The 108,931-nt window shown below is 69.7% G+C and carries 104 protein-coding genes, 2 tRNA genes and 2 pseudogenes (1 of these 108 running past the window's edge); 64 read left to right on the top strand and 44 right to left on the bottom strand.

From position 1 onward, the window contains the following. The 3 genes from ACYVF6_RS32260 to ACYVF6_RS32250 all read right to left on the bottom strand — a co-directional run. Positions 1-372: helix-turn-helix domain-containing protein (locus ACYVF6_RS32260; protein ID WP_460526566.1), on the bottom strand; the 372-nt coding region annotated here is incomplete at its 3' end. A 143-nt stretch (positions 373-515) separates the two neighbouring features. Continuing rightward, a complete protein-coding gene (locus tag ACYVF6_RS32255; protein ID WP_460526564.1) occupies positions 516-899 on the bottom strand; it encodes a VOC family protein in 384 nt (127 codons plus the stop codon). Next, on the bottom strand, positions 896-1,051 hold the full coding sequence (locus tag ACYVF6_RS32250) for a ribbon-helix-helix protein, CopG family (RefSeq protein ID WP_460526562.1): 156 nt from the start codon (positions 1,049-1,051) through the stop codon (positions 896-898). Before ACYVF6_RS32250 ends, ACYVF6_RS32255 begins: the two co-directional genes overlap by 4 nt. Before the next feature lie 154 nt (positions 1,052-1,205). On the opposite strand from ACYVF6_RS32250, the gene ACYVF6_RS32245 reads away from it, so the two are divergent. Then, positions 1,206-2,969 carry a proline--tRNA ligase gene (locus tag ACYVF6_RS32245; protein WP_460526560.1) on the top strand — a complete coding sequence of 588 codons (1,764 nt, stop codon included), beginning with the start codon at positions 1,206-1,208 and terminating at the stop codon, positions 2,967-2,969. 60 nt (positions 2,970-3,029) lie between these two features. On the opposite strand, the gene ACYVF6_RS32240 is transcribed toward ACYVF6_RS32245, so the two are convergent. From ACYVF6_RS32240 to ACYVF6_RS32210, 7 genes are all read right to left on the bottom strand, one after another. After that, on the bottom strand, positions 3,030-3,197 hold the full coding sequence (locus ACYVF6_RS32240; RefSeq protein ID WP_460526558.1) for a hypothetical protein: 168 nt from the start codon (positions 3,195-3,197) through the stop codon (positions 3,030-3,032). A gap of 136 nt (positions 3,198-3,333) precedes the next feature. Beyond that, complete coding sequence (locus ACYVF6_RS32235) at positions 3,334-3,738, bottom strand: VOC family protein (protein ID WP_460526556.1); 405 nt, start codon at positions 3,736-3,738, stop codon at positions 3,334-3,336. A 47-nt stretch (positions 3,739-3,785) separates the two neighbouring features. Further along, the gene (locus tag ACYVF6_RS32230) at positions 3,786-4,622 is read right to left on the bottom strand and encodes a helix-turn-helix domain-containing protein (RefSeq protein WP_460526554.1); all 837 of its coding nucleotides are present in this window, start codon (positions 4,620-4,622) and stop codon (positions 3,786-3,788) included. A gap of 18 nt (positions 4,623-4,640) precedes the next feature. After that, positions 4,641-5,510: a 3-methyladenine DNA glycosylase gene (locus ACYVF6_RS32225; protein WP_460526552.1), complete on the bottom strand. Its 870-nt coding sequence runs from the start codon at positions 5,508-5,510 to the stop codon at positions 4,641-4,643. Between the two features lie 5 nt (positions 5,511-5,515). Next, entirely contained in the window at positions 5,516-6,169 is a 654-nt protein-coding gene (locus ACYVF6_RS32220) for a LysE family transporter (protein ID WP_460526550.1), read from the bottom strand. A 40-nt stretch (positions 6,170-6,209) separates the two neighbouring features. Then, complete coding sequence (locus ACYVF6_RS32215) at positions 6,210-7,751, bottom strand: hypothetical protein (RefSeq protein ID WP_460526548.1); 1,542 nt, start codon at positions 7,749-7,751, stop codon at positions 6,210-6,212. A gap of 590 nt (positions 7,752-8,341) precedes the next feature. After that, the gene (locus ACYVF6_RS32210) at positions 8,342-9,295 is read right to left on the bottom strand and encodes a hypothetical protein (protein WP_460526546.1); all 954 of its coding nucleotides are present in this window, start codon (positions 9,293-9,295) and stop codon (positions 8,342-8,344) included. A gap of 196 nt (positions 9,296-9,491) precedes the next feature. On the opposite strand from ACYVF6_RS32210, the gene ACYVF6_RS32205 reads away from it, so the two are divergent. From ACYVF6_RS32205 to ACYVF6_RS32185, 5 genes are all read left to right on the top strand, one after another. Continuing rightward, the gene (locus ACYVF6_RS32205) at positions 9,492-10,271 is read left to right on the top strand and encodes a fumarylacetoacetate hydrolase family protein (RefSeq protein ID WP_460526544.1); all 780 of its coding nucleotides are present in this window, start codon (positions 9,492-9,494) and stop codon (positions 10,269-10,271) included. An 84-nt stretch (positions 10,272-10,355) separates the two neighbouring features. Further along, positions 10,356-10,427 (top strand) — tRNA-Gln (locus ACYVF6_RS32200). A 75-nt stretch (positions 10,428-10,502) separates the two neighbouring features. Beyond that, positions 10,503-10,575, top strand: a tRNA-Glu gene (locus ACYVF6_RS32195). Positions 10,576-11,044: 469 nt separating this feature from the next. Beyond that, positions 11,045-11,683 (top strand): PadR family transcriptional regulator, encoded by a 639-nt coding sequence (locus ACYVF6_RS32190; protein ID WP_460526542.1) that lies wholly within the window; start codon positions 11,045-11,047, stop codon positions 11,681-11,683. Positions 11,684-11,828: 145 nt separating this feature from the next. Continuing rightward, positions 11,829-12,500: a class I SAM-dependent methyltransferase gene (locus tag ACYVF6_RS32185; RefSeq protein ID WP_460526539.1), complete on the top strand. Its 672-nt coding sequence runs from the start codon at positions 11,829-11,831 to the stop codon at positions 12,498-12,500. A 72-nt stretch (positions 12,501-12,572) separates the two neighbouring features. Here ACYVF6_RS32185 and ACYVF6_RS32180 read toward each other — a convergent pair whose 3' ends face one another. Next, positions 12,573-13,298 (bottom strand): IclR family transcriptional regulator, encoded by a 726-nt coding sequence (locus ACYVF6_RS32180; protein WP_460526537.1) that lies wholly within the window; start codon positions 13,296-13,298, stop codon positions 12,573-12,575. Between the two features lie 54 nt (positions 13,299-13,352). On the opposite strand from ACYVF6_RS32180, the gene leuC reads away from it, so the two are divergent. From leuC to ACYVF6_RS32160, 4 genes are all read left to right on the top strand, one after another. After that, positions 13,353-14,768, top strand: a complete 1,416-nt coding sequence (gene leuC, locus ACYVF6_RS32175; RefSeq protein WP_460526535.1) for a 3-isopropylmalate dehydratase large subunit — start codon at positions 13,353-13,355, stop codon at positions 14,766-14,768. Between the two features lie 21 nt (positions 14,769-14,789). After that, entirely contained in the window at positions 14,790-15,401 is a 612-nt protein-coding gene (leuD, locus tag ACYVF6_RS32170; protein ID WP_460526533.1) for a 3-isopropylmalate dehydratase small subunit, read from the top strand. Between the two features lie 245 nt (positions 15,402-15,646). Continuing rightward, positions 15,647-15,904, top strand: coding sequence for an SCO5555 family protein (locus ACYVF6_RS32165; RefSeq protein WP_460526531.1), 258 nt, complete (start codon positions 15,647-15,649; stop codon positions 15,902-15,904). Between the two features lie 91 nt (positions 15,905-15,995). Next, positions 15,996-16,529, top strand: a complete 534-nt coding sequence (locus tag ACYVF6_RS32160) for an HU family DNA-binding protein (protein ID WP_460526528.1) — start codon at positions 15,996-15,998, stop codon at positions 16,527-16,529. A 75-nt stretch (positions 16,530-16,604) separates the two neighbouring features. Here ACYVF6_RS32160 and ACYVF6_RS32155 read toward each other — a convergent pair whose 3' ends face one another. Then, complete coding sequence (locus ACYVF6_RS32155; RefSeq protein WP_460526527.1) at positions 16,605-16,826, bottom strand: hypothetical protein; 222 nt, start codon at positions 16,824-16,826, stop codon at positions 16,605-16,607. Between the two features lie 292 nt (positions 16,827-17,118). Beyond that, the gene (cofC, locus tag ACYVF6_RS32150) at positions 17,119-17,781 is read right to left on the bottom strand and encodes a CofC family guanylyltransferase (protein WP_460526525.1); all 663 of its coding nucleotides are present in this window, start codon (positions 17,779-17,781) and stop codon (positions 17,119-17,121) included. A gap of 149 nt (positions 17,782-17,930) precedes the next feature. Between cofC and ACYVF6_RS32145 the strand changes: the two genes are divergently transcribed. Genes ACYVF6_RS32145 through ACYVF6_RS32135 form a run of 3 tightly spaced genes read left to right on the top strand, consistent with a single transcriptional unit; the run spans position 17,931 to position 20,870 of the window. Further along, the gene (locus ACYVF6_RS32145) at positions 17,931-18,680 is read left to right on the top strand and encodes a lysophospholipid acyltransferase family protein (protein WP_460526522.1); all 750 of its coding nucleotides are present in this window, start codon (positions 17,931-17,933) and stop codon (positions 18,678-18,680) included. Next, the gene (locus ACYVF6_RS32140) at positions 18,677-19,684 is read left to right on the top strand and encodes an NAD(P)H-dependent glycerol-3-phosphate dehydrogenase (protein ID WP_460526520.1); all 1,008 of its coding nucleotides are present in this window, start codon (positions 18,677-18,679) and stop codon (positions 19,682-19,684) included. Before ACYVF6_RS32145 ends, ACYVF6_RS32140 begins: the two co-directional genes overlap by 4 nt. A gap of 46 nt (positions 19,685-19,730) precedes the next feature. Then, positions 19,731-20,870: a D-alanine--D-alanine ligase family protein gene (locus ACYVF6_RS32135; RefSeq protein WP_460526518.1), complete on the top strand. Its 1,140-nt coding sequence runs from the start codon at positions 19,731-19,733 to the stop codon at positions 20,868-20,870. An 11-nt stretch (positions 20,871-20,881) separates the two neighbouring features. On the opposite strand, the gene ACYVF6_RS32130 is transcribed toward ACYVF6_RS32135, so the two are convergent. Further along, the gene (locus tag ACYVF6_RS32130) at positions 20,882-21,118 is read right to left on the bottom strand and encodes an Lrp/AsnC family transcriptional regulator (RefSeq protein ID WP_460526516.1); all 237 of its coding nucleotides are present in this window, start codon (positions 21,116-21,118) and stop codon (positions 20,882-20,884) included. A 156-nt stretch (positions 21,119-21,274) separates the two neighbouring features. Between ACYVF6_RS32130 and ACYVF6_RS32125 the strand changes: the two genes are divergently transcribed. After that, a complete protein-coding gene (locus tag ACYVF6_RS32125; protein WP_460526514.1) occupies positions 21,275-22,255 on the top strand; it encodes a thiamine-phosphate kinase in 981 nt (326 codons plus the stop codon). Positions 22,256-22,489: 234 nt separating this feature from the next. Then, the gene (locus ACYVF6_RS32120; protein ID WP_460526512.1) at positions 22,490-22,753 is read left to right on the top strand and encodes a hypothetical protein; all 264 of its coding nucleotides are present in this window, start codon (positions 22,490-22,492) and stop codon (positions 22,751-22,753) included. Between the two features lie 4 nt (positions 22,754-22,757). Here the strand turns inward: ACYVF6_RS32120 and ACYVF6_RS32115 are convergent, their stop codons facing one another. After that, positions 22,758-23,318: a hypothetical protein gene (locus ACYVF6_RS32115; RefSeq protein ID WP_460526510.1), complete on the bottom strand. Its 561-nt coding sequence runs from the start codon at positions 23,316-23,318 to the stop codon at positions 22,758-22,760. A gap of 297 nt (positions 23,319-23,615) precedes the next feature. After that, a complete protein-coding gene (gene rpmB / locus ACYVF6_RS32110) occupies positions 23,616-23,828 on the bottom strand; it encodes a large ribosomal subunit protein bL28 (protein ID WP_460526508.1) in 213 nt (70 codons plus the stop codon). A gap of 145 nt (positions 23,829-23,973) precedes the next feature. Between rpmB and ACYVF6_RS32105 the strand changes: the two genes are divergently transcribed. The 14 genes from ACYVF6_RS32105 (at position 23,974) to smc (ending at position 39,751) form a co-directional block, all read left to right on the top strand. Beyond that, positions 23,974-25,548 (top strand): DAK2 domain-containing protein, encoded by a 1,575-nt coding sequence (locus tag ACYVF6_RS32105; RefSeq protein ID WP_460526506.1) that lies wholly within the window; start codon positions 23,974-23,976, stop codon positions 25,546-25,548. Further along, complete coding sequence (recG, locus tag ACYVF6_RS32100) at positions 25,549-27,720, top strand: ATP-dependent DNA helicase RecG (RefSeq protein WP_460526504.1); 2,172 nt, start codon at positions 25,549-25,551, stop codon at positions 27,718-27,720. It begins immediately after the preceding gene. A 178-nt stretch (positions 27,721-27,898) separates the two neighbouring features. Continuing rightward, on the top strand, positions 27,899-28,600 hold the full coding sequence (locus ACYVF6_RS32095; protein WP_460526502.1) for an HAD family hydrolase: 702 nt from the start codon (positions 27,899-27,901) through the stop codon (positions 28,598-28,600). A 9-nt stretch (positions 28,601-28,609) separates the two neighbouring features. Further along, on the top strand, positions 28,610-29,725 hold the full coding sequence (locus ACYVF6_RS32090; RefSeq protein ID WP_460526500.1) for a helix-turn-helix domain-containing protein: 1,116 nt from the start codon (positions 28,610-28,612) through the stop codon (positions 29,723-29,725). Next, on the top strand, positions 29,722-30,237 hold the full coding sequence (locus tag ACYVF6_RS32085) for a hypothetical protein (RefSeq protein WP_460526498.1): 516 nt from the start codon (positions 29,722-29,724) through the stop codon (positions 30,235-30,237). Before ACYVF6_RS32090 ends, ACYVF6_RS32085 begins: the two co-directional genes overlap by 4 nt. Before the next feature lie 62 nt (positions 30,238-30,299). Beyond that, on the top strand, positions 30,300-30,884 hold the full coding sequence (rsmD, locus tag ACYVF6_RS32080) for an RsmD family RNA methyltransferase (protein ID WP_460526496.1): 585 nt from the start codon (positions 30,300-30,302) through the stop codon (positions 30,882-30,884). Further along, positions 30,874-31,377: a pantetheine-phosphate adenylyltransferase gene (coaD, locus tag ACYVF6_RS32075; protein ID WP_460526494.1), complete on the top strand. Its 504-nt coding sequence runs from the start codon at positions 30,874-30,876 to the stop codon at positions 31,375-31,377. The genes rsmD and coaD overlap by 11 nt, the downstream gene beginning before the upstream one ends. A gap of 260 nt (positions 31,378-31,637) precedes the next feature. Further along, positions 31,638-32,309 (top strand): ATP synthase subunit B family protein, encoded by a 672-nt coding sequence (locus tag ACYVF6_RS32070; protein ID WP_460526492.1) that lies wholly within the window; start codon positions 31,638-31,640, stop codon positions 32,307-32,309. Between the two features lie 231 nt (positions 32,310-32,540). Continuing rightward, positions 32,541-33,038, top strand: coding sequence for a YceD family protein (locus tag ACYVF6_RS32065; RefSeq protein WP_460526490.1), 498 nt, complete (start codon positions 32,541-32,543; stop codon positions 33,036-33,038). Between the two features lie 5 nt (positions 33,039-33,043). Continuing rightward, positions 33,044-33,235: a large ribosomal subunit protein bL32 gene (gene rpmF, locus ACYVF6_RS32060; protein WP_460526488.1), complete on the top strand. Its 192-nt coding sequence runs from the start codon at positions 33,044-33,046 to the stop codon at positions 33,233-33,235. A gap of 8 nt (positions 33,236-33,243) precedes the next feature. Further along, a complete protein-coding gene (rnc, locus tag ACYVF6_RS32055) occupies positions 33,244-34,005 on the top strand; it encodes a ribonuclease III family protein (protein WP_460526486.1) in 762 nt (253 codons plus the stop codon). Positions 34,006-34,182: 177 nt separating this feature from the next. Next, the gene (mutM, locus tag ACYVF6_RS32050; protein WP_460526484.1) at positions 34,183-35,052 is read left to right on the top strand and encodes a bifunctional DNA-formamidopyrimidine glycosylase/DNA-(apurinic or apyrimidinic site) lyase; all 870 of its coding nucleotides are present in this window, start codon (positions 34,183-34,185) and stop codon (positions 35,050-35,052) included. Positions 35,053-35,633: 581 nt separating this feature from the next. After that, positions 35,634-35,831 carry a hypothetical protein gene (locus tag ACYVF6_RS32045; protein ID WP_460526482.1) on the top strand — a complete coding sequence of 66 codons (198 nt, stop codon included), beginning with the start codon at positions 35,634-35,636 and terminating at the stop codon, positions 35,829-35,831. Between the two features lie 344 nt (positions 35,832-36,175). Continuing rightward, on the top strand, positions 36,176-39,751 hold the full coding sequence (smc, locus tag ACYVF6_RS32040; protein ID WP_460526480.1) for a chromosome segregation protein SMC: 3,576 nt from the start codon (positions 36,176-36,178) through the stop codon (positions 39,749-39,751). On the opposite strand, the gene ACYVF6_RS32035 is transcribed toward smc, so the two are convergent. Continuing rightward, the gene (locus ACYVF6_RS32035) at positions 39,743-40,336 is read right to left on the bottom strand and encodes a TetR/AcrR family transcriptional regulator (RefSeq protein WP_460526478.1); all 594 of its coding nucleotides are present in this window, start codon (positions 40,334-40,336) and stop codon (positions 39,743-39,745) included. The genes smc and ACYVF6_RS32035 overlap by 9 nt on opposite strands. A gap of 81 nt (positions 40,337-40,417) precedes the next feature. Between ACYVF6_RS32035 and ACYVF6_RS32030 the strand changes: the two genes are divergently transcribed. The 3 genes from ACYVF6_RS32030 to ACYVF6_RS32020 are packed head-to-tail and all read left to right on the top strand — an operon-like array spanning position 40,418 to position 42,304. Then, entirely contained in the window at positions 40,418-41,437 is a 1,020-nt protein-coding gene (locus tag ACYVF6_RS32030; protein WP_460526476.1) for a hypothetical protein, read from the top strand. 54 nt (positions 41,438-41,491) lie between these two features. Further along, entirely contained in the window at positions 41,492-42,145 is a 654-nt protein-coding gene (locus ACYVF6_RS32025; RefSeq protein ID WP_460526474.1) for a hypothetical protein, read from the top strand. A 27-nt stretch (positions 42,146-42,172) separates the two neighbouring features. Continuing rightward, the gene (locus tag ACYVF6_RS32020) at positions 42,173-42,304 is read left to right on the top strand and encodes a hypothetical protein (RefSeq protein WP_460526472.1); all 132 of its coding nucleotides are present in this window, start codon (positions 42,173-42,175) and stop codon (positions 42,302-42,304) included. A 40-nt stretch (positions 42,305-42,344) separates the two neighbouring features. Here the strand turns inward: ACYVF6_RS32020 and ACYVF6_RS32015 are convergent, their stop codons facing one another. Together ACYVF6_RS32015 and ACYVF6_RS32010 are read right to left on the bottom strand one after the other, a co-directional pair. Then, complete coding sequence (locus tag ACYVF6_RS32015) at positions 42,345-43,229, bottom strand: M56 family metallopeptidase (RefSeq protein WP_460526470.1); 885 nt, start codon at positions 43,227-43,229, stop codon at positions 42,345-42,347. 6 nt (positions 43,230-43,235) lie between these two features. Next, on the bottom strand, positions 43,236-43,649 hold the full coding sequence (locus ACYVF6_RS32010; protein ID WP_460526468.1) for a BlaI/MecI/CopY family transcriptional regulator: 414 nt from the start codon (positions 43,647-43,649) through the stop codon (positions 43,236-43,238). Positions 43,650-43,737: 88 nt separating this feature from the next. On the opposite strand from ACYVF6_RS32010, the gene ACYVF6_RS32005 reads away from it, so the two are divergent. Together ACYVF6_RS32005 and ACYVF6_RS32000 are read left to right on the top strand one after the other, a co-directional pair. Beyond that, entirely contained in the window at positions 43,738-44,802 is a 1,065-nt protein-coding gene (locus ACYVF6_RS32005; RefSeq protein WP_460526466.1) for an acyltransferase family protein, read from the top strand. A 16-nt stretch (positions 44,803-44,818) separates the two neighbouring features. Further along, entirely contained in the window at positions 44,819-46,063 is a 1,245-nt protein-coding gene (locus tag ACYVF6_RS32000) for an aldehyde dehydrogenase family protein (protein WP_460526464.1), read from the top strand. On the opposite strand, the gene ACYVF6_RS31995 is transcribed toward ACYVF6_RS32000, so the two are convergent. Further along, complete coding sequence (locus tag ACYVF6_RS31995) at positions 46,060-46,410, bottom strand: cation transporting ATPase C-terminal domain-containing protein (RefSeq protein ID WP_460526461.1); 351 nt, start codon at positions 46,408-46,410, stop codon at positions 46,060-46,062. The genes ACYVF6_RS32000 and ACYVF6_RS31995 overlap by 4 nt on opposite strands. 53 nt (positions 46,411-46,463) lie before the next feature. On the opposite strand from ACYVF6_RS31995, the gene ACYVF6_RS31990 reads away from it, so the two are divergent. From ACYVF6_RS31990 to tmk, 5 genes and pseudogenes are all read left to right on the top strand, one after another. Beyond that, a complete protein-coding gene (locus tag ACYVF6_RS31990) occupies positions 46,464-47,876 on the top strand; it encodes a cytochrome ubiquinol oxidase subunit I (protein WP_460526459.1) in 1,413 nt (470 codons plus the stop codon). Positions 47,877-47,891: 15 nt separating this feature from the next. Beyond that, entirely contained in the window at positions 47,892-48,623 is a 732-nt protein-coding gene (gene cydB, locus ACYVF6_RS31985; RefSeq protein WP_460526457.1) for a cytochrome d ubiquinol oxidase subunit II, read from the top strand. Then, positions 48,620-50,167: an ABC transporter ATP-binding protein/permease gene (gene cydD, locus ACYVF6_RS31980; protein ID WP_460526455.1), complete on the top strand. Its 1,548-nt coding sequence runs from the start codon at positions 48,620-48,622 to the stop codon at positions 50,165-50,167. Before cydB ends, cydD begins: the two co-directional genes overlap by 4 nt. Continuing rightward, complete coding sequence (gene cydC / locus ACYVF6_RS31975; protein WP_460526453.1) at positions 50,152-51,843, top strand: amino acid ABC transporter ATP-binding/permease protein; 1,692 nt, start codon at positions 50,152-50,154, stop codon at positions 51,841-51,843. The genes cydD and cydC overlap by 16 nt, the downstream gene beginning before the upstream one ends. Next, positions 51,798-52,355, top strand: a pseudogene (gene tmk, locus ACYVF6_RS31970) (dTMP kinase); the annotation flags it as partial. The gene cydC and the pseudogene tmk, both read left to right, overlap by 46 nt. On the opposite strand, the gene ACYVF6_RS31965 reads toward tmk, so the two are convergent. The 4 genes from ACYVF6_RS31965 to ACYVF6_RS31950 form a co-directional block, all read right to left on the bottom strand. Then, a complete protein-coding gene (locus ACYVF6_RS31965) occupies positions 52,352-52,648 on the bottom strand; it encodes a putative quinol monooxygenase (protein ID WP_460526451.1) in 297 nt (98 codons plus the stop codon). The pseudogene tmk and the gene ACYVF6_RS31965 sit on opposite strands and share 4 nt — an antisense overlap. A gap of 57 nt (positions 52,649-52,705) precedes the next feature. Next, positions 52,706-53,986: an ArsB/NhaD family transporter gene (locus ACYVF6_RS31960; protein ID WP_460526449.1), complete on the bottom strand. Its 1,281-nt coding sequence runs from the start codon at positions 53,984-53,986 to the stop codon at positions 52,706-52,708. Between the two features lie 123 nt (positions 53,987-54,109). After that, positions 54,110-54,526 (bottom strand): DUF3618 domain-containing protein, encoded by a 417-nt coding sequence (locus ACYVF6_RS31955; RefSeq protein ID WP_460526447.1) that lies wholly within the window; start codon positions 54,524-54,526, stop codon positions 54,110-54,112. Continuing rightward, positions 54,502-54,915, bottom strand: a complete 414-nt coding sequence (locus tag ACYVF6_RS31950) for a phage holin family protein (protein WP_460526445.1) — start codon at positions 54,913-54,915, stop codon at positions 54,502-54,504. The genes ACYVF6_RS31955 and ACYVF6_RS31950 overlap by 25 nt, the downstream gene beginning before the upstream one ends. A 231-nt stretch (positions 54,916-55,146) precedes the next feature. Between ACYVF6_RS31950 and ACYVF6_RS31945 the strand changes: the two genes are divergently transcribed. From ACYVF6_RS31945 to ACYVF6_RS31935, 3 genes are all read left to right on the top strand, one after another. Continuing rightward, a complete protein-coding gene (locus ACYVF6_RS31945; RefSeq protein ID WP_460526443.1) occupies positions 55,147-56,064 on the top strand; it encodes an LLM class F420-dependent oxidoreductase in 918 nt (305 codons plus the stop codon). Positions 56,065-56,099: 35 nt separating this feature from the next. Further along, the gene (locus ACYVF6_RS31940; RefSeq protein ID WP_460526441.1) at positions 56,100-57,065 is read left to right on the top strand and encodes an LLM class F420-dependent oxidoreductase; all 966 of its coding nucleotides are present in this window, start codon (positions 56,100-56,102) and stop codon (positions 57,063-57,065) included. Positions 57,066-57,181: 116 nt separating this feature from the next. Then, on the top strand, positions 57,182-57,841 hold the full coding sequence (locus ACYVF6_RS31935) for an SAF domain-containing protein (protein WP_460526439.1): 660 nt from the start codon (positions 57,182-57,184) through the stop codon (positions 57,839-57,841). Between the two features lie 10 nt (positions 57,842-57,851). On the opposite strand, the gene ACYVF6_RS31930 is transcribed toward ACYVF6_RS31935, so the two are convergent. From ACYVF6_RS31930 to ACYVF6_RS31915, 4 genes are all read right to left on the bottom strand, one after another. Beyond that, a complete protein-coding gene (locus tag ACYVF6_RS31930; RefSeq protein WP_460526437.1) occupies positions 57,852-58,784 on the bottom strand; it encodes a hypothetical protein in 933 nt (310 codons plus the stop codon). 14 nt (positions 58,785-58,798) lie between these two features. Then, positions 58,799-58,963: a DUF7130 family rubredoxin-like protein gene (locus tag ACYVF6_RS31925; protein WP_460526435.1), complete on the bottom strand. Its 165-nt coding sequence runs from the start codon at positions 58,961-58,963 to the stop codon at positions 58,799-58,801. A 110-nt stretch (positions 58,964-59,073) separates the two neighbouring features. Continuing rightward, positions 59,074-63,480 carry a HAMP domain-containing protein gene (locus ACYVF6_RS31920; protein ID WP_460526433.1) on the bottom strand — a complete coding sequence of 1,469 codons (4,407 nt, stop codon included), beginning with the start codon at positions 63,478-63,480 and terminating at the stop codon, positions 59,074-59,076. 24 nt (positions 63,481-63,504) lie between these two features. Next, a complete protein-coding gene (locus ACYVF6_RS31915) occupies positions 63,505-63,927 on the bottom strand; it encodes a response regulator (RefSeq protein WP_460526431.1) in 423 nt (140 codons plus the stop codon). A 208-nt stretch (positions 63,928-64,135) separates the two neighbouring features. On the opposite strand from ACYVF6_RS31915, the gene ACYVF6_RS31910 reads away from it, so the two are divergent. After that, positions 64,136-64,993 carry a DUF6745 domain-containing protein gene (locus ACYVF6_RS31910; protein ID WP_460526429.1) on the top strand — a complete coding sequence of 286 codons (858 nt, stop codon included), beginning with the start codon at positions 64,136-64,138 and terminating at the stop codon, positions 64,991-64,993. A gap of 205 nt (positions 64,994-65,198) precedes the next feature. Here the strand turns inward: ACYVF6_RS31910 and ACYVF6_RS31905 are convergent, their stop codons facing one another. Beyond that, positions 65,199-66,482 carry a cytochrome P450 family protein gene (locus ACYVF6_RS31905; RefSeq protein ID WP_460526427.1) on the bottom strand — a complete coding sequence of 428 codons (1,284 nt, stop codon included), beginning with the start codon at positions 66,480-66,482 and terminating at the stop codon, positions 65,199-65,201. A gap of 153 nt (positions 66,483-66,635) precedes the next feature. Between ACYVF6_RS31905 and ACYVF6_RS31900 the strand changes: the two genes are divergently transcribed. Continuing rightward, entirely contained in the window at positions 66,636-69,296 is a 2,661-nt protein-coding gene (locus ACYVF6_RS31900; protein WP_460526426.1) for an FtsK/SpoIIIE family DNA translocase, read from the top strand. Between the two features lie 216 nt (positions 69,297-69,512). After that, positions 69,513-71,126, top strand: coding sequence for a glucuronyl esterase domain-containing protein (locus tag ACYVF6_RS31895; RefSeq protein WP_460526424.1), 1,614 nt, complete (start codon positions 69,513-69,515; stop codon positions 71,124-71,126). On the opposite strand, the gene ACYVF6_RS31890 is transcribed toward ACYVF6_RS31895, so the two are convergent. The 6 genes from ACYVF6_RS31890 to ACYVF6_RS31865 are packed head-to-tail and all read right to left on the bottom strand — an operon-like array spanning position 71,123 to position 78,797. Further along, positions 71,123-72,361: a cytochrome P450 family protein gene (locus ACYVF6_RS31890; RefSeq protein ID WP_460526422.1), complete on the bottom strand. Its 1,239-nt coding sequence runs from the start codon at positions 72,359-72,361 to the stop codon at positions 71,123-71,125. The genes ACYVF6_RS31895 and ACYVF6_RS31890 overlap by 4 nt on opposite strands. A gap of 24 nt (positions 72,362-72,385) precedes the next feature. Continuing rightward, complete coding sequence (locus ACYVF6_RS31885) at positions 72,386-74,107, bottom strand: hypothetical protein (protein WP_460526420.1); 1,722 nt, start codon at positions 74,105-74,107, stop codon at positions 72,386-72,388. Then, entirely contained in the window at positions 74,104-75,222 is a 1,119-nt protein-coding gene (locus ACYVF6_RS31880) for a vWA domain-containing protein (RefSeq protein ID WP_460526418.1), read from the bottom strand. The genes ACYVF6_RS31885 and ACYVF6_RS31880 overlap by 4 nt, the downstream gene beginning before the upstream one ends. Then, positions 75,219-77,456 carry a DUF5682 family protein gene (locus tag ACYVF6_RS31875; RefSeq protein ID WP_460526416.1) on the bottom strand — a complete coding sequence of 746 codons (2,238 nt, stop codon included), beginning with the start codon at positions 77,454-77,456 and terminating at the stop codon, positions 75,219-75,221. The genes ACYVF6_RS31880 and ACYVF6_RS31875 overlap by 4 nt, the downstream gene beginning before the upstream one ends. Continuing rightward, positions 77,449-78,570, bottom strand: a complete 1,122-nt coding sequence (locus tag ACYVF6_RS31870) for an ATP-binding protein (RefSeq protein WP_460526414.1) — start codon at positions 78,568-78,570, stop codon at positions 77,449-77,451. Before ACYVF6_RS31870 ends, ACYVF6_RS31875 begins: the two co-directional genes overlap by 8 nt. Further along, positions 78,567-78,797, bottom strand: coding sequence for a hypothetical protein (locus tag ACYVF6_RS31865; RefSeq protein WP_460526412.1), 231 nt, complete (start codon positions 78,795-78,797; stop codon positions 78,567-78,569). Before ACYVF6_RS31865 ends, ACYVF6_RS31870 begins: the two co-directional genes overlap by 4 nt. A 330-nt stretch (positions 78,798-79,127) precedes the next feature. Here ACYVF6_RS31865 and rimO point away from each other — a divergent pair, with 330 nt between their 5' ends. The 4 genes and pseudogenes from rimO to ACYVF6_RS31845 all read left to right on the top strand — a co-directional run. Next, complete coding sequence (gene rimO / locus ACYVF6_RS31860; RefSeq protein ID WP_460526410.1) at positions 79,128-80,576, top strand: MiaB/RimO family radical SAM methylthiotransferase; 1,449 nt, start codon at positions 79,128-79,130, stop codon at positions 80,574-80,576. After that, complete coding sequence (gene pgsA / locus ACYVF6_RS31855; RefSeq protein ID WP_460526408.1) at positions 80,576-81,175, top strand: CDP-alcohol phosphatidyltransferase family protein; 600 nt, start codon at positions 80,576-80,578, stop codon at positions 81,173-81,175. Before rimO ends, pgsA begins: the two co-directional genes overlap by 1 nt. Beyond that, complete coding sequence (locus ACYVF6_RS31850) at positions 81,172-81,672, top strand: CinA family protein (protein ID WP_460526406.1); 501 nt, start codon at positions 81,172-81,174, stop codon at positions 81,670-81,672. The genes pgsA and ACYVF6_RS31850 overlap by 4 nt, the downstream gene beginning before the upstream one ends. An 89-nt stretch (positions 81,673-81,761) precedes the next feature. Next, positions 81,762-81,995, top strand: a pseudogene (locus tag ACYVF6_RS31845) (helix-turn-helix domain-containing protein); the annotation flags it as partial. Positions 81,996-82,456: 461 nt separating this feature from the next. Here ACYVF6_RS31845 and ACYVF6_RS31840 read toward each other — a convergent pair. Further along, on the bottom strand, positions 82,457-82,774 hold the full coding sequence (locus ACYVF6_RS31840) for a DUF1905 domain-containing protein (RefSeq protein WP_460526404.1): 318 nt from the start codon (positions 82,772-82,774) through the stop codon (positions 82,457-82,459). Continuing rightward, entirely contained in the window at positions 82,771-83,328 is a 558-nt protein-coding gene (locus ACYVF6_RS31835; RefSeq protein ID WP_460526402.1) for a mycothiol transferase, read from the bottom strand. Before ACYVF6_RS31835 ends, ACYVF6_RS31840 begins: the two co-directional genes overlap by 4 nt. Positions 83,329-83,388: 60 nt before the next feature. On the opposite strand from ACYVF6_RS31835, the gene ACYVF6_RS31830 reads away from it, so the two are divergent. Next, positions 83,389-84,378: a helix-turn-helix transcriptional regulator gene (locus tag ACYVF6_RS31830; RefSeq protein ID WP_460526400.1), complete on the top strand. Its 990-nt coding sequence runs from the start codon at positions 83,389-83,391 to the stop codon at positions 84,376-84,378. A 14-nt stretch (positions 84,379-84,392) separates the two neighbouring features. Here the strand turns inward: ACYVF6_RS31830 and pdxR are convergent, their stop codons facing one another. The 3 genes from pdxR to ACYVF6_RS31815 form a co-directional block, all read right to left on the bottom strand. Then, entirely contained in the window at positions 84,393-85,826 is a 1,434-nt protein-coding gene (gene pdxR, locus ACYVF6_RS31825; protein ID WP_460526398.1) for a MocR-like pyridoxine biosynthesis transcription factor PdxR, read from the bottom strand. A 75-nt stretch (positions 85,827-85,901) separates the two neighbouring features. Further along, a complete protein-coding gene (locus ACYVF6_RS31820; RefSeq protein ID WP_460526396.1) occupies positions 85,902-86,708 on the bottom strand; it encodes an MFS transporter in 807 nt (268 codons plus the stop codon). Further along, a complete protein-coding gene (locus tag ACYVF6_RS31815; RefSeq protein WP_460526394.1) occupies positions 86,681-86,977 on the bottom strand; it encodes a hypothetical protein in 297 nt (98 codons plus the stop codon). Before ACYVF6_RS31815 ends, ACYVF6_RS31820 begins: the two co-directional genes overlap by 28 nt. 203 nt (positions 86,978-87,180) lie before the next feature. On the opposite strand from ACYVF6_RS31815, the gene ACYVF6_RS31810 reads away from it, so the two are divergent. Next, on the top strand, positions 87,181-87,753 hold the full coding sequence (locus ACYVF6_RS31810) for a dihydrofolate reductase family protein (protein ID WP_460526392.1): 573 nt from the start codon (positions 87,181-87,183) through the stop codon (positions 87,751-87,753). Here ACYVF6_RS31810 and ACYVF6_RS31805 read toward each other — a convergent pair. Beyond that, a complete protein-coding gene (locus ACYVF6_RS31805) occupies positions 87,729-88,535 on the bottom strand; it encodes an Fpg/Nei family DNA glycosylase (RefSeq protein WP_460526390.1) in 807 nt (268 codons plus the stop codon). The two genes, ACYVF6_RS31810 and ACYVF6_RS31805, sit on opposite strands and share 25 nt — an antisense overlap. 65 nt (positions 88,536-88,600) lie before the next feature. On the opposite strand from ACYVF6_RS31805, the gene ACYVF6_RS31800 reads away from it, so the two are divergent. From ACYVF6_RS31800 to ACYVF6_RS31790, 3 genes are read left to right on the top strand one after another with little or no spacing between them, the layout of a single operon-like run. Beyond that, on the top strand, positions 88,601-89,341 hold the full coding sequence (locus ACYVF6_RS31800; RefSeq protein WP_460526388.1) for an SDR family NAD(P)-dependent oxidoreductase: 741 nt from the start codon (positions 88,601-88,603) through the stop codon (positions 89,339-89,341). A gap of 26 nt (positions 89,342-89,367) precedes the next feature. Then, positions 89,368-89,754: a MerR family transcriptional regulator gene (locus ACYVF6_RS31795; protein ID WP_460526386.1), complete on the top strand. Its 387-nt coding sequence runs from the start codon at positions 89,368-89,370 to the stop codon at positions 89,752-89,754. Between the two features lie 23 nt (positions 89,755-89,777). Beyond that, entirely contained in the window at positions 89,778-90,389 is a 612-nt protein-coding gene (locus ACYVF6_RS31790; protein WP_460526384.1) for a nitroreductase family protein, read from the top strand. On the opposite strand, the gene ACYVF6_RS31785 is transcribed toward ACYVF6_RS31790, so the two are convergent. After that, a complete protein-coding gene (locus tag ACYVF6_RS31785; RefSeq protein ID WP_460526382.1) occupies positions 90,386-91,180 on the bottom strand; it encodes a hypothetical protein in 795 nt (264 codons plus the stop codon). The two genes, ACYVF6_RS31790 and ACYVF6_RS31785, sit on opposite strands and share 4 nt — an antisense overlap. Before the next feature lie 67 nt (positions 91,181-91,247). Between ACYVF6_RS31785 and ACYVF6_RS31780 the strand changes: the two genes are divergently transcribed. From ACYVF6_RS31780 to ACYVF6_RS31770, 3 genes are all read left to right on the top strand, one after another. Further along, positions 91,248-91,742 (top strand): MarR family winged helix-turn-helix transcriptional regulator, encoded by a 495-nt coding sequence (locus tag ACYVF6_RS31780; RefSeq protein WP_460526380.1) that lies wholly within the window; start codon positions 91,248-91,250, stop codon positions 91,740-91,742. Positions 91,743-91,817: 75 nt separating this feature from the next. Next, complete coding sequence (locus ACYVF6_RS31775; protein ID WP_460526378.1) at positions 91,818-92,081, top strand: PspC domain-containing protein; 264 nt, start codon at positions 91,818-91,820, stop codon at positions 92,079-92,081. Positions 92,082-92,294: 213 nt separating this feature from the next. Then, on the top strand, positions 92,295-92,630 hold the full coding sequence (locus ACYVF6_RS31770) for a PspC domain-containing protein (RefSeq protein WP_460526376.1): 336 nt from the start codon (positions 92,295-92,297) through the stop codon (positions 92,628-92,630). On the opposite strand, the gene ACYVF6_RS31765 is transcribed toward ACYVF6_RS31770, so the two are convergent. Next, positions 92,617-93,039 (bottom strand): VOC family protein, encoded by a 423-nt coding sequence (locus ACYVF6_RS31765; RefSeq protein ID WP_460526374.1) that lies wholly within the window; start codon positions 93,037-93,039, stop codon positions 92,617-92,619. The genes ACYVF6_RS31770 and ACYVF6_RS31765 overlap by 14 nt on opposite strands. Before the next feature lie 71 nt (positions 93,040-93,110). On the opposite strand from ACYVF6_RS31765, the gene ACYVF6_RS31760 reads away from it, so the two are divergent. The 6 genes from ACYVF6_RS31760 (at position 93,111) to ACYVF6_RS31735 (ending at position 100,447) form a co-directional block, all read left to right on the top strand. Next, complete coding sequence (locus ACYVF6_RS31760; RefSeq protein ID WP_460526372.1) at positions 93,111-93,458, top strand: ArsR/SmtB family transcription factor; 348 nt, start codon at positions 93,111-93,113, stop codon at positions 93,456-93,458. Next, complete coding sequence (locus ACYVF6_RS31755; protein ID WP_460526370.1) at positions 93,455-94,264, top strand: VOC family protein; 810 nt, start codon at positions 93,455-93,457, stop codon at positions 94,262-94,264. The genes ACYVF6_RS31760 and ACYVF6_RS31755 overlap by 4 nt, the downstream gene beginning before the upstream one ends. Before the next feature lie 63 nt (positions 94,265-94,327). Then, complete coding sequence (locus ACYVF6_RS31750) at positions 94,328-95,578, top strand: MFS transporter (protein ID WP_460526368.1); 1,251 nt, start codon at positions 94,328-94,330, stop codon at positions 95,576-95,578. 13 nt (positions 95,579-95,591) lie between these two features. Further along, positions 95,592-96,761 (top strand): signal recognition particle-docking protein FtsY, encoded by a 1,170-nt coding sequence (ftsY, locus tag ACYVF6_RS31745; RefSeq protein WP_460526366.1) that lies wholly within the window; start codon positions 95,592-95,594, stop codon positions 96,759-96,761. A gap of 119 nt (positions 96,762-96,880) precedes the next feature. Beyond that, the gene (locus ACYVF6_RS31740; protein ID WP_460526364.1) at positions 96,881-99,484 is read left to right on the top strand and encodes a sugar-binding protein; all 2,604 of its coding nucleotides are present in this window, start codon (positions 96,881-96,883) and stop codon (positions 99,482-99,484) included. A 15-nt stretch (positions 99,485-99,499) separates the two neighbouring features. Beyond that, positions 99,500-100,447, top strand: a complete 948-nt coding sequence (locus tag ACYVF6_RS31735) for a hypothetical protein (RefSeq protein WP_460526362.1) — start codon at positions 99,500-99,502, stop codon at positions 100,445-100,447. A gap of 6 nt (positions 100,448-100,453) precedes the next feature. Here ACYVF6_RS31735 and ACYVF6_RS31730 read toward each other — a convergent pair whose 3' ends face one another. Next, positions 100,454-106,384 carry a virginiamycin B lyase family protein gene (locus ACYVF6_RS31730; protein WP_460526606.1) on the bottom strand — a complete coding sequence of 1,977 codons (5,931 nt, stop codon included), beginning with the start codon at positions 106,382-106,384 and terminating at the stop codon, positions 100,454-100,456. Between the two features lie 282 nt (positions 106,385-106,666). On the opposite strand from ACYVF6_RS31730, the gene ACYVF6_RS31725 reads away from it, so the two are divergent. Continuing rightward, a protein-coding gene (locus ACYVF6_RS31725) for a tetratricopeptide repeat protein (RefSeq protein WP_460526360.1) crosses the window boundary here: on the top strand, positions 106,667-108,931 show its 5' portion. 1,422 nt of this gene lie beyond the right edge of the window; only the first 2,265 of its 3,687 coding nucleotides appear in the window; the start codon lies at positions 106,667-106,669; its stop codon lies beyond the right edge, outside the window.

The raw sequence follows: 108,931 nt of genomic DNA, 5'->3' as shown, positions 1-108,931 counted from the left end.
TTTGGCGGCCTTGACCCGCGCCACTTGGCCCTTGCCGGCATCGGCCGGTGCCGGCGGGTCAGGGACGCCGGTTACCCGGTCGATCGGCACAGGCGTGCCATCCAAGAACACGAAGTTGTTTTTCGACCACGCCTGCTGCCACAGCGCCTCGAGCAGGCTGGGTGCCTGCTCGGCCAGCAGCCGGACTCCTTCCTGGACGTACCGCCATGCCGTAGCGGTGCCGACCTTGAACGCGTCCGCGACCTGCTCAAACGGCTCGTTCTTGAACAGGTGCACCAACACCAGCAGCGCCTGCCTGCCCGGGCTCAGCCGCCGCCACCGCGACCCGATCGCCTTCTGGTGCCCACCGATCAGCCCAGCAAGGAAGGACACATACTCACCCGGCAACGCCAAACTGGCAGGACAAGACAACACGAGGCCCTCCCGGCACGATGTGACTTCGACAATCACCTCAACTACCGGGAGGGCCTTGCTACGTCACGCACCAGCACACCCCAAGCCACGATGAAAAAGGCTCATTCGGTGGCCGGCGGCGGGACGCGGTGGTAGCCGTACATGTCGTCGGAACGGTGGTTGACGTAGACGACCCGGCCGTCGGGATCGGTGACCTGCAAGGAGTGGCCGTACGACTCGTCGATGATGCGCGCGTCGGCGTATCCCGCGTCCTGCAGGCGTTTGCACAACGTCTCGAGCGGCTCGTCGGTCTCGAACGCGAGCTCGTCGGTGCCGGCCTGGTCGGCGGGCGCCTCGTGCAGCGCGACCAGACCCTGCGCGCTGCTGTTGAAGTCGACCCAGTTCCCCGCGTCCGCGGAGATGCGCGGCTGGAAACCCAGGGTTTCAAGGAATGCCCGCATCTGCGGCATCTTGTCCGTGTAGCGGATCGGGCAGGCGGAGATCATCGAGTCGCCTCCTTTTCGTCGAGATAGTCCTGCAGTACGCGTTCGACCAGGACGCTGAGCGAGAGCTGCTCGTCGATCGCGCGATGCTTGACCCGCGTCACGAGCTCGCGCGGCAGGTAGACGTTGAACTGCACTTTCTGTGGCGCTGCCATGGCTAGAATGCTAGCAACGGGCGCCGTCACGCTACGCGGGTGGCGTGGACAAACCCGTTTCCATTTCTGCGCGAGTGGTAGGTATTCTCAAGCGATTCCTGAAAACCGCGCCGACTCCGGCCGGTTCCCTGCACCGCGCGACGAGGAGTGCGCCGTGATCCTGCGGATGTCGACAATGTTCCTGCGAACCCTGCGCGAGGATCCTGCCGACGCCGAAGTGCCAAGCCACCGCCTGCTCGTCCGCGCCGGCTACGTCCGGCGGACCGCTCCCGGCATCTACTCCTGGCTGCCGCTCGGCTGGCGCGCCTACCGCAACGTCGAGCGCGTCGTACGCGAGGAGATGGACGCCGCCGGCTTCCAGGAGATCCACCTGCCGGCGTTGCTGCCGCGCGAACCGTACGAAAAGACGAATCGCTGGACGGAGTACGGCGACGACATCTTCCGGATCAAGGACCGCAGGGGCAACGACATGTTGCTCGGCCCGACCCACGAGGAGATCTTCGCCCTGCTGGTGAAGGACCTCTACACCTCCTATCGCGACCTGCCGCTGTCGATCTACCAGATCCAGTGGAAGTTCCGCGACGAGGCGCGGCCGCGGGCAGGCATCCTGCGCGGGCGGGAGTTCGCGATGAAGGACTCCTACTCCTTCGACGTCGACGACGACGGGCTGGTCGAGTCGTACGGCAAGCACCGGGTGGCGTACCAGAAGACGTTCGACCGGCTCGGCGTCGAGTACGTCATCGTGCGCGCGATCTCCGGCGCGATGGGCGGCTCGCTGAGTGAGGAGTTCCTGGCGCCCGCCGACGTGGGCGAGGACACCTACGTTCGCTGCACCGACTGCGACTACGCCAGTAACACGGAGGCGGTCGAGGTGCCGATCCCGGATCCGACGCCGTTGGACGGGCTGCCCGACGCGCATGTCGAGGACACGCCGAACACGCCGACGATCCAGACACTGGTCGACCTGCTCAACTCGCGCCCGGCGCTGAAGCGGGCGGACCGCCCCTGGCAGGCGTCCGACACGTTGAAGAACGTCGCGGTGAAGGTCCTGTCGCCGACCGGCGAGACGTCGGTGCTCGTGATCGGCGTACCCGGCGACCGGGAGGTCGACGGCAAGCGCCTGGACGCACAGCTCTATCCCGCGACGCATCAGCCGCTGACCGATGACGACTTCGCGGCGCTGCCGGAGCTCGTCCGCGGCTACATCGGGCCGCAGGCGCTGGGTGAGGCGAAGGGCATCCGGTACCTCGTCGACCCGCGGATCGTTCGCGGCAGTCGCTGGGTCACCGGCGCCAACGAGCCCGGCAAGCACGTCGTCGACCTGACCGCCGAGCGCGACTTCGAGCCGGACGGCACGATCCTCGCGGCGGAGATCCGGGAGGGCGACCCGTGTCCGCGCTGCAAGGCGCCGTTGACGATGGCCCGCGGCATCGAGATCGGGCACATCTTCGCGCTCGGGCGCAAGTACGCCGAGACGTTCGACCTCAAGGTGCTCGACGAGAACGGCGAGCAGGTTGTGGTGACGATGGGCTCGTACGGCATCGGCATCAGCCGGCTGCTCGGCGTCATCGCCGAGAACAACCACGACGGCAAGGGACTGGTCTGGCCGCGCGAGGTCAGCCCGGCCGACATCCACATCGTCGCTACCGGCAAGAGCGGTGAACCGTTCGAGGCCGCGGAGCGGCTGGCTGAGGAGCTGTCCGCCCGCGGGGTCGTTGTACTGCTCGACGATCGGCGTGGTGCGAGTGCGGGCGAGAAGTTCAACGACGCCGACCTGATCGGCGTACCCACGATCGTGGTGTGCGGCCGGCGGATCGTCGACGGCAAGGTCGAGATCAAGGACCGGCGCACCTCCGAGCGGATCGACGTCGATCTCGACCAGGCCGTCGAGCAGTTGCTGGAGGCGATCCGCGGCTAGGGAGCGTGTGCCGTGGGCGCTCCCTGGCCACGGCACGGCCTACTTCGGTTGCGCTGCCAGCTATCCCCTGATCGCACCGTTGTCGGCGTACTCGACGTTGTGGACGCGCAGATGGAACGCCTGCGGCTCGTTCGAAATCGTCTTCCAGAGCTCCTTGAACGACAGGAAGCCGGTGTAGGTGGCCAGACAGCTGCCGGCCCGCGGTGGCGGTCCCGGTGATACCGACAACCGCGGCCCCCACCGCCAGGCTCGACACCAGCATCCGGCGCCCAAAGCGCATGACGTTCATGCTCGTTCCCTCCCTGTCAACCGAGCTGCGACACAGCAACACACGGAGGGGCTTCTCCGGAGGTTCGACTGCGAGTCAGGCCTGACCTGAACCGGACGGCGCCTCGGAGATCATCCAGATGTGGCCGAACGGGTCTCGCAGCCGCCCGCCGCGACCGCCCTCCTCGTTGTCGGCGATGGGGTAGACCACGGTGGCGCCGGCCTGCGTCATGCGCTCGGCTACGGCATCGACGTCGTCGATGTGGAGATAGAGGAGCACCGGCGAGCCGCCGATCGTGAGCGGCGACTTGTCGCCGTTCTCGTCCTTGAGGTTGAAGTGCGCGTCGCCGATCGCGAGCTCGGCGTGGGCGATCTTGCCCTGGTTGTCGGCGTACCTCGAGATCTCCTTGGCGCCGAACACGTGCCGGTAGAACTCGATCGCCTGGCTCGCGCCGCGGATCACCAGGCGGGGTTGCAGTGCGGCCTTCGTTGAGTCGGTCATGCTCTCATCTTGGGCCGGTGGGGGTGTTGCGGGCTTGGAGAAAATGGTCAGCCGGTGAGCGGCACGTGGTTGTGCTCACCGGGCCCGCGGGGGACGTACGCGGTGGGAGTGAGGCCGGTGAGCGACTTGAAGTCGTTGACGAAGTGGGCCTGGTCGAAGAATCCGTGCTCGCAGGCGACGCGAGCCCAGTCCGGGTCCTGGACGCCCTCGATCGAGGTGAGGACGCGCTGCAGCCTGCGGACCCGGGCGAACCGCTTCGGCGGCAGGCCGAGCTGCTCGGTGAAGTCCCGGACGAACCGTTTCGGCGTCCATCCGAGGTCGTCGACGACGGTTCTGACGGCCGAGCCGTGCTCGAGCGCCTTGACGGCGTAGCCGATCGCGGGGTCGGGCTCCCACTCGCGCCCGGCCGTGGAGTTGAGGAGCCGGTCGGCCAGTAACGCCTCGGCCAGGTCGAGCCGGCTGTCGGGCGTCGGGCTTTCCAGCAGGCGTTCGCGGAACTCGTGGGCAGCTCGTCCCCAGAGAGCACCGGCATCGACGAGGCGGCCGGCGGTCTCGGCGGCCTGTGCGCCGAAGAAGGGGTACGCCCCGCCGAAGGTGAAGTTGATGCTGAGGATCGTGCGCATGTCGCCGGTGTCGGCGACCGTGGGCTGGTGGCTGGCGCCGCCGAATCCGATACCGGAGATCTCGCTTCCGATGGGGACGCCGTGCGCGTTCGTCTTCTCGTACGCCCAGAAGCGGTCGTCGTAGAGGTTGATCATCAGGTCCTGACCGCCGCCGGGCAAGATCATCTCGTGCCGGTGGGGTACGGCGTCCTCGCTGTAGCCCAGCCGGCGGACGAACGGGATCAGCGCCGGTGTTCGCGGTGGGCGGGCGAGGGATCGCATCTGACCAGGGTAGACCGGTTACAGGGCCTCGAGCAGCTGGTCGCAGTGGGTCAGCAGGCGCTGCCTCAGCTCGCGGGCGCGGTCGGCGAAGGCGCGCTGCTGCCTGGCGTAGATCGCCTTGCCATCGGCTGTTTCGATCCGGACGGGCGGGTAGCCGAGCGCGCTGAGGTCGTACGGCGAGGCGCGCATGTCGAGCGTACGGATCTGCCTGGCGAGCTCGAAGCTGTCGGCGACGAGTTCGGAGGGTACGAGCGGGGCGAGTTTGTACGCCCACTTGTAGATGTCCATGTTGGCGTGCAGGCAGCCGCCCTGCTCGAGGTCGGCCTGGGTGCCGCGGCGTGGCTGCAGGGTGTTGCGCGGGCGGGCGTCATCGGTGAAGAAGCGGAACGCGTCGAAGTGGGAGCAGCGGATGCGGTGCTGTTCGACCGTTCGGTCGGTTTCGGCTGGACCGAGGCGGAGCGGCCAGGCGTTGTGGCGTACCTCTTCTGCCTGCTGGCGGTAGACCATCGCCCACTCGTGCAGACCGAAGCAGCCGAAGTGGGCCGGGCGGGAGAGGGTTGCTTCGAGCAGGCGGTGGGTCCAGCGGATGCTGTCCTTACGTTCGACGGCGTAGGCGTGGTCGAGGGTGACGCCTCGTGGAGTCTCGACGTAGCCCTTGCGGGCCGTGAACTCGCGGGCTGTCTCGCCCTGGAGTGTCGTGCCCCAGCCTGGGTGCCAGCGGCGGAGCCTCGCCGGGCGGTGGGAGTAGTAGGTGAACAGGAAGTCCTCGACGGGATGCGCCTCGCCGCGCCGGGCGCGCTCGAGGTGCGGCCCGATCCAGGCGTCGACCCGCCGCTCGTGCGCCGCGCGGCGGGCGTGCCAGGCGGACTCGTCGAGGATGGCGTTCACGCATTTCACGGTACGGCGGGACTGCCAGCGGGCTCTGCCGGGGCGGGGATGGCGGCGTGAACCGTGCGTACTCCGAGCAACCCGGCGAACGCGATCATGCCGAGCCCGGCCAGCACGTCCGCGATCCGGATGATCCGCGGCCCGGCCGCCCGCCGCGTGACCGCGACAATGCCGGCGAGAACGCTCATCCAGGCGAGACTGCCGATCCCGACACCGGTCACCATCGGCACGGGGCTCGCGTTCGCCCCGGTCTGCGCCGCGGCGAACACAGCGGCCCACGACGCGATGGTGAGCGGGTTCGACGCGGTGCCGGCGACCGAGGTGAGGAACGCCCGGCGGGGGCTCGCCACCTCAGCAGCCGTCTCGAGCCCGGCGCGTACGCGGAACGCACTGTGCAACGTTCTGATCCCGATCGCGAGCAACACCACCGCACCCGCGATGCCCAGGCCGATCCGCAGCGCATCGATGGTGAGCAGGGGAGCAGCGCCGGCCGCCCCGAGCGCGGCGTAGGCGGCATCGATGCACGCCACGCCCGCGCCGATCGCAAGGCCGACCTGAACGCCGGAACGCAACGTGGATCGAATCAGGAACAGGGACATGGGGCCAAGTTGCAGGGCCACGAAGAACCCCAAGCTGATGCCGATCGCTACGTCACGCATCGCCCAAGCGTCGCCGGGCCCGGCGGGACAAGGCAACTGGTTAAGCCGATCCGACCCGCCTGAACCATTGCGGCACCCGTGCCGTCTCGCCGGTGAGGGGAATGGCGATCCGGGTTGTCTCGCCGTCGCGGCTCACACCGATGTCGAGTACGTCGCCGGCGTTCAGGCGAACGATCTCGGGGTACCTCGGCAGGTCGATGGTCTCGCCCTCGCGGAGGCCGGCGCGGTCGGCGGCTCCACCAGGGACCAGCCCTCGGACCCGGCGCGTCAGGAACGTGGACGGGTCGAATCCCACGTCGAGTACCGGCACCTGGACCTCCTTGCTTTCGAACCGTGGTCCGAAGCAGTCCTTCCCGGCTACCTCTCCGCCGGTGAGAACCAGGGCGTCGAGGATCGGCATCTCGGCGCCGGGCAACACGTCCTCGACGCTGGCGCACCACTCCTGGACACCGACGCGTTCGCCGGTCCGCCGGCGTCGTACGACTGCACGGACGATGTCGTCGACGGACTGGCGGTCGGAGGTCGCCCGCCGGAGGCGTTCGTCCAGATCTGCCAGGTAGAACATGCCGCGTGCGTAGGGAAGCCTGTGCGCGAGGAAGTCCGAGAAGAACTGCTGCTGTGCCTCCCGGATCGTGAGGTCGCGACGGGGATTCGCGTAGCACTCCCGGGCCTCGAGGTTGACCGCACCCAGGAACGCTTCCTCCTCGAGCATGCCTTCGCGGAACGGAAGAACGAGCGAGTAGTAGTCGGCCGCCCCTTCGACGAACCAGGTCACGTCTTCGGCCGGGCCGTCCAGGCGTAGCCATTCGTGGACGAGCTCGTGGGCGATCGTTTCGTACAGCGACGCCTCGTCGGGCGGATTGGCGGGGTTCATCGCCATCACGAAGGACGCCGGGTGGGCGGAGGCGTTGACGCCTCGGTGCGGGTGCGTGCGCAGGAAGACGCGGTAAGGATGCGCCGGTGCGCCGAACGCCTCGGACATCACCTGGTATGTCCGTCCCAGCCGCGTGGCGAAGGCCTCGACGTCGATACCTGGAGCGGTCAGCCACCAGGTCGACAGCTCACCATCGCGGTGATGGTGGCCTGTCAGGTCGCCGCACATGACGTATGTGTCGCCCAGGAGCTCCAGCCCTGTGCCTGTCAGCCCGCTGTCGCTCTCACCCAGGCTGGAGACGGCCATCCAGCTGCCGGGGACGCCGTCTCGCCCGGCGGGTCTGTCCCAGCGCAACTCGAACGTGAGGTCCTCCGGTGCGGGCGGAAGTACCAGGAAGCACTTCAGAGCCCCCGAGAGTCCGACACCTTCCCCGCGAAGCTCGAGCGGCGGGGTCGCGGGTCGTGGCTCCGCGATGACGGGCTCCGCCAGATACGACACCTCGACTGGTCCGACGGTCGAGCGCTCGACACACCAACAGCGTTGGGGCTCGCCACCCTCGCCGTCGATCGTCTGTGCGGCGAGCGGGACAGGCCCACCCTCGTCCGTCGCCGACACGGCACCATCCTCGAGTTGGAGCGTGGGCGCTCCGGCGATGGAGAGGGGCAGCTGTCCGAGCGGCTCGCCGGCGTTGACTACGGCATCGTCCAACCGCCATCGCACCAAGACTCCGCGCGGATCCACCGCCAGAGTCACCACCAGATGTGCCATCACCCTCCTCGGTTCGGGCGGGCCGACCCACCCGCTGGCTCCCATCCAACCTCTCCGACCGCGCAGACTCTGCCCGATCCCTGACGCAGGCCCGCGATGGCAGATGGTGCCGCCGAGCGGCCGTGGCGGATGCGCTTGTCCGGTTGGACAGCGGCGTGCGGTCGTAGCCGGCACCGCTCGCTTCGCGCTCGGATGAGCGCCGGCGCCGCCGCCTGCGCGGGTGGAGGTCCGGCAGGTCAACGGCCGGCGGTACTGCGGCCGCGATGGTGTGTGGCCGCGATGGTGCGGCCGCTGGCGGTGCCCCGCAGTCACGGCTCTGGTGGTGCGCGGAGGGCGGCCGCCATGGCAGTGGCGGATGGCGCTTGTCCCGTTGAGGAGCGAGGTGCGTTCGTCGATGGCAGTGCTGCTTTGCGCTCGGATGAGCGCCGGGTGCCGTCGCTCGCGTGGTGCAGCTACGCGGGCACGGTGGTCTGGCCAGCGGTGCGGCTTTGCTTGTGCGCGGCCGGCGGGCGGCGGCTAGCTGTGGTTGCTCATGCGCACTCCTTTCTCTGTTCGGGTCTGCGTTCGTGCCAGGCGGTGGTGGCCACCGGGGTGAGGACGGCAGTGGAGACGGTGGTGAGTACGGCGGCGGGGCGGCAGCTCAACTCCTCCGGCACCACGCGGACGACCGTGAGGCCGGCTTGGCTCGACAGGCGGTGGGTTTCGGCGCGTACGGCGAGGGCGGAGTCCGCGGTCAGGGACCAGCCGGAGGTGTCGAGGGCTACGGCCACGCCGCGGTCGGGCCACCAGGCCACTGGACGGCCGGGGAGGTCGGGCTCGAACACGGCCGGCGGTAGGCGGGCGCGTTCGAGCATGGAGCGGAGGTTGCCACGTGCGGTCAGGCGGGCGCCCTCGCAGAACTCGCCGAAGACGTGGCGGGGGAGGCGGAGACCGCGGCCGTCTGCGAGGCGGAGTTCGTTGGCGAGTTCGCCCACTGTGCACCGTGGGTGCGCGCTGGCCTGCTTCAGCAGCGCATGGATCACGTCCGCTCCTTTCAGCCGGCGTACGGCGTCGACTACCGCACGGGCCGGGAGCGTGCACGGGAGGCCGTCCTTCCAACGGTGGGCCGGCATCCGGCGGCTGGAGCGCTGGACGACGACGTAGGCGGTGGATGTCCTTCTTCGGCGAGGTGGTGTGAGCAGGTGGACCTCCCATTCGACGGGCAGGCGTCGCATGCCGTGCAGGCGCAGGGCGGTGAGACCGGTCAGCAACGCGCCCGCTCCGGCGTATCGGAGGGCCGCGCGCCTGCGGTCTCGTACGGTCGGGGTGCGTTCGGCGGTGAACACGACACCGGGCAGGAGCTTGCGCCAGACCGGCGGCCAGTCGGACTCGGCGCTGCCCGCGCCGCAGCGCACCAGTTCGGCGACACGGACGACGCCGCCGGAGCGACGGATCAGGGCGTCGAGCCGGTCGGGTGGCTGGTGGTGCGATGCGTGCGAGGGCATGCGGGAAGAGTGGACGATTCCGGCCAAGATCGCGAGTGGGGCGTCGAAAGCTGTGGAAATCGCCAACCTGTGGAGGGGAATCGGCCACGGGCGGCCACCGGATCGCCTTGCCTGCTTGGGTGCGAAGGCTGGAGCACCGCGGCGGTGAGGGTAAGCTGCCGAACGCTCGTAGACGGTTCGAAGAAGGCAGGACGACTTGCGCATCGCACGGTTCAGCGTTGGCGACGATATCCACTTCGGCGTGGTCGAAGGCGAGCCCGAGCCGGCCGTGATCTCGGTCGTCGAGGGCGATCCGCTCTATCGCGAAGTGCAGCCGACCGGCGAGAAGTTCCCGCTCGCCGACGTACGGCTGCTGGCGCCGGTCATCCCGCGCAGCAAAGTGATCGGCGTCGGCCGCAACTACGCCGAGCACGCCGCGGAGCTCGGCAACGAAGTCCCGCAGAGCCCGCTGATCTTCCTCAAGCCGAACACCTCGGTCGTCGGGCCGCTGGACGGCATCGTCTATCCCGACCAGACGCAGAACCTCCACTACGAAGGCGAGCTCGCCGTCGTCATCGGCCGCATCTGCCGCGACGTACCCGCCGAGCGCGTCAACGAAGTCATCTACGGCTACACCTGCGCCAACGACGTGACCGCGCGCGACCTGCAGAAGCCGGACGGCCAGTGGTGGCGCGCCAAGGGCTTCGACACGTTCTGCCCGCTCGGCCCGTGGATCGTCACGGAACTGGACGCCGAGGACATCGCGCTGACCACCACGCTCAACGGCGAGACCCGGCAGTCGGGACGCACGTCGCAGCTGATCTTCGACATTCCGTACCTCATCGAGTACGTCAGCTCCGTCATGACCCTGCTGCCCGGCGATGTGATCCTGACTGGAACGCCCGCCGGCGTCGGCCCCATGCAGGTCGGCGACGAGGTGTCGGTGACGGTCGAGGGAGTGGGCACGCTGACCAACCGGGTGACAGGTCAGGGCTGAGGTTCGCCGCCAAAGGCAACCCGGTTGGGTTCGCCGGCAGGCCTCGGGTATTCTCTACGAGGCTCGCGCAGCACGGCGAGGCGATGGGGTATGGGGTAATTGGCAGCCCGACTGGTTCTGGCCCAGTTAGTCTAGGTTCGAGTCCTGGTACCCCAGCGCGTTGGACGCTTCCGGTACATCCGGTAGAGTCCAGCAGCGCCGGATAAGGCGTAGAGGTAAGTGCAAGGTCATGGCCCCGTTGTGTAGTGGCCTAGCACGCCGCCCTCTCAAGGCGGTAGCGCGGGTTCGAATCCCGTCGGGGCTACGCGAATAGGCGGAGTGTGCGGATGCACGCTCCGCCTTTTTCGCTTCCGCGTTTATACCGGGGGACGACCCCCGGACCCCCGCGTGGCGCGACGTCTGCCTCGGCTGATGCGGTGCCGTGGCGACGACCCCCGAACCCCGCGCCACATCTGCCTCGGCTTACTCCTGCTGCGCTCGCCGGCCCTTCGATGGGTCGCCCGACAACTCTCCGCCGCCCCCGCCACGTCGGCGTCGCAGGGTGGGTGCCTGGGTGCGTCCAGGGCGTCCGTCTGGGGCTTCTCCGGTGTCGATCGGCCGATGGTCACTCACGTCCCGCCGCATGGCTCACAGGGCGATGCGGTCTGCTCGCTGGCGCTGTTGGCTCCCGCCCTCATGTTGCCCTCGACCCGGTGGGCTTGCGGGGCGTCGCTCGTACCCATATACTCGTGGACGAGTAACCGTGAACGAGGAAAGGGTGGCGTCGACAACACATGGCCAAGCGACGCAAGGTCAGCAATCTGATGGCGCTCGCCATCCTCTCCACGCTCGTCCAGCGCCCCATGCACCCGTACGAGATCGCCTCGATGCTCCGCTCCCACGGCAAGGAGCAGGACATGAAGATCAAGTGGGGCTCGCTGTACACCGTCGTCCAGAATCTCGAGAAGCACGAGTTCATCGCGCAGGTCGAGAGCAGCCGCGAGGGTGCGCGCCCCGAGCGCACGATCTACCGCATCACCGACGCCGGCAAGGAAGAGCTCGAGGACTGGGTACGCGAGCTCGTCTCCACCCCCGAGCCCGAGCTGCCACGCTTCAAGGCAGCCCTGTCGGTCGTCGCCGTGCTCCACCCGGACGAGCTGATTCGCCTGCTGGGTCAGCGCCTCGCCCAGATCGACGAGGAGCTGGCCGCCGAACGCGAAGCGCACGCGAAGTACAACGACGAAATTCCACGCCTGTTTCTCATCGAGGTGGAGTACGACCTCGCCATCCGCCAGGCCGAGGCCGACTGGATCCGTGCCCTGCTTGGCGAGTTGGCCGACGGTACGTTCCCCGGCCTCGACGCCTGGCGCGACTGGCACGAGAAGGGCGAGCTCCCACCCGAGCTCGTCGAGCTGGCCGAGAGGCACAGCTGAAACAGCGAAAGAGAAACAGCCCCAGCGAGGTGCGGCAACACCCCGCCGGGGCCGACCCCGACAACCGAACGCGAAGCCCGGATACGAGGGCCTACTAGGCAGAGGCAAGCGTAACCGGGCGCTCCCAGAAAGCCGGAGAACCCACATGAACACCACACCGACCAAGCGCCCGCGCCGCCGTGAGATGGAGGGCCCGATCGCCCGCGGCTATGCCAAGCTACGGGCCTCGGCCAGCCAGCTCGAGGCCGTACGCAAGTCCGCCGAGCAGCTCGCCGCCGAACTCCCTGCCGGCGCTGACGTTCTGGAGATCGCGCCCGGTCCCGGCTACCACGCCGTCGAGCTGGCCCGTCGCGGCCTGAACGTCGTCGGCCTGGACATCAGCCACACCTTCGTCCAGATCGCCGGCGACTACGCGCGCAAGGAGGCCGTCAGGGTCGACTTCCACCAGGGCAACGCGGCCGATCTTCCGTTCGGAGACGGCTCGTTCGACCTGATCGTCTGCCAGGCGGCGTTCAAGAACTTCACCGAACCCCTGAAGACGCTGAACGAGATGCACCGCGTGCTCCGCCCCGGCGCCACGGCGGTGATCCAGGACATGAGGAAGGAAGCCACGAACGCCGACATCGACGCGGAGGTACGAGGCATGGGTGCCGGCCGCTTGAGCGCCTTCTTCGCCAGGACTGCCCTCACCGGCCTACGGCACCGGGCCTTCTCCCGGGAGAGATTCGAGACGCTCGCCGCCCAGAGCGCCTTCGGTGGTTGCGAGATCCACAGCGAAGGCATCGGCATGGAGATCCGCCTGACCAAGCCCGCCTGAGAAAACAAACGCGCCGGGCTCGGAGAGAAGCTCCGAGGCCCGGCGCGACCTACGCCTGAGGGCTCAACCTCTTCAAGTGTCGGCCGCCGCTCGCCGAAGCGCCTCGGACAACCGCTCGGCCGCCGCCATCACGGCAGGCGCGTGCATCCTGCCCGGCTGGCGCGAAAGCCGTTCGATCGGCCCGGACACCGACACGGCCGCGACGACTTTTCCCGAAGGGGAACGGATCGCCGCCGACACCGACGCGACGCCGGCCTCCCGCTCGCCGACGCTCTGCGCCCACCCACGCCGGCGTACGGCGGCAAGCGTCGCCGCGGAGAACTTCGCGCCCTGCAAGCCGCGGTGCAGCCGCTCGGGTTCCTCCCACGCCAGCAGTATCTGCGCCGCCGACCCGGCATGCATGGTCAGTTGAGTGCCCACCGGAATGGTGTCGCGCAGGCCGGTCGGCCGCTCGGCAGCCGCGACGCACACCCGCATGTCGCCCTGCCGGCGGAAGAGCTGTGCCGATTCCCCTGTGATGTCCCGGAGTCGCGCCAGGATCGGCCCGGCGGCTGCCAGCAAACGATCTTCGCCCGCCGCGGCGGCGAGCTCAGCCAGCCGTGGGCCAAGGACGAAGCGCCCTTGCATATCGCGCGCTACCAGGCGATGGTGTTCCAAAGCGACCGCCAGGCGGTGCGCAGTCGGCCGGGCCAATCCGGTCACCTGTACGAGGCTGGCCAGTGTGGCTGGACCCGCTTCCAGGGCTCCCAGGACCAAGGCCGCCTTGTCAAGTACGCCGACTCCGCTAGAGTTGTCCATGGTTCGATATTGCCGTCTCGGGATGCGAGACGCAAGTCTGGAGGGAAAACAAAATTGGGCACCACCCTCGCGGAGAAGGTCTGGCAGGAGCATGTGGTCCGCCGCAAAGACGGCGAGCCGGACCTCCTCTACATTGACCTTCACCTTATCCATGAGGTGACCAGCCCCCAGGCGTTCGACGGCCTGCGGCTGGCCGGTCGCCGTGTCCGTCGGCCCGATCTGACGATTGCGACCGAGGACCACAACGTTCCGACCATCGACGTCGACAAGCCGATCGCCGATCTGGTCTCCCGTACCCAGGTAGAGACCCTTCGCCGCAACTGCGAAGAGTTCGGCGTCCGGCTACACCCGCTGGGTGACAACGACCAAGGCATCGTCCACGTGGTCGGTCCGCAACTCGGCCTCACCCAGCCGGGCATGACCATCGTGTGCGGCGACTCGCACACCTCCACCCACGGCGCGTTCGGCGCGCTCGCGTTCGGCATCGGCACCAGCGAAGTCGAGCACGTCCTCGCCACGCAGACCCTGCCGCAGGCGCGCCCCAAGACCATGGCGGTCACCGTCGACGGCATCCTGCCGCCCGGCGTGACGGCGAAGGATCTTGTACTCACGTTGATCGCGACCGTCGGCACGGGCGGCGGACAGGGTTACGTCGTGGAGTACCGCGGCGAGGCCATCCGCTCGCTGTCGATGGAAGGCCGCATGACGGTTTGCAACATGTCGATCGAGTGGGGCGCCAAGGCGGGCATGATCGCGCCCGACGAGACCACGTTCGCGTACATGAAGGACCGTCCGCACGCGCCCAAGGGCAAGGACTGGGACGCGGCAGTGGAGTACTGGCGCGGCCTCATCACCGACCCGGACGCGGAGTTCGACCGCGAGGTCGTCCTCGACGCCAGCACCATGACCCCGTTCGTCACCTGGGGAACCAACCCCGGGCAAGGCGTTCCGCTGGCCGCGAGTGTGCCGAGCCCGTCCGACTTCGAGGAGGACGGCGACAAGGTCTCTGCCGAGCGTGCGCTCGAGTACATGGGCCTCGAAGCCGGTACCCCCATGCGCGAGATCGCCGTCGACACGGTGTTCCTGGGTTCGTGTACCAACGGGCGGATCGAAGATCTACGCGCTGCCGCTGACGTGATCCAGGGGCACAAGGTCGCCGACAACGTGCGCATGTTGGTCGTTCCCGGCTCCGGCCGGGTACGCCTGCAGGCCGAGTCCGAGGGCCTCGACGTGATCTTCAAGGAAGCCGGGGCGGAGTGGCGCGGTGCCGGATGCTCGATGTGCTTGGGGATGAACCCCGACCAGCTCGCACCCGGCGAGCGGAGCGCCTCGACGTCCAACCGCAACTTCGAAGGCCGGCAAGGCAAAGGTGGGCGCACCCACCTGGTCTCGCCGCTCGTGGCCGCCGCGACCGCCGTCGTCGGCCGGCTCGCATCCCCTGCCGACCTGCCGCGCTCCGCCGCGGTCTGAGTTCAACCGGAGCAGCAGAACATGGACAAGTTCACCGTTCACACGGGCAAGGCCCTGCCGCTGCGGCGCGGCAACGTGGACACCGACCAGATCATTCCGGCCGTCTACCTCAAGCGCGTGACGCGGACGGGCTTCGGCGACGGGCTGTTCGCCGCGTGGCGCAAGGACGACAGCTTCGTGCTCAACAAGCCCGAGCACGAGGGTGTGTCGGTCCTGGTCGCCGGGCCCGACTTCGGCACCGGCTCGTCCCGCGAGCACGCGGTCTGGGCCTTGCAGGACTACGGGTTCAAGGTAGTGATCTCGTCCCGATTTGGGGACATCTTCCGCGGAAATGCGGGCAAGGCCGGATTGCTGGCGGCTGTGGTCGACCAGAAGGTCGTCGAACGCCTGTGGGACCTGATCGAGGACAACCCCGACCTCGGGGTCACCGTCGATCTGGAGGCCCGCCAGATCCTTGCGGGCGAGGGCGAGACGGCCGTACGCGACAGCTTCGACATCGACGACTACACCCGTTGGCGGTTGATCGAAGGTCTCGACGACATCGGCATCACGCTTGGGCACGAGCACCTCATCGACACCTACGAGGCTTCGCGATCGGCCCTTCGTCCGACCACGTTGCCGGCCCAGAAGTAGGCAGAGAGGGCCTGAAGGCGGCTTTGAGGGCCTTCAACACGCCGATACTGAACGGAGTGTGACGGACCTCACGTAAGGATTTTCTGAGAACTCAGATCCCTTGCCTCCTAGGGCATCCGAAGGGCCGCCGGAGCCGGGTCGAACCGGCGGTCAGAAGCCCAGGAAGAACTCGCCAGAACGACGGCGGGTGCTTTGCGAGACACCCTCGCGAAGCACCCGCCGTCGTCGTCTGTCATAGTGGCGCTGTGTCCGAGGATCCCAATACACAAAGGGATTTCGTCGATCTCGCCCACATGTTGAAGGCGGCGACGAAACGGCTTCGCGAGGCCGTTGTGAGCCCTGACGAGCGGGCCCGCCTGACCCGCAAGCTGCTCGTAATCGCCAGTGCCAGCAAGCATGATCTGGCCTCCGCGCGACGTCGGTTGCAGGGCCTGCTGGCGGAGCTGAAGAGCGCCGAAGAGGCCCAGAACGACTCCGAAACGCCGCGACACAAGGAACATTGATGTCACGGTGGTTGAGTAATGGCGCTACATTCCCTAACGTGCGCATGAATCGAGCGCAGGCTCGTACCGTAGTCGTTCACGGAGGAAAGCAGTGAACAAGTCCCAACTCATCGACGCTCTTGCAGGGCGATTCGAAGACAGCAAGAAAGACGCGCAGCACGCGCTCGAGTCGGTGCTCGACACGATCACGCGGGCTGTGGCGTCGGGCGAGAAGGTAGCCATTACTGGCTTTGGTGCCTTCGAGAAGATCGACCGGCCGGCGCGGATGGTGCGTAACCCTCGCACCGGCGAGCGCAAGCGAGCCAAGAAGACGTCGGTTCCGAAGTTCCGCGCAGGAGCGGAACTCAAGGCCGTTGTCTCCGGTGCCAAGAAGCTGCCGAAGCTGACGGCCGCCAAGAAGGCGACCGCGGCGAAGACCACGGCGACCAAGACGGCAGCGGCCAAGAAGACCACGACGGCTGCCAAGAAGACGTCGACGGCCACGGCCAAGAAGGCTCCGGCGAAGAAGGCTCCGGCCAAGCGGACCGCCACCAAGGCCACCGCTACCAAGACGGCCGCCAAGAAGACGACTGCCAAGAAGACCACGGCGAAGCGGGCTCCTGCCAAGCGCGCTCCGCGCCGTTGAGTTTTACGGCAAGGCGAAAGGGCTGAACCCCCGACCGGGGTTCGGCCCTTCGTCATATCGGGCGGACCCGCCCGCTCACGCGGGCGGTTCGTTCGGGATCGTGTAGATGTGGAGGGCGCTGACCTTGGTGTCGGCGCCCTCTCCACTTGTCTGGACGGTCACCCGCTGCCCGATCCGCAGGTGGCGGATCGTCGTGTGGGCTAGGGATCCGGCTTCGTACGGGAGTTCGATCCCATCGTCGAGAAGGACCGTTCCCGCACGTGTATCGGGGTCGAAGGTCCGTACGGTCGCCTGCATGACCGGCATTCTAGTTGGCTTCGGAGCCGTCGGCAGGCTAGGCCGTGTCCTGCAAATATCGCCTGACTCGCCACGCGGCGGAGCCGCAAAATGAGCACCGTCGTCGGACGCGCTCTGTTGAAGTTGTGCCTCCGGCGCGTGGCCCGCATCCACGCTGACGGCACCGTGAGCCTCGCCCGTATGCCCGACACGATCTTCGGCCCGCGGCACCGCCAGCGCGGCGCGGCTGTGTTGATAGGCGGCTACGCTGCCGGGGCCGCGAGCTTAACCGGCCCTGTTTGCAGGACACGGCCTAGGCGCTCTTGCTGAGCAGGCGATCCAGTACGAGCCGCGAACGCGGCCCGAGACCGAGCGCCGCGGCGGCGTGCAGGTCGGCTTCGGTGTCGACGTCCTGGCGTACGGAGTCGATGCCCGGCAGGCGTATCTCGGCCGCCCCACTCTCCAGATGTGCGCGCCGCGACTCCCCGCCGAAACGTGGCTGGAACGCAACTCCGGCGTTGGCGGTGTACAAGGCGGTGCCGATGCCCGCCGCGTCGGAGACGAACGCCGTCGCGAGGCCCGCCGCAGCGCGCAGCGCGCGCTCCAACTCGTGGGGCCGCAGGGCCGGAAGGTCGGCCTGCAACGCGGCCACGGCGGCATCGGGCCTACGCAGCCGGGCAGCCGCGGCGCCGTGTGACAGCGCCGCGTTGAGGCCGTCGCGCGGCTCGTCGGGAATCGCCAACGCACCAAGCGACTCGAACGCCCGTGCGGACTCGGCGTCGTCGGTGACCGCGATCAGCCCTTCGACGAGCGCGCAGCGCAGCGCGGCGTCGACAGTGTCCAACGCCATCGCCCGGGCCAGCTCTGACCGAAGGTCCCTGGCATAGGGCGCCAGCCGGGACTTGCCGATCGCGGCGCTCTTGGTCGTGATCACCAGCGTCCACCGGCGATCAGCGGCCTGCTTCATCTGCGGCATCGGGACCGATCCTTCCAGATGAGTGCAACATTTCGGGAGTCGCCAACGTTGGAGTAATCGTCATCGGCGACCTGTGACATCCGTGGGAGACTGGGCTTATTCCATGCCGCAAGGCCTCGTCACCAGGCATGGCCCCAGAAGGAGGACTGGTGTCGAACCCGCCCAAGGGCGCTGCCTATCGTTTCGCCGAGATCGTGGCGCTGCCATTGCTCACCCTCATCACCAGACGCGACTGGCGGGGGCAGGAACACATTCCGGCGTCGGGTGGTGTCGTCATCGTCACCAACCACCTGTCCCACATCGATCCGTTCGTCATCGGGCACTTCATCAACAACCAGGGACGGCCCGCACGATTCCTCGCCAAGGCGAGTTTGTTCACCGTCCCGGTGGTCGGCCCGTTCCTCCGTTCGGCCGGCCAGATCCCCGTCCACCGCGAACGCCGGGCCGCGGGCGACGCGCTCGTCGAAGCGGTTCAGGCGATCGACGACGGTGAAGCGGTCCTGGTTTATCCCGAAGGCACGATTACGCGCGATCCCGACCAGTGGCCGATGATCGGCAAGTCCGGTGCGGTGCGCATCGCCTTGCGGACGGGCGCGCCGCTGGTCCCGGTGGCGCAGTGGGGCGCGCAGGAGCTGCTTCGCCCGTACGCCAAGCTGCCGAGGATTCTTCCGCGCAAGAAGATGCAGGTGCTCGCCGGACCACCGGTCGACCTGTCGGCCTACCACGACCAGGAGATCACGCCGGCGCTGGTGAAGAAGGCCACCACACAGGTGATGCACACCCTCTCCGCGCTCGTGGGACAGCTGCGGGGCGGCCAGGCGCCCGCCGAACCGTTCGATCCGGTCAAGTACGGATTGCCGGCGACGGGCAATCCGTACAAGAAGCGGAAGGCGCGATGACCAAAGCAGCCGTTCTGGGTGCCGGTTCCTGGGGCACCGCCTTCTCGATCGTGCTGGCCGACGCCGGTGCCGACGTCGCGTTGTGGGCCAGGCGATCCGAGCTCGCCGATGCGATCGCCGAACACGGGGAGAACCCCGACTACCTCGGCGGAGTGCCGCTCCCGGGCGGCATCCGCCCCACCTCCGACGCGGCCGAGGCGCTCGACGGCGCCGACTTCTGTGTGCTGGCGATTCCTTCGCAGCAGCTGCGTACGAACCTGACCGAGTGGGTCGGCCACCTGTCGACCACGGTCGTCATGGTGAGCCTGGCCAAGGGCATCGAGCTCAACACCGGCAAGCGGATGACCGAGGTCATCACCGACGTCACGGGCTTCGAAGCCGATCGGGTCGCCGTCGTGAGCGGTCCCAACCTCGCGCGTGAGGTCGCCGAGCGCCAGCCCGCCGCGTCCGTCGTCGCCTGCAAGGACCACGGCGTGGCCGAACGCCTGCAGAAGTCCTGCCACTCGCCGGCGTTCCGTCCGTATACGAACGCCGACGTGGTCGGCTGTGAGCTCGGCGGCGCCACCAAGAACGTCATCGCGCTCGCGGTCGGCATCGCTGTGGGGCTCGGCTTCGGCGACAACGCACGCGCGTCGGTGATCACCCGCGGGCTGGCCGAAAGCACACGGCTCGGAGTCGCCCTCGGCGCCGACCCTTACACGTTCGCCGGTCTCGCCGGCCTGGGCGACCTGGTGGCTACCTGTTCTTCCCCGCTGTCGCGCAACCGAACGTTCGGCGAACAACTCGGCAAGGGGCGTACGGTCGCCGAAGTGGCCGCGTCCACGCGGCAGGTGGCTGAGGGCGTGAAGTCCTGCCTGCCGATTCGCGAGCTCGCCAAGGCCAGCGGCGTCGAGATGCCGATCACCGAGCACGTCGCGGCTGTGGTGCAGGGCGAGTTGACGCCGGAAGACATGGTGAGGAGCCTGCTGGGCCGCAGCGCGAAACCCGAACGCCACGGTTGGTAACGCACGTGTCGTCCATACATTCTGTGAGGAGAGTATGGTCTGGGCGGTGAGCGAGCCGACCCAGCACTCCCCGACGTTCCGGAAACCGCGCGTCGCCCTCGTCTTCGGTGGACGCAGTTCCGAGCACGCCATCTCCTGCGTCACCGCCGGCAGTGTGCTGCGCGCGATCGACCGCGACAAGTACGACGTGGTGCCCATCGGTATCACGGTCGACGGTCGCTGGGTGCTCGAACGCGACGAGCCCGAACACCTCGCGATCGAAGGCACCCGCCTGCCCGAGGTCGATGAGAAGGGCACCGCGGTCGTGCTCGCCAACGACCCCGCCAACCACGAACTGGTCGCCCTGGAGCCGCTGGATGTCCCTGAGGCGATCGGCGAGGTCGATGTCGTCTTCCCGCTCCTGCACGGTCCGTACGGCGAGGACGGCACGCTCCAGGGCCTGCTGGAGATGGCTGGAGTCCGTTACGTCGGGGCCGGTGTGCTCGCCAGTGCCGTCGGCATGGACAAGCACTACGCCAAGATCGTTTTCGCGGCGCACGGCTTCGACCAGGTTCCGTACCTCGTGATCAAGCAGCGCGACTGGGAGACCGACCGCGCCGGCTGCGAGGCGCGGGTCGCGGCGCTCGGCTGGCCGGTGTTCGTCAAACCGTCGCGCGGCGGGTCGAGCCTCGGCATCTCCAAGGTGAGCGATCCGGCGGAGTTGGCAGCGGCCGTGGAGGTCGCCCAGCAGCACGACCCGAAGGTGATCGTCGAGGCGGGCGTCCCGAACGTACGCGAGATCGAGTGCGGTGTGCTCGAGGGCTTCGCCGGCGAACGTCCGCAGGCGAGCGTCGTCGCCGAGATCGAGTACGACGACTCGGTGGAGTTCTACGACTTCGAGGCGAAGTACCTCGAAGAGGAGCACGTGAAGCTGAACGTGCCGGCCGATCTGCCGCCGGAGTTGGCGGAGCAGGTGCGTGAGCTGTCGGTCCAGGCCTTCGAGGCGATCGGGGCCGAAGGCCTGGCCCGGGTCGACTTCTTCCTGCGTGAGGATGGCACCGTCGCGCTCAACGAGATCAACACGATGCCTGGCTTCACGCCGTCGTCGATGTTTCCGCGGATCTGGGCTGCGAGCGGACTGGACTACCCCGCGCTGATCGATCGCCTGATCCAGCTCGCCTTACAACGTCCTACCGGCCTGAGGTGACCTCAAGCCGGCTAGATATGGACCACGGGACAGGTGAGTGTGCGCGTGATGCCTGACACCCCTTGCACTTTCGCTACCACGAGCCGGCCAAGGTCGTCTACGTTGTCGGCCTCCGCGCGCACAATCACGTCGTAGGGACCGGTCACGTCTTCGGCCAATGTGACGCCCTTGATCTGTGCGATCTGCTGGGCCACATCGGCTGCCTTGCCGACCTCCGTTTGGATCAAGATGTACGCCTGGACTACCACGGTCGTCCTCCCGGACTCTTGGGCGTTGCGGCTTCGCGGGTAGCGTCGACGCGGATCGCACCAGATCGGGTGATGTTGGCGATCAACGGTATCGCGGACACAGATGTTTCATCAGTGTTACCCGCGTGACGTACTTGAGGAACAGTGAGGAACCGGGTGAACGAGACGTTGGCCGAGCGTGGCGAGTTCGCGCTGATCGACGCTTTACGGGCGCGGTTGCCGGTCGGCCGGGACATCGAGCTCGGCCCCGGTGACGACGCCGCCGTCATCGCCGCGCCGGACGGGCGTGTCGTCGCCACGACCGACGTACTGGTGGAGGGACTGCACTTCCGGCGCGACTGGTCGTCGGCGTACGACGTGGGGCGGAAGGCGGCCGCCCAGAACCTCGCGGACGTGTCGGCGATGGGCGCTCGCGGGCAGGCGTTGCTGGTGGGCTTCGCGGCGCCTGCCGACCTCCCGGTGGAGTGGGCGCTGTCGTTCGCCGACGGGCTCGCCGACGAGTGCGCGGCCGCCGATGGCGTGTCGGTGGCCGGCGGGGACGTGGTGGCGGCGCCGCAGCTGGTGCTGTCGATCACCGCTCTCGGGTCGCTGGAGGGACGTCCGCCGGTGCTGCGGACCGGAGCGCGGGTAGGCGACGTGGTGGCGGTCTGCGGACGGCTGGGCTGGTCCGCGGCGGGCTGGGCGGTGTTCCGGAGGGGGTTTCGGTCGCCGCGGGCTGTCGTCGAGGCGCACCGGCAGCCGACCCCGCCGTACTCCGCCGGGCCGGAGGCGGCCGTCCTCGGCGCGACGGCGATGGTCGACGTGAGCGACGGGCTGCTTGCCGACCTCGGGCACGTGGCGCGTGGGAGTGGGGTGTCGATCGAGCTCGACTCCGCTTCGTTCGAGGTCGCCGAGCCGCTGCTGGCCGTCGCGGCGGCGACGGGGGAGGACGCGCTGGCCTACGTCCTCACCGGCGGCGAGGACCACGCGCTGGCAGCGACGTTCCCGTCCGGGGTCGCGCTGCCCGAGCGCTGGCGGGTCGTCGGGCGGGTGACCGCCGGCGAGCCGGCGGTGCTGGTCGACGGCGAGACGTACGCCGGAGAGGCCGGGCATGTGCATTTTGGTATCGATCCAGAACAGTCAAGGGACAAGACTTGACAAATCGGACATGACGCCAGAGGATTCCGATTGCAGGTTGTAAGGTCTCGAATGCAAGGCGTGACAAACGGGTGAAGTCGCGAACCGGCATCCGCGCAGGGAGTACGCAGGCGTACCAAGACCGAAGCCTCCACCCATGGGCGGGGCATCTGGAGCGACGGGGGCTTCGGATGCCTCGCCGCCCTTTTGCGGCCTACAATTCCGCCATCGACGGTCACAAAGGGGAGGACGCCGATGGATGCGGAACAGTCTCAGCCGACAGCCCAGTCACGTCCTGACGGCGCGGAGGCGTTCGTTGAGGGGCTGACGGCCGCTGGATACGGCACGGTGGTCGTCGGAGTGCTGCTGGGCGTCGCCGGGGCGATCTATTCCGGCCCGCAGTATCTCGTCATCGGCGCGCTGATCGTGATCGCGGGGCTGCTGGTGCTGGTGCTCAAGGCACTCCGGGACATCCAGCGAACCCTCTCCGGCCGAACGACCACCTCGCCTCCGGCGTAGGTCGCTACGGCCGGCGCTTCGGCGTCCAGAACTCGCGGGCCCAGATGTCGCGGTCGCCGAGCCAGTCGAGGAACTCCGCGTGGGTGCGGACGCCCTCGTTGATCACCGCGCGGTAGAGCCAGTGGCCGTAGGCGCGCTCGCCGCGTTCGACGGCGGCCTCCTTGATCGCCAGAATCGCGTCACGCGTCTCAGGAGTCAGGGCGGCCCGGATCGGCTCGACCGTGGCCGAGGCCAGCGGGCCGGGGTGGTCGCGGCGGAACATCCAGAGGTCGAGCGTCCAGGCCTCGGTGGGCGTGAGCTCGTAGAAGATCTTCCAGTAGAGACCCTGCTCCGGCTTGTCGCGCGCGTCGTTGAAGCGGATCGAGCGCACCTTGGGCAACTCCGCGCAGGCCGCGATCACCGCGAACCCTTCGCGGATCGAGAGCTCGTCGACCATGAACTCGACGTCGATGTCCGGACGTACGACCAGGTCCAGCGCTGCCGAGCCGACGATGACCGGCTCGCTGAACGGCTCCCAGCGGGCCAGCAGGTCGAGCTTGTCGAGCACCTGCTGGGCGGCGCGCATCCGCTCGGCGGCCCTGGCGCGGAGGGCGGAGCGTTCGTCGTCGTTCAGCGGAGCCCTCCTATCCGACCTTGCCGCGGGGGTTTGGGGTCGTCCCCCTATAGACACAACGAGGCGGACCCGGCTCGCGCTTTTTGCGAGCGGAGTCCGCCTATCCGACCTTGCCGCGGGGGTTTGGGGGTCGTCCCCCAATAGACACAACGAGGCGGACCCGGCTCGCGCTTTTTGCGAGCGGAGTCCGCCTATCCGACGAGCGGCCGATCGTCGATGTCGACGACCGGCCGTGTGGAACGGAGCGGGTTAGCGGCTGACCTTGCCGGCCTTCAGGCAGGAGGTGCAGACGTTGAGCCGCTTCGAGGTGCCGTTCACCTTGGCGTGGACGGTCTGGATGTTCGGGTCGAACCGCCGGGGCGCACGCTTCTTGACGAGGCGACGCTGCGCGTTCTTACCCAGACGCGACACGCTGTTGCCGAAGTTCGGCCCCTTGCTACAGACGTCGCAGACGGCAGCCACCGGTAACTCCCAAAGCTTTGGATGGACACGAAAGATGCTGCTCCAACCAGGAGCAACCGGTTGAGGATATCCGATGACACGAGGTGGACGCCAATCGGGCCCAAGGTGCCTGGCAACGGGGGCGCTCGCCGCTAGCCTTCCATCCATGAACGCGTGCGTAGCGGTTCTGGCCGACTGGTGCCGGCTCGCGCTCGCCGACCTCGCCGCCGAACGGGCTGGGATCGACGCGATCAACGTCTATCCCGTTCCCGACTCCGACACCGGGACCAACCTGGTGCTCACCGTACAGGCGATGGGGGAGGCCGAGCTCGGTGACGCGCCCGATGCCGGGGCCGTGCTCAGTGCTCTCGCCCGGTCGGCGCTCTACGGCGCCCGGGGCAACTCCGGCGTGATCCTGGCGCAGCTGCTCCACGGTGCCGCCGGTGCGCTCACCGGTGTGGCCGCGCCTACCGGCGACGACCTCGCCCACGCTCTCGACGCCGCCTGCAAGGCCGGCTACGCCGCCGTCGAGACGCCGGTCGAGGGCACCATGCTCACGGTGATCCGGGCGGCGGCCGAGGCGGCCACCGGCCACCACTCGGCCGAGGCGGCCGTACGCCACGCGGCCCAGGCCGCGGCGGTCGCGCTGGCCGACACCCCCAACCAGCTCGAGCCGCTACGCCAGGCCGGCGTCGTCGATGCCGGCGGACGCGGCCTGGTCGTCCTGCTCGACGCGCTCCACGCCGTGCTGTCCGGCGAGCGCCGCCCGGCACCGGAGGCAGCGGCGGCCGTCCAGGAGTGGGCGCACCAGCCGGAGCACACGCCGGGCCGTAAGCCGGGAGCCACCGGCCCGGCCTTCGAAGTGCTCTACCTCCTCGACGCCGAGGAGGCCGCGATCCCGGCTCTGCGCCGCGCCCTCTCGCCGCTCGGCGACTCGCTGGTCGTCGTCGGTGGCGAAGGGCTGTGGAACGTCCACATCCACGTCGACGACGCCGGTGCGGCGATCGAGGCCGGCATGGCCGCCGGCCGCCCGCACCGGATCCGGGTCACCTACCTCACCACCGCTGCTCACGGCTGCTCGCCCGGACGCGCGCTGGTCGCCGTCGCCGCCGGCACCGGGCTGGCCGGGTTGTTCGCCTCGGCCGGCGCGACCGTCGTCACGCAGACCCCCTCCCGTCCGACGACGGTCGAGGAGGTCCTCGACGCGATCACCGCCACCGGGGCCGCCGATGTCGTCGTCCTGCCCAACGACCCCGACGGTGTGGCACTCGCCGAGCAGGCCGCCGCGAGGGCCCGGGCGGGCGGCCAGCGGGTCGCCGTGCTGCCCACCCGCACCCAGGTGCAGGGTCTGGCGGCCTGCGCGGTCCACAACCCCGGCGCCTCGTTCGACGACGACGTGGTGGCGATGACCATTGCTGCCGGGCACACCAAGCACGGCGGCGTCACCGTCGCCCGCACCGACGCGCTCACCAGCGCCGGGCCGTGCCGCCAGGGCGACGTGCTCGGCGTGGTCGAGGGCGACTTCGCGCTGGTCGGCACCGACATCGCCGAGGTCGGCGAGGAGGTCGTACGCCGGCTGCTGGCCGGCGGCGGCGAGCTGGTCACGGTGGTGGCCGGCGTCGATGCCGGCGCAGATGTCGTCGAGCGCGTTCTGGCCGACGCCCGTTCCCGTCCCGAGGTCGACACCGTGGTCTACGAAGGCGGCCAGTCCGGATACCCCCTGCTGATCGGAGTCGAGTAGATGGCTCTGGCGCTCGACTCCAACGTGAAGGCCGTCGTCACGGCTGCGGTCCATGCGAAGGCGCTGCGCGAGGCCTACGACATCCACACCATCGGCGACCTGCTGCGGCACTATCCCCGGCGCTACGTCGAGGTCGGCGAGCTCACGCCGATCGACGAGCTCCGGATCGACGAGGACGCCATCCTCGTGGCGGAGGTCGTCTCGGTGAAGGGCCGCGACATGCGCCAGCGCCGGGGTCACATCATCGATCTCGTTGTGACTGACGGCAACGCGCTCCTGTCGCTGGCTTTCTTCAACCAGAAGTGGCGGATGAAGAGCTTCCACGAAGGCCAGCGCTGCCTCTTCTGGGGCAAGGTCAACGTCTACAACGGCAAGCTGCAGCTGGCCCATCCCGAGGTGCTGCTGCTCACCGACGAGCCGATCGAGGACGCCGACATCGAGTCCTACGCCGGCCCGTTGATCCCGGTCTATCCCGCGACCGCGAAGGTCAACAGCGGCAAGATCATGGGCTACGTCCGGCAGGCGCTCGACCAGCTCGGCCCGCCCGACGACCCGCTCCCGCTCGACGTACGCGAACGCCGCCGGCTCCCCGCCCTGCGCGGCGCGTTCGAGGGCATCCACCGGCCGAGCAGCCGCGAAGACCAGCGGGCCGCCGAGCGGCGGTTCAAGTTCGAGGAGGCGTTCGTCCTGCAGACCGAGCTGGCCAAGCGCCGCTCGGAAGCCAGGGCGTTGCCGGCCACGCCCCGGCCGGAGACCTCCGGCGGCCTGCTCGCGGCGTTCGACGCGCAGCTCCCGTTCCAGCTGACCGCGGGGCAGGCCGAGGTCAGCGCCGCGATCGCCGAAGACCTCGCGAGGCCACACCCGATGCAGCGCCTGCTGCAGGGCGAGGTCGGATCCGGCAAGACGGTCGTGGCGATCCGGGCGATGCTCACGGTCGTCGACGCCGGCGGGCAGGCCGCCCTGCTGGCGCCGACCGAGGTCCTCGCCCAGCAGCACCACCGCACGATCAGCGCGCTGCTCGGCCCGCTGGCCGAACGCGGCATGCTCGGCGGCTCCGACCAGGGCACCCGCGTCGCGCTGCTCACCGGCTCGCTCGGCACCGCGGCCAGGCGCAACACCTTGCTCGAGATCGCCTCGGGCGAGGCCGGCATCGTGATCGGCACCCACGCGCTGCTCGAGGACAAGGTGATGTTCGCCGACCTCGGCCTCGTGGTCGTCGACGAGCAGCACCGGTTCGGCGTCGAGCAGCGGGCCGCGCTCACCACCAAGAACGGCAGCACACCGCCGCACGTCCTCGTGATGACCGCGACGCCGATCCCGCGTACGGTCGCGATGACGGTGTTCGGCGACCTCGAGATCTCCACGCTCACCGAGCTGCCCAAGGGCCGGGCGCCGATCCAGACCAACGTCGTGCCGCTGGCGGACCAGCCAAGCTGGATCGACCGCGTCTGGGCGCGCGTCCGCGAGGAGGTCGACAAGGGCCGCCAGGTCTACGTCGTCTGCCCGCGGATCGGCGACGACGCCGACGAAGGTGGCGGCGCCTCCGCGAGTGAGCTCCGGCCGGCGCAGGCCCTGGTCGAGCTGGCCGACGACCTCGAAAACGACCAGCTCCAAGGGCTGCGGCTCGGCGTCCTGCACGGACGGCTGCCGTCCGACGCCAAGGACGAGGTGATGCGCTCGTTCGCCGCCGGCCAGATCGACGTCCTGGTCGCGACGACCGTGATCGAGGTCGGCGTCGACGTGCCCAACGCCTCGGTGATGGTCGTGATGGACGCCGACTGGTTCGGCGTCTCGCAGCTGCACCAGCTGCGCGGCCGGATCGGCCGTGGCGAGCTGCCCGGCCTGTGCCTGCTGGTGACCAAGGCCGAGACGGGCACGCCGGCGCGCGAACGGCTGGCCGCCGTGGCGTCGACCACCGACGGCTTCCAGCTCTCGCAGCTCGACCTCGAGCAGCGGCGGGAGGGCGACGTCCTGGGCTCCGACCAGTCCGGCCGCCGGTCCAGCCTGCGCATGCTGAAGGTCATCCGCGACCGGCAGGTGATCGAGGAGGCCCGCACCGAGGCCGCCGAGGTTGTCGACGGCGACCCGAAGCTCGCCGAGCATCCGGAGCTGGCCAGTGCCGTCCGCGCGCTCTACGACACCGACCGAGCCGACTTCCTGGAGAAGACCTGAGCATGACGTTGCGAGCAGTTGTCTTCGCCATGCGGCGGAGCCGCAAAATGGACAGAGCTTCGGCACCCTGACCCTGGAGAAGACCTGAGCATGGCGTTGCGAGCAGTTGTCTTCGCCATGCGGCGGAGCCGCAAAATGGATAGAGCTTCGGCACCTTGACCCTGGAGAAGACCTGAGCATGGCGTTGCGAGCAGTTGTCTTCGATTTCTTCGGTACCTTGACCATCAGCACCCAGAGCAACGCCCGCAACACCGACCATGCCGAGGTGGCCGACGCGCTCGGTGTGTCGGCCGACGCGTACATGAAGGCGCTCAACCAGTCCTGGCCCGACCGCGCCCGCGGCCGGCTCGGCGGCGTCGAGGACGTGCTGCGCTGGATCGCCCGTACGTCCGGCGTCGAGCCCACCGACGAGGCCGTGCGGCTCGCCACCGACGCCCGCCGGCGTACCCAGCGCGGCTACATCACGATCCGGCCGGAGGCCGTTCCCACGCTGCGCGAGCTCAAGGCGCGAGGCCTGGCGATCGGCCTGGTCAGCGACTGCACCCAGGAGCTGGTCGAGCGGTGGCCACAGCTCGACGTCGCGCCGTACGTCGACGTCCCGGTCTTCTCCGTTGTCGAGGGCGTGAAGAAGCCCGACCCGGTGATCTTCCGTACGGTCTGCGAGCGGCTCCAGGTGGAGCCGGGCGACTGCGTCTACGTCGGCGACGGCGACAGCAAGGAGCTGCCGGGCGCCGAGGCGGCGGGGATGCACCCAATCCGGCTGCACGCGCCCGACCATGACGGCGCCCACCACTTCGATCCGGTCGTCTGGGAGGGCTCGACGATCACGTCGCTGGCCGATCTCCCGAGCGAGTTGCGATTTTCGCAATCCCCGAGCTAGCCTCGAGTCATGAGCACTCAGGTCGCAGCCGAACGCGTACGTGCCCTGATCCAGGACAGCGGTCTGACCCAGGCCGAGTTCGCGGTCAAGGCGGGCCTCGACGCGCCCAAGCTGTCGAAGTCACTGTCGGGCGTCCGCCGCTTCACCTCGCTCGACCTCGCCAACATCGCCGAGCTCGGCGGCGTGACGGTCGACTGGCTGCTCGGTGCCGACACGCCCACGCCGGCGCTGGCCGCCAGGTCGCAGGAGCGGAGCGGGCAGTCGGTCGAGTGGGCGATCGAGCAGGCCACGGTGCTGTCCGATGCACGCGCCGGCCTGACCTACCTCGGCAACAAGCACGAGCTGCCGTTCCTGCCGGACCAGCCGACGGCAGGCCGCTGGGTCGAGCAGGGGGAGGCACTGGCCGAGGCGGCGCTCGCCCACCTCGCGGGCCACGGCACCGATCCCACCGCCGGCTGGCTCCCCGACCTCGTAGAGGACCAGTTCGGTGCCGACGTAGCCGTGCTCGACATCCCACCGGGCTGTGACGGGCTGTCCTGGCGCGACGAGCACGCCTGGCTGATCGTCGCGGCCACCAGCCAGACGCCCACCCGGCAGCGCTTCACGATCGCTCACGAGCTCGGACACCTGCTGGCCCGCGACGATCAGAAGCTGCACGTGGACGAGGACGTGTCAGACTCCGCCGGCCGCGAGACCGAGGTGCGAGCCAACGCGTTCGCGGCCGCGTTCCTGATGCCCCGCCGGCTGCTCCAACGAGCCGCCGAGGCCGGCGAGCTGTCCGAGCAGGCCTTCGCCGAGCTGGTGATGCGGCTGGCCGTGTCGCCCAGCGCGCTGTGGTACCGCCTGGGCGACGCCCTCGGCCTGCGATTGCCCGAGACCTGGCGCCGGCTGACCACTGCCGAGTGTGCGCAGCTCGCCGGCCGGTCCGGACAGTTCGCCGAGTGGCTCACCGCGGCCGCCCGACCTCGGCTGCCCAGAGCTCTCGTACGCGACACCTACAACGCCTACGTCGCCGGCCAGATGACGCTCCGCCCGCTCGCGAACCTCCTCGGCACTCCCGTCGACGCGCTTCGCGACTCCCTGGAGGCGACACCTCGCAAGGAAGGACCCGACTTCCTGCCGTGACCACCTACTGGTTCCCTGACAACACGGTGCTGTGCAACTTCGCGGCGGTCGATCGGCTCGACCTGCTGCGCGCGATCCTGGCCGAGCGCGGGCGCTGGGTCGAGGCGATCGCTCACGAGGCGAGGCGGTCGAGCCGCATCCACGCCGGCCTGGCGACCATCGCCCGGGAGGGCTGGCTGGGCAAGCCGATCAGCATCGGGGCTGACTTCGAGTTGGCCGAGATCGAGAACCTCCGCGTCCACGTGTTCGGCGGGCGCTCCACCCAGCCGCTGAAGCACCTCGGCGAGGCACAGACGTGCTACATCCTCAAGCACTGGCCGGAGTTCGAGGACTCCCGCTGGATCACCGACGACCGGGAGGCGCTGCGTTACGCCCGTCGCCAGGGCATCGTCGCGCTCGACACCTGCGACCTGATCGACGAGGGGATCGTGGCGAGGCACCTCACCAGCGACGAGGGCCGCGCCCTGCTACGCAAGATGGCCGACAACGACCGGCACGTCCGCACGCGTTGAGCGCCGGCCGTTCGGCTCCTGCCGCTGCCTCAGCTGTGAGGCGTACGGCAGGATGAACGGCGATGAGCCGTATCGTCGCGGGTGAAGCAGGCGGGCGCCGCCTGGTCATGCCGTCCGGATCGGGTACCCGCCCGACCTCCGACCGGGTACGCGAGGCGCTGTTCGCCTCGCTGCTTTCCGAGGTCGGTGAGCTCGACGGCCTCGCGTTCCTCGATCTCTACGCCGGCAGCGGTGCGGTCGGCTGCGAGGCGCTGTCCCGCGGCGCCGAGAGGGCACTGTTCGTCGAGTCCGACAAGGCCGCGGCCGCGGTGGTCCGGCGCAACCTCCGCGACCTCGGGCTCGGCTCCGGTGGCCGCGGTGAGCTGGCCGTCAAGCCGGTCGAGAAGCTCGCGGCGACCGTAGCCAGCGCTCCGCACGACATCGTGTTCGCCGACCCGCCGTACGCCCTCGGCACCGAGCGGCTGGCAAGCGTGCTGTCCGCACTGCGCGCCAACGGCTGGCTGGTTCCGGACGCCATCGTCGTCGTCGAACGTGCGACCAGGAGCGACGCGTTCGCCTGGCCCGAAGGGTTCAGCGCGGACCGCTCAAGGCGGTACGGCGATACGACACTTTGGTACGGTCACGCCGAGATCAGCCATGAGCCGTGAGGAGAACGCTCCCGTGCACCGTGCGGTTTGCCCTGGCTCGTTCGACCCGATGACCAACGGTCACCTCGGCGTCGTGCGCCGCGCATCGGCGCTGTTCGACGAGCTCGTCGTCGCGGTCGGGGTCAACCCGCGCAAGGCGGGCCTGTTCAGCGTCGACGAGCGCAAGGAGATCCTGGTCGAGGAGCTCGCCGACCTGCCGAACGTGCGGGTCGACACGTTCGAGGGGCTGCTGGTGGACTTTTGCCGCGAGAACGACATTCAGGCAATCGTGAAAGGTGTCCGGGCGGTAGGCGACTTCGACTACGAGCTGGCCATGGCCCAGATGAACCTGCGTCTTACTGGGGTCGAGACCCTCTTCATACCGAGCAACCCTGAGTACTCTTATCTCTCGTCGAGTCTGGTGAAGGAAGTCGCGACGTACGGTGGAGACGTTTCGGGCCTCGTGCCCGACAGGGTGCTGCACCGGCTGACCGAGCGACTGCATCGCTCTTGAGCTTCTTTGGAGGACTGGTCGTGGAGGTGCGGGACAGTGCAGTCCCAGGGAGAAGGATCCCTGGATCGTTCGACGACGCGTATCTGGGCGAAAACCACTCAGGTGCCTTCACGGGCGGAATGCAACAGCAGTACTCGCAGTATCAGCAATACCCGCAGCACGGCCAATATCAGCAAAATGAGCATTACGGACAAATTGGACAGTACGGGCCGGGGGGATATGAGACGCACATGCCACAGATGAGTGCATATGGTGGCGCCGTGGCTCCGCCATCGCCGGCAGGTGAACCAAAGACACCGGACAAACTGGACGAGATCCGCAAAACCGTGGAGAACGCCCGGTCCATGCCGATGTCCGCTTCCTGCGTCATCAACCGCAACGAGTTGCTCTCGGACCTCTCCGAGCTCGCGCACCTGCTCCCGGTCGAGTTGGCCGAGGCACAGCGTGTGCTCGCCGACCGCGACAACCTGATCGAACAGGGCCGCGCGGAGGCCAACCGGCTGATCGAAGAGGGCCGGCGGCAGCGTGACCTGGCGGTTTCGCAGACCGACATCTACCACGCGGCCCAGCAGGCCGCCGAAGAGATGCGCGCACAGGTCGAGTCGGAGGCAGCAGCGCTGCGCCGCGAGACCGACGACTACGTAGACCACAAGCTCGCCGGGTTCGAGATCGCCCTGCAGAAGACGCTGGCCACGATCGGCCGCGGCCGCGACCGGCTGCGCAGCCGGGTCAGCCACTGGGACGAGAGCGACGAGGTCGCCGTCCAGCGGCGCGAGACCGACGAGTACGTCGACCACAAGCTGACCCGCTTCGAGCACTCCCTGCAGCGCACGCTCGACGCGGTCTCCCGGGGTCGTGAGCGGCTGCGCAGCCGCAGCGAGCTCGACACCTACGCCACCGGCGACGAGGAGCAGCCGCTCCACGGCGAATGAGCCACGGATACACTTTCGCGGCTTGTGAGTCCATCGACGGCTGGTCCGTACGCTGGAGGCGGAGTTTGAGCGAGGGCACGTCCTCATGTACCCTCGTGAGCCGGTCTCGTTCGAGATCTGTACCAGTCATGAGGCGATGAAGGCAGGAGCACTCTGAGCAGCGCAGGTTCGCAAAAGCCGCTCGTGCTCGAGACGCGTGAACTTGGGCGCCGCCCGGGAGCACAGCGCAAGGTGCAGCTGTCCGTCGCCGCTCCGGCTGGTTTGGGGCTTGATGTTCTCGGTGTTCCCGAGGGCGCCGACCTGGAGCTGGCAGTCCGGCTCGAGTCGGTGGTCGAGGGCGTGCTCGCATCCGGTACGGCGCGAGCGCGAGTCGAGGGTGAGTGTGTGCGGTGTCTGGAGCCGATCGAGCGTGAGCTCGAGGTGGAGTTCCAGGAGTTGTTCGCCTATCCCGACCGCGAGATCGAGGACGACGAGGTAGGCAGGCTCGAGGACGATCAGATCGACCTGGAGCCGTTGATCCGGGACGCGGTGGTGCTCGCACTGCCGTACCAACCGGTATGCCGGGACGACTGCCCGGGACTCTGCCCACGTTGCGGAGCCTCCCTGGCGGCTGACCCCGGTCACCGGCACGAGGATGCGCCCGACCCGAGGTGGGCGGCACTTTCTCAGTTTCAGGTCGGCGCAGACCGCGCCGATCCACGCAGCATGAATGATGGCGAGAAGGAGTAAGGGTCGTGGCCGTTCCAAAGCGGAGGATGTCGCGAAGCAACACCCGCAGCAGGCGGGCGAACTGGAAGGCTTCGGCGGCCCAGCTCGTGACCTGCGCCAACCCCGCATGCCGGGCCAAGCACCTTCCACACCGCGCCTGCCCTGAGTGCGGGCAGTACGGCGCTCGCGGTGAGCGGCGTCAGGTCCTAGACGTCTGAGACTCGTCGTGGGCCGCGCCGGACCGGAGATCGCGTACGAAGAGCTGGCCACCAAACTCGGGCTCAATCTCGACAGTGCGCTGCTCGAGCGTGCCCTCACACATCGGTCGTACGCCTACGAAAACGGCGGGCTGCCGACCAACGAACGCCTGGAGTTCCTTGGAGACTCGGTACTCGGGCTCGTCATCACCGACACGCTGTTCCGCACCCATCCTGAGCTGACCGAGGGCCAGCTGGCGAAGCTGCGCGCCGCCGTGGTCAACATGCGCGCGCTCGCCGACGTTGCTCGCGAGCTCGACCTCGGCCAATACCTCCGGCTCGGCCGGGGTGAGGAAGCCACAGGTGGACGCAACAAGTCGTCGATCCTCGGCGATGCCGTCGAGGCCGTGATCGGGGCGGTTTACCTCGCCTCGGGCTTCGCGATCGCCGCTGATCTGATCCATCGGTTGTTCGACCCGCTGCTGGAGCGCTCCGCGCGCCTTGGTGCCGGGCTCGACTGGAAGACCTCGCTGCAGGAACTGACTGCCAGGGCCTCGCTCGGTGTGCCGGAGTACATCGTCGAGGAGTCCGGGCCCGACCACGAGAAGACGTTCACCGCAGGCGTGGTGGTCAAGGGCAAGTCCTACGGCGTCGGCACCGGCCGGAGCAAGAAGGAAGCCGAGCAGCAGGCGGCCGAGGCCGCGTGGACCGCGATCCGGGCCATGCTCGACGACGCCGAGGACGCCTCCGACGCGGCCTTGGTCGACGACGAGGAGTCCGGCGGCAACTGAGCGGCTACCGTTCGCCCGGTCACCCGCTCTACCACTCTGCAATGACCACGGTTGCTCGGTCATGTGCGATTTGCCAGGTGAATTTGCCACGGGTAGATCGCGATGACCGAGCAACCGTGGTCATTTGCGGTTCGCGGGGGCAGGTGCTCTGGGGGTGGGCTGCTGTAGTTTCAGGCTGTGCCAGAGCTGCCTGAGGTCGAGGTGGTCCGCCGCGGGCTCGAGAAGTTCGTGGTGGGCCGCGAGATCGGCTACGTCGAGGTCCTGCATCCGCGTCCGCTCCGCCGCCACGTCGCCGGGCCGCGCGACTTCGCGAGCCGGCTGACCGGGCGCACCGTGGTGGAGGCCTGCCGGCGCGGGAAGTTCCTCTGGCTGCCGCTCGACTCCGGCGAGGCGCTGCTCGGCCACCTCGGCATGAGCGGGCAGTTCGTCGTCCAGCCGCCCGAGGCGCCGGCCGAGCGCAACCTGCGCGTCCGGTTCGAGCTCGACTCCGACCGCGAGCTGCGGTTCGTCGACCAGCGGATGTTCGGCGGTGTCTGGCTGTCGGCGCTGACCGGGGCCGATGGTGCTGCCGGCGACATTCCCGAGGAGTTCGCGCACATCGCACGCGATCCGATCGACCCGTTGTTCGACGACGAGGCTTTCGTCAAGGCGATCCGGGCCAAGCAGACCAACGTCAAACGCGCGCTGCTCGACCAGACACTGATCTCAGGGGTGGGCAACATCTACGCCGACGAGGCGCTGTGGCGAGCCCGCCTGCACTACGCCAGGCCGACCGCCACACTGCGACGCCCGGACGCCATGCGACTGCTCACCGAGGTGCGCGTCGTCATGGGGGAGGCGCTGCTGGCCGGCGGCACCTCGTTCGACGCGCTCTATGTCAACGTCAACGGCGAGAGCGGCTACTTCGAACGCTCGCTCGCGGTTTACGGCAGGGAGGGGAAACCCTGCCTCGAGTGCGGCCGCCCGATTCGCCGCGACCCGTTCATGAACCGCTCCTCGTTCTCGTGTCCGGGCTGCCAGCCCAGGCCGCGACGCCCCCACTGGTAGCTCGGTGACGAGGGGCCCTGGAACGGCCATCTCCGACGGCTCTCGACCGTATGCGGAGAGTCACAATCGCGAGAACGAGCGATCCGGCCATTTTCCGGCAAGGTAACCGCCAGTAGCCATAACGCGCCATACCCGGAAGGTCTGTCCCTTCGCGGTCCAGGCGGTCGCTGCCGCGATCGCCGCAGCCATGGCGTAGGGTCCGGCATCGCGAAGCCAAGGGGTGGCCCCCGAGCGGCGGCTCGAATTGGGCAGTCGTACCCTGGATATGGTCGTCAAACGCGAGTTTTTCGACCTTGTGCCGTATTCCTCCCGCATGCGGATGCTGCCACCAGCAGAACGCCGACCGGTTGTCCTGGTTGGCAATCTCTGACCAGGCAACACTGTCCCGGACAGGTTGAGGCATAATGGATAACGGCACCGCGACCAAGTAACCACGGTTTGTAAGCGGACGGTTACCTTGACGGGCACGTACGTTCAGTGAGACCCTGAATGGACCATCCGCTCGGCTACAAGGTCGAGTGCAGGAAGTACCCGGAACCCAGACAACCAATTTCTGGTCTCTCACCGTGGAGGACCCTCTTATGGCGAAGGCGCTCCTCGGCCACGTCGGTGGCCCCGACCCCCGACTGGTCTCCGAGGTGCGACGTCTGCAGAAGCGAGTTTCGGATTTGGAGGCGCACGTGATGCGTCTCCAAGCGGAAAACGACTCCCTCAGCGCCGCTGTCAGCGAAGGACAACTGCTCACTATCGAACACGAGCACGAGCCGGCGCTTACCTGAGCCGATCGCAAAGCCGAGCCAGGACGCGGGCTCGGTTGATCCGGCTCGCTTGAGTGGAGATCCCGGGCTCACCCGCGGACCAACCAAATACGCACCTAGCACAACGCGACGGGACGCCGTGAGGCGTCCCGTTTGGCGTATCCGAGGGCCGTTCAGCCGCTGGACCTGCATGAAGCTGCCGAAGGCGTGTCTGAGCGCAGCCCCCATTCGATCAACCGGTATGGTCGGACGAGGCCCTTCCCCGGGTGATCTGCCCCGCCGCCATATGTTCATAAAACGCCTCGGTCACGGACATTTTGCCCGTGAGGCGGCCGGACGCATCTGTGTACAAGGAGAGTCGCGCGTTGTATCTCAAAAGCTTGACGCTCCGCGGATTCAAATCGTTCGCCTCGTCGACGACGTTGCATCTGGAGCCCGGAATCACCTGCGTGGTCGGGCCCAACGGTTCGGGGAAGTCGAACGTCGTCGACGCCATCGCCTGGGTGATGGGCGAGCAGGGCGCGAAGAGTCTGCGCGGCGGCAAGATGGAGGACGTGATCTTCGCCGGTACGACCGGGCGGGCGCCGCTCGGCCGGGCCGAGGTCGTGCTCACGATCGACAACGCCGACGGCGCCCTGCCGGTCGACTTCGCCGAGGTCTCGATCAGCCGGATCATGTTCCGCAACGGCGGCTCCGAGTACGCCATCAACGGCCAGACCTGCCGGCTGCTCGACGTCCAGGAGCTGCTGTCCGACTCCGGTATCGGCCGCGAGATGCACGTGATCGTCGGCCAGGGGCAGCTCGACGGAATCCTGCACGCCACCCCCGAAGACCGCCGTGGCTACATCGAGGAGGCCGCTGGCGTCCTCAAGCACCGCAAGCGCAAGGAGAAGGCGCTCCGCAAGCTCGCCGCCGCCGAGGGCAACGTCACCCGGTTGCAGGACCTGCTCACCGAGATCAGGCGCCAGCTCAAGCCGCTCGGCAAGCAGGCCGAGGCCGCCCGCAGGGCCGCCGTGATCCAGGCCGACGTCCGCGACGCCCGGCTGCGCCTGCTGGCCGACGACCTCGTCAAGCTGCAGTCGGAGCTGGCGCAGGAGCTCGCCGACGAGACCGCGCTGAAGGAACGCCGCGCCCTGCTCGAGGAGCAGCTGGCGGCTGTCCGCGAACACGAGGCCGGACTCGACGAGGCGCTGCGCGAGGACGCGCCGAAGGTCGCCCGGGCCCAGGAGACGTGGTACCGCCTCTCCAGCCTGAAGGAGCGCCTGCGCGGCACCGCGAGCCTCGCCGCCGAACGTTCCCGCCACCTCGTCGAGACCGGCGAGGAGCAGAGCAGCGGGCGCGACCCTGACCAGCTGGAGGCCGAGGCCGCGGCGATCCGCGAGACCGAGGCGCAGATCGACGCCGAGGTCGAGGGCTACTCCGCGGCGCTGGAGGCCGCGCTGGAGGAACGCCAGGCCGCCGAGGACGCCAACGCCGCCGAGGAACGCCGGGTCGCCGCCGCACTGCGCGCCGCCGCCGACCGGCGCGAAGGGCTGGCGCGGCTGGCCGGCCAGGTCGCCTCGGCGCGTACCCGTCTGGAGACTCGCGCCGGCGAGGTCGACCGGCTCACCAAGGAACGCGCCGACGCGACCCAGCGAGCCGACGCCGCCGAACGCGAGTACACCTCGATCGAGACCCAGATCGCCGGGCTGGACGCCGGCGAAAGCGGGCTCGACGAGCAGTACGAAGTAGCCCGCGATGCGCTGCAGGAGATCGAGCAGCGGCTGTCCGAGCTGCGTGAGCAGGAGCAGTCGGCCGACAGGGAGCGGGCCGCGCTGGCCGCTCGTAAGGAGGCGCTCGAGCTCGGCCTCACTCGTAAGGACGGCGCCGCGGCTCTGCTGGCCGCGAGTGACGGCCTGGGCGGGCTGGTCGGTGCCGTCGCCGGCCTGCTGACCGTCGAGCCGGGGTTCGAAGCGGCGATCGCCGGAGCGCTCGGCGAGGCGGCCGACGCCGTGGCCGTGTCGTCCGCCGACGCCGCCGTCGACGCCCTGCAGCACCTGCACGAGCACGACCTCGGCCGGGCTTCGATCCTGGTCAGCGCGTCGCCGAACGGCTCAGGCCGGCAGAGCTGGCCCGCGCTGGCGTACGGCACGCGCTATGCGATCGACGTCGTCACCTGCTCGCCCGAGCTGCGGCCGGCGCTCGAGCGTGTGCTGGCGAAGGTCGCCGTCGTCGACGACCTGGCCGCCGCCCGGCAGCTGGTCGCGAGCACACCTGAGGTCACGGCCGTCACGCGCGGCGGCGACCTGCTGGGCGCCCACCTCGCCTACGGCGGTTCGGCGTCGCAGCCCAGCCTGCTCGAGGTGCAGGCCGCGGTCGACGACGCCGGGGAACGGCTGCAGGTGGCCGCGGCTCGTGCCGAGCAGTTGCGGTCCGAACGCTCGCAGGTCGAGGCCGAGCGCACCGCCGCCGCCGAGCACGTCGAGAGCACGCTGTCGCGCCTGCACGAGTCCGACGCCAGGCTCGCGGCAGTCGCCGAGCAGCTCGGTCAGCTCGGCTCGACGGCCAAGTCCGCGCGGGCCGAGGCCGAGCGGCTGGGACGTTCGATCGAGCAGGCCCGCGAAGCCGACGCCAAGGACGAGTCCGCGCTGGAGGAGCTCGAGGGCCGGCTGGAGGCCGCCGAGGAGCACCCCGACGGCGACGAACCCGCGACCGACGAGCGCGACCGGCTGGCCGAGCAGGCCAAGCAGGCGCGGGCCCGGGAGATGGAGGCGCGGCTCGCGTTGCGTACCGCCGAGGAGCGCGGCCGGGGGATCGCCGGCCGGGCCGAGGCGCTGGAGAAGGCCGCCCGCGAGGAACGGCTCGCTCGCGAGCGCGCCCGCGAGCGACGGGAACGCCGCGTCCGCGAGGCTCGCGTGGCCGCGTCGGTGCTGCAGGGCGTGGAGCGGGTCCTGTCGCGGCTCGAACGCTCGCTGGTCGACGCGAAGCAGGAACGAGAGGCCGCCGAGCAGGCGCGGTCGGCGCACGAGGGCCAGGTCCAGGAGGTCCGCAAGCAGGTCCGCGCACTGGCGTCTGAGCTCGACGAGCTCACCGACGTCGTACACAAGGACGAGATGGCCCGGGCCCAGCAGCGGCTGCGGATCGAGGGCATGGAGCAGCGCGCGCTCGACGAGCTCGGCATGGACCCCGAGTCGCTGGTCGCGGAGTACGGACCGGACCAGCTGATCCCCCCACCGCCCCCGGCGCCGGGTGAGTCCGAAGAGGACCAGGAGTCCATGCCCGCGGAGGCGAAGCCGTTCGTCCGGGCCGAGCAGGAGAAGCGGCTGAAGTCGGCCGAACGGCAGCTGACCCTGCTCGGCAAGGTCAACCCGCTGGCGCTGGAGGAGTTCGCGGCGCTGGAGGAGCGGCACAAGTTCCTCACCGAGCAGCTCGAAGACCTGAAGAAGACCCGGCGTGACCTGCTGGAGATCGTCAAGGAGGTCGACGAGCGGGTGGAGCAGGTCTTCACCGAGGCCTACCGCGACGTGGAGCGGGAGTTCGAGGACGTCTTCGCCCGGCTCTTCCCCGGCGGCGACGGACGGCTGGTGCTGACCGACCCGTCCGACATGCTGTCGACCGGCGTCGAGGTCGAGGCGCGGCCGCCGGGCAAGAAGGTCAAGCGGCTGTCGCTGCTCTCGGGTGGCGAGCGATCGCTGGTGGCGGTGGCGTTCCTGGTGTCGCTGTTCAAGGCGCGGCCCAGCCCGTTCTACCTGCTGGATGAGGTGGAGGCGGCGCTCGACGACACCAACCTCGGCCGGCTGCTGGAGATCTATGAGGAGCTGCGGGAGAACAGCCAGCTGCTCGTCGTAACCCACCAGAAGCGCACGATGGAGGTCGCCGACGCGTTGTACGGCATCTCCATGCGCGGCGACGGTGTGTCGGCCGTGATCAGCCAGCGGATCCGTGAGGCCGAGTCAGCCTGAGCCGCGGGCGCGGATCAACGGCAGGTAGATCTCGTCGACGATCTCGACCAGGAGGCTGTCGGGCACGGTCGCGAGGCCTCGGGTGATGTACTCGTTGCGCAGCAGGACGATCGCCACCGTCGCGACGCGCGGGTGGAGCGCCTCGGGTGGAGCCTCCTTGCGGGCGACCGCCCTGCCGAGGACGGTGAGCCAGACCGCGCTGCCGCCGTCGGACATCTGCTCGTGCAGCTCGGCCAGCAGCTCCGGCTCCTCCTGCATGCTGGCCAGCAGGCCGCGCAGGATGTCGCCCCTTGGCGTGCCCAGCCGGCAGTTCGTCGCGCGCAGGAGCTCCAGCACGTCGGCGCGCAGCTCTCCGGTGTCGGGGATCTTGGTGCTCGCGGCGACGACCTGCTTGTAGGCGGCGATGCCGAGAGCCGCGCGGCCCGGCCAGCGGCGGTAGATCGCGTTCTTGTTGGTGCCGGCCCGCTGGGCCACGCGGTCCATCGTGAGGCCGGCGTAGCCCGACTCGAGCAGCTCGTCGGCCGCGGCCTGCAGGATCGCGGTCTCCAGCTCGGCGCCGCGTCGCCTGGTCCGCTTGCCGTCCATGGTACGAAGCGTACCCTGTTCGCCGAGAGCGAAGCAGGCTGGTCTGGCGCCTCTAAGGTACTTGAAGTACCTTATTGCTCTATGAGAGCCAAGGGCATCAGCTACGACACGGGGTTCATTCACGGCGGGATCTCGCGGGAGTCGTTCGACCTGGACGTCGTGCGGCGCGAGCTGGCGATCATCCGCGACGACCTGCACTGCAACGCCGTACGCGTCATGGGCGGTTCGCCGGATCGGCTGGAGGCGGCGGCCACGATCGCGGGCGAGTTGGGGCTGGAGGTCTGGTTCTCGCCGTTCGTCTGTGACCTGACGGAGGCCGAGATGCTCGACCTGCTCCACGACTGCGCCTCGCGGGCGGAGCGGGTGCGCCTGCGGGCCGGCGCCGAGGTCGTCTTCGTGGCCGGGGGCGAGCTCACGCTGACCAACCACGGCTTCCTGCCGGGCGACACGATCGAGCAGCGGCTCGCGCTGCTGAACGACCCGGCGACGCTGCGGTCGGCGATGCGAGAGGCACGCAAGCGGCTCGATGCGTTCCTGCGTCGGGCTGTGGCGGCGGTGCGCGAACGGTTCGGCGGCAAGGTGACCTACGCGGCGATCCATCCGCTGGAGGGCATCGACTGGGAGCCGTTCGACTTCGTTTCGATCGACCTCTATCGCACGGCCGAGGTGGCCGACCGGATCGAGCTGGGCGTACGGCACCTGGTCTCGCGGGGCAAGCCGGTGGCGATCACGGAGTTCGGCTGCGCGACGTACAAGGGCGCGGCCGATCTGGGTGCTCGGGCCGGCGAGATCGTCGAATGGTCCGAGGGCGGCGTGCCGATCCGGCTGGACGGCGAGTACGTGCGCGACGAGGCGGCGCAGGCCGCCTGCGTGCGTGAGCTGCTGGAGATCTTCGACGCTGCCGGGGTCGACTCGACGTTCGTGTTCACGTTCGCCGCGCACGCCCTGCCGCACCGCGACGGAGACCCGCGCGACGACCTCGACCTGGCGTCGTACGGCATCGTCAGGGTGCTCGAAGGTCGTGACGGCGAGACCTACCCGGGGCTGGAGTGGGAGCCGAAGGCCGCGTTCGCCGCGGTGGCCGGCTGCTATCGCGGGTGAGCTTTCCCCACCCCGGGCGACATGCTTGCGCCGGCTTGGTTAGGCTGCCCTAACATGTCTCGCGAGCAACTGATCGACACGTGGGTGTGCGCTGCCGCCCTGGCTGACTCTCGGCGTGGGGAGCTGGCCAGGTTGGTGGACGCCTCGCGAGCGACCTGGGGTGGCGCGCCGGCGGTCGCCGCCGCTCTGTTGTGGAAGCAGTACGCCTGGTATCTCGTTGACACCGCCTTGTGTGGTTGGTTTTCCGGCTCGGTGCCGGACCTCGCCCTGGATGTCGTCGAGGTCCGGTTCCGGGGCGTCGCGCCGCACGTGGAGGTGCGTGCGCCGGGAGTGCTCGAGGTGCCGGCGCGTTCGGACGTGGAGTTCGCCCGCTGGTTCGGCGCCGAGGTCGTCAAGGGGCATTTGACGCCGGTCCTGGAGTCGCTGCACGACCTGACCCGGGCCGGCAGCCGGCTGCTGTGGGGTTCGGTGGCGCATGCGCTCGCGGAGCCGCTGGCGGAACGCATGCCCGAGCCGGCCCGGACCGTACCGGCGCTGCTGTCGCGGCTGGGGCCACCGCTGGACGGGCTGATCGAGGTTGGCACCGGCGGTGCCGCGGTGGTGCGGCGGACCTGCTGCCTGGCGTTCCGCTGTGATGATCCGGTGATCTGCGGCTACTGCCCGATCCGCCGGGCGGACTGCGCACCGCTCGCACGCCAAGTGTTTTGAGGTCGTCTGGCGGGAACGTAGAGGACTATGACCGCAATCATCATCGTGATGCTGACGATTGTGACGATCGCCGCCGCTGTCATCGCCTTCGTGTCGTTCCCCGAGAACGCGCCGATCCACGGCCCGCTCGTACGAGACCGGGAGTGGTGGGAGGACTAGACGACGCGCTCTGCAGGGCGCTTGCTCGTCCAGGAGAGCTTCAGAACGAGCGGCTCATCGACACCAGCCACGGGATCGCCACCGTGACCGTCGGCAGGACGAGCACGGTCGCCGCGGCCAGATAAGTCAAGGCTGCCAGCAGGTGGTGTGACTCCGCCGGTTCGCGCAGGCGATGCAGCCGCGCCAGCGTTCCCGTACCCGAGGCCGCCAAGCCCCCGCACCCCGCCGGCGCGCCCGCCAGTGTCACCAAGGCCCGGGCGAGCGGCACCGCGCCGACTCGGCGGCGGGCGGCGTCGTCGGCGAGCATCTCGACGAGGAGGCTGCTGTGCTCCAACGGTGTACGACCGCGGGCGAAGCCGGGGAACGCCTCGCGCAGTGCCGTGAACGCCTCCAGCACCAAGTCGTGACGGGCTCGCAGGTGTGCACGTTCGTGCGCAAGCACTGCCACCAGTTCGTGCGTCGACAGCTTCTCCAGCGCGCCCGACGACAACACCACACGGGCGTCGCGCAGGCCGGGGACGCAGTAGGCGAACGGCGTCTGCTCGGCCAGCACGCGCAGCTCAGGATCCTGGACGTCCGGGCTCGCCACCAGGTCGACGAGCTCGCGGTGCCGGCGCCGCCTGGCTCGCGTCCGCACCGCGACCTTCACCGCCGACCACGCCAGGCGGGCGGCGATCACGCACGTCAGCGCGGTGATCAGGCTGTGCAGGACGACCTCGCCGATCCCGTACCTCGGTGAGAGCAGGGCCTCCATGCCGAGCGCGAGCCCCGCGCCCAGCGCCGCGAGCACGGCGGCCAGCGCGAGTGCCTGCCACAGCACGATCGACGCGCGAGGGACGTGCCTGGTCCACCTGGCCCGCGCCAGCAACGCGGGTACGGGGCCGGCGAGCAGCAGGGCGAGCACACCCAGGATCGCTGCCGTCATGGGCGTCTACCGTTTGCCTTTGGTGGGTTTGACCGCCGGCCCGTCGAGGTCGGGCTTCGACTCCAGCGCGGCCAGCGCCTCCCGCAGTGCCTTCGCCTCGTCGGCGCTCGCCTGGTCGACGAACCGGACGAGGGCGGCTTCGCGGCTGGCGCGGTTGCCGGCGGCATCGAGCGCCTCGCGCATCAGGTCGGCGACCAGCTGGTCCTTGCCGGAGGCCGCTTGGTAGCGGTACGCACGGCCGTCGCGTACCCGGTGGACGACGCCCTTCTTGGCAAGCCGGTCGAGCACGGTCATGACCGTGGTGTAGGCCAGATCACGTTCGACGGCCAGCGCCTCGTGCACGTCCCGTACGGTGACCGGGCCGGAGGCGGCCCAGATCTGGTCCATAACGTCGCGTTCGAGATTCCCCAGCCTTGCCATGGAGATCATCCTACGTGCGGTAGTAGAGAACTGCTCGGCGGTGACCGAATTCGGCGCGGCCGAGGTCGACCGGGTATGGTCTGTCGCGATGTCGACTACAGCAATGCAGCCGACGGCGACCGTGAGTGGCGAAACTACGGTCGAGCCCGGTGTATCCGATGCTCCTGCACGCAAAAAGACCCGCGATCCCTTCTTCGACAACGCGAAGTTCCTGGCCATTGTGCTCGTCGTGGCCGGGCACGCGATCGAACCCCTGCGTGACGTGCCGGCCGCGCACGCGCTCTACCTGTTCCTGTACATGTTCCACATGCCGGTCTTCATCCTCATCGCCGGCTACTTCTCCAAGGGTTTCCCGTCGTCCAGCGACAAGGTACGCAAGCTGGTCACCGGGCTGCTCGTCCCGTTCGTGATCTTCCAGCTGGCGTACGTTCTGTACGCCCGGCTGGCCGGACGTGACGCGGATCTCACCCTGCTCGATCCGTACTACCTCGCCTGGTTCCTGCTGGCGCTGTTCGCCTGGCGCGCCTCGACCCCGCTGTGGAAGCGGGTGCGCTGGCCGGTGGCGATCGCCGTCGCGATCTCGGTGCTCGCCGGTACGCAGGAGCTCGTCGACTCGCTCAGCCTCGGCCGGATCCTCAGCCTGCTTCCGTTTTTCGTGGTCGGCCTCTGCCTGAAGCCCGAGCACTTCCAGCTGCTGCGGCGCCGGGCGGTCCGGATCGCGGCCGTGCCGGTGTTCGCAGGCGGGGTCGCCATGGCGTTCTGGGCGCACACCAGGATGAGCCTGGACTGGATCTTCTGGCGCAACGACAACGACTACCTCGCGGTCGACGACCTGATCGGCAGCGCGATGCGGATCGGCATGCTGGCCTGCGCGGGGCTGCTGGTTGCTGCGTTCCTCGCGCTCGTACCCGCGAAGCACTACTGGTTCAGCAAGCTCGGCTCGCGCACGCTGTACGTCTATCTGCTGCACGGTTTCGTCGTGAAGGGCGCGATCTACCTCGGCCTGCTCGATTCCCGGTGGCTGCACAGCCTGTGGGGGATCGCGCTGGTGGCCACGAGTGGTGCCGTGCTGGCGTTGCTGCTGTCGGCCAACATCGTCCGGCGGCTCACGCGGTGGGCGGTCGAACCCTCGATGCGCTGGGTCTTCCGGTAAGCGGCACACTGTCGGCATGAACGCAGACGGTACGCACGCCGACGAACTCGTTGTCGCTTGTGGCGCTGCCGCCAAGCGGGCTTCCGGCTCGCTGGCCGGCGTGCCGGACCAGACCGTCGACGCCGCGCTGATGGCGATGGCCTCGATGCTGGAGGCTTCTCGTACGACCGTGTTGGCCGCGAACGCCGAGGACGTCGCGGCCGCGGAGGCGTCCGGCATGAGCGGTGCGCTGCTCGACCGGCTCAAGCTGTCCGACGAGCGGATCGCCGACATGGCCGCGCAGCTGCGGATCCTGGCGCAGACGCCGCATCCCCAGCTCAGCAAGGTGGTCGAGGAACGCCCGGACGGCTTGCGGCTGCTCGAGCGCCGGCGGCCGGTCGGCGTGATCGGCGCCAACTTCGAGGCCCGGCCGAACGTCACGCTCGACGTGGCGTCCCAGCTGGTGAAGTCGCGCAACGCCGGCGTCCTGCGGACGGGCTCGGCGGCGCTGCGTTCGGCCCAGGCGCTGGTCGAGCACGTGATCGCGCCGGCTCTCGACTCGACCGGCCTGCCCGCCGCGGCGATCCAGCTGGTGCCGGGCGCCGACCGCGAGACGGCGTTCGCGCTCGTACGGCAGCCGTCGCTGATCCCGCTGGTCATCCTGCGCGGCAGCGGCGAGACCACCCGCGTACTCGGGGAGGAGGGCGCGCGGCACGGCGTCCGCACGCTTGCCCACGCCGACGGTGGCGGTGTGCTCTACGTACACGCCGGCGCCGACCTGGCGAAGGCCCGCGAGCTGGTGACCAGCAGCCTCGACCGGCTCGGGGTCTGCAACCGGCTCAACCTGCTGCTGATCGACAGCGCGTTGTACGACTCGACCGTGACGGACTTCGTGGCGCTGGTGAAGGAACTGGGGATCGAGGCGTCGCTGCCGCCGCACGACCACCCGCGCGGCTACGAATGGGCCCTCGACTCCGACCGAGCAGCGACCGTGACGATCGACCGCGCCGAGGGCCCAGCCGACGCCGCCCGGATCGCCAACGAGGACACCTCCGGCCTCGCCGCGGCGATCGCGACCGAGGACGCGGAGGCGGCCCAGGAGTTCATGGACGCCTACACCGGCACCGGCGTCTTCTGGAACGCGACGACGCGCCTGCTGGACGGCTTCAAGCTGTTGAGGCTGCCGGAGACAGGCATCAACATCGACCGCGTACCGGGACCGCGCGGGCCGGTGACGTTCCAGGACCTCTACCTGCGCCAGTACGTCGTCGTGCCGGCTTAAGGGAGCGCGCACGCGCCCAAGGCGCTGAGCAGCACTGCCTCGTCCCTGCGGCCCGCGAGCAAGGTCTGGGCCAGCTGGGTGCCGACCAGGGCGACCAGGCCCACGGTGCGGGCGCGCCCAGCCGGTCCGGTGAAGCGCGCCGCCGTCCAGCCGGCGCCTGCCCCGAGCGCGGTCACCACGGCTCGGTGCGCGATGTCGCGCGTCAGGGCGGACCCCAACGAGCTCTCCGGACCCTCGTCGATCAGCCGGGCCGCGTCGTCCGACGGGGCACGGACCGCGATCGCAAGGGCGGGGGCGAGGTCGGTGAGCAGGTTGACCAGCAACAGCTGTCGAGCATGGCGCGACACGGCATGACGAACATCACTACGAGCTGTAGTACTACATCTCGTAGTATGACGACATGGATGTGCTGGACCTGGCTCGGTGGCAGTTCGCGGTGACCACCGTCTACCACTTCTTCTTCGTGCCCGTGACCGTCGGCCTGTCCGCCATCGTCGCCGGTTTGCAGACGGCGTGGGTGCTCCGCCGCAAGGAGCGCTACCTGCGCCTCACCAAGTTCTTCGGCAAGCTGCTGATCATCAACTTCGCGATGGGCGTCGTCACCGGGCTGGTCCAGGAGTTCCAGTTCGGCATGAACTGGAGCGCCTACTCGGTCTTCGTCGGTGACGTGTTCGGCGTTCCGCTCGCGATCGAGGGCCTGCTCGCGTTCTTCCTCGAGGCGACGTTCCTCGGCCTCTGGATCTTCGGCTGGGACCGCCTGCCCAGGGCGATCCATCTAGCCTGCATCTGGATCGTCGCGATCGGGACGCAGATCTCCGCGTACGTCATCCTGGCCGTCAACGCGTGGATGCAGCATCCCGTCGGCTACCGGATCAACCCGGAGACGCAGCGGGTCGAGCTCACCGACGCAGGGGAGATGCTCACCAACCCCGCGGCGATCTCGGCCGGCCTGCACACCGCGACCGCGTGCTTCCTCACCGGTGGTGCGCTGGTCGCGGGCGTGGCGCTGTGGCAGTTGGCTCGCAGGCGCACGCCGGACGGCGACCGGCCGGCCTTTCGTACGGCCGCGCTGGTCGGCTGCGGAGTCGTGCTGCTGTCCTCGGTCGGCTTCGCCGTCACCGGCGACCAGCAGATGAAGCTGATGACCCGCGAGCAGCCGATGAAGGTGGCAGCCGCGGAGGCGTTGTTCTCGACCGAGAGCCCGGCCGCGTTCTCGCTGATCACGATCACCACACCCGACGGCCGCCAGGAGGTGTGGAGCGTCAAGGCGTCACACATCCTGTCGTTCCTCGCGACCGGCGCATGGGACGGAGAGGTCCGGGGCATCAACGACCTGCAGGCGCAGTACGCCGAGAAGTACGGCCCCGGCGACTACGTGCCGAACGTACAGGCGACGTACTGGAGCTTCCGGCTGATGATCGGTTCCGGGGCGCTGACGGCCGCGCTCGCACTGCTCGGGCTGTACCTCATGAAGCGCCGCCCACTGTGGCTGCACAACCGCTGGGCCAGGCGCGCCGCGCTCACGTTGCCGTTCCTGCCGCTGCTCGGCAACACCACCGGCTGGATCTTCACCGAGACCGGACGCCAACCCTGGCTGGCGTTCGGCCTCTTCAAGACCGCTGACGGCGTCTCACCCGGCACGAGTCTCGCCGAGGTGGCGCTGTCGCTCGCGGTCTTCACCATCCTCTACGGCGGCCTGGCCGTCATCGAGCTCGGCCTGCTGCGCCGTGCCGCGAACGAACTGCCTCCGGCCGTACCAGCGAAGCAGCCGGACGACGAGGACCCCAAGCCGGCTGTGGCTTTCTCGTACTAGGAAGAGAGGAGAACGATGGAGCTCACGACGCTGTGGTTCGGCCTGATCGCGTTCTTCTGGACCGCCTACTTCGTGCTGGAGGGGTTCGACTTCGGCGTCGGCATGCTGTCGGCGCTGCTCGGCCGCGACGAACGGGAGCGCGGCGCCCTGCTGTCGACGATCGGACCGGTCTGGGACGGCAACGAAGTCTGGCTGGTGGTCGCGGGCGGTGCGATGTTCGCGGCGTTCCCGGGCTGGTACGCCGAGCTCACCAGCTCGAACTACCTCGCGCTGCTGGCGATCCTGGTCGCGCTGATCGTGCGCGGTGTGGCGCTCGAGTACCGCGGCAAACGGGACGAGCCGCACTGGCGGCGCAACTGCGACCTGGCCGTCGCCGTCTCGTCGGCCGTGCCGCCGTTCCTGTGGGGGCTCGTCCTGTCCGGCTCGGTGCTCGTCGGGCTGGTCCTGCTGGCGTTCTGCCTGCTGCACGGGTGGACGTTCCTGCGGCTGCGCACCGGCGGGCCGCTGCGTGAGCGGCTCGGCCGACGCGGCGCGGAAGGGCCGGCGTTCGCCGCCACCACCGTGGCGATCGCGGCGTTCACGGCCGGACTGTTCGCCGTCCTCTACGACCCGGAGTTCGTCGAGCAGTTGGCGTCGCCGGCGTACGGGCTGCGCGTGCTCAGCTGGGCCGCGCTGTTCTGCGTGCCGATGGTGATCGCCTACCAGGGTTGGAGTTACTGGGTCTTCCGCAAGCGGGTGCACGCATGAGACCGCTCGACCCGCGGCTGATCCGCTACGCACGTACGACCGCGATCTACGTCGCCGGCTGCGCCGCGATCGGAGCGGTGACGGGTGCGCTGGTGATCGCGCAGGCGTTCCTGCTGACCGACGCCGTGGTCTCGGTCTCGCTCGCGGGGCTCCCGTTGCTCGCGGCGGTCATCGCCGGACGGGCCTTGCTGGCCTGGCTGCAGGAGGTGCTGGCGCACCGGTCGTCGGCCGCCGTCAAGGCGGCACTGCGCCGGCAGGTGCTGCGGCGGTCGGTCGAGCTCGGCCCGGTCTGGCTGGCCGGCGAGAGGCGGTCGGCTCTGACCACGTTGCTGACCAGCGGGCTGGACGCGCTCGACGACTACTTCGCGAGGTACCTTCCGCAGTTGGTGCTCGCGGTGGTCGTACCCGCGTCGGTCGTCGCCGTCCTGTTCACCACCGACCTGGTGTCGGCGCTCACCGTGGCGCTGACGCTGCCGCTGATCCCGGTGTTCATGGCGCTGGTCGGGCTGGCCACGTCGGCACACACCAGGCGGCGCTGGCGGTCGCTGGAGCTGCTGGCGCACCACTTCGCCGACGTCGTGGCCGGGCTGCCGACGCTGAAGATCTTCGGCCGGGCGAAGGCACAGGCAGCCGCCGTCCGGGCGGTGTCCGACAGCTACCGGCGCGAGTCGCTCGGAACGTTGCGGATCGCGTTCTTGTCATCGCTCGTGCTGGAGCTGCTGGCGACGCTGTCGGTCGCGCTGGTCGCGGTCGGCGTGGGCGTGCGACTGGTCGAGGGCGAGCTCGACCTGCGTACCGCCTTGCTGGCTTTGATCCTGGCGCCGGAGGCCTATCTTCCGCTGCGGCTCGTGGGCACGCACTACCACGCGAGCGCGGACGGGCTCGCCGCGGCGGAGGAGGCGTTCCGGATCCTCGAGACGCCCGCTCCGCAACGGTTTCCGGCCGTCGCTCGCCGCGCGGACACGGCGCTGGTCGTGTCCGGCCTGGAGGTCCGGTACGCCTCACAGAGCGAGCCTGCGGTACGCAACCTGTCGTTCCGCGTGCGTCCGGGCGAGATCGTCGCGCTCACCGGTCCGAGCGGTTCCGGCAAGTCGAGCACGCTGTCGGCGATCCTGGGATTCGTCCAGCCGGCCGGCGGAACCATCGAGTCCGGTCGCGCCGCGTGGGTGCCACAGCGGCCGTACCTCTTCCGGGACACGATCGCCGGCAACGTCAGGCTGGGTTCGCCACAGGCCAGTCCCGCGGAGGTGAGAGCGGCGCTGGTGGCCGCCGGTGCCGGCGACCTCGATCCGGACCGGCCGATCGGCGAACGCGGCGAAGGGTTGTCGGCCGGGCAGGCGAGACGGGTGGCGCTGGCCCGGGCGCTGGTCGGCGGGCCGGACCTGCTGCTGCTCGACGAGCCGACGGCAGGGCTCGACCCGGACACCGAACACGACGTCGCCGGGACGCTCGACGGGCTTCGCCAACAGGGCAAGGCGATTCTGCTGGTCTCGCACCGTCCCGCACTGCTCGAACTGGCGGACGCGACATGCGCGGTCGGCTGAGCCTGGGCGTGGCCGCGGCCGCGGTCGCCGGTGTCGCGGCGGCGGGGTCCGCCGTCGCCCTGCTGGCGACCGCGGCCTGGCTGATCGCCACCGCGGCCGGGCAGCCGCCCGTTCTCACCCTGATGGTGGCGATCGTCGCGGTCCGGGCGTTCGGTCTCGGCCGCGGCGTGCTGCGTTATGCCGAACGACTGCTGGCACACGACGTGGCGTTTCGCAGGCAGGCCGAGCTCCGGGTCACGGCCTACCGGCGGCTGGAACGCCTCGCGCCGGAAGGCCTGTCGGAGTATCGATCCGGCGATCTGCTGTCGCGACTGGTGTCGGACGTCGACGCCGTTCTCGACCGCATCGTGCGGGTGCTGCTGCCGTTCACCGTCGCCGCTGTCGCCGGTGCGGCGACGGCGGCCCTGCTCGCGCTGGTGCTGCCGGTCGCGGGCGCGGCGGCCGCGATCGGGCTCGGATGTGCGCTCGTGGTGGTGCCGTGGCTGGTGTCCCTGGCAGGCCACCGGGCCCAGCAGGCAGTGGCGCCCGAGCGTGGCGCGCTGGCGGCTCAGGTCAAGGGCGTGCTGGACGGTGCGGGGGAGCTGCTGGCCTACGACGGGACGACCCGGGCACTGGCCGAGGTCGAGGCGGCCTCTACGCGACTGCGAGAGGCTGAGGCCGCGCAGAGCTGGCGTACAGGGCTCGGCAACGGCTTGCTGGTTCTCGTGATCGGCGGGATCTCCCTCGCGGGGCTGGGCTTCGGGGTTCCGCTGGTCCGTTCCGGTGCGCTCGGCCAGGTGCTGCTCGCGGTGGTCACGCTGACCCCGCTCGCGCTGGTGGACGTGCTCGGAGGCATCCCGCTCGCCGCGGCGGTCGCCGGCCGGGTCCGGCCCGCGCTGGCCCGGGTCGGTGCCGTCATGATCGCGCCCGACCCCGTCCCCGAGCCTGCCCACCCCGGGCCGCTGCCGGAACCGCCGTACCACCTCAGGGTGGAGGGCGTCGGCGTGCCCGGGCGGCTCGCTCCGCTCGACCTCGACCTGCCGCCGGGTGCGGGCGTCGTCCTGGCCGGTCCGAGCGGCTCGGGCAAGACCACGCTGGCGCAGGTGCTGGTACGGCTCCTGGAACCGGCGAGCGGCCGGGTGCGACTGAACGGCGTGGACGTCCGCGACCTGGCCGGCGACGACGTACGCCGGGTCGTGAAGCTGTGCGAGCAGGAGGCGCACGTCTTCGACACGACGCTGCTGGAGAACGTCCGGCTGGCCCGGCCGGCCGCCACGGACGCGGAGATCCGGGACGCGCTGCGCCGGGCCCGGCTGCTGGACTGGGCGTCGGCGCTGCCGGACGGGCTCGCGACGCGCGTCGGCGAGCACGGCGAACGCCTCTCCGGCGGCGAGCGGCGCCGGCTGGCGCTGGCCCGCTGCCTGCTGGCCGACGCGCCGGTGCTGATCTTCGACGAGCCCACCGAGCACCTCGACGACCGGACGGCGGGGGAGCTCACGGAGGAGCTGCTGGCGCTCGCGCCGGAGCGTACTGTCCTGCTGATCACCCACCGTGCGACTACTAGGCTGAACGGGTGCAACAGGATGGTGAACGTGGCGTTTTCGTCGTTTTCGAAGGACTCGACGGGGCAGGAACGACAACCCAGGTCAACCAGCTCGCCGGCTGGCTCGTGGAGCGCGGCCTCAGCGTCGAGTTGACGCACGAGCCGTCGACCGGTCCGATCGGCGGGCTGATCAGGTCCACGCTCGAGGGCCGGGTCGTGTTCGACGCTTCCTCGCTGGCGTTGCTGTTCGCCGCCGACCGGGTGGACCATCTGTTCAACACCGTCCACGGCGTCACGTCGTTGCTCGCGAAGGGGCGGTCGGTGGTCACCGACCGGTACGTCCTGTCGTCGCTGGCGTACCAGACCTCGCAGGGGCTGCCGATGGAGTGGGTCGCGCAGATCAACGGGCGCGCGATCGCGCCCGACGTCACGGTGTTCCTCGACACCGGCGTGGAGGAGTGCCTGGCGCGGATCGGACGGCGCAGCTCGCGGGAGGATCTGTTCAACCAGCGTGAGGAGCTCCAGGCGATCGACGCCATCTACCGGCAGGTGCTCCCGCGGGAGGAGTTCACCGGCCGGCTGGTCATGATCGACGGGCGGTCCGACGTCGAGACGGTGGCCAAGCAGGTACGCGAGGAGCTCGCGGGCTTCTTTCCGGCGGCCTAGGTTTCGAAGCGTTCGACGGTCGGAGTGGTGCCGGGCTTCCACAGCGCCATGATGGCCTCGAGCGCGGCGGGGTCGCGGGTGCGTTCGGCCTCCATGTGCTTCTCCAGCAGCTCCTGGTTCGCCCAGCGCTCGAGTAGCACGAACCTGTCAGGCGTGTCCACGCTCTGGAGTAGCTCGTACTGCTCACAGCCTTCGTCCCGGATCGCGACCGCCTGGACGGCTTTGAAGGCGGACGCGAAGTCGGCTGCTCTGCCCGGCGCGACATCGATGGTGATGAGATGGCGAATGGCCATGGACTGCCTCCCTGCTCGAGTTGCCAGGTGCATCTTCTCGCGGTGCCGTTCAGCGGTCTAGAGATAGCGCAGCCAGAGGTACGGCAGCGACAGCGACACGGTGACGGCGGCCACGAGCAGGCCGTACTTCGTGAACTCCCAGAAGCTGATCGGGTACCCGCTGCGCTTGGCGATGCCGAGCACGACGACGTTGGCGCTGGCTCCGATCGCGGTCGCGTTGCCGCCGAGGTCGGCGCCGAGCGCGAGCGCCCACCACAGCACGGAGTGGCCGGCGAGCGGCCCGTTCGCCGCGACGAGCTGCGCCACGACCGGGCTCATCGTCGTCACGAACGGGATGTTGTCGATCAGCCCGGACAGTGCCGCGGAGCCGAACAGCAGCAGGGGTACGGCCCGTTCCGGGCTGCCGCCCGTCGCGGTGGCGAGGGCGCCCGCCAAGTGGTCGATGGCGCCGACCTTGACCAGCGCGCCGACCATGATGAACAGGCCGGCGAAGAACAGCAGCGTCTCCCACTCGACGTCCTCGAGGTAGGAGCTCGCCGGCAGCCGGCTGACCAGCACGAGCAGCCCGGCACCCAGCATCGCGACGACGGACGGCTCCATGTGGAGCACGGGGTGCAGGACGAACCCGGCCAGGACGGCGGCCAGCACGACCAGGCTGCGGATCAGGAGGCGCCGGTCGGCGATCGCCTCCCGCTCGTCGAGCTCCATCACGGCCGCGACGCGTTCCGGATCGACGGTGAAGTGCTTGCGGAACATCACCCGCGTCATCGCGACGAACACCACCAGAAGCAGGAGCACCAGCGGCGCCAGGTGGACCAGGAAGTCGTTGAACGTCAGCCCGGCGCGGCTGGCGATGATGATGTTGGGCGGGTCGCCGACCAGTGTCGCGGTGCCACCGATGTTGGAGGCGAGTACTTCGGCGATCAGGAACGGCACCGGGCGCAGGCCGAGCCGGTCGCAGACCAGGATCGTGACCGGCGCGACCAGCAGCACGGTCGTCACGTTGTCGAGCAGCGCGGACGCGAGCGCGGTGAGCACGCAGAACAGCGCCATCACGCGGAACGGGTCGCCCTTGGCGCGCTTGGCGGCCCAGATCGCGAGGAACTCGAACACGCCGGTCTGCCGCAGGACGCCGACGATGATCATCATGCCGAGCAGCAGGAACAGGACGTTCCAGTCGATGCCGGTCTCGTGGGAGTAGAACACGTCGTCGGCACCGACGATCCCGACCGCGACGACCAGCGCCGCTCCGGCGAGCGCCACCAGGACGCGCGACACCCGGTCGCTGACGATCAGCACGTACGCTGCGACGAAGACGACGATCGGGAGCCAAGCCATGGCGGGGAGAGCCTTTCCGGAGCGGTCGACAAACTACGTCGCCGACCAGGCTTCCCGGCACACCAGCACCCCAGCCTAGCGGCCGTTCTTTGCGTTTTCTTTACGTTGTCGGCCTACGTCGGCTCAGGTACGACGTCTGGGGAGCAGTCTCGCGGCGAAGAAGCCCGCGCCGAATCCGGCGACGAGGCAGGTCGCCAGCGGGTTGCTCTCAGCCGTTCGGCGCACCTGCTGCGACACGGACCGTACGGTCTCGGCGGCCTGACCGGCCTTGGTCCCGGTATGGCTCCCGGTATGGCTCTCCGTGCGGGTTCCGGCCCCGGTTTGGCCGGCGCCAGTCACCTCGTGCGCTCGTTGCTGGGCGTGCTTGACCGTCCCCGTCGCCTTGGCCCTGAGGGCCTGCGCGGCGTCGCGCACGCGCTCGGTCTCCTGCCTCAGCTTGCGTTTGGGGCTCGCCTGGTGGGCCAGCCGGTCCACGTCCTCGGCGAGCTTGTCCCTGGTCTGCTCCGCCTCGGCCTTCAGCCTGTCGGGTGTCGTAGCCATGCCGCGTCCTCCTTCAACGACTCGACGGTTCGCTCGGGTTTGACCGAGACCTGCTTCATCCGGCTGCGCCCGATCAGGCCGGCGACGGCGCCGATCACGGCCCACACGCCCGCGACGATCAGCGCGGACCAGCCCAGGCCGAGCAGCGCGCCGAGGCCGAACACGGCGGCGAGTGACAGCAGGACGGCGACCATGTAGCCCGCGAAACCCGCGGTACCGAACATGCCTGCCGCCGTGGCCGCCCGTTTGGCGTCCTGCCGTACTTCTGCCTTGGCCAGTTCGATCTCCTGGCGGAACAACGCCTGGAGATCAGCCGTGACCTCGGCTACCAGCTGTCCGACGCTCGGCTCGGATTGCTGCCGTGGAAGTTGATCTCTGGTGGTTGTCATCGCTTCTCACCTCATCTCACGGCTCGCATAGCCCGTACCCCAGCGTGACCGGCGAAACGTCCCCTTCGGCAGGGCACCCGACGACCGCCGGCGGTCCGGTTCCGGAACTTGGAGTTGGGATGGTTAGGCGGCTATCGGTAGGGTGCGCCTGGGATCACCCTCACGAACAGAAGAAGGGCATCATCCAAGATGAGCACCCGCTTTGGTGTATTCGTACCGCAGGGTTGGCGCATGGATCTCACGGAGATCGCCGACCCGGTCGAGCAGTACGAGGCGATGACTGCCGTCGCCAAGGCCGCCGATGCCGGACCGTGGGACTCGGTCTGGGTCTACGACCACTTCCACACCGTTCCGGAGCCGACGCCGAACACGACGTTCGAGTGCTGGACGATCACCTCGACGCTGGTGCGTGACACCCAGCGGGTGAACGTCGGTCAGATGGTCGGGTGCAACGGGTATCGCAACCCCGCGCTGTACGCCAAGATCGCTTCCACCGTTGACGTCGCGGCGCACGGCCGGCTCTACGCCGGTATCGGCGCCGGGTGGTACGAGCACGAGTGGAAGGCCTACGGCTACGAATGGCCGGAGCTGAAGGATCGGATGGGCGCCTTCCGCGAGGCCGTCGAGATCGTTCACAAGATGTGGACCGAGGACCAGCCGGTCTTCAACGGCAAGTACTACTCGATCGACAAGCCCTACAACGAGCCCAAGGGCGTCCGTAAGCCGCACCCGTCGCTGTGGATCGGTGGTGGTGGCGAGAAGGTCACGCTGAGGCTGGTCGCGAAGTACGGCAACGCGGCCAACATCGGTGGTGGCGACCCGGAGACGCTGAAGCACAAGGCCGCCGTGCTGCGCGAGCACTGCGAAAAGCTCGGGCGCAACTACGACGACATCATCAAGTCGACGAGCATCAACGTCTACCCCGTCGCCAAGGACGCCGACGTCGACAAGGTGACGGAGAAGCTCAGCGGCTCGCTGCGTCCCGAGGCGCTGGACGGCCTCGTGCTCACCAGCGACCAGATCGTCGCCAACGTCGAGAAGCTGGTCGAGGCCGGCGCCGACTACGTGATCGTCTACATCCCGCGGGTGGCCTACGACCACGAACCGATGCAGCGTTTCGCCGAAGAGGTCATTCCGCAGATCAGCTGAAGCAAGGCAGGAAACGGAACCCAGAAAGGAAACCGTTGGGAACTCCCTTCGGAGTATTCGTACCGCAAGGCTGGAAACAAGACCTGGTTGAGCTCGCCGACCCGATCGAGCAGTACGAAGCGATGACGGCGGTGGCCAAGGCCGCCGATGCCGGACCGTGGGACTCGATCTGGGTCTACGACCACTTCCACACCGTCCCGGAGCCGACCGAGAACTCCGTGTTCGAGGCCTGGACCGTCACCTCGACGCTGGTGCGGGACACGTCCCGGATCAACGTCGGCCAGATGGTCGGGTGCAACGGCTACCGCAACCCCGCGCTCTACGCCAAGATCGCCTCGACCGTCGACGTCGCGTCGCACGGACGGCTCTACGCCGGGATCGGCGCGGGCTGGTACGAGCACGAGTGGAAGGCGTACGGCTATCCGTGGACCGAGTTGAAGCACCGGATGGGCGCGTTCCGCGAGGCCGTGGAGATCGTTCACAAGATGTGGACCGAGGACCAGCCGGTCTTCGACGGCAAGTACTACTCGATCGACAAGCCCTACAACGAGCCGAAGGGCGTGCGCAAGCCGCACCCGTCGTTCTGGATCGGCGGCAGCGGTGAACGCGTGACGCTGAAGCTGGTCGCGAAGTACGGCAACGCGGCCAACATCAACGGCGACACCGACAAGATCAAGCAGCGGCTCGGCGTGCTGCGCGCCCACTGCGAGACCGTGGGCCGCGACTACAACGAGATCATCAAGTCGTCGACGATCAACCGGGTCTTCCCGGTCGCCAAGGGCGCCGATCTCGAAGCGGCCACCGCCAGGGCGCGGGGGAGCGTGAGCTTCGACGAGTTCGCCGGGTCGACGCTGATCGGCACGGCCGACGAGATCGCCTCGGAGATCGAGACGAAGCTCGAGGCAGGCATCGACTACCTGCTGGTCTACATCCCCGGCGTGGCCTACGACCACGAGCCGCTGCAGCGGTTCGCCGAAGAGGTCATCCCGCGGTTCGGCTAGCGGTATGGGCATTTGTTGGAGGTATGCTGGTTTTCGGCTGGTGTACCTCCAACAAGTCGCCGCTCCGCGTGGCGTGTCGAGGCAGGCAGGGCAGGCGGCGTCGCTAGCCTCACAGCGTGACCTCCGCGGAAGAGCCGCCGCTGGCGAAGGTCGAACCGGTCCCAACCCGCGATCGACGCCGAGTGCCAGGACTGGTCCCGATGCGAGCCTCGTGTGCGTTCGCTCTGGTGATCTTGTCGCTTGCGGCTATTGGATTCACCTATCTGTCGGTCACATCCGACGAGAAGCAGATATACGTAGCCGCGCGTGACATTCCCCCATACCACCAGCTTACCCAGGCAGACCTCCGGCTTGCTTCGAGGAGCAGGCGAGAGGTGCCGAAGAAGGCGGTTGAGGAAGGCAAGCGGAACGACCTGCTGGGTGCGTACACCTTGAGCGCGCTTGGACAGGATAAGCCCTTCAGCACGTCGATGGTGGGCCCTCATGTGCCAGACGGTTCGCTGGACGGGCGAGTCATGGTGGCACTCGCGGCGTCTCCAGAGACTGCGCTCGGCGGTCGGCTTGGTCGTGGCGATCGGGTCGATGTCCTGCTCTCGAGTGAGGCGCCAACTGACTCGGTGCGTCTGAACGATGTTCTGGTCGTTGATGTCTTGGACACCAAGCGTGGTGATTCGGTGGTCCTAGGCATCAAATCATCCGATGAGGACCACCTGTTAACGGGCTATGCGGGCAGCAAAGTGCTCGTGATCCGTGTAAAGTCGTACGTGCGGCTCTGACGGAGCCGGCTCATTCCTGCGTCGGCTGCCTGCGTTCGTTGTGCTTCTGCTGGCTTTCCGCCCATTGGGTCGGGCCCCTGATCACTACAAAGTCTCGGATGCTTTGGAAAGCAAGATCAGTGTCTTTGACGTCTTCTGGGGTGGCCCAGATTTGCAGCAGCTTGTCTCGGTAGAGATCGAAGGCGCATCGAATCTGCTCGGCGAATTCCTTCGCTCTCGACAAGGAGACCCAGTAGGCGAGATACGACACAGCGAATCCGCCAAGAAAGACTGCAAGGAAGAAGTAGGGGGGCTTGTGGGCGATCACGAGAGCGAGCCCCGAGAGAGTAGCTGACATCGCCGCCAGGAACGAGACGACGAGCGGGAACTCGTGCTCCCTTCTGATCTCGCTAAGATCTCGCTGAAATTGCTCTGGAAGGAGGGGGTAGAGCCGGGTCCAGAAGACTACCGCATCGATGCCATAACGACTCTGTGGGTAGAGCTCACCGCTCAGTAGGATGTTTCCGAGGCGCGTGGACAGAATGAGCTGCTTGTCCTTTATCGTTGGGTAGCGGAAGTACAGTTCCATTTCCTTGTCCGACCGTTTGCTGGCGCGCAACTTCTCGAACTGCTCTCGATGCCATTGCGCTCCGATTTCGGGGAGCCCGTACTGGACGTGTAGGAAGCGGAGGGGGTAACCTTCGTAGAGTCGTACTATTGCGCCCCATTGAGCGGCCACAGCGGCGGCTACGAACCAGGTTGCGGCTATATAGGCGAGGATGACGACGAGCTTCGTAACCAAGTCAAGTGCTGTCCACGAGGCCGACACTCGTGTCATCGTGGTGAATGCCGAAATGGTGAACGCAGCTGTGAGGCTACCGAAAACCAGAGTGGGCAGAAGGGCGTTGAAAAGAAACTGTCGAGGCAAGACGCTGGTGAGCTGCTGAAGGCTTTCCGTCAGCATACGTCCACCTTTCGCTAGTTTTCCTCCTGGTATCGATACAGATCCTCGCGAGGTCCGTCACAGTTGGGACACTTTTCAGGCCACTCGGGCGGCGCTTCGACGATGTAGCCGCAATTGCGGCATCGGAGATCCTTGGAGCCATAGAAACCACCGTGCAGGCCAGTTCCCGCCGGAGTCATGGCGCCTCCTCAGGCACCGGGGCGCAATTGGATACGCCCGTGAGTCATGCGTTCATGGTCCTATGGCAAGGGACGTCGCGCAAGGTGCGGTCGTGAGCTTTCTCGCCAGCTCAGGTAGCGACGGGGAGCCAGCGGCCGATGCAGTCGAGGAGTTGGTCGGGGTCGACGGGTTTGGTGACGTAGTCGCTCGCTCCTGAGGCGAGGCTCTTCTCGCGGTCGCCGGCCATGGCCTTCGCCGTGACCATGATGATCGGGAGGCTGTCGAAGCGGGGGATCTTGCGGATCGCCGCCGTGGTGGCGTATCCGTCCATCTCCGGCATCATGACGTCCATCAGGATGAGGTCGATGTCGGGGTTGGCGCGGAGGGCTTCGATTCCCTTGCGGCCGTTGGGCGCGTGCGTGACCGACAGGCCGTTGAGCTCCAGCATGCCGGCGATCGCCAGGACGTTGCGGGCGTCGTCGTCGATGAGGAGGACCTTGCGGCCGTGCATGCCCGGCGCGTCGGCCGAGGCGGCGCCGACGTCGATCGGGACGAACGGGACGTGCCGGGGCTCGGTCAGCCGGAGCGCGAAACGCTCGCGCAGGTCTTCCAGCGATGCCAGCAGCTCGACCGGTTGCCTGCCGTCGCCGGCGCGCAGGTCCGGGGCGTACGGATAGGCCAGCACGGGTACGTTGATCGGCTCCGAGTCGTCGGCCAGCCGGCGCAGCAACGTGCTCGCTCCGGCGTCGGCCAGCCGGGTGTCGAGCACCACGCACTGGTGCGGCCCGGAGGTCAGGCTCGCGATCGCCTCCTCCGGTGTGCTGACCGACTCGACGTGCACCGGTGTGTTGGCGTCGGTCGCGTCGGCCACCACGCCGCGGACGAGCTGGGACAGCACGCGGCGTTCGGGATCCTCGACGACCAGGACGCGGTAGTCGGTGTGGGCGGGACGCGTCCGAGGCTCGACGGCGAACTCGACCGGCGGGTTCACCGGTAGGTAGAGCGTGAACGTGCTGCCCTCGCCCAGCCGGCTCTCGGCCTGGATCTCGCCGCCCAGCAGGTTGGCGACCTGCCGGCTGATCGACAGGCCGAGCCCGGTGCCGCCGTACCGCCGGCTCGTGGTGCCGTCGGCCTGCTGGAACGCGGAGAAGATCGTCTCGAGGTTCTCCTCGGCGATGCCGATCCCGGTGTCGCTGACGGCGAACGCGACCTGCCCGTCCATCGGATGCACCGACAACTGGATCTTGCCGCGCTCGGTGAACTTGACGGCGTTCGACAGCAGGTTGCGCAGCACCTGCCGCAGCCGCTGTTCGTCGGTGACGAGCGCGGCCGGCAGGTCGGACTCGACCTTGACCTCGAACTGCAGGCCCTTCTCGGCCGTCAGCGGCTGGAACGTGGTGCGGACGTACTCCATCAGCTGCTGCAGCGGCACCGGCTCGGTCTGGATGTCCATCTTGCCGGCCTCGACCTTCGACAGGTCGAGGATGTCGTCGATCAGCTGCTGGAGGTCCTTGCCCGACGACTGGATCATCTTCGCGAACTCGACCTGCTTGGCCGTGAGGTTCTGGTTGGCGTTCTTGGCGAGTACGCCGGCCAGGATCAGCAGGCTGGTGAGCGGTGTGCGCAGCTCGTGCGACATGTTCGCCAGGAACTCCGACTTGTACTTCGATGCCAGCGCCAGCTGCTGGGCGCGTTCCTCCAGCTCCTGCCGGGCCTGCTCGATCTCGAAGTTCTTGATCTCGATGTCGCGGTTCTGGCGGGCCAGCAGCTCGGCCTTCTCCTCCAGCTCGGCGTTGGACGTCTGGAGTTTCGCCTGCTGGGCTTGGAGCTCCTCCGACCGGACCTGCAGCTCGCGGGCCAGCCGCTGCGACTCGTCGAGCAGTGAGTCCGTACGAGCGTTGGCGGTGATGGTGTTGACGTTGACGCCGATGCTCTCCATCAGCTGCTCGAGGAAGTCGCGTTGCACGGCGGTGAACCGGTTGAACGACGCCAGCTCGATCACGGCGAGCACTTGGTCCTCGAACACGATCGGCAGCACGATCAGGTTGGCCGGCAGCGCGGCGCCGAGACTCGAGGAGATCTTGACGTAGTCGGGCGGCGTCCGGTCGACGAGGATCGCCGTCTTGGTCAGCGCGACCTGTCCGATCAGCGACTGGCCGAGCGCGAACGTCGTGCCGTCCTCGGTGTGGCCGTAGCCGGCGATCAGCCGCAGCACACCGGTCTCCTGCTCGGGCTCCATCAGGAAGAACGTGCCGTACTGCGCGCCGACCAGTGGCGCCAGCTCGTTCATGATCAGCTGGGCGACGACACGCAGGTCGCGGTGCCCCTGCAGGCGCCCGGAGATCCTTGCCAGGTTGGTGTTGAGCCACGCCTGTTCCTCGTTGGCGCGCGTGGTCTCGCGCAGCGAGTGGACCATCGCGTTGATGTTGTCCTTGAGCTCGGAGACCTCGCCACTGGCCTCGACCGTGATCGAACGGGTCAGGTCGCCGGTCGCGACGGCGCTGGTGACTTCGGCGATCGCGCGGACCTGACGGGTGAGGTTGCCGGCGAGCTCGTTGACGTTCTCCGTAAGGCGTTTCCAGGTGCCGGACACGCCCTCGACCTCGGCCTGGCCACCCAGCCGGCCCTCGCTGCCCACCTCGCGGGCGACGCGGGTGACCTCGTCGGCGAACGAGGAGAGCTGGTCGACCATGGTGTTGATCGTGGTCTTCAGCTCGAGGATCTCGCCACGAGCCACGACGTCGATCTTCTGCGACAGGTCGCCGCGGGCGACCGCGGTGGTGACCTGCGCGATGGACCGCACCTGGTCGGTGAGGTTGTTGGCCATGAAGTTCACGTTGTCGGTCAGGCTCTTCCAGGTGCCCGCGACGTTCGGCACGCGGGCCTGGCCGCCGAGTACGCCCTCGGTGCCGACCTCACGGGCGACACGGGTCACTTCGTCGGCGAACGCGGAGAGCGTGTCGACCATCGTGTTGATGGTCTGGGCCAGGTCGGCCACCTCGCCCTTGGCCTCGACCGTGATCTTCTGGCCGAGATCGCCGCGGGCGACGGCCGTCGCGACGGAGGCGATCGAACGCACCTGTGCGGTGAGGTTGTCGGCCATGACGTTGACGGACTCGGTGAGGCCCTTCCAGGTGCCGGAGACGCCCTTGACGTCGGCCTGACCGCCGAGGCGGCCTTCGGTGCCGACCTCGCGGGCGACGCGGGTGACCTCGTCGGCGAACGAGGAGAGCTGGTCGACCATCGTGTTGATGGTGTCCTTGAGCTCGAGGATCTCGCCGCGTGCGTCGACCCGGATCTTCTGCGAGAGGTCGCCGCTGGCCACGGCCGTGGTGACCTGGGCGATGGATCGCACCTGGTCGGTGAGGTTGTCGGCCATGACGTTGACGGACTCGGTGAGGCCCTTCCAGGTGCCGGAGACGCCCTTGACGTCGGCCTGACCGCCGAGGCGGCCCTCGGTGCCGACCTCGCGGGCAACCCGGGTCACCTCGTCGGCGAACGACGACAGCGTGTCGACCATGGTGTTGATGGTGTTCTTCAGGGCGAGGATCTCGCCGCGTGCGTCGACGGTGATCTTCTGGGAGAGGTCGCCGCGCGCCACGGCGGTGGCGACCTGGGCGATCGAGCGCACCTGGTCGGTGAGGTTGTCGGCCATGAAGTTGACCGACTCGGTGAGGCCCTTCCAGGTGCCGGCCACGCCGGGCACCGCGGCCTGGCCGCCGAGGATGCCTTCGGTGCCGACCTCGCGGGCGACTCGGGTCACCTCGTCGGCGAACGCCGAGAGGGTGTCGACCATGGTGTTGATGGTGTTCTTCAGCTCGAGGATCTCGCCGCGTGCGTCGACGGTGATCTTCTGGGACAGGTCGCCGCGCGCTACGGCCGTGGTGACCTGGGCGATCGAACGTACCTGGTCGGTGAGGTTGTCGGCCATGACGTTGACGGACTCGGTGAGCCCGCGCCACGTACCGGAGACGCCCTTGACGTCGGCCTGACCGCCGAGGCGGCCCTCGGTGCCGACCTCGCGGGCGACGCGGGTGACCTCGTCGGCGAACGAGGAGAGCTGGTCGACCATGGTGTTGATGGTGTTCTTCAGCTCCAGCAGCTCGCCCTTGACGTCGACCGTGATCTTCTGCGACAGGTCGCCGCGGGCGACAGCGGTCGTGACCTCGGCGATCGAACGCACCTGGTCGGTGAGGTTGTCGGCCATGGCGTTCACCGAGTCGGTGAGGTCCTTCCAAGTGCCGGACACGCCCGGAACCTGGGCCTGACCGCCGAGGATGCCCTCGGTGCCGACCTCACGGGCGACCCGGGTCACCTCGGAGGTGAACAGCGCGAGCTGGTCGACCATGCCGTTGAACTCGGTCGAGATCTCGTCGAGCAACGGATCGCCGACCGGCGAGAGCCGCCTGCGGAAGTCGCCGTTTCGGACGGCCTTGAGCCCGTCGAGCAACGGCTGGAGCCGCTCGTCGTTGCCAACGCGTTCGATGGCCCCCTCTGTGGCCGTGGCTTCCTGCGTCATCGGCACAGCCTCCTTCATCCCGGGCACCCTCCCGGGCCGTGCTTACTGTCTGAGATCGACGTCGAAGTGGTCCTGCCCGGCTGCGACGCGCCGAATCGTGTCGAGCAGGTCGTCGAGAAGGCTCCCCGCCTTCAACACCAGGCCCGCCCCTCCCGCGGCGGCCACCCGGTCGACGATGGCCTGCGTGGCGTAGCCGGTGAACACCAGCACCCGCGTGCCCGGCGAAGCCGCGTGCAACCGCCCGATCGCGTCCACGCCGTCACCGTCGGGCAGCCGGCGGTCGAGCAGGATCACGTCGGGACGGCTGCGGCCGGCAGCTGCGACCGCTTCCTCGATCAGCTTTGCCGTGCCGACCAGTTCGATGTCCGCTTCGATCTCGAAGGCGGACTCCAGCGCCATCGCGACCACAGAATGGTCTTCTGCCAGGAGCAGCCGGATGGGTCGGGGTTCAGGATCGACCGGCACACGAGCAGCTTAGGTCGCGTCAGCCGTGGATACGAGCATTAGCCGGGAGACGCTTTCTTTCGGCCAGAATTGTCGTCGCGTAGAGAAGTCTCATGGCTGCGCTGCGTGGCCGATGTGGACGGCTGTGCGAACGGTTGCGCCGATCGCCGGAGTCAGGGCATCATCGGATCATGATCTCCAACCGAAAGGGCGGCGACGCCCTCGCGCTTTGATCGCGCGCACGCGGCGCTCGGACGCCGCCGGACAGCCTGCCGACTTCTACGGCAAACGCACCACCAATCAATGGCACGAAGCCTGCCGGATCCGGCAGGAGTGGCTCGGCCACGGCCTGTCCACGGACCCGGCCGACCGGCGTACGGCCGAGGACAGCCTGACCCGGATCTACGCACTCATGGCTCGCCCACGACCCCGGTTCGTGTGGGTCGAGTCTCCGCACCAGGCGATCCCACTGGTCGCCGGCCTGCCCACCCTCGACCAGCTCTACGCCCTGGTACGCGACCCGCGGCCGCGAAGGCAGCCGCCCGCGGCCAGCGATCTGGCCATGGTCGTGTCCCAGCTACGCGGGAAGCTCAGCGCGGCCGTCGACCCGGAGCTGTCGCCGGCGCGTAAGGACAAGCACAACAAGCCGTTCCCCGAGCTGCCGCCGCGCGAGTCGTTCGAGGCGGGCGTGCCGTTCGGGATCGTGCTGCACCGGGGCATCCATGACGCGCTGCACCGGAGCCTGGCCGTGGGATTTCGCTACCGCGTCCGCGAAGCGCTCGGCGTCGGCGGGCCGGTGCCGGTGTGCTGGTCCGGGCAGCAGGACGCGGCCTGGGTCGCGTACTACGACGTCCTGCAACGGCTCGGGCTGGCGCGGTACGGACCGGCCGAGGCCGAGCAGCTCGACCACTGGGCGGCGCTGGCGCGCTCCTGCGGCTGGTGGTGGCCCGGCGAGGACGTGTGCGTGGTGGTCGAACGGCCCGAGCTGGCCCGGACCGAACCGTTGCCCGGAGCCTGGCACGACGAGGTGCGGCTCCGACGTAACGGCCTCCGCTACCGAGACGGCTGGCAACCGCTCCTGACCTGACCACCCAACCGCCCCCCGCCCTGCTCCGCGAATGACCACGTTAACCACGCAATTGGCTGGTTGACCACGCCCCGGGCCGTGGCGAAGCACCTTCTAGCGTGGCGAAGCGCGAAGCACGTGGCGAAGCGCGAATGACCACGTTAACCAGCCAAAGCCGTGGTTAACGTGGTCATTCGCGGACCAGCGGTGGTTGCCGGGCGGCGGGCTAGCTGCCGAGGCGGACGGGGAGCGACTGGAGGCCGCGGACGAGGGTGTTGCCGTGCCAGCGCAGCTCGCCGGGCTCGGCGGCGAGGCGGACGCCGGAATACCTCGTGACCAGCCGGCCGATCGCCACCTCGCCGATCAGGCGGGCGAGGTCGGCGCCCGGACAGCGGTGGGCGCCGTGGCCGAACGCGAGGTGCTCGCCGGTCGGCTCGTCACTGGCGTAACGGAACACGTCCAGGCGGTCGGGGTGCTTGAAGCGGCGCGAGTCGCGGTTGGCGGACAGCAACGACACCAGGACGAACTCGCCGGAGGGGATGCGCACCCGCCCGACCCGGATCGGTTCGACGGTGAAGCGGAGCGTCGCGAGGTGGTACGGGCTTTCGTACCGCAGGATCTCATCGATCGCCGACGGCAGCAGGGACGGGCGGGAGCGCAGCAGCGACAACTGGTCGGGGTGCCGCAGCAGGGCGTGGATCCCGTTGCCCATCAGATCAACAGTGTTCACATGTCCAGGGATCAGAGCGGAACAAGCAGTCGCCAGGATCTCGACATCCTCGAACTTCCTCTGATCATCGGGTGCTTCGAGGTTGCAGAGTGCCGTCAGCAGATCGCCCGCCGGCTCGGCTCGCTTGTCGGCCAGCAGCCGCCGCAACAGGTCGAGGAGCTCCGACCAGCCGGCGTCGCCCGAACGTGGTTCGACGGACTCGTTGCCGTCCTCGTTGGCGATCGCCGACACGCTGCGGCGGAACACGCCACGATCGGCGTCGGGGATGCCGAACACGTCGGCCAGCGCCGCGATCGACACCGGTACGGAGTATTCCTGCAGCAGGTCGACGGGCTCTCGCAGGTCGGAGCCGTGGGCCGGCCGCAGCGCGACGTCCAGCAGCCCGTCGGCGACCGGAATCAGGCGTTCCCGCAGCGCAGGCAGCCGGCAGGAGCCCAGCGCCTGGTCGACCAGCGACCGCAACCGCGTGTGCAACGGCGGATCCACGGTCAGCAGCTGCCGGTTGAACGCCTCGGACAGCTCGTCCTCGGCAGGCGGCAGCGGGCTCAGCTCAGGGATGAACTCGGCCGCGAGCCGGAGGTTCTTCCGCAGCCGCGGATCGGCCAGCGCCGCGCGCGCCTCGTCATAGCGCGTGATCACCCAGCCGGTGACGCCATCGGGCAGCTCGAGGCAATGGGCAGGCGCCTGCCGTCGCAACTGCGCGTAGAGCGAGTGCGGATCGCGCAGGAAGGCGTCGAGCAGCTTCCTCGTGGGTTGCTGTCGCCTGCGGCGGAGAAGCATGGTGCTGTCCTCGGGGCTGTCGGGCGAGCCTGAGCACGGTCGACCGCGAATATGTCAACGAGTCGCACTACCCAACCATGTTCGCGGCGATCTGGCTACGGCGGCGGCGCGCCTCCCAGAATTTCGACGTTGAGTGCTTTACGCTCACGCACCATGGCGACCCGTACGTCCTCTGGCCAGAAGGCGAGCACGAAGCGGGCACAGTTACGCGCTGGGACGCCGCCGAACAAGTCCCAGGGCAGGTCGCAGGCCAGGTCCCAGGACCGGACTCGCGCCACGACCACCAACTCCCGTCGCCCGCCTGCCCGCCGCCCCGCGTCCAGTCGTGGCCGCGGCAGCGCGGCCAACACCAGCCTGCTCGGCAAGCTGCTGATGGCGATCGGTCGCCTGCTCATCGGTATCTGGCTCGGGCTCGCTCACCTCCTCGGCGGAATCGTGCGCCGGATCGGCAGCAGCGCCCGGGAGCTCGACCCCGACCTGCGCCGCGACGGCGTCGGCCTGCTGCTGCTCGGCCTCGCGATCGTCGCGGCGGCGGCCCGCTGGTGGGGCATGCCCGGCACGGTCGGTGACGCCGTACGCACGGCGCTGGCCAGCACGGTCGGCGTCGTCGGCTACCTCGTTCCGTTGCTCCTGCTCGGTGTCGCCTGGCGCACGCTGCGCCACCCCGACCGCAACGGCCCGGGCGGGCAGCAGCTGATCGGCTGGACGGCGATCCTCGCCGGCGTGCTCGGCATGGTCCACATCGCTCACGGCGTCCCGCGCCCGAGCGACGGCATGGCCAAGCTGCAGGAGGCCGGCGGTGCGATCGGGTTCGTGATGTCGTCGATCCCGGTCGACCTGCTCACGGCCTACGTCACGGTGCCGTTGCTCGTCCTGCTGGCGCTGTTCGGCTCGCTGGTCGTGTCCGGCACGCCCGTCCACGCGATCCCCGAACGCCTCGGCGACATCTGGGCCCGGCTGCGCGGACGCGAGCCCGTCGGAGCCGACGACGAAGACGCCGAGAACGCCGACGGCGAACCCGAGACCGTACCGCTCAACCGCCGGTCGCGGTCGCGCCGGCGGGTCGGCCAGTCCGCCACCGACGGCGAAGAAGACGGTCAGGAGAAGCCCTACGACTCGCCGGTCCTCGAGGGCCGCGAGATCGCCAAGCGAGGCAAGAAGAAGCAGCCGGCCGAACCGTCGCCCGCCGACGACCCGGCAGCCGCCCCGGCCATGGACACCGATGCCGGTAAGGGCAAGGCCGGCCCGGACAAAGGTGGGGACAAGGGCACCGACAAGGGCTCGATCCCGCCCCCGGCGCACTCGCCGATGCCGCAGCGGGTCGAGCAGCTCGCGCTGTCGGGCGACGTCACCTACGTCCTGCCGGCCGGCGAGGTGCTCTCCCAGGGTTCGGCCCACAAGCCGCGTACGAAGGCCTCCGACGCGATCGTCGACCGTCTCGCCGACGTGCTCGAGCAGTTCGACATCGACGCGCAGGTCACCGGCTACACCCGCGGGCCGACGGTCACGCGCTACGAAGTCGAGCTCGGCGCCGGCACCAAGGTCGAGAAGGTCACCGCGCTCAGCAAGAACATCTCGTACGCCGTCGCCAGCGCCGACGTGCGGATCCTGTCGCCGATCCCCGGCAAGTCCGCGATCGGTATCGAGATCCCCAACACCGACAAGGAAGTCGTCACACTCGGAGACGTGCTGCGCAGCAGTGCCGCCCGGTCCGACCATCACCCGATGGTGATCGGGCTCGGCAAGGACGTCGAGGGCGGTTTCGTGGTCGCCAACCTCGCGAAGATGCCTCACCTGCTGGTCGCGGGCGCGACCGGTGCCGGAAAGTCCGTCTTCATCAACTCGATGATGACGTCGATCCTGATGCGTTCCACGCCCGACGAGGTACGCACGATCATGATCGACCCCAAGCGCGTCGAGCTGACCATCTACGAAGGCATCCCGCACCTGATCACCCCGATCATCACCAACCCGAAGAAGGCGTCCGAGGCGCTGCAGTGGGTGGTGTCGGAGATGGACCGGCGCTACGACGACCTGGCCGCGTTCGGCTTCCGGCACGTCGACGACTTCAACAAGGCCGTACGCACCGGCAAGGTCACGGTGCCGCCCGGCAGCGAGCGGGTGCTGGCGCCGTACCCCTATCTCCTGGTGATCGTCGACGAGCTCGCCGACCTGATGATGGTCGCCCCGCGCGACGTCGAGGACGCGGTCGTGCGCATCACTCAGCTCGCGCGAGCCGCGGGCATCCACCTCGTGCTCGCGACGCAGCGGCCCTCGGTCGACGTCGTGACCGGTCTGATCAAAGCGAACGTGCCGTCGCGGCTGGCGTTCGCCACCTCCTCGATGGCCGACAGCCGGGTGATCCTCGACCAGCCGGGTGCGGAGAAGCTGGTCGGCCAGGGCGACGGGCTGTTCCTGCCGATGGGTGCCAGCAAGGCGATCCGCATCCAGGGCGCGTGGGTCAACGAGGTCGAGATCCGCAAGGTCGTCGAGCACTGCAAGGCGCAGCTGACTCCGACCTACCGCGAGGACGTCACGGCCGCGCCGGCCAAGAAGCAGATCGACGACGACATCGGCGACGACCTCGACCTGGTGATCCAGGCGGCCGAGCAGATCATCACCACACAGTTCGGCTCGACGTCGATGCTGCAGCGCAAGCTGCGGGTCGGCTTCGCCAAGGCCGGCCGGCTGATGGACATCCTGGAGAGCCGTGGCGTGGTGGGGCCGAGCGAGGGCTCCAAGGCGCGCGACGTGCTGATCAAGCCGGATGACATGGAAGAGGCGCTGGCCTCGCTGCGCGGCGAAGAAGAGTAGCCCGAAACTTTCGATTGGATTCCGATCGGATTTTCTGTCCTTACGGCTGTGCTCTCAGGCGTAGTGGGAGGCCGGTGCGGCCACGGACGGTCGGATTCGTTGACCTCTCGTCGTCGTCGCACCTAGACTCTTTCCGGAGAAGTATCGGAATATTTCATTCGCATGCTGCTGAAGCGACCGGCCGGGCACTGGCACCCAAGTGGAGGGAGACCCCCGGTGAGCATCAGTACGGCCCACTCCAGACTTCGTACGTTCATCGTGCTGTTCACGACCCTGGCGCTCGCGATCGCGGGGGCGATCGCCGTGGTCGCGGCCAGCCAGCAGCCGGCGCTGGCGGCTGTCGAGGACGACGGTGCGGACTGCCAGGTCGCGCTGCCTGGCACGCTGCCGTCCAACTCCCGGCTTCCCGATCCGTTCCGGAGACTGAACGGCACCCGGATCACGACCAAGGCCGACTGGCGGTGCAGGCGGGCGGAGATCAAGGCGCTGACGGGCAGGTACGTCTACGGCGACAAGCCCGGCAAGCCGGCGTCCGTCACGGGCACGGTCTCCAGTTCGAGCGTGACCGTGAACGTGTCGCAGAACGGCCGGACCGCGAGCTTCTCGGCCGGCGTCCAGCTGCCGACCACCGGTGGTTCCGGCCCGTTCCCAGCTGTCATCGTCGTCGGAGGGTTCGGTGCCGACACCGCGACGATCCGGGCCAGTGGTGCGGCCGTCATCAGCTACGACCCGCTCGCCGTCGGCCGGGAGGGCACGCCGCGCAACAACAAGCAGGGCGCCTTCTACACGATCTACGGCAACACGAGCAGCACCGGCCTGCTGGCCGCCTGGGCGTGGGGCGCGAGCCGGATCATCGACGTCGTCGAGCAGTCCGGCGGCAACGTTCTCAAAGCCGACGCGATCGGTGTCACAGGCTGCTCGCGGTACGGCAAGGGCGCGTTCGCGGTCGGCGTGCTCGACCAGCGGATCGCGCTGACGATGCCGATCGAGTCCGGCAGTGCGGGCGCGCCGATCTTCCGCGGCATTCCCGGCGAGTCCGGAGCGCAGCCGCTGAGCAGTGCCTACAGCGAGCAGCCCTGGCTGGGCGACGCGTTCAGCCAGTTCACCGGCAACCCGAACACGCTGCCGGTCGACACCCACGAACTGGTCGCGATGGTCGCGCCGCGCGGGCTGTTCATCATGGAGAACCCGCACATCGACTGGCTGGCCGCGAGGTCAGGCAGCGTCGCCGCGCTGGGTGGAGCCGAGGTCTACAAGGCGCTGGGCGCGGGAGACAACATCACGTACTGGTCCGACGTGCAGGACGGAACGCACTGCGCGTCCAGGCCCGAGTGGCGGACGCCGTTGCAGCAGAACATCCAGAAGTTCCTGCTGAAGACCGGCAACGCGGCCGGTACGTTCCGGATCTCGAGCCGCAAGGCCGGCAACCTCGCCGACTGGCGCGACTGGACCACGCCCACGCTCACCGACGGCTCCTCCTCGCCGACGCCGACGGTCACGCCGACCGTGACGCCGACGGACACTCCGACCCCTCAACCCGGCGGCTGCTCGGCCACGGTCACGGTCAACCAGTGGACAGGTGGCTTCGTCGCCACCATTCGGGTGACGGCCGGAGGGTCGCCGATCAACGGCTGGTCGGTCGCGATGACGTTGCCGGCGGGAGCTGCCATCACCAGCGGCTGGAGTGCCAACCGGACTGGTGACTCGGGTGCGGTGACGTTCACCAACGTGACCTACAACGGCGCGCTCGCCGCCGGGCAGACGACGGAGTTCGGGTTCCAGGGCACAGGTACGGGCTCGGGCCTGAGCCCGGCCTGCGGTGCCACCTAGCCAGCGAGCTTGACGGGGAGCTCCTCCAGCCCGTGGATCAGGGTCGAGGCGCGCCAGCGCAGGCCGGCCGGCTGCTCGGATGCCAGGCGGAGGCCGGGGAAGCGTTCGAGCAGCCGCCCGATCGCGATCTCGCCCTCCAGCCTGGCCAGCGGCGCGCCGAGGCAGTAGTGGATGCCGTGGCCGAACGCGACGTGCCCACCCGCGGGCCGGGTGACGTCGAGCTTGGACGGGTCGGCGAAGCGGCCGGGATCGTGGTTGGCGGCCAGCAGCGATACCAGGACGAACTCGCCCATCGGGATCTCGACGTCGCCGAGCCGGACGGGCTCGACGGTCCAGCGGAACGTGGCGAGGTTGATCGGCCCGTCGTAGCGCAGGAACTCCTCGACCGCGCCGGGCAGCAACGCCGGATCGGCTCGCAGCAGCTCCAGCTGGGACGGGTTACGTAGGAGGGCGAGCACGCCGTTGCCGATGAGGTTGACGGTGGTCTCGTGGCCGGCGACCAGCAGCAGGAACACCATCGCGATCAGCTCGTGCTCGCTGAGCTGGTCGTTGTCGTCGCTGGCCTCGAGCAGTGCGTGCAGCAGGTCGTCGCCGCCGGAGGCGCGCTTGCGGGCGATCAGGTCGCGGAGGTAGCCCGCCATCTGGCGCGAGGCCGAAACCTCGTCACCGGTGTCGGACAGAATCAGCGCCGACCACTTGCGGAAGTCCGAGCGATCCTCGATCGGCACGCCGAGCAGCTCGCAGATCACGGTGATCGGCAAGGGGAACGCGAACGACTCCAGCAGGTCGACCTCGTCCTGGCCGGCCATCGCGTCCAGCAACGACTCGGTGATCTCCTCGATCCGCGGTCGCAGCGCCTCCACCCGTCGGGCCGTGAACGCCTTGTTGACCAGCCTGCGCAGCCGGGTGTGGTCGGGCGGGTCGGCGTTGAGCATGTGCGCCGACAACGACTGGTCGAAGGTCTCGGCGACCTCGTCGCTCACGTTGTCGTAGGCCCGCATCCAGAACTCCTGGGCGCGAGACATGTCCTTCGACAGCCGCGGGTCGGAGAGCGCGGCACGCGCGTCGTCGTAGCGGGTGACGACCCAGGCCTCGGTGCCGAACGGCAACCGCACCTTGTGCGCAGGGGCCTGTGCGCGTAACAGGTCGTAGACCTCGTGCGGGTCCTGCAGGAACGACTCGTCGATCTCGTAGGGACCGGATTGCGGCCCAGTGTGCGAGGTGGTCTGCGACATGCCCAGTCCAACGTCCTTCCGCGGCTATTCGTGCCGCGATCTTCCAACGGGCCAACGGGATTTGGCAAGGTGTGTGCGTACTGTGCGGTCATACGTCATCGCGGCCAGCCAGCCGCGGGCGAACCGGTCCGGCGGCACCGGCACCCGCTCGTCGAGTGAGGTGGTCCGGGTCTCGCGGGCGGCGTCGGCGAGCTCCTCGAGCAGGTCGGCGGCGGTGCCGAGCTGGCGGTTTCGCAACGCGCCGGCTTCGCGGGCGAGCGTTCTCGATCCGGCGACGACGGTACGGCCGCCGAGCACGACGCGGTGCAGGATCCGCCGAAGGCCGGCCAGCGGGTCGTGCTCGTCGTCGGCCAGTGGGCTCGGTACCAGCGTCGGGTCGGAGCGGCCGGCCAGCTGGTCGAGTCCGAGGTTGACCCGGCCGGCCCAGCGGGCGGGCATCCTGAGCTGCTCGGTCTGGGCACAGGCCAGCGGTGTGACGTACGGCGGGCGACTGGGATCGGCGCGGCAGACCAGGTGTACCTCCATGCCTGGATGGCCGGCGAGGCGACGGAGGTTGGCGACCCAGCGGGCGTTGTCGACGGGGACGGTGGCCAGCAGCGTGCCGCCGTCGACGCTGAGCGCGAGGCCGTCGTCGCACAGGCCGAGGACGGTCGCGGTGAGGAAGACCAGGGTGGTTTCGTTCATCCGGCTGACGTGGTCGAGCTGGTCGGCGAGCGGGCGGCTCCACAGGCCGGCGAGCGGGTCGAGCGTCCAGTCGGAGGCCGGGCCGCGGAGAGCGGTGGAGCCGCCGCCGAGGCTGAGCCGGCCGTCGGCGCTGGCCGACAGCCCTTGCGCGGCGACGCACAGGCGGCCGAGCTCGTGGTGGCCGACCGCCAGCCCGCCGAGGCCGGCGAGCTCGCGGTAGCCGCCGGGGATCGGGGCGACGTTGGAGACCGACCAGAGCCCGCCGTCGGCGTCGGCCAGGTGGGTGACGACGCCGGCGTAGCCCGACGCGGTGTGCACGGACTCGGTGCAGATGCCGTACAGCCGTCTCGGCGCGATCGGGGCGTACGCGCGGCGGGCCACGCCGATCAGCTCCGGGTCGGCGTGGCCCGCCGCGGTTTCGAGCCGGTGGGAGAGGAGCAGCAGCTCGGCGAGGTCGTCGGCGTACCGGTGCAGGCCGAACCCGGGGTCGTCCGCTGAACGGGCACGCAGCTGGGTCGCGACGCGGGTTGCGGTGATAGCCAGCCGGTGCAGCTTTGCCCGGCGGGCGCCGTGCGCGGCGCGCAGGACCGCCGCCAGCCGGAGCGCGTCACCGCCGTGGGCGCCGGACGCGAGCAGGCCGGCGCCCGCGTGCCATGCTTCCGTGGCTGATCGCCGCTGTCGTGGCGACAACTCGACCGGCTCGACTGCGGTGACCTTCGGGCCGGCGGTTGGCTGGTCGGGCTTCGTGTCCTTCGCATCGGGTTCGGCCGCATCGGGTTCGGCATCGGCCAGCTCGAGTTGGTGGGCGACCGCCAGGAGATGTGCGCACCGTGGTGCGAGCAGGCAGGTGCAGCTGAGCTGGGCGGCCTCGGAGAGCTCGGCGCCGGCCAGCGTGACGGTCTCGGAGCCGGTGTCGACCTGCCAGCCGTCGTCGGCCGCGGTCCACTTCCAGCCGGCGGCCAGCTCGGGCTCGGCCTCGATGCGCCGGCGTACCCGTGCGGGTACCGCCTCCAGCAGGGTGGCGAGCAGGCCCGGTGAGATGGCAGGTGGCTTCGCGTTCACCGGGCTCCTTGGCGTACGCGTTCGCCGATCCAGCCGGCCAGCTCGCCCGGTGAGAGCGCGGCCACCGGCAGGCCGGCGCCGGCCACCCGTTCGGCGACCGCCTTGTTGTAGGCGGGTGCGCCTTCGTCGTCGAGGGCCGCGAGTCCGATGCCGTGGGCGCCGGACTCGGCCAGCAGCCGTACTTCGGCGAGCAGCCGTCCGATCGAGGAGCCTTCGTCGAAGTCGGACACCAGCGCGACGATCGTGCGGGTGGGTACGCGCAGCCGGTCGCGGACGTACCGCAGCCCGGCGCCGATGTCGGTGCCGCCGCCGACCGACACCTCCAGCAGCAGCGACAACGGGTCGGGCACCAGCTCGGACAGGTCGACGACGTCGTCGGAGAACGTCACGAGCCGCACCGACAGCGCCGGTACGCCGTGCAGGATCGACGCCACCAGCGCGCTGTAGACGACCGAGCGTTCCATCGACGCCGACACGTCGACCACGACCCAGACGTCCCAGTCGGCGCTGCGCCGGGCCCGCGTCCGGAAGATCGGGCGCTCCGGCACGACCAGCCAGCGGTCGCCGTCGCGGCGGGCGGTGTGGAGGTTGGCCCGCAGCGTGCGGCCGAGGTCGAGCGGGCCGCGCGGCAGCCGGGTCGGCCGTGGCGTGGCCATCCCGCCCAGCGCGGGTCGCATCCGGTTGGCGAGCTCACGGGTCAGCTGTTCGATGATCCGATCGGCCAGCCTGCGCAGAGCGGCGAGCTTCGCCTCGGGCAGCGAGCCGGCGAGTGACAGGACGGTACGCAGCAGGTCGACCGACGGGCGTACCTGTTCGGGGTCGATCAGCGCGAGTGCCTCCACCTGCCCGGCTTCGGCCGCGCGGGTGAGCAGCTCCTCGCGGACGCGCTTGCCGAACAGCGCCTCGATCTCCTCGGCCCACTCGCGCGTGGTCGGCGCGTGCCGGCCGCCGCCCGCGCCACCACCGGTGCCGTCGGGTGCCAGCGTGAGCGAGCCCTCGCCATGGCCGTCACCGTAGAGAGCGTCGAGCGCCGCGCCATACGGTGCGACGTTGGGCTGCAGCTGATCGCGTTCCTGCCCGAGGACGAGCCGCCACCGGTCGATCGGTGAGATCACGGCAACTCCAACGCGTCGACGGCGGCGCGGCCGGCCAGGTCGGCCGATGCCCACAGGGCCAGGGATTCCGGTGGGTAGGCGAGGGGCGCGGCCTCGCCACCGAAACGCTGGGCGATCTCGGTCAGCAGCCGGGCACGGTCGGCGGTGGCGAGGGCTTCGAAGCCGTGGCGCAGGTCGGGCAGTCTGGTCAGGAAGTCGTCGTCGGGCCAGGCGGTTACGCGGTCGACGAGTGGGTCGATCAGGTCGGACGAGGCCTCGAGCAGCGGCGCCGCCACCGTCAGCGCGCCGGACAGGCGGGCCGCGAGCTTGCTGGGTTCGCCGTCGACCCAGCCGACGAGGCGATCGGACAGCTCTCGCTGGTCGCCGGATCCCAACAGCACAAGGGCGGACGCGGCCGCCGCCTCGGCCAGGGGGCCGCCCGTCGAACGCAGCCGGTCGAGCTCCCAGCGCAGCCGTTCCTCGCCGAGCTTGTCGCGCTGGCGCTGGACGAGCTGGACCAGTGCCAACACCGCCCGGGCGTCACCCGCGTCCTGGGAGCCGGCGATGCCGCCCACAGCGCCGACCGCCGCCGCGGCGAGTGCGGCCAGTGCACCGGCAAGTTCCACTTGTCCGGGCTCGATGCCTGGCACGTTGCCGGCGGCGACTCGTTCGATCAGGTCGTACGCGCCGACCAGCTCGCCGAACCCGGCGACCGCCACGAAATCGCGCCGCAGCCGGTCGCCCAGCTCGGCGGTCAGCTCCACCAGCCCGCACTCGGCGGCCGTCGCCAGCAGGCCGGGAAGCGCGGCGGGCTCGTTCAGCCGTACGGTCTCGCGCAGCGCACCCTCGGCGGCGACCCGCAGCGTCGAGCCGTAGCGGCCGGCCAGCTCCAGCGTCGCGGCGGTCGACGGCGTCCAGGAAAGCCACCAGGCCCTGCCGAGCGAGGGCGCGCCGGCGAGGCCTTCGAGCAGCCGCTCGCGCGCGAACTCCACCCGCGCCGCGCGCAGCCTGGACAGCATGACGTGCCGCCGTCGGTCGAGCGGCGAGGTGAACGGGTCGAGCCGGATCTCGTCGCCGCGCCTGGGCAGTCGCAGCTCGGCCAGCAACGCCTCGACGTGCTGCACCAGCCCGGCGCGCGGCGCGGCTTTCGCCAGCCTGCCTTGGCGATTGCCGACCAGGGCGTACTGCGCGGCCCGCGCCACCGCACGCGACCGGCCGAACTCCTCGCCCTGGCCGAGCGCCGTACGCAGCGCCTCGACCAGCTCCCGCCGCCCGGGCGCGGGCAGCCCGCGCAGCACCGCGAGGTCGGCCGCGATCCGGTAGGCCGCCCGGCTGTCGGGGATGCCCGCGACATGTCCGTCCTTACGAAGGCGGGCACACAGCCGCGTGATCAGGTGCGCCGCCGCGTGGTCGATCGCGCCGGGCTCACCGGACGCCTCGTAGACCGCCTGCTGCCACTCGGGGTCGCGGATGCCCGAGGGATAGCCGGATCGCGAGTCGAGCAGGCCGAAGTCGTAGGGCACCAGCGCGCTCACGACCGGAACGGCCTTGCTGCGTGGAGCTTTGTCCGGCAACTCGAGGTCGACCAGGGCGGGTGCGTGGAAGGCGCCGATCACCGCGGCCGGACGTTCGGCGCCGATCTCCTTGATCCGCTTGCGCATCCAGGCCTCGCGGACCAGCTCCGACCGGCCGACGGTGACATTCCTGGGCCCATGCTCGGCGTCGACCCGCCAGGCCCAGCCGATCGCCAGCGCCGCCCGCCGGATCCGTTCGGGCGCGCTGCCGTACGACCGCGCCTCGACCAGCCGGTCCCAGAGCTCTTCGCTGGTGGCGATTCCGGTGGTACGCAGCAGCGCCGCGCCGATCGTGCCCTGCTCGGACCCGCCGGACTCGGCTTCGTGGTGCCCGGACGGCAGGTCGATCGCGTGCACCGGAACGTCGTGCGCGACCGCCCAGCGGATCGCGGCCAGCTCGGGCGAGAAGTCGGCGAACGGCAGGAACGACAGCAGCGCGCCGGTCTTGTCGGCGACCGAAAGTGCGACAGGAGCGACCGTCTCGGGATGCCCGAGCCACGGCAGCCAGTCGTCGAGGTCGGACGGCAACTCGATGAGTACGGCGTCGGGCCCGAGGTCGTCGAGCAGCCGGGGAACGGCCGACGCCAGCGCGGGAGAGTGGTGGCGTACTCCGATCAGGTACGGCGATCGGGCCGCGCTCAGCGTCTCCAACGCGGCTTCGGGATCAGGCAGCTCATTCATCGCCGAGCAGGTGCCTCAGGTCGTACAGCCGCCGCCAGACCTTGGTGCCGGCCTCGGCCCTCCGGCGCACGGTGGAGTCCCAGTAGGCCAGCAGCCGGCCCTGGTCGGCCGGATCGTCCTTGCGTACGGTGCCGACGAGGTAGCCCGGCAGCAGCGCGAGCGGCTCCGGCACCCGGAGGTAGGCCTGCTGCAGGCCGAGCGACGTGGCCAGGCCGACCGCCTCGGCCGTGCTGAGTACGGAGGCCGGACGCTCGACCGGCCAGCCCTCGGCCGACTGCCCGTTGCGCAGGTCGCGGAACGTCGTGACCAGCGCGTGCAGCACGGCGTCGTCGACGTCCAGCGGCCGGCCGTGGCGTTCGAGCGCGCTCGCCGCCTGCCGCCGGACCAGTGCGACCTCGGCGTCGAGGTCGCCGATCGGCGGCACGGTCTCGAAGTTGAACCGCCGCTTGAGCGCCGCGCTCATCTCCGACACGCCCCGGTCGCGGAGGTTGGCGGTCGCGATCACGTTGAACCCGTCGCGGGCGAAGATCTGACCGGCGGGCTCCGAGACCAGCTCCGGAACGGCGATCCGGCGTTCGGACAGGATCGAGACCAGGGCGTCCTGCACCTCCGGCAGGCAGCGGGTGACCTCCTCGACCCGGACCAGCGCGCCGGTACGCATCGCGGTCAGCACGGGTGACGGGACCAGCGCCTCCTCGCACGGGCCTTTCGCGAGCAGCAGGGCATAGCTCCAGCCGTACCTCAGGTGCTCCTCGGTGGTGCCGGCCGTGCCCTGGACGGTGAGCGCGCTGCCGCCGGAGATGGCCGCGGCGAGGAGCTCCGACAGCATCGACTTGGCGGTGCCGGGCTCGCCGACCAGCAGCAGCCCGCGTTCGCCGGCGAGCGTGACCACGGCCCGCTCGACCAGCGCGCGGTCACCGACGAACTTCGGCGTGATCTCGATGCTGTTTCCTGGGCCACGCAGGTGCTCGCCGCCCATCACGAACCGCACGACCGCGTTCGGCGACAGCCGCCAGCCGCGCGGCCGGGGTTCGTCGTCGCTCTCGGCCAGGGCGGCGAGCTCGTCGGCGTAGCGCACCTCGGCCGGCTCTGCCTGCCGGCGGTCATCGGTCATCGGGCGTTCTCCTTCTGCCAGGCCTCGGCGAAGAGCGTGGGCAACGGACGCAGCGGCAGCCAGCGGGGCGGCCAGCCGTGGACCGTGCCGTCGTCGGACAGGTGAAGGCCCACTGAGTCGAGCCTGGCACGTTCGAGCGGAAGGTTCGGCGGCTTGGCCCGCACCCAGGCGCCCGGCAGGAACGCCGAACGGCCCGCCCGCGCGCTTCTCCTCGACCACGAGTCCATGCTCGACCAGGGTGGCGACCGCCTGCCGGTGCCGGCGTCGGCCGTCGGGCGCCTTCTCCGGCCACTTGCGGAACGACCTGCTCGACGCCGAGCGCGAACCCGCGCAGGTCGGCCAGGTCCCCAAGCTCGGTGAGCAGGGCCGCCGGCACCGGGAACGAGCCGAGCATCCACGCCAGCTGGTAGCCGTCGCTGGCGTCGACCCACGTCGTCATGGGACGGATCTTCACACAGCCCGCCGACGGACCTTCGAACCACGCGGCGCCGCTGCGGATCCGCAGGGCGAGCCCGAGATGGCGGGTGGGGGCCTGGATAGGGGAGACTTGGGGCCAAATGACAGCTACCGAACCGACGACCGTTGCCCTGGTGACGCTGGGCTGCGCCCGTAACGAGGTCGACTCCGAGGAGCTCGCCGCTCGCCTGGCCGAGGGCGGTTTCCAGCTCGTCGACGACGCCGAGGACGCTCAGGCCGTGCTGGTCAACACCTGCGGCTTCGTCGAGGCCGCCAAGAAGGACTCCGTCGACCAGCTGCTGGCCGCCTCCGACCTGAAGGAGAACGGCCAGGCCAAGGCGGTGCTCGCAGTCGGCTGCATGGCCGAGCGTTACGGCAAGGAGCTCGCCCAGGCGCTGCCCGAGGCCGACGCCGTGCTGAGCTTCGACGACTACCCCGACATCGCGGCGCGCGTCCGTTCGCTGCTCGAGGGTGACAAACACGAGGCGCACGCGCCCCAGGACCGCCGCAAGCTGCTGCCGATCACGCCCGTGGACCGGGCAGCGGCCGGCCTCGCGGTGCCCGGGCACGCTGCCGTGGCGCCCGACCTGCCCGAGGGCGTCGCACCCGCATCGGGCCCGCGCGTGCACCGGCGACGGCTCGGCAGCGGACCGTACGCCCCGCTGAAGCTGGCCTCCGGCTGCGACCGGCGCTGCACGTTCTGTGCGATCCCGCGCTTTCGTGGCGCGTTCCTGTCCCGCCCGCCGGAGGAGATCGTCGCCGAGGCCGCCTGGCTGGCCACCCAGGGTGTCAAGGAGCTGTTCCTGGTCAGCGAGAACTCCACGTCGTACGGCAAGGACCTCGGCAACCTCCGCCTGCTCGAGACCGAGCTGCTGCCTGCCCTGGCCGCGCTCGACGGCATCGAGCGGGTACGCGTGTCGTACCTCCAGCCGGCGGAGACCCGGCCTGGGCTGATCGAGGCGATCGCCGGGATCGACGGCGTGGTGCCCTACTTCGACCTGTCGTTCCAGCACTCCAGCGCGACCGTGCTGCGCCGGATGAAGCGGTTCGGCGACACCGAACGGTTCCTCGGCCTGATCGAGCAGGTCCGCGCGCTGGCGCCCGAGGCTGGCATCCGTTCCAACGTGATCGTCGGCTTCCCCGGCGAGACCGAGGCCGACGTCGACGAGCTCTGCGGCTTCCTGGAGGCGGCCCGGCTCGACGTCGTGGGCGTGTTCGGCTACTCCGACGAGGACGGCACCGAGGCGGCCGGCTTCCCCGACTCCGAGAAGCTCGACGAGGACGAGGTGCTCGCTCGGGTCGAGCGGGTCACGGAGTTGGCCGAGGAGCTCACAGCCCAGCGCGCGGAGGACCGGATCGGCGAGCGGGTCGAGGTCCTGGTCGAGTCGCTCGAAGACGGCACCCCCGAAGGACGCGCCGAGCACCAGGGCCCGGAGGTCGACGGATCCACGCGGCTGGTGCCGGGCTCGGAGGCGGCGGTCGGAGACATCGTGTCCGCGGAGGTCGTCGAGACCGACGGTGTCGACCTGATCGCGAAGGTCGTCGAGTGATGAGCGACTCGCCGTCCGTGCCGGCTGCCGCCGAACGGCCGAGTGTCTGGAACCTCGCCAACCTGCTGACGCTGGTGCGGGTGGTCCTGGTCCCGGTCTTCGCGTGGCTGCTGCTCAGGGACGGCGGCCACGACTTCGGGTCCCGGATCGCGGCGTTCATCGTGTTCGGGATCGCGGCGCTGACCGACAAGGCCGACGGCGAGATCGCCCGCAGGCGCGGGCTGGTCACCGACTTCGGCAAGCTCGCCGACCCGATCGCCGACAAGGCGCTGATCGGCATGGCGCTGGTCGGGCTGTCGATCGTCGGCGAGCTGTGGTGGTGGGTGACGATCGTGGTGCTGGTCCGCGAGGTCGGCATCACGCTGCTGCGGTTCTGGGTGATCCGGTACGGCGTGATCGCCGCCAGCCCGGGCGGCAAGACCAAGACGTTGCTGCAGTCGGTGGCGATCGGGCTCTACCTGCTGCCGCTGCCAGCGGAGGGAATCGCGCACCGCATCGCCGTTGTCGTGATGATCGCGGCGGTGCTGCTCACCGTGGCGACCGGACTCGACTACCTCGCTCGCGCGTACAAGCTGCGTGCGGAGGGCCGGCGCAGGTGAACCTGCCGGACGCCGGCCGGCGAGCGGTCGCGGAGCGCTGCCGGCAGCTGCTCGCCGCACACCGGGAGACCGTGGCGACCGCCGAGTCGCTGACCGGCGGCCTGCTGGGAGCGGCGCTCACCTCGGTGGCGGGCGCGTCCAGCGTCTACCGGGGCGGCGTGGTGGCGTACGCCGTCGAGCTGAAGGTCAGCCTGCTCGGCGTACCCGCGGAGCAACTGGCCGCGAACGGTCCGGTGCATCCGGACACCGCACTGGCGATGGCGTCCGGCGCGGCCGAGCGGCTGGGTGCGACGTACGGCCTGGCGACCACCGGCGTGGCGGGGCCTGAGCCGCACGGCGCGCAACCGGTCGGGACGGTGTTCATCGCGTGCGCCGATCGCGTCCGTGAGCTGCGGCTTTCCGGCGACCGGGACCAGATCCGCGAGGGTACGGTCGACGCGGCGCTGGAGCTGTTGCAAGAGGTGCTGGCAGACACACACGGTGCGGTGTCGGCATGACAGCCGAAACACGGGTACGGTGGTGATGCCGGTGCAGAAGCGTCCGGTCGTTGGATATGGGCAGAAGGCACAGTGAGGGGAGCGATCACATGGTCTTGGTTCGTCACCTGCTCGGTGGCGTGCTGCGCCGCCAGCGCATGCGGCAGGGTCGCACCCTCCGACAGGTTTCAGCTGACGCCCGGGTGAGCCTGGGCTACATCTCCGAGGTCGAGCGCGGGCAGAAGGAAGCGTCCAGCGAGCTGCTGGCCGCGATCTGCGCGGCGCTGGACGTGCCGCTTTCCACCGTGCTGCAGGAAGTCAGCGAAGAGCTGGCCCAGGTCGAGCAGGGTGTTCCTGCGCAGGCCGCACCGGCAGGCGCCGAGCGCGAGCGCGAACTGGTTCCGGCAGGCGCCGAGCGCGAACGCGAGCTCGTTCCGTCCCGCGACCTCACGCCGACCAACTCGCTCAGCCACGAGTTCACCTCGACGCACGAGCTGTCGGCGACCGGCGAGCTCGAACCGGCTTCGGCGGGTGTGCTGCCGGCGCTGTCGAAGCGGCTGGAGACGCGCCTGATCGACTCGCAGCGCATCTCCACCCCCGACAACCACCCCGACGTGGTCGCTGCCGCCTGACAAAGGCTCCATCGCCGCGGCTCGCCTTCTGGCGGGCCGCGGCTGCTTTTTGTCCAGGGTGGCTGCTGCGGTGGCCGAGTAGCTGCGGTGGCTGCGGCGGCTGGGTTCCTGCGATGGCCGGATGGCTGCGGTGGCAGGCGGCTGCCTTGGGCCGCCGCCGTAGGTCGTTGGCGCTACTGCGGGTCGCCGGTGGTGAGGACGATCGTCACGTCGTCGCCGTCTTCGAGGTCTTCGGCCTTGCGGATCTTGTCCTTCAGCGGTACGAGGTAGCGGCCGTCCTTCGGGATCAGCGCGGTCTTCCACTCGGTCTCGCCGACCTGGGCCTCGACCGGGATGCAGCCCCAGCCATAGCTGAGTACGGACGACATGGCGTGCAGCTCGGCACTCTCCTCCTCGGGCATGCGCACGAAGTAGAACGGCGCCGGCCCGCGCCAGTAGAAGATCTCGCCGCTGAACTCCAGGTGCATGCCGGCCATCATGCCCGCACTCATCGTGGTGGGTCCTCGCCGACCACTCCGTCGATGGCCTCGCGCAGGAGGTCGGCGTGGCCGGTGTGGCGGAGGTAGTGCTCGATCAGATCGATCAGGATCCGCCGGCGGTTCGGGCTCAAGCCGTCCGGCCAGGTCAGCTTCGACGGCTGGTCGAGCGGGCCGTCGGCGAGCACCTCAGCCACCGCCTTCCGGGAACGGTCGACCGCCGCCTGCCAGAGCGTGTAGAGCTCCTCGGGCGTGTCGTCGGCGGCCGTACGCCACTCCCAGTCGCGGTCCTCGTCGTGGTCGACCGCGTCCCACGGGGCCGGCAGCGGCTCCCCGGTCAGGCACGTGGCGATCATTCGTTCCTCGCAGCCGGCCATGTGCTTGATCAGCCCGCCCAGGGTCATGGTCGACGGCGGGTGGGGCTGGTTGAGTCCAGCCGAGTCGACCCCGCCGATCTTCCAGGCGAACTGGGCGCGGACCCGCTCGATGGCGAACAGCAGTCCGTCGGCCTCGGTGGCCGGCGCGGGCACGTCGTCGAAGCTCGTGCCGAGAACGATCTGGTTGCTCATACCGCGCACGCTAAGCTGAATTCCGGACGTTCTGCTTCCGGATCCCGTAAGAAAACTCTGATGCCGTACGACACCAGTCCCACCGCTCGGGCCTTGCTGGCCCTCGAGCTGATCCAGGCCAGCCCTGGCATCACCGCCGACCGGATCGCCGACAAGCTCGGCGTCTCGGAGCGGGCGGCCCGGCGTTACGTCGAGATCCTCCGCGAGGCCGAGATCCCGATCGAGTCGGTCCGCGGGCCGTACGGCGGCTACCGCGTGGGCCGCGGGCTGCGGCTGCCGCCGTTGATGTTCAGCGCCACCGAGGCGCTCGGCCTGGTCATGGCCGTACTCGACGGCCACCACAACGCGAGCGATCCCACCGATCCGGTCGGCAGCGCGCTCGGCAAGATCGTACGAGCGCTGCCCGAGCCGGTCGCCGCGCAGGCCGAGGCGGTCCGGCGCGCGACGGCGCCTGCCCCGGACCGGTCCGCCGCGCGGCCAGATCCCGGCACGACAACGGCGCTCGTGCAGGCCTGCGGCAACCGGCAACGGGTCCAGCTCGGGTACCGCTCGGAGGCGGGCACCGAGTGGGTCTCGGAGGTCGAGCCGTGGGCGGTCGTCGTACGCCATGGCCGGTGGTATCTCCTGTGCCGCGCGGTGTCGAAGGACGCGATGCGGGCGTACCGCGTCGATCGGGTGCGTTCGGTCGAGGTGCTCAACCAGACGTTCACCGTGCCGGCCGATCTCGACCCGGTGGCGATGCTGGAGGAGCACCTGTCGGCGGGCTGGGAGTACGACACCGAGGTCGTCATCGACGGGTCGTTCGACCGGATCGCTCGCTGCGTGCCGCGCACGCTGGGACGGCTGGAGGCGGTCGGGGAGGAGACCTGCCGGCTGGTGGGGACCACGAGCAACCCCTACTGGTACGCCGAGCTGCTCGCCGCGATCCCGGTGCCGTACCGGATCGTCGGTGGCCCGGAGCTGAAGCACACCGTGCGCCTGCTCGGCGAACGGGCGCTCGCCGCCGTCGTGGCGGACGACGACAGCAGCCCGCCTGCCGAGCCGGAGTAGCACCGCTTACGTCGTCAGGGCGAAGGCTGGAGGAGGTCGGCGATCGCCGCGATGCCGCTCCGGATCGCCCGCTCGGTGAGGTTCCCGAGGCCGAGTACGAGCTGTGGCGGCGTGGTCGAGCCGTCGGCGCGGCAGGTGCTCATGCCCTGCAGCCCGACCCGGCGGGCCCGGGCGGCGGCGATCACCGCGGTCTCGGTGGTGCCGGCCGGCAGGTGGACGACGGCGTGCAAGCCGGCCGCGAGCCCGGTGAGCCGGACCTCGGGTGCATGGGTGGCCAGCGCCTCGGTCAGCACCTCTCGGCGCCCGGCGTAGATCGCTCGTACGCGGCGCAGGTGCCGGTCGAACCGGCCCGACTCGATCAGCTTCGCCAGCGTCAGCTGGTCGGGCAGTGGTGAGCCCCGGTCGGCGAGCTGCTTCTCCTCGGCGACCGCGTCCAGGAGCTCGGACGGGCACACCACCCAGCCGAGCCGGATCGCCGGCACGAGCGACTTGCTGACGGTCCCGATCGTGGCGACGCGGTCCGGCGCCAGACCCTGGATGGCACCGACCGGCTCGCGGTCGTAGCGGAACTCCGCGTCGTAGTCGTCCTCGATCACGAAGCCGCCGGTCCGGTTCGCCCAGGCGACCAGGGCGTGCCGGCGTTCGGGTGCTAGGACGACCCCGGTCGGCCACTGGTGCGCGGGCGTGGTGACCACGGCCCGGGCGCCGGTGGCGGCGAGTGCTTCGACGTCCAGGCCGTGCTCGTCGACGGGGACGGGCAGCGGCTTCATGCCCATCCGCCGGGCGGCGGTGACCGTCGTACCGTCGCCGTAGCCGGGGTCCTCGAACGCGATCACGCGGACGCCGGACCGGTGCAACGCCCGCAGCGTCAGGCCGAGCCCTTCGGCGAACCCGCCGCACACCACGATCTGCCCGGCGCCCGCGGCGACCGCTCGTACGCGCCGCAGGTAGCCGGCGAGGACGTCCCGCAGGATCTCGCTGCCGCGCGGGTCGCCGTAGTCCAGGGCCGCCGTCGGCACGTCGCGGATGCCTTCGCGCTGCGCCCACATCCAGTCGGTGCGCGGGAAGCTCGCGAGGTCGGGTACGCCGGTGGCGAAGTCGGCGATCAGGCGTTGGGCCGCGGCTGCCGGTGCCGGAGGAGGCGAGGCCGGTGTGGCGCCTGTGTTCGGGGTCGTACCGGTGGCGGCGACGCGGGTGGCGGAGCCGACCTGGGCGGTGAGGTAGCCCTCGGCGTAGAGCTGGGAATAGCAGTCCTGGACCAGGCCGCGGGAGACGCCGATCTGGCGGGCGAGCTCGCGGGAGGAGGGCAGGCGTTCGCCGGGCTCGAGGCGGCCGCCGCGGATGGCGTCACGCAAGCCGTTCTCCAGTTGCGATCGCAACGGCTCCGGTTGGGAGCGGTCGATCGTCAGGAGGAGTTGCGGCCCGAGGCCGGCCCACTCGATCGGCACGAGATCCGAGCGTAGTGGTCAGCAGCAGGACGCATCCGACGATGACCAGTCCGGTGCTGTACCCGGTCCAGCCGGTCAGCAGCCCGAACCCCGCCGCACCCAGACCCAGCCCGCCGTCGTACGCGACGCTCCACAAGGCCGTGGCCACGCCGTAGCCGGAGGCGGGCATCCGGTCGTACAGCATCGCGAGGCTCGCGTTCTGCGCGACGCCGAAGCCGGCGCCGAACACCACGCTGCCCGCCAGCACCGCGACCGGGCTGCCGGCCCACACCATGCCGAACACGCCGGCCGCGGCCACGACGACGCTGGCACCAGCAGCCGGGCCGCGCCGTGCCGGTCGCCCCAACGGCCGGCCCAGCAGCGGCTCGCGGTCGCGGCCACCGACTGCAGCAGCAGGGCCGGCGCGGCCAGGCCCGACGCGCCGGCCGTCAGCGCACCCGGCAGGAACGTCACGAACACGCCGGCCGCCATCGCGGTCGAGCCGAACAAGAGCGCCGGCCGCACCAGTGCGCCGGTACGCAACGCGGACGCCAGGCTCGGCCCGGCCGGACCGCTGGTCTCGCCGGCCGCGACGGTACGGCCGGACGGCAAAGCCGCCACCGCGGCCAGCCCGGCCAGGGCGACGGCCGCGCCGGCGACGAAGACCACGGGGTACCCGGCCCGCTCGGCCAGCCACAGTCCCAGCGGCATCCCGAACACAGCCGGCAGCCCGGCGACGATGCCCAGCAGGCCCAGCCCCTCGCCACGCCGTTCGGCCGGCACCAGCTCGGCACCTAGCGTTCCGCAGACGACGAACAGGATCGCGAGACCGACACCGCGCAGCAGGCCGCTCGCGGCAACGGCGTACCAGGTTGTCAGCAGCGGCAGCAGCAACGCGGGCAACCGAGCAGCAGCAGGCCGGCGGCGAGCACGGGCCGGGCGCCGAACCGGGCCACCGCCCGCGGCGCCGCGAACTCCGCGGCGACCGTCGACACCATCAGCGCGGCGGTGGTCAGCCCGGCGCCGGATCGGCCCGCGCCGTGCTCGGCCGCGTACGCCGGTACGACGGAGAGCAGCAGGTAGAAGCCGGTCAGGCCGGCGAAGTCGGCCAGGCAAACGGCCAGCAGCGGCCGGGTCAGCAAGCGAGTGGTGGTAGTCCCAGAAGTAGTCATGGAGTGAACGTAAGTCCGCCAACCGGCCCGGCATCAGGTCCAATTCCCGCTCGGATCAGTGGTCCGGTTGCGCGCAAGTGGACCACTCTCCGGTCGTCGAATTGGATCTGCTGCCGGCCCGGTGTTCCCGCCTACGTTTCTCGTGTCGCCGAACTTCCGGCGGCTCAACCGAGCTCCACCCGAGCCAAACCGAGGAGAACATCATGGGAAACGTCGTCGTATCCGAGTTCGTCACGCTGGATGGCGTCATCGAGGACCCGGGCGGTGCCGAGGGCTTCGAGCACGGCGGCTGGAGTTTCAAGCATCCGGCGCCGGACGGCATGCGGTTCAAGTTCGAGGAGCTGCAGGCGGCCGACGCCCAGCTGCTGGGCCGGGTCACCTACGAGGGGTTCGCGGCCGCCTGGCCGACGATGCAGGACAAGAGCGGGTTCGCCGAGAAGATGAACTCGATGCCGAAGTACGTCGTGTCGCGCACGCTCGCGGATCCCGCCTGGACCAACACCACCGTGCTCTCGGGCGACCTGCCGCCGGAGGTCGCCGCGCTGAAGCGGCAGTACGCCGGCGACATCCTGGTGGCGGGCAGCGCCGCGCTGGTCGCGGCGTTGCGCGAGCACGATCTGGTCGACGAGTACCGCCTGATGGTGCACCCGGTCGTGCTGGGCACCGGCAAGCGGCTGTTCGAGGGCGGCACCCCGGCCGAGCTGAAGCTGGTGGAGTCGCGCAGCGTCGGCCCGGACGTACTCCTGCTGACCTACCGGCCGGCCCGGTCCGAGTGAGCCGCATCGGGAGCGGCGGGCTGGCACGAGGCGCACCACCACACCATGCGCCCGTCCAGCTCGCCGCGGCTCACCTTCGTGCCACATCGCAGGCAGGGCCGGCCGTCCCGGCCGTAGACGTAGTGCTGCCGGCCCTTGCGCAGGTCGCCGGTCGTCGCCTGCTCGGGGTGCTCGCGGTTGAGGTGCAACAGCCGGCGCGCCAGCTTCACCATCGCGGTCAGGTCGCCGGCCGCGCGTACGGGCGTCGTCGGGTGGATGCCGCGCAGGAACAGCACTTCGGCGCGGTAGAGGTTGCCGATGCCGGCGAGGTTGCGCTGGTCCATCAGCGCCTCGCCGATCGTCCGTTCCGGCTGGGCGGACAACCGCCGGACGGCCTCCGCCGGATCCCAGTCGGCGCCGAGCAGGTCCGGCCCGAGATGCCCGACGATCGAGGCCTCGTCGGCCGTCGGTACGAGGTCGACGCGGGCCAGCCGCCAGCCGATCGCCAACGCACGTTCGGTTTCCAGCAGCGCCCGGACCGGCTCCTCGGCCGGCGGATGGCGGGTGCCGGGCCTGCGCAGCCACCACGATCCGTCCATGCCGAGGTGCGTTCGGAGCGTCAGCCCGGAGTCCAGCCGCGTGAGGATGTGCTTTCCGCGCGAGACGACCTCGAGGACGACCTGACCGGCCAGCTCGGCGGTGGCGTGCTGCGGAACCCTCAGGTCGGCGGCCGTCAGCGGCAGGCCGGCCAGCGCCGTGTGCAGCCGCCGCGCGGTCTGCCAGACCGTGTCCCCTTCTGGCATGTGGCTCATTCTCCCGCGCCGGACGCTTGACCTTGTCCCTGGCGTCAACGTCGAGGCTGGTCCGCATGCAGAGAGTTCTGATCACCGGCGGAGGCAGCGGGATCGGCCGGGCTGCCGCGCGTGCGTTCGCCGGCCGCGGCGCCCACGTCCTGATCGTCGGCCGGACGAAACGGGCGCTTGCCGAGACCGCCGACGGCGTCCCAGCCATCGAGCTGTTCGAGACCGACATCACCGCTCCGGATGCTGCCGAGGCGATCCTGGCCGCGGCGGAGGAACGGCTCGGCGGGCTGGACGCACTGGTGAACAACGCCGGCGTCATGCGTCCGCAGCCGCTCGGCGCGCTCACCGACGCCGACATCGCCGCGCAGCTCGAAACCAACCTGGTCGCACCGATCCGGCTCACCCAGGCCGTGCTGCCGCTGCTCGAGCGCACCCACGGCACGGTGGTGAACGTCGGCAGCATGCTCGCCTCGAACGGCCGCGGCTGGACGCGGACCTCGGTGTACGGCGCGAGCAAGGCCGCGCTCGACTACCTCACGCGGACGTGGGCGGTCGAGCTGGGCCCGCGCGGAGTCCGCGTCATCGGTGTCTCGCCAGGCGTGACGGAGACGGCGATCGTCGAGAACGGTGGCGTGCCGGCCGAGCGGGCCGAGCAGGCCCGGGCCGCGTACCTGACCGGGATCCCGCTCGGCCGGCTGGCCGTACCGGAGGAGGTCGCACACTGGATCGTGGAACTGTGCACGCCGTCGGCGGCCTACCTCACGGGCACGGTGCTCGTGCTGGACGGCGGTATGGCCGTGGCCTGAGACCTGAGTCCTGGAGGAGAGCGACTGTGCGGATCGGCGAGCTGGCACAACGGACGGGCGCCACGACGCGCGCCCTTCGCTACTACGAGAGCCAGGGCCTGCTGTCCCCGGACCGGCGACGCAACGGCTACCGCACGTACGACGAGTCCGATGTCGTACGGGTCGGCAACATCCGCCACCTGCTCGCGCTCGGCCTTCCCAGCGAAGCCATCAAGCCGTTCCTGCTCTGCGACGCCGACGGCGACGTCCGGGTGGCACCGGCCTGCGAGGAATGGGTGCGCGTCGCCCAGCTGCGGCTTTCGGAGCTGGACGAGCGGATCGCCGAGCTGCACGTGGTACGCGACCGGCTGGCCCGCACCGTCGCGAGGCGGCGGGCGGAGCTGTTCGGAGTAGGCAACTCCGAAGCGGAGTAGCGGGCGTACGGCACTCTTGGGTGATGGACTTCCACGACGTCGTACACCGCCGACGCATGGTGCGCAACTTCGACAAGACGAAGCCGCTGGATCCGGCGATCGTCGAGCGCATGCTGGAGAACGCCCTGCATGCCCCGTCCGCGGGGTTCAGCCAGGGGTGGGGCTTCCTCGTCCTGTCCACACCGGACGACGTGGCGCGCTACTGGAAGGCCACCGTCGAGGACGAGTTCCGCGACAGCTGGCTGTCGGCGATGATGAACGCCCCGGTGCTGATCGTCGCGTTGTCGAACAAGCAGGCCTATCTCGACCGCTATGCCGAGCCCGACAAGGGCTGGGCCGACAAGGACGAGTCGCGGTGGCCGGTGCCCTACTGGGACATCGACACCGGGATGGCGGCGCTGCTGATCCTGCTCACGGCCACCGACGAGGGTCTCGGCGCGTGTTTCTTCGGCATTCCGCCGGCCAAGACCGCGAGCTTCCGCGGCGAGTTCGGCGTGCCCGACACCTACCAGCCGGTCGGCGTGATCGCTGTCGGGCATCGCCTGCCGGACAAGAAGTCACCGTCGCTCACGCGTGGCCGGCGCGGCCTCGACGAGGTGGTCCATCGCGGCCAGTGGGGAACCACGGCGATCTAGTCTTCGCTCGCCGCCACCTGCTTGGCGAAGCCGGCCAGTCCGTCCAGTCTCAGCGCGGTCGCCCACTCGTGCACTTCGGCGGCCAGCACCCGGCCGGTTTCGCCTTGCCCTGCTTCGATCTCGAGCTCGGCGAGCATGAGCTGCTCGGCCAGCGCACCGGGTACGAAGCCGGCCGCCTGCCGAAGCCGTCGCGAGCGCAGGTGGTAGTCCCGGGCGGTCTCCGGGTCGGCGTGCGCACCCAGATGACGCAGGGCGTACGACGTGAGGATGTCGTTGCCCTGCTGCTCGCCGACCGCCAGGGCTTCGGAGTAGTGCGGGTCGGCGCCGCTCGGGTCACCCACGACGTTCTCGGTGACGATGCCGCGCCAGAACGCCGCCCAGCCCCTGCCCGGTCCGGTGCTCGGAGCGGTCGCGTGGATCGTGGCGGCCCGTTCGGCGAACGAGGCCTTCAGCTCGGCGGAGTGCCGGTCCGGACGGACGAACGCGCCGGTGTCGTCGAACAGCCTGCGGCTGTAGTCCTGGCGGAGGCGCAGCAGGCCGACCTCCCAGCGCAGCTCCGGATCCCCGGAGCGGTCGGCGGCCGCCTCGAGTGCCGCCACCGCGGGCTCGCTGCTGTTCGTACGCAACCAGAAGTCGCGTTCGAGCTCCAGTTCAGCGCGGGCCAGCAGGATCACCGGATCGGCGGAGTCATCGGCGGCGAGCAGGTTGGCGCCGAGGTCGAACTGCCCGGCGCGCATCAGTGCTGTGACGGCAGCTGCCACAGCCGCCGTGCGTTGATCGTTCGCGGTCATGACGAATACGATACTTCACTGGCGAAATATTCGCTGGAGAAAATTGCGCCACGATACGGTGTGCTCCATGCGGGACTGGATCGACGAGCAGGTCGAGCGCTGGATTCAGCAGGTGCCCGAGATCGACCCGCTGGTCGAGGCGATCACCACCCGGCTGACCGTGCTGGCCAGGGAGCTGTCGCGGCACCGGCAGGCCACGCTCAACGAGTACGGCCTCGAGGTCGGCCAGTGGAAGACGCTGCGCGACCTGCGGGCGCTGGGAGAGCCGTACGCCGCGACGCCGACCGAGCTGGCAGCGCTCGCCAGCGTCTCGCCCGCCGCGATGACCAAGCGGCTGGACGGCATGGAGGCCGCGGGTCACGTCACGCGCAGCCACGAGCCAGGCGACCGGCGGCGGGTCACCGTACGCCTGACCGAGCAGGGCCTGACCGCGTTCGAGGCGAGCGTCGCCGACCAGGACCTGCGTGAGAAGCAGATGCTCTCCGGCCTCACACAGGAGCAACGGGAGCAACTGGCCGGTCTGCTGAGGCTGCTGGTCCTCGGCGCGGCGAACCCTGAGTGATCCCCAGGGAGTTTCGGGGTTGGTGCAGGACAGTTCCGGATGGTGGGCGGCCTCGCCGGAGGGCAGGCTTGAGCCATGACGACGACGAACCTCACCGACATCAAGAACAACATCCAGAACGAGCTCCAGGGCAAGAAGCTGGTCCGCCCCCGTGAAGGTCGCATGATCGCCGGTGTGTGCGCCGGCATCGCGAACTACCTCAAGGTCGACCCGGCGATCGTCCGGCTGGCCACTGTCGTACTGGCCGTCTTCACCGCTGGTACGGCTGCCCTGATCTACGCCGCCGGCTGGATCCTCATGCCGGAAGAGGAGACGTACGACATCACGTCGGCGACGTGATCTCGTGGTGGGCCGGGCCTGCCGCTCGCTAGCTGACCATGACCGTGTGGCCGGCGCCTTCGATCCCTGACAGGATCGTGGCGCCGGCCTTTCTGCTGTGTAAGCCGTTTCCCCTTGTGAGTAATGCACCTGAGGGACGATCGGGGAGAGCCGGGGTTGGTGCAGGACTCTTCCGGATGGTGGGTGGGTCCGCCGACCGGCAGGCTGGTGGACATGACGACGAACCTGACTGACAGCAAGCCCCAGGCCGACTACTACGGCAACTCCGACTTCCACGCCGAGTTCGGCTCCGACTCCGGCGCCGGCTCCGGTGCAGCCTTCCACGGACAGCCCCGGCCCGCGGTCAGGAAGCTGACCCGCCCGCGCCAGGGCCGCATGCTGGCCGGTGTGTGCGCCGGTGTGGCGAACTACCTCAAGGTCGACCCGGCGATCGTCCGCTTCGCCGCCGTCGTGCTGGCGATCTTCACCGCAGGCACTGCCGCGCTGGTCTACGCGGCGGGCTGGGTGCTGATGCCCGAAGAGACCACCGACACCGTCAGCGCTGGCTGAACATCCAGCGTTGGCCCTCCGGATCCGCTGCCCGGTAGATGACCCCGTGGCCGGCGTCCTCGATCTCCGAAAGGATCGTGGCGCCGGCCGCTTTTGCTTGTTCGAAGTGTTTGTGTACGTCGTCGACCTCGGCGAAGACGCCGTTGACGATGTACGGCGTCTGCTGCCAGGTGCGGGCCTGCTCGCAGGTCTCGGCGTGGTGCCGCGGGCTTTCGTAGCCGCCCCGCAGGTCGGCGAGGAAGATTCGCCCATCGCCGAGGGACAGCGTGGCGTGCCCGATCGTGCCGTCGTCGTTGGTGTACCGCTCCACCTCGGTGAACCCGAACCCCTTGATGAGGAAGTCGATCGCCGCCGTCGCGTTCTCGTAGGCGAGGAACGGAACGATGGCTGGTGTGTGCTGCTCGGACATCACGAGCTCCTCTCTCGGCAAGATGCTTGCTCACCTTGCCATTAGTTATCAGAATCTGCAACTATTGGCTCATGGCAGCCACCGATTCCGTCGACAGCTTCTTCGAGGCGCTGGCCGACCCCACCCGGCGGCAGGTCGTCCAGTTGCTGGGCGAGGGCCCGCAGCGCGCCGGCCAGCTGGCCAGGGCGACCGGCACGTCCGCTCCGGCGATGAGCCGCCACCTGCGCGTCCTGCTCGCGGCCGGCCTGGTCGAGGATGAACGGGTGCCCGACGACGCGCGGCTGCGCGTGTTCCGGCTCCGGCGGGAGTCGCTGGTGGCCGTGCAGGCCTGGCTCGACCAGGTGCAGGCGCACTGGGACGAGCAGCTGGGCTCGTTCAAACGCCACATCGAGAGCAAGCAGAAAGAGGCCGGCTCGTGAGTCGTACGTCCGCCAAGGCCGAGGTCGAGGTCAGCGTCGAGCCGGAGGCCGCGTTCGCGATCTTCACCGAGGAGATCGACCTGTGGTGGGTACGCGGGCCGATCAACTTCCACGACGCCTCCCGCCTGGTCGAGCAGCGGATCGAGCCCGGCGTCGGCGGCCGCGTGCTGGAGATCTACGAGGGCGACCAGCTCGAGGCAGGCCGGATCACCGTCTGGGAGCCGGGCCGCCGGCTGGTGGTCCGCGGCACGGTGCAGGACACCGAGACCGACATCCGCTTCGAGAAGACCGGGAGCGGCACCCGGGTCACGGTCGAGCAGTACCTCCTCCCCGGTGGCGATCCCAGGACCGTGGGCTTCGGCTGGGTCACCATGCTGCGTACGTACGTCGCCTGGCTGGATCGCCGCGACACCGCGCCACGCACGCCCCGCGAGGTGGGCCGGCTCGCGCTGTTCCTCTACTACGACGATCCGGCAGCTGCGGCTCGCTGGCTGCACCGTGTCTTCCAGCTCGGCGACTGGGACGTCGACCGGGTGCCGGACGAGGGCGAAAGCCCCGGCTGGATCGAGTTCCACGTCGGCGACAGCTCGGTGATGCTGCTCCCGCGAGATGGCGCCGCCGAGGGAGCGCGGACGCACGAGCCGATGGTCTACGTCGACGACCTGCGGACGCACTTCGCCCATGCCAAGGCCGAGGGCGCGACGATCGTGACCGAGATCCAGCATCACGGGCACACGTGGTACTCCGCCGACGACTGCGAGGGCTACCGCTGGACGTTCTCCCAAGCCAGGCCGACCATGCCCTGACCAATGCACTGACCAGTTTGGGACGTTGGGGAATGTCGGCGGGGGATGGCACGATGTTCAGACGTGCGGTCGGCTTCGGTTCCCAGGGAAATTCTGGCGCTCGCCGCCGTCGCCTTCTGTGTGGCTCTTGGGTTCGGTGTCCTCACACCCGCGATCCCCTTGTTCGCCCGGCAGTTCGGCGTCGGCGCGACAGCGGCCGGCGCGGTGGTGTCCGCGTTCGCGTTCATGCGGCTCGCGTTCGGCCCGTTCAGCGGCAAGCTGGTCGACAAGCTCGGCGAACGGCTGGCGCTGGTGTCCGGGCTAAGCGTGGTGGCGGTGTCGAGCGCGCTGGCCGGCCTGTCCCAGAACTACCCCCAGCTGCTCGTGCTGCGGGCGGTCGGTGGCATCGGGTCCACGGTGTTCACGGTCGCGGCGACCTCGCTGGTGATCCGGGTCGCGACGGCCGAGCTGCGGGGTCGGGCGATGAGCGTCTACCAGTCCGGCTTCGTGATGGGCGGCATCGTCGGCCCGGCAGCGGGCGGCGCCGTGATCGGGTTGTCGCTGCGGGCGCCGTTCTTCTTCTACGCCGCCGCGCTGGCGCTGGCCTGCGCGGTCGGCCTGCTGTTCCTGCGTGAGCTGCGCCCCAGCCCACCCGGCCCGGATGGCTCGGGTGGCCCGGCCGACCCGGTGGCCCCGGCCGCGGCTGACCCCGCACCCAAGGCCCCGTCGATGCGGTTGCGCGACGCGCTGCGGATGCCGTCGTACGTCACGGCGCTCACCGCCAACCTCGCGGTCGGGTTCGCGCTGTTCGGCATGCGCAGCGCGCTCGTACCCCTGCTGGTCGTCGACAAGATCGGCGCCGATCCGAGCTGGGTCGGCTGGTCGTTCCTGGTGTCGAGCATCGTTCAGACGGGGCTGATGTTCCCGGCCGGCAAGCTGGTCGACACCGTGGGCCGCCGGACGCCGTTGATCGGTGGCGCGCTGGTGACCGCCGCGGGTTTCGCGATGCTCGGGATCGACGGGTCGATCGTGGTCGTGATGGCGGCGATGGTCGTCCTCGGCGTGGGCGGCGCGTTCCTCGGGCCGGTGCCCGGCGCGCTGCTCGGCGACGTGGTGACCGGCCGCGGCGGCACGGTCGTGGCGGTGTCGCAGATGGTCGGTGACGTCGGTGCCGTGCTCGGCCCGCTGGCGGCCGGGCTGCTGGTCGAGCACCTGACCTTCGGCGCGGCGTTCGGTCTGGGCGCCGTGGTCGTGGCAGCGGCCGGTATGTGCGGGTTCGTCCTGCCACGCACAGTGGCCCGCCAGCCCTTGCAGACCGAACAGGGCACGGCCTGAAAGGATCGGGTCCGTGGAGTACGTCGTCATCGGTCTAGCCATCCTCGCCGCCGTGCTGGCGGGCTTCTTCCTCGTCGCGGGCCGGCGCGCCAGCCGGAAGGCGCCGCCAGAGCAGCCGGGCGGCACGACCGCCTCGGGTGCGTCGGGCGCGGAGGAGTCGTCCGAGTCCGGTACGGGCGGCTCGACCGGCACGGCGACCGCCGAGCCGGTGCCGGCGCCCGATCTCGTCGAGCCCGAGGCACCGGCCATCGAGCGTCCGGAGCCCGTGCAGGGCCGGCTCGTCCGCCTGCGGGCCCGGCTCGCCAAGTCCAAGAGCACGCTCGGTCAGGGCCTGCTGGCGATCCTGTCCAGGGACCGGATCGACGACGACACGTGGGACGAGATCGAGGACACGCTGATCGCCGCCGACGTCGGCGTGGCGCCGACCCAGGAGCTGGTCGAGCGGCTGCGCACCCGCGTACGCGTGGAGGGCACGGCGTCGGCCGAGGAGGCCAAGTCGATCCTTCGCGAGGAGCTGCTCGCGCTGGTCGGCCCCGACCTGGACCGCACGCTCCACCTCGACCGGCACGAGGCGATCCCCGCGGTCGCGCTCATCGTCGGCGTGAACGGCACAGGCAAGACCACGACCGCCGGCCGGCTGGCCAGAGTCCTGGTCGCCGAGGACAAGGACGTGCTGCTGGGCGCGGCCGACACGTTCCGCGCCGCCGCGGTCCAGCAGCTCGCGACCTGGGGGGAGCGGGTGGGCGTCCCGACCGTCCGCGGTGAGGAAGGCGCCGATCCGGCCAGCGTGGCGTTCGAGGCGGTCAGGACCGGAGTCGAGGTCGAGGCCGACGTGGTGCTGGTCGACACGGCCGGCCGGCTGCACACCAAGACCGGCCTGATGGACGAGCTCGGCAAGGTCAAGCGCGTGATCGAGAAGCAGGCGCCGGTGTCGGAGGTCCTGCTCGTGATCGACGCGACGACCGGCCAGAACGGCCTGACCCAGGCGCGGGTCTTCTCCGAGGTCGTCGACGTGACGGGGATCGTGCTGACCAAGCTCGACAGCACGGCCAAGGGCGGGATCATCATCGCGGTGCAGCGCGAGCTGGGCGTACCCGTCAAGCTGGTCGGTCTCGGTGAAGGCGCCGACGACCTGGCCCCGTTCGACCCGGAAGGCTTCGTCGACGCGCTCCTCGGCGACTGAGCGCTCCGCTGCCCGTTACCGCGCAATGGTCATTGCGGTCAGGCTGGGTCGGCGGGTTGCGGTGACCGAGATCGGCCGGAGGGATGGCCACCCGGCCTTCGGAGGTCTCTGATGTACGGGTGCGTACACCTCGCGTTGCTCTCTCACTGACCGCACTGCTGCTGACCGCGACCGGGTTGGTCGGCCTACCTGCCGCGGATGCCTCCGGCGGTGACACTCATGGGCCTGGGCACGTCGACGTGCTGTTCATCGGAGCCCATCCAGACGACGAGGCCGGTGGGCTGTCGACGTACGGGCAGTGGCGGGAGGACGACGACGTCTCGACCGGCGTCATCACGGTCACGCGCGGCGAGGGCGGCGGCAACGCGGTCGGCCCGGAGGAGGGCCCGCCGCTCGGGCTGCTCCGCGAGGCCGAGGAGCGCCGGGCCGTCGGCAGGGCCGGCGTCACCGACGTGCACAACCTCGACGAGGTCGACTTCTACTACACAGTGAGCGAGCCGCTGACCCGGCAGGCCTGGGGCCACGACGACACGCTCGCCAAGGTCGTCCGCCTGGTCCGCCAGATCAAGCCGAACGTCATCGTCACGATGAACCCCGCTCCCTCGCCGGGCAACCACGGCAACCACCAGGAGGCCGCGCGGCTCGCGGTCGAGGCCTACTACGCGGCCGCCGATCCCACCCGGTTCCCCGACCAGCGGCTGGCACACTGGCAGACCGCTCGGCTGTTCTCCAGCGGCGCCGCCGGCACCGGCCCGGCCGGACCCGACTGCGCGAGCACGTTCGTACCCACCGATCCGACCGCAGACATCTATGGCGTGTGGAGCGGCCGTCCCTCGCAGCGGAACGGCGGCAAGTCGTGGGCGCAGGTCGAGCGCGAGGCCCAGCGGGAGTACGCGTCACAGGGCTGGGCCGGCTTCCCCGACGTGCCGACTGACCCGAACGCGCTCGGCTGTGACCGCTTCACCCAGATCGACTCGCGCGTGCCGTACACGCCGGGCAACACCGCGCCCGGCGCGATGCTCGAGGGCGCGTTCGGCTCGACGAGGCTCTGGCTGACCACGAGCGCGTTCGGCGTGCACCCGGGCGTGCCGTTCGACGTCGCCGCGCACACCAACGTCCGCGACGCGAAGGTGTCGCTCGCCGTACCCGACGGCTGGCGGGTCGAGCGGACGGCACCCCTGCGGTTCAGCGTGACTCCACCGGCGAACGCGGCCCTCAATACCCGGGCCCGGCTCACAGCTTCCCTTGCCGGCAAGGGGAAGACGAGCCGCGCGGTCGAGGTCCGCCCGGTCGTACGCGGCATGCCGCAGCTGCTGCCCGCCGTCGCGCAGTACGAGGAGTGGACGAACGACGTCGGTGTGCCGCAGCTGTCCGGCCGGGTCACGCCGGTCCTCACGCTGGCCGGCGGCGGATCGCGTCCGGTCCGCGTCGACGTGAGCAACGACGGCACCGCGAGCGCGTCCGGCACCGTCAGGCTGAGCCTGCCGAACGGCTTCGCGGCCGACGCCGCCGAGAAGCCCTTCGGTCCGCTGGCAGCCGGCGAGTCGGGGTCGGTCACGTTCACGGTCACCAACACCGACGCCTCGCTGCCGACGTCCAACCTGGGCGGCGATTTCCCCTACACGATCACGGTCGGGAACGACGTACGGACGGCCGCGCTGGAGCTCGTACCTGCGACCACGATCCCGCAGGCGACGACCGCACCGGCGCTCGACGGCGTGGAGACGCCAGGGGAGTACGGCGGCCAGGCGCTCGATCTCTCCCGGTTGTGGGAGGGAACGGCCTGCGCGTCGGCCGCCGACTGCTCGGCGACCGCGAAGCTGGCCTGGAACGGCGACGACCTCTACGTGCTCGTGCACGTCACCGACGACACGCCCGGCACGGTGCTGGACCCGGCCGACTGCAAGCGCCACTGGCGTACGGACTCGGTCGAGCTCGCGTTCGACGCTCGCGGCTCCAGCGAGAACACGTCGACGACGTTCAAGGCCGGCATCTTCCCGCGTACGACCGCCGGAACCCCTTGTTTCGAACGCGATGCCGACAACCGCCAGGGTCCGGGCGAGCAGGCCGCACCGGGCATGCGGGTCGCCGCGCGGGTCGAGAATCCCTACACCGGCTACACGATCGAGGCGAAGGTCGCGCTGGGCGACCTGCCGAACGCGGTCGACCCGCAGCGGCTCGGGCTCAACCTGTTCGTGTACGACTCCGACACCCAGGACAAGACCGGCCAGACGCGGATCGGCTGGTCGACGTGGGGTGGCGTGCAGGGCGACCCGTACCGCTGGGGCCTCGCGACGCTGCCCGGCTACACCCCGCCGGCCGATCGTCCGACCGAGCCGGCGGCGCCGCGGATCCCGCAGGACGCGGCCCGCAGCGTCGGCTCGCCGCAGTCGATCCTGCAGGCCGTGCGGACGCGGATACCCCTGGCAGGCGGGCCGGAGGCGCCGCGTTCCGACACCGCCGCCCTCGTCGGAAGCGCCCGGCTGCGCGGCGACAGCGTACGAGGCACGCTGCAGTCGACCGGCCCGGGCGAGGCGAACCTGTTCGTCTGGGATCCCGCTCGCGGAGTGCTCGGTTCGGCTACGATCGCACCCTCGCGGGCCGGCCAGCTGAACTACGCGATCGACGTCGACCCGGCCACGGTGGGCGCGCACGCCGTTGTCGTCCTGGGCTTCGCAGCCGACCGTGGAGGAACGCACAGCAGCGTCACACGCGTCGGCTGAAGGGACTGAGGTCACGTGCGCACCGGGGGATGGATCGTCGTGCTGAGCCTGTTGGTCGCGGCTGGAGCTGCCGCCTGCACGGGCGACGGCGGCGACGAGACACCCCGTACCGGCCTCAGCCGCGCGCTGGCAGGCGTCGGCGACACCGCGAAGACGCGTACCCGCGTCGAGTACGGCGACTTCGACGCGATGCGTGAGGCCACCGGTGGCTTGTTCTTCAACCGGCGCTACGCACGGATCGCGGGCCACGGCGCCAAGCGCGTGCTCCCGAACCCGAACCCCATGACGAGGACCGAGCTGGACCCGGCCGGCTTCGACCCGAGCCAGGCGCAGCAGGCGATCTACGCCGGCGGCGACGACGGCGCCGGGCTGCTGCTCGGTGGCTTCGTCCTCGCCGACGTCGAGACCAAGCTCACCGGCCTGAAGGCGACGAAGGAGTCCGGCGAGGACAGCACGGTCTGGTCGCTGACCGGAGCGAACGTCGGCAAGACCTGGAACCCCGGGCTGGCCGCTCTCTCCACGTCCGACCCGGGCATCGGGTACGCCAGATCGAAGCGCGAGCTGGCGCCGGTGAGCGCGCCCGGTGAGCAGACGCTGGCCGCCGACGAGTCGTTCGAGACGATCGCCGGCTGCCTCGGCGACGACATCACGGCGGCGACGATCTACTCGCCGTCCAAACGCATGACCGGCGTCGTGCGCTATGCCGCCGGCGTACAGGCCCGCGATCCGAAGCGCGTGACCGAGGTGTTCTGCGTGGTCACCTCGTCGAAGAGCGTGCGCGACCGCGTCGCCGCCGAGACCCGTGGAGCACTCAGCCGGCTCACCGCGACCAAGGACGTCGAGGTGTCGGGTGGCGGAACGCTCGTGAAGGCAACTGGGCGCCCGCGCGGTGCGGGCGCCCAGCCTGGTGCGTTTCTCGCCTACTTCGACAGCCGGCCGGCGTCGCCGGTGCTGCTGCCGTAGTCCGCGCTATCCGGGTATCGAGATCGTGAGCAGCACCGATGCCGGTGTGGGATCGGGGTTGCCCGCGGCATCGGTGGCCGTCGCGGTGACGGAGTAGAGGCCGAGGGTCGTCGGTGCGGGCGCCGACCAGGTGCACGATCTACGGGCCTGGTCACAGGTCAGCGTGGCACTGACCGTCGCCGGTGCCCCGAGCACGATCGGCCGGTACTGCACGGTCAGCTTGGACACACCCGACAGGCCATCGGACGCGGATCCGGTGAGCGGCCGTCCCGCCGCGAGGATCAGCGCGTTGTTGACCTTCGTGTCCGGTGGTGTGCCGTCGATGTTGATGCCGTCGACCGTCGCCTTCGCGGTGTTGCCGGCCTTGTCGGTCACCGAGGCCGATGCCGACTGGCCGGCACCGTCCGACTGCAGGACCGTCGGCTCCGGGCAGGACGCGACGCCCGACAAGCTGTCGGAGCAGGTCCAGGTCACGGTGACCGGTGACTTACGCCAGCCCGCTTCGTTCGCCTCCGGTGTGGCCGACCCGGTGATGGCCGGTGGTGTGCCGTCGATGTTGATGCCGTCGACCGTCGCCTTCGCGGTGTTGCCGGCCTTGTCGGTCACCGAGGCCGACGCCGACTGGCCGGCACCGTCCGACTGCAGGACCGTCGGCTCGGGGCAGGACGTCACGCCCGCCAGACCGTCCGCGCAGGTCCACGTCACGGTGACCGGTGGCTTGCGCCAGCCGGAGTCGTTCGCCGCGGGTGCGGCCGAACCGGTGATGGTCGGCGGCGTGGTGTCGATCGCGACGTAGATGATCGCGCTCTTGCCGCTGTCGGTCCGCGCGCGGATCACGTGCACACCGTCGCCCTTGACCGTGAACGGACCGTCGTACCGGAACGGCCTGCCGCCGTCGACGGTCACCTGGGCGCCTTCGCCCTTGTCGAGCCCGGCGATCGTGATCCGCGGGCTGTCGCGGTAGAAGCCGCCGTCCGGCGGTGCCGGCGTCAGCTCGAAGCCGATTCCCTCGCCGCCCGGCTCGGTCGACTCTGTGGTGAACTGCCCACCCTTGTTGGTGCTCACCCCGACATTGCCGGCACCGTCGGCGAGCTGGACGAAGAACTCCGTCAGCGTCGTCGCGCCCGGCCGCAGCGGGATGCCCGCAGACCACTGACCATCAGCGGTCTGCTGCATCTCGGCCCGGCGCCACTCCGAGCCCGCGTCGTCGCGGTACATCACGACGCCCCGGGCGACATCGGCGTCCGGCGTGCTCACCGACACCACCGCGGTCCGGCCGACCACGAAACCGTCCGTACGCGTCACCCGCGGCGGCGCCCAGTCGTCGGAGTCGGACCGGTAGACCGTTCCGGCGACGTGGCTGAACAGCCGCTGCCGCGCGCCTTCGGCGCCGCTGACGGTCTGACCGGTGATCAGCACCAGCCAGTCCTGTTGTCCGCGCGGGGTCTTGGCCATGTTCACCGACTGGATCTGCGTCGGGAACGTGCCCGCGTCCGCCGACCGTTCCGGCTCGTTGGACGTGAGGTCGATCGTCGGCCGGCTGTAGACCGGATCGACGCCCTGCCGGTCGGTCGACGCCAGCTCCTCGATCAGCGCGCCGTGTACACGCGCGCCGTCCTCGGCGGTGACGTTCAGCCGCGTGCGCGGCTCGATCGGGCGGAAGTGCGTCGTCTGCGGGAACTGACCGGGGACCGTCCAGTAGGAGCCGCGTTCGGTGCGCACCTCCTGCAGCTGCGGGTCGGCCGAGAACCGTGCGGAACGCAACCGCGGATCCTCCGCGGCCTGCGCCTTGGCGGCCGGCTTGCTCGCCGCGGCCGTCGCCGCACCCTCGCCACCGTCCTCGGTGACGCGGTAGGTCGGCAGGCCGTAGAACACCGACTCCTGCAGCACCTTCGAGTCGTACACACCGATCACGCCGAGGTCGCCGGCGTACTGCTGCTTGGCGAACATCAGCGCCTGCCCGGCCGTCACCTGGGTGCCGGAGAGCTGCTCGGCGTAGTGCTGGAGGAGCCGCTCGGAGTAGCCGACCACCTCGGTGTCGCCGTAGCCGTAGCCCGTGTTGCCGGTGAACAGCGCGGAGTGCTTCGAGGACTGCTCGGCCCAGTCGGTGAGCTGGTCCTGCTCCTCAGGTGTGGGCGAGGAGACCGCGACGTTCGGCACGTTCAGGCCCGCGTGGCAGCCGACGGTGAACAGCACCGAGCCGGCCGCGGGCGCGACGTCCGTGCTGTACAGGACGTCCGGTCCGCCGCTGGTGAACGCCTGCTCCGGCAGCGCGCCGTAGTGGTTGTGGTGCGCGTTCACCGCGAGGTACGCGGGGTCCGGCTGGTTGATCGCGTCGAGCGCGTTGCCGGAGTCCCACGGCCCGTTGTTCGTGGTCGACGGCACCTGGCTGGACAGCGCCTGGCCGATCGCCGTGGCACCGTCGGACAGGAAGTCGTACCCGAACACGTCAGCGGTGTCGGGCGCGAGCACGCCGTCGGCGCTGGTGTACTGGTCGAGCTGCGCCTCGATGTCGTCCGGCGTCTCGACCAGCCGGCCGAGAGCGACGTCCGGCACGTACAGCGAGCCGTTCAGCCAGACCTGCGGGTCGAAGTCGCCGTACGGGTCGTCGGAGAGGATCATGCCGCTTTCCAGTGCCCGGGAGACGGCGGTGTCCATGCCGCCGATCGCGGCCTCGGTGTACTCCCGCTCGTTCGCTCCGGTCACCAGGTCGGGTACGCGGCCCATCGGCAGCGCCTCGTCCGGGCCGACCAGCACGATGCTGCGCAGTCCGGTCAACCCTGGCCGCACGTTGTCGACGACCTTGTTGATCTCCCCGACGACCGCGTTCGCCTTGGCGGTCGAGCACGGGTCGCCGTCCCAGACATCGGTCATGTCGCGGACATCGGCGTTCGGGTCGGACTCGACCGGCACGACCACGCCTGCCACGTCGGAACGGGAGGCGTAGGCCGAGAGCTTCGTCATCATCGCGGCGGCCTGGCTCGCGCCGTACAGCTGCCCCATCCGCTCCTGATCGACCAGGATCAGCGTCTTGGTCGTCGTGGGCAACGGCAACGCCGGGAACGTACCGGGCGTGCCGGTGCCGAGGTCGCGGTCCCGGCACTCCAGCGGCGCGGGCGGCGGGGTGGCGCTGGCGCGCAGGATGTAGGGATCCGCGTGCGAGACACCGTTGTAGCCACTGACCTGGATCAGGAACCGCCCGTCGAGATCGGAGTCCAGCACCGGAATACTGACCGACTCGGTGGCCGTCCCGCGCCGGATCGACGTGGCCCGCAGCGGTTCGTCGAGCAACGGCACATCGGCCAGCCCGTTCGGCGCCAGGTCACTGTCGTCGGTCGCCGCCTGCTCGGAGTTGTCCTCCACCGGCACCGAACGCCAGGGAACCGAGCGCCACGGGACCGAGCGCCACGGTGTCGAGGGAATCGCCGCGCTCGGGCCGTAGACCACCAGGTCGTAGTCGGCCGGAAGGTGCGAGAGCGAGATCCGCAGGGTCGACCCTGGCTCAGGTGCGTCGAGCGAGTAGAGATCGGCATCGCCGCTGGAGGCGATGTGCCCCGCGGTCAGCTCGTCGAGCGCCAACGGCTGGGCAGATTCCGCATCCGCCGCAGGATCGTGACTGTCGTCCGCCGTCGCGGGCGCGGCGGGACCCGCGGTCGCCTCCTGGCCCGCGGAACGGTCGAGCAATGTCGACGCGCTCGCGCTCGCCTGGTAGGTGCCGAGTGTCGCACCGGGCTCGACGCCGACCACGAGGTCCTGTGTCCTGGACTCACCGGGAGCGGCGTCCTCACAGATGCCTTCGTCCCCGACCGCCGGCGAGAAACGCAGAGTGCTGCCGTCCACCTCGGGATCGGGCAGGTCGTACTCCGTCTCGCCGAAGTCGATTCGCGCGGAGCCGGGTAGCGGCCGGAACCGCTCGGCAAGGGACAGCCCGACCTCGAGACCGGCGGCCTCGTCGCAGTCGACGGTGAAGCCGATGCGGTACTCGAGCAGATCCGACTCCCGGATCAGTGCGTGATCCAGGACGGTTGAGAGCGGAGCGTCCTCGTAGGCGATCTCGGTGCCGTCCACGATCCCCGCCAGGAGCTCGCCCAACCCGAGCTGGGTGAGTCCGCCCGCGGGGAGCAGGTCCAGGAAGTCGCCGACCGTCGCTCCGCCGGCGAGTGCGTTCGCGTCCTGTGCGTCCGCAAGCGTGGGACAGGTTGCCGGAGCGCAGGTCACCAGGCTCGGGAACGCGCTGGTCTGCAACGGCCCGAGCGGCGTCTGCTCCAGCAGGATGTCGTCGAGCAGGAACGCGGTGATCGGCGCGTTCGTGCCTGCGAAGTCGACCGCCGCGAGGTCGATCTGGTCGGCGTAGTAGCCGGACAGGTCGTCACCCGCGAGCTCGAGGTCGAGCAGGGTCGTGGTGACCGGATCGACCCCCGTCGAGCAGTTCTCCGGCTGGCCGGCGAGGAAGGCACACCACGACGGCGAGGGCGGGGGCAGGTTGTCCAGCGGCACGTTGGCGAGCACGAGCCCGCTCAGGCTGACCGACCGCCACGGGCTCCAGTCCAGGTCGATGTTCGCCATAGTGAGGTCCTGGACGGCGGCCGGCAGAGGATCGAGTGCCAGTACGTCGTCGATGGTGACGGTCTGCAGGGGCACGCCCTCATAGATCGTTCCTGCCAGCACCGATTCCCACGTCGTCCCCTGCAACGGCAGAGCCGACAGCGCGATCGGATCGACGTCCACCGATCTCCACGGAATGTCCGTCAGCGGGACCGAGCGCCATGGCGTCGACCCCATCGGAACCGAGCGCCACGGAACCGAGCGCCACGGGCTCGACTGGAGCTGCGCCGTGTCAGCGAGCGCGTTCGCCGGAAGATCCTGGGTTCGGGTCTTCTCGTGACCGGAGGCGGCGCTGGCGGGTCCGACCGACAGGCTCATTCCGGAGATACCAAGGCCGCTCTGGCCGGCAGCGATCCGGCCGACTTTGCCCGTGCTCCGTTCGGTGAACCACATGTCCTTGCCCGGGCCGAGGGCGATCGCCTGGGGCGCGGACGCGCTGGTGGGCACCTGGAACCGCTGGATGGTCGAGCCGTCGGCGGTCGAACGCAAGATCGAGTTGTCGTGCTGTGCCGTAGACCAGACCGCGCCGTCGGCTCCGGCGGCGATGCCGACCGGGCCGACCCGGTTGAGGCCGGCAGAGGGCCGAACCGCGTACTCCGTGATGGCGGGCGGCGAGTCGACGGTGACCTTGCCCAGCCGGTCCGCTGACGACTCGGTGAACCACAGGGCGCCTGGCCCGGGTGCCGGTGCGATGCCGGACACGCCGCTTTGCTGGGTCGGGATCCGGATCTCTTCGAGCTTGCCGTCGACGAAGCGGCCGATCTTGTTGCGGCCCTGCAGCGTGAACCAGATCCGGCCGTCGGAGCCGGCGCTCACCTCGGTCGGTACGGAGCCGGTGCCGACGGTGTACTCGGTGATGTTCAGGCCCGGATGCGACGGTTTGGAGTCGGCGGGTGGGCTCAGGTCGATCCGGCCGATCTTGCCGGCCTTCGACTCGGCGAACCAGAGATACCGGTCCCCCTGCCGCGTGATGCCCAGTGGACGCGCGTCCTTGGTGGCGAGCGTGTACTCGCTGATCTTGCCGTCGACCGTGATCCGGCCGATCCGGTTACCGGAGTACTCCGTGAACCACAACGCACCGTCCGGACCAGCGACGATCCGTGCCGGCTCTCCGTCATGCGGCAACGCGAAGTGGGTGACGTCGCCCTGCGGCGTCACCTTCGAGATGCGGTTGCCGTCCCGGTGGGAGACCCAGATGTTGCCATCCGGCCCGTATGTGATCCCTTCGGGGTGATCTGCACCGGTACCTACTCGATATTCCGTTATGGCACCTAACGCCTGTGCCTGTGCGGCTCCAAAAGTCGCACTCGACAGGCTGGCTGCGCAGCCCATGGCGATCGCCAAGCCGGCCCGTAGCCACCTTGACCTCAGGCTCTGCCTCATCCGGGTACCCCCCTCTGGTCCCACGGTTTCGACTGTTTCTGCCCTTCCCCAAGGACTGGTCTATGAGAGCACAGGAACGGTTACGCGATCCGGCCTATCGTTGGAATCGTGCGCGACGAACCCGGATCGTCAAGTCAGCCGCTCGCGCGGCCGTCTCGGTACCTCTCGCGTCTGAAGGCTCGATGGTTAACCGAGCCGGACGGCGCGGGTACTGCCGGTGTATACCGATCCGTGTCCGGAACTGTCGTCTTCGCCGACGTCTCCGGTTTCACCGCACTGTCCGAACGGCTTGCGCGGCGTGGTCGAGCCGGCGCCGAAGAGCTCACCGACCTGATCAACGCCGTTGTGGCCGCGATGCAAGCAGTCAGCCGGCCGCTTGGTGGAGACCTGCTGACGTACGGCGGCGACGCCTTGCTGTTGTTGTTCACCGCAGCGGACCATGAGTCCAGGGCAGCCGCTGCCGCCGCGGCGATGCAGAAGAGCCTGCGTGAATTTCGCAACGTGGCCTCGGAATCCGGCCGGGTCCGCTTGGAGATGTCGATCGGCGTCGAATCCGGTCCGGTCGAGGTGTTCCTGGCCGGAGTACAACATCGTGAACTCTTCGTCACGGGGCCGACGGTGAGCCGAGTGGTCGGCCTGCAAGATCTGGCCGGACCCGGGCAGATCGTCGTCGGCCAGGCCATCGCGGCCGCGCTTCCGGAAGCCTGGTTGGGCAAACCGGTCGCACCGGAGGCACGGCTGCTGCGCACCCGGGTGAAAATCTCGGCACCTGACGCCGCCGAGATCAGATCCTCGGACGTTCCGGTCGAAGCTGCTTTGCGCGGCGTTCCGCAGGCCTTGCAGGCCTGGCTTGGCGGAGTGGACGGCGAGCATCGCCAGATCGCCGTTGCCTTCGTTTACGCCGGAGGGCTGGATGATCTGTTGCGGGACAAGGGCGCCGCGCCGGTCGCCGAGGCACTGAACACGCTGACGCAGGTGACCCTGGAGAGCTGTGCCGACCACGGAGTGACGTTCCTGGGAACGGACGTCGGTGTCTCCTCGGTCAAGCTGGTGCTGGTCGCAGGCGCGCCGACCACGACGGACGACAACGAGGACCGCCTGCTGGCGGTTCTGCGTACCGTGCTTGACACCCCGACGGCGCTGCGTGTCAAGGCGGGCGTGCACCGGGGACGCGCGTTCGCTGTCGAGGTCGGTGACGAGGAGCGGCGCGTCTACACCGTGCTCGGCGACACCGTGAATCTTGCCGCGAGGATGATGGCCGCCGCGCCCGAGGACGGCATCCTCGCCACGGCTTCGGTCTTCGAACGGCTCCGTACGCCGTACAGCCGTCGGGCCGCAGACTCCTATCGGGTCAAGGGGGTCGCCGACCCTGTGCCCGCCGCGCTGGTCGGCAGGCTGGAGCCAGTTCAGCTCGTCCCGCGTTCGGCCGAACTGCCGTTCGTCGGCAGGCAGGCAGAGCTTGCCCTGCTACGCGAGGCGATCGAAGCGGTACGTTCCGGCATGAGCCGTATCGTCGAAGTCATCGGCGAGCCGGGTATCGGCAAGTCGCGGCTCCTGGCCGAAGCTCTCGTGTTCGCCGACGAGCTGCCGACGGTCGTGATCCGGGCCCGGCAGTATGCCAAGTCCGAGCCTTACGGCGCGGTGCGCGGCCCCTTGCGCCGGCTGCTGGGAATCGAGTCCAGGTCGGACGACTCGGCTGTCGCCGAGTTGCTGGCCGAACGGGTCGACCAGCTCACGCCGGACCTGCGGCCGTTGCTGCCGCTGATCGGCGTGCCGTTCGGCCTTCGGCTGCCCGACAACGAAGTGACCGGCGGCCTGCAGGCCGATCATCGCCGCGAGGAGCTCCGCACGGCGACGGTTCGCCTGCTGCTGCGGCTGTTCCCGGCAGGCGGTGTGCTGGCGATCGAGGATCCGTACTGGCTCGACGAGGGGTCCGGCCATCTGCTCGCACGGCTCGCGGGCGTGCTGCCCGGCTGGGCTGTCTTCGTCGCGCAGCGAGTGTCCACGCCGCGGCTCGACCTGTCCACGGTCGACGACGTCGTCAGGCTCGAGCTCGATCCACTGCCCGCGCAAGCCGTCGAACGGCTGGCCACCTCGGCGGGGAAGTTCAGCGAGGAGGAGACGGCGGCGCTGGCGAGCAGGAGCAACGGGAACCCGCTGTTCCTGGAGGAGCTGGCCGCCGCCGTCGCCGGCGGGGCGGCCATCGACGAGCTGCCCGACACTGTCGAGGCCGTCATCGCCGCCCACCTCGACACGCTCGATCCGCCGGAGCGCGATTTCGCCCGCGCCGCGTCCGTGCTGGGCTCCGACTTCCCCACCAGCCTCCTGTTCGATCTGGCCGGAGTGGACCCCGAGGCCGGCCGAGGGATTCTGGACCGGCTCACTGGCGTACTCGAGACGTCGAACGACACCGCCAGGTTCGCGCACGCGCTGCTGCGCGAGTCGGCGTACGAAGGACTGTCCTACCGACGGCGCCGGGCACTGCACGGCAGGGCG

Source organism: Flindersiella endophytica (genome assembly GCF_054779015.1).
The sequence above is the reverse complement of the archived record's forward strand: the minus strand, read 5'-3'. Positions and strand labels throughout refer to the sequence as shown.

What these genes read in the sequence shown, in the direction of transcription:
- ACYVF6_RS32095 (WP_460526502.1), top strand. Translation starts at nt 27,899, where the DNA reads ATGGCGTTGCGAGCAGTTGTCTTCGATTTCTTCGGTACCTTGACCATC.
- ACYVF6_RS31955 (WP_460526447.1), bottom strand. Translation starts at nt 54,526, where the DNA reads ATGGCTACGACACCCGACAGGCTGAAGGCCGAGGCGGAGCAGACCAGG.
- ACYVF6_RS32190 (WP_460526542.1), top strand. Translation starts at nt 11,045, where the DNA reads ATGGCCAAGCGACGCAAGGTCAGCAATCTGATGGCGCTCGCCATCCTC.
- ACYVF6_RS31730 (WP_460526606.1), bottom strand. Translation starts at nt 106,384, where the DNA reads ATGGGCTGCGCAGCCAGCCTGTCGAGTGCGACTTTTGGAGCCGCACAG.
- ACYVF6_RS32180 (WP_460526537.1), bottom strand. Translation starts at nt 13,298, where the DNA reads ATGGACAACTCTAGCGGAGTCGGCGTACTTGACAAGGCGGCCTTGGTC.
- ACYVF6_RS31945 (WP_460526443.1), top strand. Translation starts at nt 55,147, where the DNA reads ATGGATCTCACGGAGATCGCCGACCCGGTCGAGCAGTACGAGGCGATG.
- ACYVF6_RS31835 (WP_460526402.1), bottom strand. Translation starts at nt 83,328, where the DNA reads ATGAGCAACCAGATCGTTCTCGGCACGAGCTTCGACGACGTGCCCGCG.
- ACYVF6_RS31765 (WP_460526374.1), bottom strand. Translation starts at nt 93,039, where the DNA reads ATGTCCGAGCAGCACACACCAGCCATCGTTCCGTTCCTCGCCTACGAG.
- ACYVF6_RS32140 (WP_460526520.1), top strand. Translation starts at nt 18,677, where the DNA reads ATGACCAAAGCAGCCGTTCTGGGTGCCGGTTCCTGGGGCACCGCCTTC.
- ACYVF6_RS31760 (WP_460526372.1), top strand. Translation starts at nt 93,111, where the DNA reads ATGGCAGCCACCGATTCCGTCGACAGCTTCTTCGAGGCGCTGGCCGAC.
- ACYVF6_RS31800 (WP_460526388.1), top strand. Translation starts at nt 88,601, where the DNA reads ATGCAGAGAGTTCTGATCACCGGCGGAGGCAGCGGGATCGGCCGGGCT.
- ACYVF6_RS32045 (WP_460526482.1), top strand. Translation starts at nt 35,634, where the DNA reads ATGGCGAAGGCGCTCCTCGGCCACGTCGGTGGCCCCGACCCCCGACTG.
- ACYVF6_RS31960 (WP_460526449.1), bottom strand. Translation starts at nt 53,986, where the DNA reads ATGGCTTGGCTCCCGATCGTCGTCTTCGTCGCAGCGTACGTGCTGATC.
- rsmD (WP_460526496.1), top strand. Translation starts at nt 30,300, where the DNA reads ATGAGCCGTATCGTCGCGGGTGAAGCAGGCGGGCGCCGCCTGGTCATG.
- leuD (WP_460526533.1), top strand. Translation starts at nt 14,790, where the DNA reads ATGGACAAGTTCACCGTTCACACGGGCAAGGCCCTGCCGCTGCGGCGC.
- ACYVF6_RS31890 (WP_460526422.1), bottom strand. Translation starts at nt 72,361, where the DNA reads ATGTCGCAGACCACCTCGCACACTGGGCCGCAATCCGGTCCCTACGAG.
- ACYVF6_RS32255 (WP_460526564.1), bottom strand. Translation starts at nt 899, where the DNA reads ATGATCTCCGCCTGCCCGATCCGCTACACGGACAAGATGCCGCAGATG.
- ACYVF6_RS32210 (WP_460526546.1), bottom strand. Translation starts at nt 9,295, where the DNA reads ATGCCCTCGCACGCATCGCACCACCAGCCACCCGACCGGCTCGACGCC.
- coaD (WP_460526494.1), top strand. Translation starts at nt 30,874, where the DNA reads ATGAGCCGTGAGGAGAACGCTCCCGTGCACCGTGCGGTTTGCCCTGGC.
- ACYVF6_RS32185 (WP_460526539.1), top strand. Translation starts at nt 11,829, where the DNA reads ATGAACACCACACCGACCAAGCGCCCGCGCCGCCGTGAGATGGAGGGC.
- ACYVF6_RS32105 (WP_460526506.1), top strand. Translation starts at nt 23,974, where the DNA reads ATGAACGCGTGCGTAGCGGTTCTGGCCGACTGGTGCCGGCTCGCGCTC.
- ACYVF6_RS32235 (WP_460526556.1), bottom strand. Translation starts at nt 3,738, where the DNA reads ATGACCGACTCAACGAAGGCCGCACTGCAACCCCGCCTGGTGATCCGC.
- ACYVF6_RS31965 (WP_460526451.1), bottom strand. Translation starts at nt 52,648, where the DNA reads ATGGCCATTCGCCATCTCATCACCATCGATGTCGCGCCGGGCAGAGCA.
- recG (WP_460526504.1), top strand. Translation starts at nt 25,549, where the DNA reads ATGGCTCTGGCGCTCGACTCCAACGTGAAGGCCGTCGTCACGGCTGCG.
- ACYVF6_RS31900 (WP_460526426.1), top strand. Translation starts at nt 66,636, where the DNA reads ATGGCGACCCGTACGTCCTCTGGCCAGAAGGCGAGCACGAAGCGGGCA.
- ACYVF6_RS31920 (WP_460526433.1), bottom strand. Translation starts at nt 63,480, where the DNA reads ATGAAGGAGGCTGTGCCGATGACGCAGGAAGCCACGGCCACAGAGGGG.
- ACYVF6_RS31950 (WP_460526445.1), bottom strand. Translation starts at nt 54,915, where the DNA reads ATGACAACCACCAGAGATCAACTTCCACGGCAGCAATCCGAGCCGAGC.
- ACYVF6_RS31990 (WP_460526459.1), top strand. Translation starts at nt 46,464, where the DNA reads ATGGATGTGCTGGACCTGGCTCGGTGGCAGTTCGCGGTGACCACCGTC.
- ACYVF6_RS31810 (WP_460526392.1), top strand. Translation starts at nt 87,181, where the DNA reads ATGGGAAACGTCGTCGTATCCGAGTTCGTCACGCTGGATGGCGTCATC.
- ACYVF6_RS31925 (WP_460526435.1), bottom strand. Translation starts at nt 58,963, where the DNA reads ATGACTCCGGCGGGAACTGGCCTGCACGGTGGTTTCTATGGCTCCAAG.
- ACYVF6_RS32220 (WP_460526550.1), bottom strand. Translation starts at nt 6,169, where the DNA reads ATGCGTGACGTAGCGATCGGCATCAGCTTGGGGTTCTTCGTGGCCCTG.
- ACYVF6_RS32155 (WP_460526527.1), bottom strand. Translation starts at nt 16,826, where the DNA reads ATGCAGGCGACCGTACGGACCTTCGACCCCGATACACGTGCGGGAACG.
- ACYVF6_RS31930 (WP_460526437.1), bottom strand. Translation starts at nt 58,784, where the DNA reads ATGCTGACGGAAAGCCTTCAGCAGCTCACCAGCGTCTTGCCTCGACAG.
- ACYVF6_RS31905 (WP_460526427.1), bottom strand. Translation starts at nt 66,482, where the DNA reads ATGCTTCTCCGCCGCAGGCGACAGCAACCCACGAGGAAGCTGCTCGAC.
- ACYVF6_RS31775 (WP_460526378.1), top strand. Translation starts at nt 91,818, where the DNA reads ATGACGACGACGAACCTCACCGACATCAAGAACAACATCCAGAACGAG.
- ACYVF6_RS32025 (WP_460526474.1), top strand. Translation starts at nt 41,492, where the DNA reads ATGTCTCGCGAGCAACTGATCGACACGTGGGTGTGCGCTGCCGCCCTG.
- ACYVF6_RS32020 (WP_460526472.1), top strand. Translation starts at nt 42,173, where the DNA reads ATGACCGCAATCATCATCGTGATGCTGACGATTGTGACGATCGCCGCC.
- ACYVF6_RS31780 (WP_460526380.1), top strand. Translation starts at nt 91,248, where the DNA reads ATGCGGGACTGGATCGACGAGCAGGTCGAGCGCTGGATTCAGCAGGTG.
- cofC (WP_460526525.1), bottom strand. Translation starts at nt 17,781, where the DNA reads ATGCCGCAGATGAAGCAGGCCGCTGATCGCCGGTGGACGCTGGTGATC.
- ACYVF6_RS31865 (WP_460526412.1), bottom strand. Translation starts at nt 78,797, where the DNA reads ATGGACTCGTGGTCGAGGAGAAGCGCGCGGGCGGGCCGTTCGGCGTTC.
- ACYVF6_RS31840 (WP_460526404.1), bottom strand. Translation starts at nt 82,774, where the DNA reads ATGAGTGCGGGCATGATGGCCGGCATGCACCTGGAGTTCAGCGGCGAG.
- ACYVF6_RS32090 (WP_460526500.1), top strand. Translation starts at nt 28,610, where the DNA reads ATGAGCACTCAGGTCGCAGCCGAACGCGTACGTGCCCTGATCCAGGAC.
- ACYVF6_RS31790 (WP_460526384.1), top strand. Translation starts at nt 89,778, where the DNA reads ATGGACTTCCACGACGTCGTACACCGCCGACGCATGGTGCGCAACTTC.
- ACYVF6_RS32250 (WP_460526562.1), bottom strand. Translation starts at nt 1,051, where the DNA reads ATGGCAGCGCCACAGAAAGTGCAGTTCAACGTCTACCTGCCGCGCGAG.
- ACYVF6_RS32120 (WP_460526512.1), top strand. Translation starts at nt 22,490, where the DNA reads ATGGATGCGGAACAGTCTCAGCCGACAGCCCAGTCACGTCCTGACGGC.
- ACYVF6_RS32115 (WP_460526510.1), bottom strand. Translation starts at nt 23,318, where the DNA reads ATGCGCGCCGCCCAGCAGGTGCTCGACAAGCTCGACCTGCTGGCCCGC.
- cydC (WP_460526453.1), top strand. Translation starts at nt 50,152, where the DNA reads ATGCGCGGTCGGCTGAGCCTGGGCGTGGCCGCGGCCGCGGTCGCCGGT.
- rimO (WP_460526410.1), top strand. Translation starts at nt 79,128, where the DNA reads ATGACAGCTACCGAACCGACGACCGTTGCCCTGGTGACGCTGGGCTGC.
- pgsA (WP_460526408.1), top strand. Translation starts at nt 80,576, where the DNA reads ATGAGCGACTCGCCGTCCGTGCCGGCTGCCGCCGAACGGCCGAGTGTC.
- ACYVF6_RS31770 (WP_460526376.1), top strand. Translation starts at nt 92,295, where the DNA reads ATGACGACGAACCTGACTGACAGCAAGCCCCAGGCCGACTACTACGGC.
- ACYVF6_RS31830 (WP_460526400.1), top strand. Translation starts at nt 83,389, where the DNA reads ATGCCGTACGACACCAGTCCCACCGCTCGGGCCTTGCTGGCCCTCGAG.
- ACYVF6_RS32230 (WP_460526554.1), bottom strand. Translation starts at nt 4,622, where the DNA reads ATGCGATCCCTCGCCCGCCCACCGCGAACACCGGCGCTGATCCCGTTC.
- ACYVF6_RS32005 (WP_460526466.1), top strand. Translation starts at nt 43,738, where the DNA reads ATGTCGACTACAGCAATGCAGCCGACGGCGACCGTGAGTGGCGAAACT.
- ACYVF6_RS31785 (WP_460526382.1), bottom strand. Translation starts at nt 91,180, where the DNA reads ATGACCGCGAACGATCAACGCACGGCGGCTGTGGCAGCTGCCGTCACA.
- ACYVF6_RS31875 (WP_460526416.1), bottom strand. Translation starts at nt 77,456, where the DNA reads ATGAATGAGCTGCCTGATCCCGAAGCCGCGTTGGAGACGCTGAGCGCG.
- ACYVF6_RS31815 (WP_460526394.1), bottom strand. Translation starts at nt 86,977, where the DNA reads ATGACTACTTCTGGGACTACCACCACTCGCTTGCTGACCCGGCCGCTG.
- ACYVF6_RS31805 (WP_460526390.1), bottom strand. Translation starts at nt 88,535, where the DNA reads ATGCCAGAAGGGGACACGGTCTGGCAGACCGCGCGGCGGCTGCACACG.
- ACYVF6_RS32030 (WP_460526476.1), top strand. Translation starts at nt 40,418, where the DNA reads ATGAGAGCCAAGGGCATCAGCTACGACACGGGGTTCATTCACGGCGGG.
- ACYVF6_RS32035 (WP_460526478.1), bottom strand. Translation starts at nt 40,336, where the DNA reads ATGGACGGCAAGCGGACCAGGCGACGCGGCGCCGAGCTGGAGACCGCG.
- ACYVF6_RS31870 (WP_460526414.1), bottom strand. Translation starts at nt 78,570, where the DNA reads ATGACCGATGACCGCCGGCAGGCAGAGCCGGCCGAGGTGCGCTACGCC.
- ACYVF6_RS32015 (WP_460526470.1), bottom strand. Translation starts at nt 43,229, where the DNA reads ATGACGGCAGCGATCCTGGGTGTGCTCGCCCTGCTGCTCGCCGGCCCC.
- cydB (WP_460526457.1), top strand. Translation starts at nt 47,892, where the DNA reads ATGGAGCTCACGACGCTGTGGTTCGGCCTGATCGCGTTCTTCTGGACC.
- cydD (WP_460526455.1), top strand. Translation starts at nt 48,620, where the DNA reads ATGAGACCGCTCGACCCGCGGCTGATCCGCTACGCACGTACGACCGCG.
- ACYVF6_RS32000 (WP_460526464.1), top strand. Translation starts at nt 44,819, where the DNA reads ATGAACGCAGACGGTACGCACGCCGACGAACTCGTTGTCGCTTGTGGC.
- ACYVF6_RS32010 (WP_460526468.1), bottom strand. Translation starts at nt 43,649, where the DNA reads ATGGCAAGGCTGGGGAATCTCGAACGCGACGTTATGGACCAGATCTGG.